Origin of the sequence: Schaalia dentiphila ATCC 17982, assembly GCF_000154225.1 — a bacterium.
GTDB lineage: Bacteria > Actinomycetota > Actinomycetes > Actinomycetales > Actinomycetaceae > Pauljensenia > Pauljensenia dentiphila.
Map to the genome: position 1 here is coordinate 1,816,872 of NZ_DS264586.1, position 115,343 is coordinate 1,932,214.

Below are 115,343 nucleotides of genomic sequence, written 5' to 3' on the forward strand. Positions count from 1 at the left end.
CGGGCAGCGAGGTGAATAGAGGAATGGCGACCGCAGCAATCAGGACAACTGCGGTCGTGATCGCCTGCGGAAGGTTACGCCCGGCCTTCCCCGTTGCCCCACCCGCGGGATGATTGTCACGAGTGGGGCCCGGGGAGAAGACTCGGGCAAGAAGTGAACGATCCGTCGACGCCATCAGATCGTCAGCAGTTCGCTTTCCTTCGTCGCGAGCATCTTGTCGATCTGCTCAGTGTGGGCCTTCGTGAGGCCATCAAGCTGCTTTTCAGCGCGCTCGACATCGTCCTCGGAGGCCTCGCCGTCCTTCTTCAGACGGTCGAGCTGATCCTTCGCCTTACGACGCACGCCGCGCACGGACACACGACCGTCCTCAGCCTTGCTCTTGGCCTGCTTCACGTACTCCTTACGGCGTTCCTCCGTCAGGGCGGGCAGAACGACGCGCACCACGTTGCCATCGTCGGTCGGGTTCACGCCAAGGTCCGACTCACGCAGAGTACGGATGATCTCCTGGGTCGCGGTGCGATCGAAGGGAGAGATCAGGACGGTGCGAGCCTCGGGAATCTGGAAGCTAGCAAGCTGCTGCATCGGCGTCGGAGCGCCGTAGTAGTCCACCAGAAGCTGCTCGAACATCGCAGACGTCGCGCGCCCGGTACGAATGTTCGAAAACTCGTGGCTGGCCGCTTCCACGGCCTTGTCCATCTTTTCCTCGGCCTCGAGGAGAATATCGTCGATCACTATGAGCTCCTTTAAGTCAGTGGTCTGTGAAGGTTATATCACGCCGTCACTAGGGTACCGATTTCATCGCCCATCAGCGCGCGGGTCACGGCACCGTCGCCACCCATACCAAAGATGCGCGTCGTCAGTCCATTGTCGCGGCACAGGGCCAGCGCCGAACCGTCAATCACCTTGAGATCGCGACGCAGCGCCTCAGAATAGGTCAGCGTGTCGAAGCGGTGAGCGTCGGGATTCTTGTTCGGATCATCGTCGTACACGCCATCCACGCCGTTCTTGGCGACGAGGAGTTCGTCGCAGTGAATCTCCAGAGCACGCTGTGCGGACACCGTGTCCGTCGAGAAGTACGGCAGGCCCGCGCCAGCGCCGAAGACAACGACGCGCCCCTTCTCCAGGTGACGAATCGCTCGAAGCGGCAGGTAGGGCTCGGCAACTTGAGCCATCGTGATGGCCGTCTGCACACGGGCGGGGACACCGGACTGGTCGATAAAGTCCTGGAGTGCGAGAGCGTTCATAACGGTGCCAAGCATGCCCATGTAGTCCGCGCGGGAGCGCTCAAGACCCTCGCGAGCAAGCTGTGCACCACGGAAGAAGTTGCCACCACCGACGACGATCGCCACCTGGACACCTTCACGCACAGCCGTCGCGACCTGCTCCGCAATGCTGCGGACAACCTTGGGGTCCAAACCGATCGATCCACCCCCGAATGCTTCTCCGGACAGCTTGAGCAAAACGCGGCGGTTCGTCGACATGACGCTTCTCCTTTGTAACGGCCCCGGAAGGGCGGAACGGTTAAGAACCATACTACCTGGTAAAAGGGAAGCGGCCCCGCCGTTCGGCGGGACCGCTCCCATTTGTCAGCAAGCTGACGACGTGGCCAGATCAGGCACCGACGTGCACGCGCACGAAGTTGGTGACCGTGGCGCCCGCCTCCTTGAGGACCTGAGCGACGGACTTCGAGGGGTCACGCGCGAAGGCCTGGTCAACGAGGCAGTTGTCCTTGTAGAACGCGTTCAGGCGGCCCTCAACGATCTTAGGAACGATGTTGGCGGGCTTGCCTTCCTCAAGCGTGATCTTCTCGAGGGTAGCGCGCTCCTTGTCGAGCACGTCGGCCGGAACCGAATCGCGATCGAGGTAGGCGGGCATGTAAGCGGCAACATGCATCGCGATGTCGTGGGCGACGGACTTGCCGGCGGCGTCGGTGACGACGAACACGCCAACCTGCGGGGGCAGGTCAGGGTTGGTCTGGTGCAGGTAGAGGTCGACGTTCTCGCCCTCAACGCGCACGATGCGGCCAACCTGCAGCTTCTCGCCGATGATGGCGGCGAAGGCATCCAGGCGGTCCTTGACGGTGCCCTCACCCATGGGGGCGGCGAGCAGCGCGTCGAGGTCGGCAGCCTTGGAGGCAACGGCGGCGGCCAGAACCTCGTTGGAGAAGTCGATGAACTTCTGGTTCTTGGCGACGAAGTCGGTCTCGGAGTTGACCTCGACCAGCACGCCGACGGTGCCGTCGGTCTGCGCGGCCAGCAGGCCGGCGGAGGCCTGGCGGCCCTCGCGCTTGGACAGGGACTTCAGGCCCTTCAGGCGGATGATCTCGAGAGCCTTCTCGGCGTCGCCGTCGGCCTCGGTCAGAGCCTTCTTGACATCCATCATGCCGGCGCCGGTCTGCTCACGCAGCGCCTTCACATCTGCAGCGGTGAAATTCGCCATCGGATGATTCCTCTCAGTTAAAAGTTCAGTCCTGCTTGGGGGCGTCGGCGGCCTCTTCGGCGGCAGCGGCCTCGTCGGCCGCAACCTCGCCCTCGAGGAGCTCGCGCTCCCACTCGGCCAGAGGCTCCGCGGCGGCTTCTTCGCCCTTGCCCTTGCGGACGTCGGAGCGAGCGATCAGGCCCTCGGCAACGGCGTCGGCGATCACTCGGGTCAGCAGCGCGACGGCGCGGATGGCGTCATCGTTGCCGGGGATGCGGTAGTCGACCTCGTCCGGATCGGCGTTGGTGTCGAGGATGGCGACGATCGGGATGCGCAGCTTGCGAGCCTCGGAGACCGCAAGGTGTTCCTTCTTGGGGTCGACGATCCACACGGCCGAGGGAACCTTGGTCATGTCGCGGATGCCGCCCAGGGTGCGCGAGAGCTTGTCCTTCTCGCGGCGCATCATGAGCAGTTCCTTCTTGGTGTGACCGGAGGAGGCCACATCGTCGAAGTCGATCTGCTCGAGTTCCTTCAGGCGCTGCAGACGGGTGGCAACGGTCGAGAAGTTGGTGAGCATGCCGCCGAGCCAACGGTGGTTCACGTAGGGCATGCCGACGCGCTGGGCCTGCTCGGCCACGGCTTCCTGTGCCTGCTTCTTGGTGCCAACGAAGAGCAGAGTGCCACCGTGGGCAACGGTCTGCTTCACGAAGTCGAAGGCGATGTCGATGTCAGCAATGGTCTGCTGCAGGTCAATGATGTAGATGCCGTTGCGCTCGGTGAGGATGAAGCGCTTCATCTTCGGGTTCCAACGGCGAGTCTGGTGGCCGAAGTGGACACCGGACTCGAGGAGCTGACGCATGGTAACGACTGCCATGGTTCGTCCTTTCCCCGCAAGTCGCGAGTGATCAGTGGGGTTTCCCCCGGGTTATCGGTTAGCTATGCGCGTTGCGCACCCTGGTGCCATGACCGGCGACCATCCCCGAAAGGACCGAAGCCGCCGCGCCTCGCTCCCCTGGCGGTTTCCCGTGGGTCGCGATAATGGCACGCGAAGTCACCTGCACAGGGCAAGTGCCCGGCTATCTTACCTCACAAGTGCACAGATGTCCGAAACCAGGCGCATGAGACGTTGCCTACTGGATTCATCTTCGACGAGGCCGGGGCAGCTCGGTACAGACACGCCGTCTTCGCTCGTTATCCACAGGCTCCTTTCGCGTCGCAGCAGTATCCACAACCAACGCCGGGCGACTAGACCTGTGCGCCGTGTCCCCTCACGCTGATGTCATGACCTCTGTAATCCCGAACCGTGGCCGATTGAGAGCGGCTACACTGATCGCCACCTTCGTCGGCACGCTGCTCCTTGTCGCGGCAACGCCGGGCGTAGCAACCGCGCACCGCGAGCGGTGGCAGTGGCCAACAGGTGGGCCCGTGGCCGTCGTCGAAGGATTCGCCCCACCCGCCCACGACTGGCTTCCCGGGCGGCGTGGGGTGACGTTGCAGTATCCGGCTCCCTCCCCGGTGTACGCGTGCGCATCGGGCACTGTGACCGTTGCCGGTCCCATCGCGGGCAGGGGCGTCATATCGATTCGACACGAGGTCGGCGGGCGCGTCGTCTGGTCGACGTATCTGCCCGTGACGCCGTCCGTTGCTGTTGGCGATCACGTCCAGAAAGGAAGCATCATCGGCCTCGTCGAAGGGGACTCACCCACGCTGCACTGGGGTGCAAAGACCGGCAGGCGCACGTACATCGATCCAATACGTATGACGCTCGGGCGTCCGCGCCTTCTCCCCTGGGACGACGCGTTGGCGCGATAGCCTCATGCGAATTACCGACCGCGGTCGGCGATCACCGGCGAGACAGCGCGTCCCAGCCCGAGGGTCCTAGGCGCGGGGGTGCGCCCGCTGATAGATCGCGCTCAGACGAGCGGTATCCACGTGGGTGTAGCGCTGAGTGGTCGACAGCGAGGAGTGACCGAGCATCTCCTGGACCGCACGTAGGTCGGCTCCGCCCTGCAGCAGGTGCGTCGCCGTGGAATGGCGCAGCCCGTGTGGCGCGATGTCGTGCACGCCTGCGCGAGCCGCCGTCTTGTGTACCATCGACCGCACGATACGCGGATCGATGCGACCACCCTTATCGCCGAGGAAGAGGGCGTTCCCGCTGCGCTCCCCGGCCAACTGGGGACGGCCTCGTACCAGCCAATGGTCGAGGGCGTCGGCAGCAGGAGGACCGTAGGGAACCACCCGCTCTTTGTTGCCTTTACCAACGACGCGCACGGTGAGGGCGTCGCGGTTCAAGGAGGAGATGTCGAGGGCACAGACTTCGGAGACGCGAAGCCCGCACGCGTACGTCAGCTCGAGGATTGCCCAATTGCGAATCTGGGAGGCCCCTCCCGCCGCGGCTTCATCGCGAGCAGTATTGAGGAGCACCCTCGCATCGGACTCATCGAGCGGAGACGGCAGAAGCTGGTCCGCGCGCGGAGACGACAGGAGCGCTGCGGGGTCGCTCACCAGGATTCCTTCACGCATTGCCCAGGAGGTGAAGTTGCGAATCGCGGCGGTGTGGCGCGCGATCGTCGAGCGTGCTCCCCCATCCGCGAGGGTGCGAGCCAGCCAGGAACGCACTGCGCGCTGCGTGAGCGCCTCACGCAACTGCTCGGGGGTCGCGTCCGCGTCGAGCGAGAGGAACTCCATGAGCGAGTGAAGATCCCCGAGGTACGCGGAAACTGTGTGGGGGCTCATCCGCCGCCCAAGACGCAAGTACTCTTCCCAGCGCTCCCCCACATTGCGTGTCATATCGATATCCTACGGTCTGCCTCCGCCTGTTCGCGTCCACCCACGCGTCGATCCGGCCACTAGACCCGCAACCGAGAGCTCCATGAGCGCATAGTTCACTTCTTCGCGCGACAGTGCCGCAGCAACACAGATCGCTTCGACCGACGCGGGAGCACTCCGGGGAAGAGCCTCCCACACCCGACGCTGAGTCGGCTCTAGGGCATCAACCCCGTGATCATCGTCGACCGGCATACCGAACAGAGGCTGGGCGGCGTCAACGCTCACCGGGCGCACGAGTTCGAGGGCGTCACGCCCATCGCGGATGATCGTCGCTCCGTTGCGCGCAAGCTCAAGGCACCCCACTGACATCGGCGCGTCGACCGCGCCGGGGACTGCACCTAGCTCACGCCCGTATTCCATGGCACGCCGCGCCGTCGCAAGGGCACCGGAGCGCGCTCCCGCCTCGACGACCACGGTCGCCCCACTCCATGCAGCAATCAGACGGTTACGGGTCAGGAAACGCCACTTCGCCGGCCTCGCGGTGGGAGCGACCTCGGAGATCAGGGCACCACCACCATCTATGACGGCGCGAAAGTCGCCACCGTGGCATGCGGGGTAGGGATTGCACACGCCCCCTGCGAGGATGCAGATCGTGCGCCCACGCGCAGACAGTGCACCGCGGTGAGCCTCAATGTCAATGCCGATCGCTCCCCCAGACACGACCGTCACGCCTGCCGCAGCGACGAATGCCGCCATGTTGCGTGCACACCTGTTTCCCGCACCGGTGGAAGCGCGAGCTCCCACGATAGACAGATGGCGATCCACCCGCGGAGCCTCGACCAGCTCGCCGAGGAACCACAGCCCCATCGGCTCCTCCTCCCCCAGGCACGCAAGGTGCTCTGGCCAGCGTGGATCGCCGGGTGTCATGAACCCGCCGCCCGCATGAGCGACACGTGTGAGCTCACTGTCGATGTCGACCGAGAGGGCGCGCTGCCTCCACCGATTCCACTGCGTGTGCCAGTCAATCCTCGAGTGACGGGCAAGCGCCAACGGCGGCGCCGACCAGCTCCCGATCAGCCATGCGCGCGCATCTCGATCCCCTAAGGCCTGACGAAGGATGCGTGCGCACGGATCAGCCGGCTCGGCGACGGCAGACCACCAGGCGGCCTCCCACAGTTCTGTGTCATTCATAGTGATCCGCTCCGTTCCGCAGCTGCTGCGCTGCAACAATGTGGTCAAAGGTCGGCCGAGGCGCAGCCTCGAGATCGGCGAGCGTCCATGCCAGGCGTAGCATCCGGTCGATTCCGCGCATAGACGAGTGACCGGAATCGACGAGCCGATCAAGTTGATGAATGAGCGAAGCATCGATGCCTGAGTGGTGTCGCAGCCACGCTCCCGGAAGCTGCGCGTTCATGGTCCACGGCGTGCCCTTAAGGCGCGTGCGTGCCCTCGAGCGCGCCTCGATAACACGTCCACGTATCGACGCGGAATCGCGTGTCTGTGTCGACGCCAGGTCCGCCCGACTGGGGGTATGCACGTCGATGCGGATGTCCATCCGATCCAGCAACGGCCCGGACAAACGTGCGAGATACCTGCGTCGATTCATCGAGGAACAGGTGCATCGCCGCCCTCCGTATCCGCCTCCACACGGGCACGGATTAGACGCCATCACCAGTTGGAATGCGGCGGGATAACGCGCCTGAACGCCCGAGCGGTGCACATGGATGACACCTGATTCAAGGGGTTCACGCAGCGAGTCAAGGACCGAGGGAGCGAATTCGGCGGCCTCGTCGAGAAAGAGGATCCCTCCATGCGCCAGCGACGCTGCGCCGGGGACGAGGGTGCGCGTGCCGCCACCGATCAGCGCCGGCATGGTCACCGAATGGTGTGGGGCTTGGAATGGAGGCCGCGTCATCAGCGATATCGAGGAAGGCAACAGGCCCGCCACCGAATGCAACGAGGTGGTGACGAGAGCGGTGTCGGCGTCGAGATCTGGAAGTATCGTCGGCAGTCGGGAGGCGAGCATCGTCTTGCCGGATCCGGGCTCTCCGAGAAGAAACACGTGGTGCCCACCGGCAGCTGCAACTTCCATCGCCGCAATTGCCTCGGGCTGACCACGCACGTCGGCCATGTCTGCGAGGGTCGGATCAGCATCACTGTCTCCCTCGCGGCGCACACCCATTCTCCCGTGGAACGGAGCCTTCACAGCCTCTCCCCCGGCCCAGGCGATGAGGTCAGCCAGATGCGCGAAGTCAAGGACCTCAATGCCGCTGACCAGACGCGCTTCCTGGGCGCATCCCGACGGCACGATCACCCTGCGCACGCCCCGCGAACGTGCGGCCAGCACAGCCGGCAGCACCCCGCGCACCGGCTGAATACTTCCATCCAACGCAAGCTCACCAACGAGGACCGCGTCCTCAAAAGCCACCGGCGAGACGAGGCCTGTGGCCAGAGCGATGGACGCCGCGATCGAGAGGTCAAAAGCCGACCCCGATTTCGGAATACCAGCAGGGGACAGATTCACGGTGATGCGTTGGTCCAAGACGTCCAGGCCACACGACTCGAACGCAGCACGCACGCGATCGCGTGCCTCGCGCACGGAGGTGTCGAGCAGGCCGACGAGCGTGAACGCCACGAGGCCCGACCCCGCGTATGTCTCCACGTCGACAAGGTGTCCCTCGATGCCGACGATGCTCATGGAATACGTGCGCGCAAGTCCCGGCCCTCTCATTGCACACCCCTCAACCACACGACCTGTGCCCCCAGAGCGCGAAGATCCACTGCCTCGTCCATGGGAGCCGGCCAGGATTCCAGCGTCCGCACATCCACGGTGATGGCGACGACGTCGATACGCACACGCGAAGCAAGGTGACCGTGTGCCCTGCACCAGGCACCCGTCAGCGCCCGAAGCCGCGCCACCTTGCGATGATCGACCGAGGCAAGCGCACTCCCCTTCCTGCGCCCGACCCTGGTGCGCACCTCCACGATCACGGTCCACGAACGCGACGGATCGGTCTCGTCACGCGCGATGATATCGAGCTCGCCCCGACGACCATCTCGCCAGTTGGTGTCAAGAAGGCGCAGGCCTTCCTCTTCGAGCGCCAGTCGAGCGGTATATTCACCCGCAGCGCCAATGGCCCGACGATCGGGCCGTATTGAGCATCCCATCACGGATCACCTCCGCACCCACAGTGCGCCTGAGACAGTCTGTGACACAATGCGAAAACCGCCCCCTGTGGATAGGGAGCGGTTCGCAAAAAGGCCTGTGGACAACCGCGGAGCGGCTCATCCGCAATTACGGGATGTCGAGCTCCGGCTTGGAGAGCTCCTCGACATTCACGTCCTTGTAGGTAATGACGCGCACAGAGCGCACGAAGCGCGACGAGCGGTAGATGTCCCACACCCACGCGTCACTGAGCGCCAGCTCGAAAAAGACGTCGCCGCCGACCGGGCGTGCCTGCACATCAACGTGGTTGCACAGATAGAAACGCCTCTCGGTCTCCACGACGTACTTGAACAACCCGATGACGTCGCGGTACTCCTTGAAGAGGTCCAGCTCCAGATTGTTTTCGTAACCTTCGATTTCTTCGCTCACGCAACCATCATGCCGGGCCGCGCGCCCAGCCGAGTCACGCCACCCCGGCGCGCCCTACTTTGTGGCCTGCGTCGGCATCTTCCACGAGCGACGATGCTGATCCGACACGCCGAGCTCCACGATCGCGCGAGTGTGGGCGGTCGAGCCGTAGCCTTTGTTCGATGCCCATCCGTAGCCCGGATCCTCGAGCTCCGCCATGAGGTGATCACGTTCAACCTTCGCGAGGACGGACGCTGCTGCAACGACCGCGCAGGACGCGTCGGCCTTCACCTGCATCTGGACGGGCAGATCGACGCCGAAAGGATCCCCAGGCCCGTCGATGGCACCGAACAGATCGTCGGGTGCGGACAGCCAATCGTGCGAGCCGTCCAGCAGAACACCACCGGGAACGAGGCCGTGGCTGGCTACCTCGGCCAGGGCGCGCCGACCCGCCAGACGAAGCGCGGCGATGATGCCCCAGTCATCAATCTCCTGTGGGGAGGCGTAGCCAACTGCGCAAGCCAAGGTCCATTCACGCACGGGATCGACGAGGGCCTCCCGCCGACGAGCAGTCAGCGCTTTCGAGTCGGTGAGGCCTTCAGGAACCGGTGCGGCATCGATGCCAATGAACGCCACACCCACGGCGACAGGACCGGCCAGAGCCCCGCGCCCCACCTCATCCATCCCCGCAACGATCCCCCACCGACGCGCGAGAGAGACCTCAAGGTCACGCGAGGCGGTCGTCATGAGGCGTCCGGAACAGACGCGAACACCTCGTGGTGCGCGATGTCCGTCGTCCAACGCGACGTGGGCCAGATGACCGCCTGAACGGTACCGACGACCGAGGAAACCGGCACGTAGGGAGACTGCCCCGACCCCATGTGGTAGCGAGAATCAGCCGAGTTCGAACGGTTGTCACCCATCACCCACAGGTGTCCCTCGGGAACGACAACATCAAAAGTGCGCTCGCCACACGGCACCTGGCCATCGGGCACGTAGGTCTCGTCAAGCTCAACTCCGTTGACGCTCACCTTGCCGTTCGCACTGGTGCATGACACACGATCGCCACCGACGCCGATGACGCGCTTCACGAGCGTCTGCTCACTGCCTCCCGGAACGAAACCGGTGAACTCCCCCAGCCGGCGCAGCACTGAGGGAGAAGTCACCTGCGACGAGCCCAGCCAGCCGAGGGTATCATCGAAGACGACGACATCCCCGCGGTGCACGTTCGAGCGAAGCGCATCGATACGCGAGACGGCAATGCGGTCATCCTCCACCAGCGTGTTGTGCATCGACGGTGAAGGAATCCAGAAAACCTGGACGATGAAGGCACGCAGCAGCGACGAAATCACGAGGGCAACCACGATGATCATGAGGATCTCGCGCAGCCACACGAGAGGGTTGCGACGAGCGCGAGCCTCCGCGCGATCACGATCCCGAAGAGAAGGCGAATGCAGTGGGCCGAGTGACGGTCCTGCTGTCGGGGTCATGCAATCTCCTTGTCGTTGCGTCAACCATCCCAGGATACGGCGAGGCCCGACACCGGCGCGCGGTGTCGGGCCTTTCCGTGAAAAATGCCAAGGCGTATGCCTGGCAAGCCTCAGGCGGACTTGCCGGAACGGTGTTCCTTGATCTTCGCAGCCTTACCGTGACGCTCACGCAGGTAGTAGAGCTTAGCGCGACGCACGTCGCCCTTGGTAACGACCTCGATGTGGTCGATCGTGGGGGCGTGGACCGGGAAGGTACGCTCGACGCCCACACCGAAGGAAACCTTGCGGATCGTGAACGTGGAGGACACACCGTGACCGCGACGAGCGATCACGACACCCTGGAAGACCTGGATACGAGAGCGGTTACCTTCGATGACCTTGACGTGCACCTTGAGGGTGTCGCCAGCTCGGAACGAGGGGATGTCATCGCGCAGCGAAGCCGCATCAACGGCGTCCAGCTTCTGCATTTCTTCTCCTTGACGCAACTGCCGCAGGTCGGAAGCGCCTGGTTGGGCGGGTCGAACCCGCTCACTTGACGTGTGATCGTGCGCCTCGGTGTCCCCCTGCGGCAGGATGAACCGCGCACAATCTCGTTTATTCTCCCACAGCAGGACACACCAAGGCTAGTCCGCGGATGTGTTATGCGGTGAGATCACGCACCATGACAACGTCGTAGTTGCGTACGCCGCCCACATCGAAGGTTCGGCTCGAACGCTTGCGGAATCCGTGGCGCTTGTAGAAGGCCTGCGCCTCCTTGTTCCCTCGATTGGTGCCGAGCACAACAGCGGCATGCCCCAAGTCTCGCGCATCGGCGATAGCACGCTCGATGAGCGCATCTGCAACACCGCTGCCACGCCACGCCTCGTCAACATAGCACTTGGACAGGTAGGCACTACCTTCCTCCACGCGCCCGGGACGCACCATGTCGCTCGGCAGCGCATCGGGTCCAACGTGGGTGAGCACGTAACCAACGAGGCCACCCCAGACCTCGGCGACGAACAGGCGATGATGCTCGGGATCGGAAACAAGATCGTCAAACACGTCGGCACTGAGTTGCGTGGCGATGTGCTGCGCAATCGCTTCCTCGGGCAGGTTCTCCGGGCAAGCATCCGGGAACGTACGCGCCGCGAGCTCGCTGACTGCGACGACGTCCTCAAGCTCAGCCTGTCGCACGTCGAGCCGTTCCGCCCCGCCAGCTCGCGGATACGCAACACCGCAGCGGGCCAGCATCGCACGGTCCTCGCGCGTCAGCGACGAAGCATCCAGCGACAGCGCGAGATCGGGGCGCACGCGTGCCGTCTTCTCAATCGCGCGATCGCGCCGCCACCGCTCAATCGCCGCGTGATTACCGCCGAGAAGCACCTCGGGGATCTCAAGGGAGCGGAACTCCCTGGGCTTGGTGAACACGGGGTATTCGAGGAGTCCCGCACCCGAGTGCGATTCTTCAACGAGGGAGCCCGGGTTTCCCATAAATCCTTCGAGAAGACGCGCAACAGCCTCAGTAAGAACCATCGCGGCGACCTCGCCACCATTGAGCACATAGTCGCCAATAGAAAACTCGACAACCTCGACGCCAGCGCCGCGGTAGTACTCGGCAACGCGGGCGTCGATCCCCTCATAGCGCCCACAGGCAACGATGATCTGGTTGGCGCGCGCAAGATCCTCAACCCGCGCCTGGGTCAGCGGCGTTCCCGACGGCGTCGGGATCGCGAGGACGCGACGCAGCGAGGCCTGAGTCCCATCGCCGTCGCGCTCCGCGAGCGGCGTGGCAAGCACCTCGTCAAGGGCGCGAGCCCACACATCCGCACGCATTACCATGCCCGCGCCACCGCCGTAGGGGGTGTCATCGACGCTACGATGCTTGCCGGTGGCCCACTCGCGCAGGTCGTGCGCCTGGAGATGCACGAGGCCGGCATCCTCTGCCTTCCCCATCAGCGAGAGACGAAGAGGCGCAAAATAGTCAGGGAAAATCGAAATAAGGTCGAAGCGCACGGTGTCAGTCGCCCTCGCGCTCCGACACGGCATCGTCGTCGAACAGGCCGGGGGGCGCATCGATGACGACAAATCCACCCTCGACGTCGACGGTAGGAACGAGGGCCGTCACGAAGGGAACCAAAACAGTGCCTCGATCCGTGGCAACGAGAAGCAAATCCTGCGCCGCGCCCGGAGTCAGTCCACTGACGCTACCGAGAACATCGCCGGACGGAGTACGCGCCTGGAGCCCCTTGAGTTCGTGCGGATACCAGGCATCCTCCTCGGGGTGAGCGTCGACGAGCAGGCGGGCACCGCGCAGAGCCTCAGCATCCTCGCGCGTCACGCATTCCTCAAACGACGCAAGCACGCGATCCTTGTGCACGCGAACGGTGCGCACAGTGAGGCTGCGCTGATCTCCCGCAATGTCCAAGCGCGAACCGGGTGCCATGACCTCGGGATCGTCGCTGCGCACGTCCACGATGACCTCGCCTCGCAAGCCGTGGGCGGGGCCGACGATAGCGGCTGTGAGCTGCATGTGTTCTCCTGACGGTAAACGGGGACTCCCCCGAAGGATACAACGAAGGGGCCCGGCAATGCCGGACCCCTTCGTGACGTGTGCGAGTCTTACTCGCGATCCGTGTCGACGACGTCAACGCGGACGGTGCCACGCGTGGACAACGCACCCATGACGGTGCGCAGCGCGCGAGCCGTCCGACCGCCGCGTCCGATGACGCGACCCAGATCCTCGGGGTTCACGCGAACCTCAAGAAGCTGGCCACGTCGCATGGAACGAGGCGTCACCTCGACATCTTCGGGGTGATCAACGATGCCGCTGACCAGGTGCTCCAACGCGTCGGCGAGCATGCTCAGGCATCCTCTCCGGCGGCCTCTTCGGAAGCCTGCTCGCCGGCCTCAGCCTCAGCAGCGGCTGCGGCGGCCTCTTCCTCGGCCTTCTTGGCGGAAGCAGCGGCCTTAGACTTCTCGGCAGCAGCCTCGGCGTCCTTGATGGCCTGCTCGGCCTGGGCGGCCTTGTCAGCCTCGGAGACGATGACGCGGGAAACAGCGTCGGCCTTGCCGTTGAACTTGGCGATATCACCGGTCAGGACCAGCAGCTTGCGGACCTGGTCGGAAGGCTGAGCGCCAACACCGAGCCAGTACTGGGCACGCTCAGAGTCGATGCGGATGATCGACGGGTTGGGCTGAGGATCGTAGTAACCGACCTCTTCGATGACGCGGCCGTCACGCTTCTTGCGCGAATCGACAACGACAACACGGTACTGGGCAGCGTGGATCTTACCCACGCGCTTCAGGCGAATTCGAACTGCCACTTGAGTGGTCTCTCCATTTCAGATTGGTGTGGACCTTTGCGTCCCAAGGTGGGAAACACAGGGGTCGCATTGGGCCGGGACACGACGGCACGCAGTGAGAGGGTCTACGAACCGCCGGGTACAGCTAGCGATTATGCCATATGTCGCCCCTGAATCCCAAGTCAGGAGCGAGTGCCGTGTCGTGCGAATCGGTTAAATCGATCACTGCCGCGAACTCAGGAGGACAGACGCTCCCACATGGGCGTTCCACCCACCGTGACGCGCACGGGGTTCGCAAGGATCGTCGGATTGACCCTCGGATCCTCGTCCAGGATCAGGAAATCAGCGGGACCCCCCTCGACGAGGCCGGGGTAACCGAGGTAGCGCTGGCTCACCCACGTCGCAGCGTCGATCGTGAACTCAGCGGGCGCGCCCCATCGGAGCCACCGGTCAAGCTCGCCGGCGATCGTGCCGTGATCCTGGTAGCCGCCCGAGTCGGTTCCCATCAAGAGAAGGACGCCGGAGTCGACGAGCATCTCGAAGTGGGAGCGCCGCTCGTCGTACATTGCCCGCATCGTCGCCGCATAGACGGGGTACTTCGCCCCCGCCTGGGCCGCAAAATCCTTGAAGAGCTCGACCTGGCGCAGCGTCGGCGTCACCGCGATGCCGCGTGCGGCAATCTCGCTGGCCTGATCCGCATCGATACCGCTGCCATGTTCAATGTCGTCAACGCCGGCCTCAATGAGCGAGTCGATCACGCGGTGCGAGAACGCGTGCACGGCGATCCTCGCCCCGGCCTCGTGCACGGCGGCAACAGCGTCAGTCAACACCGCGGGATCCCACAGAGGCATGAGGTCAGAGTCTGCTCCAGCGCTGCGGTCGATCCAGTCACCGACGATCTTCACCCACCCGTCGGAGGAGTGCGCCATTGACGCGAGGACCGCGGGAAGCTCGCTCTGATCGTCGACGTCCAGCGGCAGGTCACGCATGTAGCGCTTCGGACGCGCAACATGGCGACCACAGCGGATCAGGTGCAGGCCGGTTGCGCGAGCGGCAAGCGAGTTATCAACCGGCACGCCACAGTCGCGCACGACGGTTACGCCGCTCGCGAGCGTCGCGCGCGCCTGCTCGACCATCTCAGCCTCGGACACCGAACCGGACTCCGAGTACCCAATGTGGCAGTGCGTATCCACCATACCGGGGACGACGAATCCCGCCGACGGCGCGGTTTCCACCTCGTTCACACGGCGAATGACTCCCCCATTGACACGCCACGTGCCGCGCACCCACGACGGGCGCTCGGACTCGTTATCCGCCCACAGGGCGAGCCCACTGAACTCCATGCCTCAGAGCTGGCCGAGCATGCGCTTGACGTCGTCCGGCAGATCGTCGATCGTCGGACGCGGAGCGGGGGCCTCCTGGGCAACGCCGAAGGAGGAACCCTGGGGCGCGCTGCGCTCAGACGGAGGCAGCATGGCCTCCAGCTCCTGCTGGCGACGCTTCGCGGGGTTACCGGATCGTGCGCTCTTCTTCATGCGAGCACGCTGGGCCTGAGCCTTGCGGGCGTTGGCCTTCTGCTTCGCCTTGCCGCCGCGGCCGGGCAGTGCGCCCATACCGGGAACACCGCCACCCATCTGGCCCATCTGCGCCATCATCTCGCGCGCAGCCTCGAAACGCTGGACGAGCTGGTTCACCTCGGTGACAGTCGTGCCGGAACCGAGGGCGATACGCGCTCGACGCGAACCGTTAAGAATCGACACGTCCTCGCGCTCGGCCGGGGTCATCGAGCGGACGATGGCCTCCACGCGGTCGACCTCGCGCTCGTCGAAGTTCTCGATCTGCTCGCGCATCTGGGCGGCACCCGGGATCATGCCGAGCATCTTCTTCATCGAACCAAGCTTCTTGATCTGCTGAAGCTGGCTCAGGAAGTCGCCGAGGGTAAGCTGGCCGGCCATTGCCTTAGCCGCAACCTTCTCCGCCTCCTCGGCATCCATCTTCTTTTCAGCCTGCTCGATGAGGGTGAGGATGTCACCCATATCGAGGATGCGGCCGGCCATACGGTCGGCGTGGAAGCGCTCAAAGTCGTCAAGGCCCTCGCCCGTTGAGGCAAACAGAATCGGCGCGCCGGTCACGCCGCGAACGGACAGCGCGGCACCACCGCGCGCATCGCCGTCCAGCTTGGATAGAACGACGCCCGTGAAGCCGACGCCGTCACGGAAGGCTGTGGAGGTGGAGACCGCGTCCTGACCGACCATGGCGTCAAGGACGAACATGATCTCGTGGGGGTTGACGGCATCGCGGATGGCGATAGCCTGCTCCATCATCTCCTGGTCGACGCCGAGGCGACCTGCCGTATCGACGATGACCACGTTGATGCCGCTCTGGCGGGCGAACTCGACGCCGCTACGCGCAACCTCGACGGGGTCGCCCACGCCGTTGCCAGGCTCGGGCGCCCACACCTTGACGCCGGCGCGCTCGCCAACAACCTGGAGCTGCTGGACGGCGTTGGGGCGCTGGAGGTCGGAGGCGACGAGCAGGACCGTCTTGCCCTCCTCGCGCAGCCACTTACCCAGCTTTCCGGCGAGCGTGGTCTTACCGGCACCCTGGAGGCCAGCGAGCATGAAGACGGTGGGACCGGACTCAGCGAAATTCAGCTCACGCGTGGCGCCACCGAGGATCTCAACGAGCTCCTCGTGCACGATGGAAACGACCTGCTGACCCGGGTTGAGGGCCTTCGAGCGGGCTGCGCCGTAGGCCTTTTCGCGCACCTGCGTGGTGAACTGGCGAACGACGGGGAGCGCAACGTCCGCGTCGATGAGGGCGCGACGGATGTCGGAAATCGCGTGATCGACGTCCGACTCGGTCAGGACGCCGCGGCTACGCAGGCTACGGAACGACTGGCTCAGACGATCTGACAGGTTTCCAAACACGTGTTTACTCCCAGGATGGCGGCTGTACTAGGCACAGGTTAGCGCACCTCGGCCCCGGGAGTCGTCTCACCGGGGCCGAGGTACGCGTCATGGTGGCGGGGTTCAGCCCTGCGCGGAACCCACGATCGCGTCAACGAAGCCCTGCGGATCGAAGGGGGCCAGATCGTCGGCCCCCTCGCCGAGGCCGACGAACTTGACGGGAACGCCCAGCGCACGCTGGACGGAGACGACGATGCCACCCTTGGCGGAACCGTCGAGCTTCGTCAGAACGATGCCGGTCACGCCGGTAGCTTCCGCGAAGACCTCGGCCTGCTTCATGCCGTTCTGGCCGGTGGTGGCGTCAAGCACCAGAAGGACCTCGGAGACCGGGGCCTGCTTGGTCATGACGCGCTTGATCTTACCGAGCTCGTCCATCAGCGTGGACTTATTCTGCAGGCGTCCCGCGGTATCGACAAGAACAACATCAACGTCGCGCTCGACGCCTTCGCGCACGGCTTCGAAAGCAACAGAGGCCGGGTCTGCACCCTCGCGGTCGCTGCGCACGACATCGACGCCAACTCGCTCGCCCCACGTCGCCAGCTGATCGGCGGCGGCCGCGCGGAAGGTGTCGGCGGCGCCCAGGATCACGGACTTGTCTTCCGCGACGAGGATGCGCGCGAGCTTGCCAACGGTCGTGGTCTTTCCGGTGCCGTTCACACCGACCATCAGGACAACCGCGGGCTTGACGGAGCCGTCGACCTCGGGGCGTTCGAGGTTGAGAGAGCGATCCATGGCGGGATCGACGAGCTCCAGGAGCTCCTCGCGAAGAATCTCACGGATGCGCGCTTCGTCAGTCACGGACTCGACCGCGACGCGGCGCTTGAGGGCTTCCATCAACGTGTCAGTAGCCTCCAGGCCAAGGTCAGCGATGAGGAGAGACTCCTCGATCTCCTCCCAGTCGGCGGCACCGAGCTGGCCGCGGCTGAGAACGCCGAGGATCGCACGCCCAAGCGAGCCGGAAGACGCGAGGCGTTCGCGCAGGCGCTCCATGCGTCCGCGCACGGGTTCGGGGCGCTCGATGGACGAGGCCGGGGTTGCGGGAGCCTCAGGGCGCTGCTCGGGGGTGGGCGCGAGCTCATCTACCGGACCCGCTCGAGGCTGGTCCGCTGTATCAAGCGGCGCCTCGGTAGGCGAATCGGGACGAGCCTCAACGGAAGCCTGAGCCTGGGGCTGAGGGGTCACGTCCTGCGAGGAACGGCGACGCGAACTCACGACAAGACGAATAACGACACCGATAAGCACGGCGACCGCCAGGGCGATAACGACTGCCCACGGCGATTGGAGGGTAGAAATAAAAGCGTCCATAGGGTCATTATCCCCTATGGACGCTCGTGACAGAAAACCTGAGTGCGGCATCACTGCCTTATAACTGCGTTGACTCCGGCACGGACTCGCCCCCTCCGTCAGCGCTACGACGGCCACGGTCAAAGCGCACGCTCACGCGGTCGGTCACCGTTTCGAGGCGGTCGATGCCGGGTAGGCGGTCAGCGTCGAAGTAGGCGCTCGTCGAGTCAGCACTTTGCAGGAGCGAGCGCAGGGACGCCGTACGCGGAACCACGGGTCCGTCGGGTGAGGAGGAGGCACGCTTGGGTAGCGAGTGATGGGTCTTCACCTCGTCGGCGATTTCCTCACTCTCTCGCTTGATGACGCCCTTCCATTCGTCCGCGCTACGGCGCGACAGCGCCAGCACAGCGACGACGCCGCCAGCAACGACGAGTACCAGAACGACAGTCAAAACGAGAATCAATGCACCCTCAAGCATGTGATCATCCTGCCTTACGAGAACCTCAATGCGCGACGATGCCACCCGCACATGCACGCATTGTGACGATGTTGTCACGAGGGCCGGGAACGATTGTTCCCGACCCTCGAACGCATCGATAGCACGTCAGTCGAGGTAGTCGCGCAGAACCTGCGAACGCGAGGGGTGGCGCAGCTTCGACATGGTCTTGGACTCAATCTGACGGATACGCTCGCGCGTCACGCCGTAGACCTTGCCGATCTCATCAAGAGTCTTCGGCTGACCGTCGCCCAAGCCGAAGCGCATCGACACAACGCCGGCTTCACGCTCAGACAGTGTGTCCAGGACGTGGTGAAGCTGTTCCTGCAGCAGGGTGAAGGACACGGCGTCCGCGGGCACGATGGCCTCGGAGTCCTCAATCAGGTCACCGAACTCGGAGTCGCCGTCCTCGCCGAGGGGCGTGTGCAGCGAAATCGGCTCGCGACCATACTTCTGAACTTCGACGACCTTCTCGGCGGTCATGTCGAGTTCCTTAGCCAGTTCCTCGGGAGTGGGTTCGCGCCCCAGGTCCTGGAGCATCTGGCGTTGGACGCGCGCGAGCTTGTTGATGACCTCGACCATGTGCACCGGAATGCGGATCGTACGAGCTTGGTCCGCCATCGCGCGGGTGATCGCCTGACGAATCCACCAGGTGGCGTAGGTCGAGAACTTGTAGCCCTTCGTGTAGTCGAACTTTTCGACAGCGCGGATAAGGCCCAGGTTGCCTTCCTGAATCAGGTCCAGGAACTGCATACCGCGGCCGGTGTAGCGCTTGGCCAGCGACACGACAAGGCGGAGGTTCGCCTCGAGCAGGTGGTTCTTCGCCTGCTGACCATCCTGCGCGAGGAAGTGCAGCTCACGACGCTCGCGGCTGGTCATCTCATCAGCCTGGTTCTTCAGCTTGTACTCGGCGTAGAGGCCTGCTTCGATACGGCGGGCGAGGTCCACTTCCTGCTCAGCGTTCAGCAGGGAGACCTTACCGATCTGCTTGAGGTAGTCCTTCACAGGGTCGGCGGTTGCACCGGCGACCGTCACCTGCTGGACAGGTTCGTCGGTCTCATCGGAATCGGAGACGACAAAGCCGCCCTTGACGTGGATACCATCGTTCGTGCGTTCACGAAGTGCGGCGCCCTCAGCGAGCTTCGGATCCTCTTCCTCCGCTTCGTCCTCTGCGTCGACGTCGTCTTCGTCGACGGTCTCAGTACCGAGTTCGGGGTCCTCAAGGTCCTCGCCAGTCGGCTCGAAGTCTTCGTCGACGGTGTCAACGAGCTCCTCGACGGCCTCCTCGACGATCTCTTCTTCCTTCTTCTTGCGACCGCGCGTCTTCGTCGCAGCGGGCTTCTTCGTCGTCTTCTCTTCGGAAGCGTCGGTGGCCTTCTTCGCCGTCTTCTTAGCAGCTTTCTTTTTCGCGGGGGCCTTCTCGGCGGCCTCTGCGGCGTCGGCGGCTTTCTTCGCCGTCTTCTTGGCAGCCGTCTTCTTCGTGGGAGCCTTCTTCCCGGTCTCCTCGGCGTCGTCAGCCTTCTTCGTGGTCTTCTTAGCAGTCGCCTTCTGTGCCGAAGCCTTCGGCTCGGCATCTGCAGCGCCAGTAGCCTTCTTCGCGGGAGCCTTCTTCGCCGGGGCCTTCTTCGCGGCAGACTTCTTCTCCTCGGCGGGAGCGCTCGCCGCGTCGACCGTGGGGGCAGCCTTCTTGGCGCGCGCGGCCTTCTTCGCGGGGGTCTTCACCTCCGTGGTTTCCTCAGTCGTCGCGGAGTCCTTTGCCGAAGCGCGAGATGCACTCACACGGGTCCCTTTCATTGATGGGCATGCACAACGGAGCCGATTGCAAATCGGCATACCAGCGCCAAGTCTAGTGCCTTGCCGTTTAGTTTTCCTGACGGTAGGTGTGAGGATCCCCCGCCTTGGGCTCACGCACGAACTCGAACCTCGGTTAGAGTGGGCGTATGACTCTGAGCGACAGTTTCGCAACGCTGCGTCCCTTCATCGACGAGGCGACGGCCACCAGCCTCGCACATCTCCTCGCCCGCGCAGGCACTTCCGACCGTTCTGAGGAGTTCTCTCGTGCGGTCCTCGCCTCCGTATCTGGAGGGAAGCGCTTCCGCGCCCTCATGGCCCACGTGGGCTACGCGCTCAGTTCCGGAACATCCGTCGAGGAAGTCTCACTCCCCCATCTCAGCGCGGCACTGGAGCTCTATCAGGCTAGCGCCCTCGTCCACGACGACATCATCGACAAGGCTGACGAACGGCGCGGCATGCCCACCCCTCACCGCAGGCTCGCGAATTACCACACCGCACAGTCGTGGATCGGATCATCGACGGACTTCGGTCAACACGGCGCTATTTTGGTCGGGGACTTCCTCTTTTCGGCAGCAACAGCTGCCGCAGACGAACAGGCCCTGACACTGCGCGAGGACTGCGCGCGTGCTTTTTCGCGTCGTTTCGCGGATATGCACGCGGAGGTCGCGCTGGGCCAGTACCTCGACATCACCGCCGAACAAACCCCGCTCGATCCTGAGCGCACCGATGCACTCAGCACGAGCGACTCGCTCGAGGTGGCATTGCACAAGTCGGCCCACTACTCAGTCGTCCACCCGGCGCTCCTCGGCGCGATTTGCGGAGCTTCATCGTTCGATCGCGTCGCCGACCTGCTCGATGTTCTCGAGACGATTCTGACCCCGTGGGGCCTGGCTTTCCAGCTGCGCGATGATGATCTCGGGGTCTTCGGAGACCCGGCAGTGACAGGCAAGCCGGCCGGCGACGACCTGCGCGAAGGAAAGCGCACTGCACTCCTGGCGCTCACGTGGGAGGCCTCCTCCCCCGCCGAGCGACGCGCCCTCACCGACGTCCTCGGGGTGGCCGAGGCTTCTCCTGAGCAGATCGCGACTGCAACCGACATCGTGGAGCGCAACGGACGCGCCGCACACGAGGCCGAGATTGCACGACTCGTCGCCGACGGACATGCCGCCCTTGAGGCCACCACCTTCGATGAGGATGCTCGCGCCATGCTGCGTGAACTGTGCTCGCTCCTGACCGCCAGGCGGGCTTGAAAAGACGGAATAGCCTCAGAAGGCCAGCGTCGAGGCGATTCGATTCACTCGGTGATGACGGCCCGACGTCAGCGCATCGATCGGGCGCTCACCCAGCTCGTCCTGCACGGTGTACAGCCACGCTGCTGCTTCCTCAGCCGTGAAGCCGTCGTCGGCAAGCAGGGTCAGTGTGCCCTGCAGGAACGGCAGCGGCTCCCACCCGTTGTCGCCCTTGACGATAACCTCCTGCGGGACGCCAAGCACCCCGCTGGCGTCGCGCGCTTCGATGAGCACACGATCGCGGATCAGCTGCTTGAGGCGGCGTTCCTCGATGCCGAGGAGACGGCAGACCTCGTCGGTGGAGAGCACGGTGATATCAACACTGGTCATGAGCGCAAGAGTACCCCATTCATGCGCCGCACCGACGTGGGCACTTCCAATGATTTCGCGAAAACTCCCATAGAATCAAGCAAGTGAGCGACGAACAGACATTCGACCAGACGGACCCGTTGATCGGCCTCCTCGTCGACGAACGGTACCGGGTGACGCGCAGGCTGGCGCGTGGCGGCATGGCCACCGTCTACATCGCGCAAGATGAACGCCTTGATCGCCCCGTCGCCCTCAAGGTCATGCACCCGCACCTGGCAGACTCCGAGGATTTCGTCGCACGATTCCGCCGCGAGGCGCGCTCGGCCGCACGAATCGTTCACCCCGGCGTCGTCTCCGTGTTTGACCAGGGCGTGGTCACAGGCCAGGGGTTCCTCGTCATGGAGCTCATCGACGGCACGAACCTGCGCCAGCTGCTGCGCGCGCAGGGTGCCTTCACGATCCCGCAGGCACTGCGCTACACCACCGACATTCTTGAGGCGCTGCGCGCCGCCCACCGCGTCGGCGTTATTCACCGCGACATCAAGCCCGAGAACATTCTCGTTCCGACCGACGGTCCGGCGAAGGTGACCGACTTTGGTCTCGCACGAGCTGCCTCCGAAGTCTCCATGTCTTCGACGGGCAACATGCTCGGCACGGTTGCGTACATCGCCCCTGAGATCGCAACGACCGCTCAGGCCGACGCACGTTCAGACATTTATTCGGTCGGCATCATGCTCTACGAAATGCTCACAGGCTCCGTTCCGTGGGCGGGTGAGTCACCCCTGCAGATCGCGACGCATCACGTCTCCGACGACGTGCCTAGCCCGTCGGAGGCGCAGCCGTGGATTCCACGAGAGATTGACGATCTCGTCGCCGCCCTGACCGCCCGCGACCCCGCCTCGCGCCCCGCCGACGCGTCGGACGCGATCGACCTCGTCACTCGCGCTGCTGCCGCCATTCCGTCGGAGCTGGCCAACCGCCGCGCGGACATCGCGCCGGCTGACCGGGCGGGCGCCTCGGAAACGAGCGCGCTCAACACTGAGCTGATTTCGGCTCAGTTCACGAGGCCTCTGCCCCTCCCGGCGCCGTCGACAGTCGCCACTGTCCACACGTCGGCCCCGCTTCCCAATGCTTCGGAGAACGGCGGCACCAAGACGTACAAGCGCGCCGCCCTGTGGGCTACCCTCGTTGTTCTGCTCCTCGCCGCCGCAGTCGTTGGCGGACGCTGGTGGTGGACCGAATACGGCCCGGGCTCCTACCTGACCATGCCCGCGACGGATGGTCGTCCCCTCGCTGATGTTCAGGCAGAACTAAACGCGATGGGACTTGCTTCTTCCGTTGCGGAGGAGTTCTCTGACGACGTCGCCGCCGGTTCGATCACTCGCTCCGATCCGGAAGGCGGCGAGCCCGTCCACAAACGCGCTGAGGTTCAACTCCACGTCTCCAAGGGCGTGGACATGAAGACGGTCCCTGACGTCGTCGGTAAGAACCAGGAGGACGCACGCAAGGCCCTTACCGATGTCGGCCTCGCCCTGGGTGCCATCACCGACGCATACTCCGAGGACGTCCCGCAGGGCCAGGTCATCTCACAGTCCCAGGCATCTGGTTCACAGCTGGCGCACGACAGCGCCGTTGATGTGGTGCTGTCGAAGGGCCGTGAGCCCCTCACGGTGCCGTCGCTGAACGGGATGAACGCCGATGCCGCAAAGAGCTCCATTGAGGGCCTGGGCCTCGTGGCTGCACCGACCGAGGCGTTCTCGGACACGGTCCCCGAAGGCCAGGTCATCTCTCAGCAGACCAATGAGGGCACGATCCTGCACCGTGGCGACACCGTCGCTTACACGGTGTCGAAGGGACCCGAGAAGGTCGCGGTGCCCAACGTCGTAGGCCGCCAGCGTCAGGATGCTCGCGCTGCCCTCGAGGCAGCCGGCTTCACCGTGCAGGAGGAGGCAATCCTCGGTGGCTTCTTCGGAACCGTCCGACAGACCGATCCCGCCGCCGGAACAATGCTGAAAAAGGGCAGCGTCGTCACGATCACGATCGTCTGAGCGCGCCCGAGCCACTCACTCGTCATCAGTATCCCCGGCCTCGTCCATGACCGACGAGGCCGGGGCACTTGTGCGGTGAACTCACTCCTCGTGGGAGGAACACTTCGCCAGGTACTGGGCAACCTGGAAAGCCATCTCCAGGCTTTGCTGGTGGTTCAGGCGCGGATCCACGAGCGTCTCGTAACGGTCGCGCAACGACTCGTCATCGATGTGCTCACTGCCGCCGATCACCTCGGTGACATCGTCACCCGTCAGCTCGACGTGCAAGCCACCCGGGACAGTTCCCGAGGCCTCGTGTGCTTCGAAGAAGCCACGGACCTCGTCCATGACCGTCTCAAAGCGACGCGTCTTGTAGCCAGTCGACGACGTGATCGTGTTGCCGTGCATCGGATCAGTCATCCACGTGAGCGGACGACCGTCTTTCCGAGCAGCCTCCAGCAGCGGCGGGAGCGCCTCGCGGATGCGGCCGGCGCCCATACGCGTAATGAACGACAGGCGCCCCTCCTCACCATCCGGGTTCAGGCGATCAATGAGCGAGAGCATCTGATCCGGCGTGGTCGACGGGCCGAGCTTAACCCCAATCGGATTGCGAACACGCGCCAGCAGCTCGATGTGAGCGCCCTCCTCCTCGCGCGTCCGCTCCCCCGCCCACAGGAAGTGGGCAGACGTGTTGTAGGGCTCGCCCGTCCGCGAATCAATGCGTGTCATCGCCGACTCGTACTCGAGCAGCAACGCCTCGTGCGACGAGTACAGGTCCACATCGCGCAGCGTCTCAAAATCGACGCCCGCGGCACCCATGAACTTGATCGCTCGGTGGATGTCTTCTGCCAGCGACTCGTAGCGCGCGTAGGCAGGGTTCGACATGAAGCCCTGATTCCAGCGGTGCACCTGGCGCAGGTCCGCGTAGCCGCCCTTCGTGAAGGCGCGAATCAGGTTCAGGGTCGAAGCCGCGTGGTTGTACAGCGACAGCAGGCGCTGCGGGTCGGGCTCGCGCGCCTCGGGAGTGAACTCGAAGGAGTTCACGGCGTCGCCGCGGTAGCTGGGCAGCGTGACGCCGTCGCGCGTTTCCATATCCGACGATCGCGGCTTAGCGTACTGGCCTGCGATACGGCCGACCTTGATGACCGGCAGCGACGCACCGTACGTCAAGACGACCGCCATCTGCAACAGCGTCTGAATCTTCAGGCGCACGTGATCCGCCGTCGCCTCGGCGAAGGTCTCGGCACAGTCCCCGCCCATCAGGACGAAGGCCTCGCCGCGGGCAGCCGCACCCATCCACGTGCGCAGATCGTCAACCTCTCCAGCGAACACGAGCGGCGGCTGACGGCGCAGCTGCGCCGTCACATCACGGAGGTGTTCCGCGTCCGCGTAGGAAGGCTGTTGAGCAGCGTCCAGGCCGCGCCACGTGTCCCAGGGAGCGCGCTCCCCAGACTCGGGTGACCACAGACGCTCGGGGACGCGGCGGGAGCGAGGCTTACGCACAGGCTCACCGCCGCGTCCGGGAGTGATCGAAGGAATCACGCGAAGCGACTCACTCGCCGGCAGGCTCGACGGTCTGGCCGATCTCGGCCATCATCTCGAGGAACCAGGGCTGGGAGATGTCGAAGGGCTTGCCGCCCGCGATGCGCGGGAACGGGATGGCCTTCAGGCGATCGCCGTCCTCCTCGTCGTGGCCGATAACGCCGGACTCGCCCTTGAAAGCGCACTCGACGGCGAGGTCGGTCATCGACTTGATGAGGCGCAGGTCGTCGGCGTTGGCGCGCGAGGAACGCGAGAAGTAGCCGGACTTCTGGACCATGACCTTCTCGGCGTCGATCTTCTCGGCGAACTGCTTGGCGAACCACTGGCCGGGGTTGATCGTATCGAGCTTGACGTGGCCGAAGGGGTCACGCTGGACCTCGCCACCGGCGGCCTCGATCTCCGCGATAATCTCGGGGACGCCTGCGCCCTCGGACAGGAAGATGTTGACGTTGCCCTGCTCGTCCATGATGGCCTTGAGGCGCGCGGCCTCGGCGTCCAGGTCGATCTTCATCTCGGGCAGGAAGATGGCGTGGATGTCCCAACGCTCCTGCGACAGCCCGATCGAGGGCACCCATTCCTGGGTCTTCAGCCAGTCGTGGTAGCACTTCGAACCAGCGGCGGTCAGCCAACCGCAGTGGCGGCCCATGATCTCGTGGATGATAAGCATGCGCGGGTTGGAGCGGTGCTCGCCGATGACGTTCTGGGAGTACTCGGAGACCTCTTCAGCGGCGGTCCATGCACCCAGGGACTGGCGGATCGGCACAACGTCGTTGTCGATCGTCTTGGGCAGGCCCACGACGGTCAGGTGGTAGTCGTGCTCCTCCAGGTAGGCGGCCAGGTCAGCGGCCGTCGTGTTGGTGTCATCGCCACCGATGGTGTGCAGAACGTCAACGCCGTCGGCGCGCAGCTGCTCGGCGGCCTTCTGCAGCGGATCCTCATCCTCGGACACGAGACCGCGCTCGACAAGGTTCTTCTTGTTCGTCAGCTTGACGCGGGAGTTACCGATCGGGGAACCACCGAAGCGATGCAGGACGGCAGCGTGCTTGCGCGCTTCCTCGTCCACCAGCACGTAGTTGCCGGTGAGCAGGCCGTGGTAGCCGTTCTGGTAAGCGATGATCTCAACCGTGGGATCAATCTCGTTGTAGCGCTCAATGAGTCCGCCGACGGCGGAGGACAGGCACGGGGCGAAGCCACCTGCGGTCAGCAGGGCAACACGACGGACCGACATGAATGTCACCTTTCTCAGGTTGGTTAGGTAAGAGCCCGCGCGCGCGATCCGCGTCACCCCGGCTGCCCGATGGGGCTGCCTAGTGCGCGGAGGCGCGCGTGCGCGAGGCACAGTTCATTCTACCTGGCCCACGTCACGTTTCGCCCGGGACGCCCGTCCCACGAAACGCGATTGCAAGTACCAACCGTTGGTGACGGCCCGGCCATGTTACTCCTTGTCCGAGGCCTTCTCGTCCTCGCTGCACTCTTCCTCGGGAGCGGTCGGAACGGGCACCTCGGGGGCGGTGCGCCCACCGGGCGCGGGCCGACCATTGGAGGGCACGGGCCCTTCGAAGGCGCCCTCGGCTGCCAGCTGAGCCTTCACGTCGGCGGCGTACAAGTCCACGTATTCCTGGCCGGACAGAAGCATCAGGTTGTACATGATCTCGTCGGTGATCGCGCGCAGGACGTAGCGGTCCTTGTCGAGGCCGCGGTAGCGCGAGAAGTCCAGGGGCTCGCCGATCACCATGCCGATGTTTGTACGCGAAGGGATCTTCTGGCCAATCGGCTGCGCCGCATGGGTGCCGATCATGGCCACCGGGATAACGGGGGCGCCGGACAGGAGTGCGAGGCGCGCGACGCCGGTCTTGCCGCGGTAGAGGCGCCCGTCGGGGCTGCGCGTGCCCTCGGGATAGATGCCGAAGAGCTTGCCCTCACGCAGTCGCTTCAGTCCCGCTTTCAGTGCCGCCTCCGAAGCGCGTCCACCGGTACGGTCGACCGGGATGGTGCCGACGGCGCGCATGAACTCCTTTGTCATCCATCCCTTGAGACCGGTGCCCGTAAAGTAGTCGGCCTTGCCCATGAAAACGACCTCACGGTCGAGCATCATCGGCAGGAAGACAGAGTCCCACACGGCGTTGTGGTTGGACGCGAGGATAGCGGGTCCCTCGGCGGGAATGTTCTCCTTGCCGCGGATCCACGGGTGATAGGCGGCCTTCAGAATGGGGCTGCCGGTCGCCTTGAGAGCCTGATAGAACGCCACTGTCACTCCTGAAGTCTCGACGGGCGCGCGAGCGCGCGAACGAATTAGTATCAACTGTATGACGAAACGAACTGCCGTGCGCGATTGTGGGGAAACCATAGCGCCCGGTGAATCGGCTCGTCCTTTCGCGCGATCAGTGGTGTCAGCGACCCTTTCGAGGGCCTCGTCGGTGGAGCTTCAACCCAGCCTCGATGCCGTCGGGACGCCGACCTCGGGCGGGCACTGGGTTGTCGTCGACCTTGAGACAACGGGCCTGGGTGCGGGCGCAGACATTACTGAGATCGGCGCTGTGCGCATCCGTGATGGAGCGGTCGTGGACGAGTTTTCTTCCCTCGTGAAGCCCTCGCGTCCGATTCCACCGTTCATCACATCTCTGACCGGCATCACTCCCGCGATGGTGGCCGATGCAGCCCCGATCGCATCCGTTCTGGAACACTTCTTGGAGTGGTCAGGCCTTGGAGCTTCGGATTCCCCCGTCCTCGTCGCGCATAACGCGTCCTTTGACGTGGGCTTCCTACGCCGTGCGGCCCGCGCATGTGCGCGCCCGTGGCCTCGCGTTCGCATCGTCGATACGTTGGCACTCGCTCGGCTCGCCCTGCCACGCCCGCTCGTGCGCAACCACAAACTGGGCACGGTCGCCTCCTACTTCGGTACCGCCACCGTTCCCGAGCACCGAGCACTCGGAGACGCGCGCGCGACGGCAGAGATCCTCCTGGGGTTCATCGACCTGCTCGCCGCAGCCGGCGCGACCGATGTGGAGGACCTGATCGTGTTGACGGATCAGGCTCCGGCGCGCCGCCCATCAACGCCCGACTTCGTCACGGACCTGCCGACCTCTCCCGGGGTCTATCACTTCATCGATACCGCGGGAGGCACCCTCTACGTGGGGTCGGCCTCGTCCCTGAAGTCACGCGTGGGCAGTTACTACACGAAAGCCGAAAAGCGCCCGAAGGTGCAGCGCATGGTCTCCCTGGCCGCGGGAGTGCGACCCTACCCGACCGCCTCGATTCTTGAGGCGAGGATCCGAGAACTGCGCGACATCAAGGCCCTCGCCCCGCCCTATAACTCCGCGTCGAGGCGTCAGGGATCCCAGCACTGGGTCATCGCCGAGGCCGACCGCCCCCGCGTCGTTTCGTCCGTGACGCTCGACGACCTGCCCAACGCCCTCGGCCCCTTCGGAACGCGCGCGCACGCTCAGCGGGCTGCAGGGGCGATCGAGCGGGTCCTCGCCCAGGCCGATCACGACTCCTCGCGCGCCATCCTCGACGAGGCCGTGGAAGCCTCGTCACTAGCGGTCCCAAACGCGCTCACTTCCCTGATGGAGCGCCTGTCCGCGCAGGGGCTGTTCGAGGCGGCGGCTGGAGCGCGCGACGAACTGAGCGCCTACATCGCGGGCGTTGAGCGCGCAACCATGCGCCCCCTCCTGGCGGCTTCGCGTATCGTCTGGGGCGCGCGTCGCGACGGTGGAGAACCCGGCTGGATTCTGCATGTTGCCTCCTACGGCCGCCACCTCAGTTCGGTCGTCGTTCCGCCGCGCTCCGACCCGTCGCCGTGGATCGATGTTCTCACCTCCACGGAGCCGATCGAGACCGGCGGGATGGCCGCATCCGTCGCCTCGTGGGCTGAGACGTCACTCCTGTGCGCCGAGCTGTGCCGCGAAGGGACGCGCCTCGTCGAATGGAACGGTCCCCTCCCCTGGGCGCAGCCCGTCGACAGCCCGCTACGCGACGGGCGGCTGCGCGAGCTCTTAGCCCACGCAACCGCCCAGCAGCGTCACGACCCGCGCACCTGACGCAGGCGTTTTCCTTACGCGTTCGAGGCAGCCACCCAACGCTCAATGAGTCGCGCGCCCGAGCCGTCGGCCAACGCCGCTAGGGCACGCTCGACGGCGCCGCGCATGCGAGGCTCGAAGTCGGAGTGTGTCACAGGGTTCTCCAGGCCCTCCCAAGCCAGGATGCCGGCTCCAACGTTGAGGGCGACAGCGTCGCGGACCGCGTCCGCCCCACCGCCCGACAGCACGTCGCGAGCGACTCCCGCGTTCTCGGCTGCCTCGCCACCTGCGAGGTCCTCGATCGAGGCGGAGGCCATGCCCAGGGATTCGCGCGCATCGAACGCGGTTTCCACAACCGCTCCACCCGACACGAGCCAGACCTGATTGGCGTCGGTCGTCGTCAGCTCGTCGAGGCCGGTGTTCGCGCCACGGAACACGAGTGCGCTGAGCCCGCGCGACGCGTACACGCCCGCCATGAGACGCGCATTCTCCTCGCGAGACGCACCAATCGCGCACGCCTGTACGCGTGCCGGGTTGGTCAGCGGCCCCAGCACGTTGAACGCCGTCGGGAAGCCGAGAGCGCGGCGCACCGGGGCTGCAAAGCGCATCGACGGATGCATCTTGTTCGCGAAGAGGAAGGCGATGCCGACCTCGTCAAAGACTCGGCGCAGCGCGTCGGCGTCGAGGTCAAGGTTGACGCCGAGTGCCTCGATGACATCCGCGGAGCCAGACTTCGACGTCGAGGCACGGTTACCGTGCTTGACGAGCGGAATCCCCATCGCGGCGAGCACGATGGCGGACATCGTCGAAATGTTAACGGTCTTGTATCCGTCTCCGCCCGTACCCACGATGTCGAGAGCGCGACTAGGCAGCTCGACGTGTGCCGCGTGATCCTGCATGCCATCAGCCAGGCCGTGGATCTCATCCACCGTGGCGCCCTTGATGGCCATCGCGGTCAGGAAGGATGCGAGACGCGCCTCGCCGAGCTCGCCGCTCATGACCTGGTCCATCAGCCAGTAGGACTGGCCGTAGTCGAGGCTCTCGCCGACGGTGAGGGCGGCAATGATCGGCGCCCACTCCTGCGTGGCCATCACTTGGCTCCGCGCAGCACGTCGGCGACGGTCTCCTGAAGAATAATCGGGTCGATCGGATCGGCCACGACGGCGGCTGCTCCGGCCCACGTAGCCAGCCACTCATCCTGGGCGCGTGCGGTCAGAAAAACGATCGGGGGAACGCCGTCACGAGTCTCGCGCAGGTCCTGAGCGATGGACATGCCGCCTTCCTTCTTGGCCTCAGCGTCGAGGATCAGCATCGCAAAATCCTGCTGATCGAAGGCATCGCGAACGCCGAAACCGGTTGCCGCCTGGACCCACTCGATGCGGGGCGTGTCCTTGGAGGCACGCAGGCCAATGCCGTTAACGACGGCGTGACGGCGATCCTTGTCGTCGCTGAAAACCAGGATAGTGACGGTTTCTTCACTCATGGAAGCTCTCCTTGCATATGTCGGCCAAATCGACGCGATGACCCCATTCTAACGGGTAGCGGGCGGCTCCCCCACTGGGAGCCGCCCGCTACCGTCGACCAAAGCCGTGACGTGGTCACTGCATCGAAGAAGTACCCACGATGTCGACGACGAATACCGTTGCCTGCGCAGGGGTCGCCTCCTGGCCGGACTGCGCTTCCTGAGGCGGGATCGGGACCACGATGAGGATGCGCGATCCCACGGTCACTCCCGCGAGATCAGCCTGCGCGACGGGAGCCTCAAGAGGATCCTGGCTCCACGACGACTGAGTCTGGCCCTTGGCACCAAAACCACCAACGACCTGCTTGTACAGGACTGTCTGATCAGAGGTCAGCGCCTCTCCCGCGCCCTTGTAAATCGAGTACATCTTCTGCTCGGTCGGGGCAGCAACGCTCTCGTCGATCGTCAGGGTGGGCTCGGCGCCGGGGTCACCGGAAACGGTGATCCCCGCGGGAAGCTCCTCGCCGGTCGCGACTGCGCTGCTGAGAACGGAGTCATCTGCGACGTCCTGCGTCGCGACACCCACGATATCCACGACAAACACGAGGGTCGAGTTTGCGGGAATGTTGCCGCGAGCCTGGCCGCCGTAGCCGAGAGACGCCGGAATCACGAGCTCGACGCGATCGCCGACGTGGGTGTGCGCCAGGCCGTAGGTCCAGCCCTTGACGACCTGGTTAAGGGAGAACTCGCTGGCATCGCCACGCTGGTAGGACGAGTCAAAAACGGTGCCGTCCCACAGGGCGCCCACGTAGTTCGCCTTGATCGTCGCGCCCGGGCACACGACCGCTCCGTCACCCTGCTTGAGGGTCTTGACAAGGACCTTCGAGGTGGGCTGGGATCCGCTACCCGCCGCAATCACGGGAGTATCCTCGCCGGAAACGGACGGGAAGTCACCCGTGCCGCTACGGTCAACGTTCGTGTTCTGTTCGGCGGAGTCGTCCGCCGCGCAGGCGGAGTAGTCGATGTCCGCAGCGGGAGACGAGGACGAAGACGACGAGGTCGCGTCGGTACATGCGGCGAGTCCGAGGACAAGCGCAGCCGCGCCGACGAGGGCGCCGAGGCGGCGCAGAGAGGACATCATGAGATGGTGTTCTTTCGGCTCAGTGGAAGGACTCACCGCAGGCGCAGGTGTTCTGGGCGTTGGGGTTATCGATCGTGAAGCCCTGACGCTCAATCGTGTCAGCGAAGTCGATCGTGGCACCGCTCAGGTAGGGCACGCTCATGCGGTCGACGACGACCTCGACGCCGTCGAAGGAACGAATCGCGTCGCCGTCAAGCGTGCGATCGTCGAAGTACAGCTGGTAAATCAGGCCGGAGCAGCCGCCCGGCTGAACGGCGATACGCAGGCGCAGGTCATCGCGACCCTCCTGCTCGAGGAGGCTCTTGACCTTCGCAGCAGCGACGTCGGTGAGGATGACCTCGTGGGTGGGAGCCTGAGTTGCGGACTCGGACATGATGCTCCTTATTGTTGCGGATAGACGTATTCCCTTGACACACTACTCCCCCGCAGGCGCCCCGCGCCACGGGTGGAATGCGCGCTCAGCGTAACCAAGTGCGGGCAACGCGACATCCAGCGTCTTCGAGCGTGACGGATCCCTCCGTCTCGAAGACTCCGTGGAGCCCCCATTCGGCCTTTTCGAAGTGCGACAGGCTGGACCTGCGGGTGATGGCGACGACCGGCAGCGCGTGCGTCGCAGCTGCACGAGTCACGCAGTCGAGGGTCGACTCGGCGAGAAGCGGGGAAGCCAGTTCTGGCTCGGCGACGATCACGACGTCGGCGCCATCAAGCATCTCTTCCAGACCCAGAAGCGAAGACAGCAGATCACCCGTTGCAACGATGCGTCCACCGATGGCCGCGATGACTGCTCCGAGGCCGCCGCCTGCACCCGAACCGCGCTGGCGAGCCGGGTGCACGTCCGCTCCGTCAAGCAGCTGGTGGCGCCCGAGCGGGCGGTGGGCGAACGCCTGCGTAAGAGCGGCAGTAAGAGCGGTGTCCTGCGCCTCGATCGGCTCCAGATCGGGAGCAACGGCGAGGACCGAGTCGAGGCCCAGAAGCGGGCGCGCGGTTGACGCCGCGCACACGAGATCCACACCCGCTTCGGCCACGAGGCTCTGCGCGAGCGTCAGAGCATCGGCGAAGGCCTCAGGATGCCTCGGATCGATGCCGGGGACGTCCAGGAGGCCTTCGAGAAACCCGGCGCCGCAATCGGGAGAGGAATTATGTCCACCTTCGACAAACACGGTGCCGCCGTTGCGGAGTGAATCCGCGACGCGCTCCCCCGCCTCGCGCGACGACGAGGCCCGGGTGGGTACGCGCACGAACAAGGCATGGGAGCGCAAGTCTGCCACGGCCTCGTCGAAGGTGGGTCCGGTTCCGAACGGAACCGTGAGCACTGTGGGCTGCGAAGCGCCGGCTACGACACCCCGGCGGATGGCGTCGAGCGCCTCGCCGGTCGGCAGGACGGGAGCTCCCCCATCCCACCGACCGGCGACAACGACACGTTTCACAGGGAGGCCACGCGCGTCAGCAGAAGCGCCTCGGCGAGGATCGCGGCCTTCAGGTCGGAGATCGACTGCGACTCGTCCTCGGAGTGAGCGTTCGTCAGCGGATCCTCGACGCCGGTGACGACGACCTGAGCGTTCGGGAAGATGCGCTGGAAGTCCGAGATGAACGGGATCGAGCCGCCCACACCGATGTTGACCGAGGGAACGCCCCAGGCCTCGGTGAGGGACTCGTGCAGTGCCTTCGTCACGGGGGAATCCATATCGGCCTGGTAGCCGGCACCAGCATCCTCAGCCGTGACCTCGACGCGCGCACCGAAGGGGGCATGGGAGAGCAGGTAGTCGATGAGCTTGGCCTGGGCCTCGGTGGGATCCACGCCCGGCACCGTGCGCATCGACAGGCGGAAGCGCGTGTGCGGAGCGATCGTGTTCGAGGCGTTGGACACCGGGCGAGCGTCGAAACCGATCACCGAAATCGACGGCTTGGTCCACATACGGGCGGCGATGTCACCCGATCCTGCCAGCTGCAGTCCCTCAACCATGCCGGCAGCGGCGCGCAGCTCTTCCTCCGGCCAATCCACGTCCGCGTGATCCGAGCCGCCCAGGCCCGGAACCGCGACGTCACCCTTCTCGTCGAAGAGCGAGGCAATGAGCATGGAGGAAATCGCGACGGAGTCGAGCAGCGGGCCACCGAACGCACCCGAGTGCACCGCGTGGTCGGCGACGGTCACGTCGACGGTTACGATCGCGTTGCCGCGCAGGGTCGACGTGACGGCAGGCTCGCCCACCTTCCAGTTCGACGAGTCCGTCACAACAATGACGTCAGCGGCAAGCTCATCCTTGTGGGCGTCAAGGAATGCCGTGAACGAGGGGGAACCGATCTCTTCCTCGCCCTCGATGAACACGACGACGTTGACCGGCAGGTCCTCGCCGAGGATCGACAGGGAACCCAGGTGAACAGTGATGCCTGCGCCGTCGTCGGAGGAACCACGGCCGTAGATGCGGTCGCCGCGGACTTCAGCCTTATAGGGATCCATGCTCCAGCGGCTCAGCTCGCCCACAGGCTGCACGTCGTGGTGCGCGTACAACAGGACGGTCGGCGCGCCCTCAATGTGAGGCGTGTGCGCGACGAGGGCGGGCTTGCCCTCGGTGCCATCAGCGGCGGTCTCGCGCAGGACCTTGGCCTCCAGGCCCAGGGCGGCGAAACGCTCGCGGATGTGCTCAGCGCTGCGCTCCACGTCGGCCGCATGCGCGGGATCCGACGACACCGACGGAATCGCGACGAGCTGCGTGAGCTCCTCCAGCAGGGACGGGAAAGCAGCCTCCAGGCGCTCCTTCAAAACGGACGTGGACGGTGCATGTGAAGTATCAGCCATACGACCAGGGTAGACCATGGGAGTGCGAGGCGTGTGGGCTATCCGCTAGCCTTGAAGCGTGTTTGGACGAAGCAAGAACAACAACGACGACGATGCCTCGATGAATGTCGAGCCCGTCTCCACGACGCCCGACGGCAAGAAGGGTCGCCCTACGCCGAAGCGTAAGGCAGCCGAGGCCGCCCGCATCCGCCCCCTGGTCCCCAAGGACCGCAAGGAGGCCAAGCGAGCCGCCCGCGCCGCCCGCAACGCGCGTTTCGACGCCGAGCAGCGCGCGATGATCACCGGCGAGGAAAAGTACCTGCCGGCCCGCGACAAGGGACGCGCACGCCGTTTCGTACGTGACTACGTCGACGCGCGCCACTCCTTCTCCGAGTGGATCCTCGCCGTCATGATGGTGTCCATCATCCTCATCATGGTGCTGTCGATGCTGGGCAACAAGATCCCGCTGCAGTACCAGGCGTACATGCTCTATGGGTCGTCCATCCTCATGTACGGCTCCTTCATCGTCACCGCCATTGAGGCATTCTTCGTGTGGCGCACGATCAAGCGTGTCTTCACCGAGGCACACCCGCGCGAGGACATTCCCTCCGGTACCGCCTACTACACCTTCTCCCGCATGATCATGCCGCGGCGCTGGCGTTCGCCCCGTCCGCAGGTCAACCGCGGGCAGTTCCCGAAGTAGTCGCCTTTCTCGTCGGCCCCGCCCTATCCACGTGGGTGCGGGGCCGATGTGCTTTATCCACAGGGCACCTGGCGGCTCTCCCGCTATCCACAGGGTGTGCCGTGGCGCTGGCCGCCACGTCCTCATGTGCATGATCCTGTCCGTGTCGGAGCATCGGCGCTCCGTCACGAACGACAAGGAAGCATCATGTACACAACGATCACATTGCCCTCCACCGCCGACGTCATGCTCGACGAAGAGGAGCCCTGCCCCGAAGGCATGTACGGCCCACCTCGATGGCTTGAGGATCGAGGCATCTCCTCTCTGCTAGCTCCCTACCTGTGCGATGGGTGGGACCTGGGCGACTACGCACGCTTCGCGGAACTATCCGGGACTGACGCTCGTCGGCTCGCATCCTTGCTGCCAAAGGACGCGCGCAACGATCGGCAGAACAACGCTCCTCGGATCATCGACCTGCTACGCGCCGCCTCCCGCATCGACGGACTCACCCTCGAAGGCTACGTCATTCGCGCGCCACGACGAGACGAACGCGTCAGCATCGACACCGTACTCGTTCCGGAATCTGCGATCATTGCTCACACCGGATCTCCCATCGACGAGGAGAGGTATCCGAGCTACCAGCACTGGCTGACTCTCGCCTCGGTACTTGGCCTCGGAGAGGACGCGATCCCGCCGGACGAAATGCGTGCGCTCATTCGAGACGGATCAGCCACGCGATGGTGGTGGGCATGGTGGGACTGATCAACTATCCTAGGAAGCATGATCCGACGCGCGTACAACTGGGCTTTCACACACTTCATCTCGCGTTCCAACCCGGAGGATGCACACCACCGGGGTCTGGGAGCAATTTCCTTAGCCGGACGATTCGCCCCGACGCGTGGACTCATGCGCGCCACTCTGGGCTACCTCGATCCGACGCAGTCCCCCACGCGAATGGTTGGCGGCGTCGAGGTCCCCCTGACCCTGGGTGAGCGTCGCCTCCCGTCCCGTCTCGGTCTGGCAGCCGGCATGGACAAGGACGCCGAGGCAGTGCTCGGCATGTGTGCCCTCGGCTACGCCTTCGTCGAGATCGGTACCGTGACTCCTCGTCCCCAGCCCGGCAACGACGCGCCGCGCCTGTGGCGACTCATGGAGGAACGCGGCCTGCGTAACCGCATGGGCTTCAACAATGCTGGAGCAGATGCCGCCGCCGAGAAGCTGCGCGAGCTGCGCTCGACTCCTGCGGGCCGCGCCACGATCGTTGGCGCCAACATCGGCAAGAACAAGGTGACGTCTGAGGCGGACGCACCCGCCGACTACGAGTACTGCGCGAGGACGCTCGCCCACTGGGTGGACTTTGTCGTCGTGAACGTCTCCTCCCCCAACACGCCCGGTCTGCGCGACCTGCAGTCCGTTGATCACCTGCGCCCGATCCTGCAGGCCGCCCGCCGCGGCTGCGAGGCAGGCGCTCCCGATCGCACCATGCCGCTCTTCGTCAAGATCGCTCCCGATTTGGCCGACGAGGACATCGTCGCCGTCGTCGAGCTGACGAAGGAGCTCGGCCTGGCAGGAGTCGTCGCCACAAACACGACGATCAACCACAACCTGGGCGAGGGCGGCGTCTCCGGCGCTCCGCTTCTGCCCCGTGCGCTGGAGGTCGTCTCCCTGGTGGCACGGCACCTTGACGACGACCAGATCCTCATCGGCACCGGCGGCATCTCGTCGCCCGAGGATGCGCTGCGCATGATCAGCGCGGGCGCCGACCTCGTCGAGGCGTTCTCTGCCTTCATCTTCGAGGGCCCTTCCTGGCCGGGCGAGGTCTCGCGCGCCCTCCAGCGCGCGTAAGGGACCGCCGTGATCATCGAGCTCACCAGCGCGGACCTGGCAGCAGATCCGCGCCTGGAGGACTACACGCGCCTTAAAGACGTCAAGCTTCGTTCCAAGATCGAACCGGAACGCGGCCTGTACATGGCCGAATCCGCGAACGTCATTGAACGCGCGATCCGTGCCGGCCACACCCCTCGTTCCTTCCTCATGTCAAGGCGCTGGCTACCGACCCTCACCAACCTCATCGAGGCGGCAACGGGTGGCCCCGACGGCGCGGACGTTCCGATCTTTGTCGCCGACGAGGATGTGTTAGAGCAGATGACCGGCTTCCACCTGCACCGCGGGGCCCTCGCCGCCATGCAGCGCCCCGTCCTGCCGACCCTCGCAGACCTACTCGCAACTGCTCGGGGCGGCGCCCCGGCGCGTCGCGTCGTCGTCCTGGAAAACCTCGTCGACCACACGAATGTGGGCGCAGCATTCCGTAGCGCCGCCGCGCTCGGCATCGATACTGTCCTCGTGACCCCGCAGTGCGCTGATCCCCTCTACCGACGATCCGTGCGCGTCTCCATGGGAACGGTTTTCCAGGTTCCGTGGACTCGCCTCGAGTCCTGGCCCGGCGACATCGCCACCCTCCAGGAGGCTGGCTTCACGGTCGCATCGCTGGCTCTGTCGGACGATTCGGTGTCCCTCGACGACTTCGCCGCGCTGCCCGCCCTCCAGGGTCCGGACGCCCGCCTCGCTATGGTGATGGGCACCGAAGGTGATGGACTGGGACGTCACACCATCGCGGCCTCCGACTACACCGTCAAAATCCCCATGGACCACGGGGTCGACTCACTCAACGTCGCAGCCGCGTCCGCCGTCGTGTTTTGGGCGACCAGGGGCGTCGGCGCGCAGTAACGCGTCACCGCATGACGCCGCAGCTGCACAATCTCCGCAGCCGCAGACAACGAGGCCGGAGCTGGATACCCAGCCCCGGCCTCGTCATCGTTTGCTGCGATGTGTCAGCTCATGGATGCCACGATCTCGTCGATGACCTCCACGCATTCTTCCCATCCGGACACTGCGCGCGTCGCGTAGCCGGCTGCCTTGACGGGGTAGTCATTGCCTTCCGGGTCCAGGCGGTCGCCGATGAAGAGCATCTCGGAGGCGGGGATGCCCGTCTCTTCAACGAGTTTACCCATGCCGAACGCCTTGTCGATGCCACGGGTGGTGATGTCGACCGAGGTCGAGCCACCGCCGCGAACGTCGAGCTCAGGCACGTCGGGCTGCACAGCGTCGCGCAGAGCGGCCTTCTTGGTGCCGTCCGGATCCCAGGCGCGCTTCGCGTCAAGCGGAGCCTCCTGGCCCAGAGCGGAGAAGGTGATCTGCGAGCCACGGTCCTCAATGATGTTGCCCCACGGGTTGGACTCCCACAGGCCGAGCTCACACGCGTGACGCTCGAGCGAGTCGATAGCGCGGGCGGCGACCTCGGGATCCAGATCGTGCGCGTAACGCTCAACCCAGGCCCCACCCTCATAGCGGTAGTAACGCGTGCCGCAGGTGGGCATCAGGTGCAGCCGAGAGAGTTCCTCATCCGTGGCGTGCAGGTTGTCCAGCACCTGAGTGCGGAACTGACCCATCTGGCCGCCGGAGATGATGCACACCTCCACGTGGTCCAGCAGGGACCGCAGAGCGACGTCCATGCGGGCCGGCAGCGGGGACTTCGAGGGCGCCAGGGTGTCATCGAGATCAAAGGCAACGAGCTTCACGATGCCACCCTACTGCTTCGCAGCTTCCGCGGCTTCGATAGCGCGCTGCGCGGCCTCGGTCTCTTCATCGGTGGGCACCGAGAGGACCTGCAGCAGCACGACGGACGCGACGAGGCCACCCCACACGAGCAGGATCGTCAAAACCATGAGAGCGATAGCGGGAGCGGTCACTTGGCGCCTCCTTCGATCGAAGCGGTGTCATCGGCGTCGTCTGCGAGGATCTGAGCGACCGCCGCGTGGGTGTCCACCGGGCGGTGCTTCCACGGGATGAGAGTGAAAATCAGAGACGCGATGACCGCGACCGCCACAGAACCCCAGCCGAAGATCAGCACGTAGCTACTGGGGTAGCTCTCGTAGCCCTGCTTCAGGACCTGCACGATCGACATCGCCATCATGACGAAGAGGACGACCGGGATGACGATGCCAACGAGGGGCTCCCAGAGCTTGGGGACCTTCACGCTGGACACCGAATTGATGTGTGCACGGAGCACCCCGAGGCGGGGGCCGGCGACTGCGCACAGGACGGCAAACATGATTGCCGAGGACACGACGCCAACCGAGTTGATGAAGTTGTCGACGATGTCGAGGTTGTTCAGGCCCGATCGGGTGCCGAAGAGCACCAGCGAAATAACGGTCGCAGGGACGCCAAGAACCAGAGCGGAGCGAGCGGGCGACCAACCGAACTTGTCCTGCAGGCCACCGGAAACGACCTGAAGCAGGGAGAGCAGAGAGGTGACACCGGCCAGAACGAGGGACGAGAAGAAGAGCACGCCGAAGAGGGGCCCACCGGGCATCATCGAAATGATCTTCGGGAAGGTCACGAAGGAGAGGATCGGGCCAGTCAGGCCCTCAACCTCGGACACGCTGACGCCACCCTGGTGCGCCATGAAGCCGATGGCACTGAAGACACCAATGCCAGCGAGGATCTCGAAAGAGGAGTTCGCAAAGCCGGCGACCAAAGCGGTGCCCGTCAGGTTCGACTTGGGCTTCAGGTAGGAGGCGTAGGTCAGCATGATGCCGAAGCCCACGGACAGCGAGTAGAAGATCTGCGCGAAGGCAGCCAGCCACACGTTGGGGTCGGCCAGAGCGCTCCAGTTCGGGGTGAAGAAGGCGTTAAGGCCTTCGACGGCGCCCGGCAGGAAGAGTGCACGGACGACGAGCGCAAGGAAGAGGATGACGAGGAGCGGCAGGAACACCTTGTTCGCAGCCTCGACACCCTTGGACAGGCCGCGGCCAATCACGAAAAGGACGAGAACCCACACGAGAGCAAGCGGGATCATGACCGCCCATGCCGGCGCCCACGAGAAGGTGTCGCCAGGAACCTTCTCAAGGAAGGATTCCAGGAAGAAGGTCGTCGGGTCGGCGCCCCAGGTCTCATTCACGGAGTAGATCGTGTACTGCACGCCCCACGCGAGGACCGCACCGTAGTAGACCATGATGACGAAGCAGACGAAGGTCTGGAACCATCCGACGAACTCGCCGCCGCCGATGATCTTACGCAGCGCCCACGGCGGTGAACCGCGGAACTTGTGGCCGACCGCGTAGTCGAGCCACAGCATGGGGATACCGACGAAGACGAGGGCAACCAGGTACGGAACCAGGAAGGCTCCGCCGCCGTTGGAGTAGGAGACGCCGGGGAAACGCCAGATGTTGCCCAGGCCGATGGCCGAGCCGATGGCTGCCAGGAGGAAGCCTGTCTGGCCGCTCCACGAGTCGCGCGCGCGGGGCGCGGATTTGGATGCGGAGGATGACATGAAGTGAGTTCCTTGCAAACGTGTCTATTCGGGATAATTCCCAGCCAGACTAGGGCCGATACACCGGGAAGTCTCCCAGAGTCCACAATACAGAACGTGTTTTTGGCCTCTTTTTGACGGATTCTTTGCTGACGGGGGTCCACTCGAATACGCCGAGAACAGAGCTTATGCCGACAAACCCCAGTTAGGAAACGACCCCAAGCGCATGGAGAATCGCCGCAATTCCAACAACGACGGGCAGCGATGCAAAGGTCGTCACGAGGACCGTTCCCTGCGCGATACGCTCCCCCGCCCTGGCACGCGTGGCCGCGATGTAGGCGTTCTGCGCGGAGGGCAGCGCCGCCATGATGGTCACCGACATGAGAGCCGGACCGGTCAACCCGAGGAGCATCCCGACGCCGCACGCGATCGCGGGCTGGAGGGCGAGCTTAGCGACTACGGCGCACGCGATAGCTGGCACCCCCGCGTCGCCGGACGCCGTGCGGCGGTCCACAAGGGCGGCGCCGAAGGACAGCAGGATCATCGGGGGCGCCGCTGCCCCCAGCATGGACGTGGACACCTCGAGGAGCGTCGGCATCGACCACCCGGCCGCGGAAAAGAGGAAACCGCACGCCGCCGCAATGACCATAGGGTTGCGCACGATGACCGTCACGATGCCGCGCGCAGACGGGCGCTGGCCAGATCCGGCCAGATCCGCCAACACGAAGAACATCGGCGTGAAGAAACCGAGCTGAAACACCAGGATGGGCACAACCGCAGAAGCGTCACCCAGCACATAGACGGCGATCGGGATGCCAATGTACGCGCCGTTATTGAGGGACGAGGCCATGGCCCCCAATGTGGTTTCGCCCCGCGTGAGGTGCAAGACCAGGCGGGCGACGACCACGAAGAGGAGCGCTGTGCCCGCACCCGAAGCGGCTGCCACGGCGAGCGGAGCTCCGAAAACCCCAGACGTCCCCGTCGAGACGATCGCGTGGAAGAGCATAGCCGGGGACGCCACCCAGTACGTCACCGACGCGAGAGAGCCCGCCGCCTCGGGCCCGAGGGCACCCGCGCGGCGAGCCACCCAGCCGACGCCGATGATGAGGGCGATCGAGAGGACAGACCAGACAATCGACGCCATACGGAACGGTTACCGATCAGCGCCAGGAGGCCACGGCCTCGTCGACCTTGGTAAGGGCCGATGCGATTGCCATGTGCATGTCCAGGTACTGGTAGGAGCCCAGTCGACCGCCGAAGAGCACGTTCTTCTCCCCCGCCGCCATATCGCGGTAGGCGGCGAGTGTCGAGCGGTCCGACGGCGAAGCGATCGGATAGTAGGGCTCGTCGCCGGGGCGGGCGAAGCGCGAGTATTCGCGCTGGATGATCGTGTTAGTCGCGCCGGCGCGATCACGTTCGGGGTGCAGGTGTGCGAACTCGTGGATGCGCGTGAAGGGAACGTCGCGGTCCGAGTAGTTCATAACGGAGCAGCCCTGGTAGTCGGGTACGTCCACAACCTCGGTCTCAAAATCGAGGGTGCGCCAGCCGAGCTCGCCGGCCTCGTAGTCGAAGTAGCGGTCGATTGCGCCGGTGTAGACGACGGGGACCTGGCCGACGGTCGCGGCTTGCGAGAACGGCGAGCAGGCATCGAAGAAGTCCGCGCCCGTGTGCACGGTGATACGCGGGTGATCGACCATGTTCGCGATCCACGCTCCGTAGCCGTTCAGGGGCAGGCCCTCGTAGCGGTCCTGGAAGTAGCGGTTCTCGTAGGTGAAGCGCACGGGCAGGCGCGTGATGATGGAGGCGGCCAGCTCGCGCGGATCCGTCTGCCACTGCTTGGCCGTGTACCCCGCGATGAAGGCGTCGTAGAGGGGGCGGCCGATGAGGCTAATCGCCTTCTCCTCGAGGTTGCCCGGTTCGCCCGTAATCTCGGCGGCCTGCTGCTCGATGAGCGCACGGGCCTCGGCCGGCGAATAGGCTGCGCCGAAGAACTGGTTAATCGTGCCCAGGTTGATGGGCAGCGGGTAAACGACACCCCGATAGTTGGCGTAGACGCGGTGGCGATAGTCGTTGAAGGCCGTGAAACGGTTGACGTAGGACCACACGCGCTCGTTCGACGTGTGGAAGAGATGGGTGCCGTAGCGGTGCACCTCAACGCCGGTGGCCTCGTCGATCGACGAGTAGGCGTTGCCTCCGATGTGGTCGCGACGCTCGATGACGGTCACGTTCATACCGAATCGCTCCGCGGCCTCGCGGGCAAACGTCAGGCCAAAAAAGCCCGATCCAACAACGAGCAGATCCACGCCACTCCCCTTTCACGGTAGTCAGGACAATGGTAGCGGCCCCCACCTGCGGGTGCGCCTGCATGTGATCGACGAGGCCGGGGAGCGGACTCGCGCGAAGGGCGGGGCTGCGCTCACATATCCTTGTTGTCATCTGTCAGTACGTCAGGGAGGGCCGGGTCATGGTGCGCATCGCCGTCGTCGAGGACGAGGCCGTCTCACGCCAGCTTTTGGCCGACTACCTCGCGCGCTACAGCGAGGAAAACGATGTCTCCTTCGACGTCACCTATTTCGAGGACGGCGGAGCCATCATCGGTGATTACAAGCCGGTCTACGACATCATCCTCATGGACATCCAGATGACGCACGTGGATGGAATGACCGCGGCGCGCGCGATCCGCGAGGTCGACCGGGAGGTCGTCCTCGTGTTCATCACGTCAGCCGCGCAGTTCGCGATCCACGGCTACCAGGTGGGGGCACTGTCCTACCTGATGAAGCCGCTGCCCTGGTTCGCATTCTCCCAGGAACTGTCGCGGTGTCTCGAGGCCGTCGCCAAGCGGCGCCGTGCCTCGGTTCTCCTTCATTCTGGCACGTCGACCCACCGCATCGACATCGCCGACATCGTCTACGTCGAGTCGATCAAGCACCGCCTGGACGTGCACACGGTCTCCGACACCTTCTCGATCACCTCCACCTTGAAGGCCATGGAGGAACAGCTCGCCGGGCACGACTTTTTCCGTTCAAATTCGTGCTACCTCGTCAATCTCGCCCACGTGCGCGGCGTCGCCGACCAGGAGTGCCTGATGACGGGCGGGGACAGCCTGCGTATCTCCCGGCCTCGCAAGAAAGCGTTCATGACGGCTCTGGCGAGCTTCGCGGGCGGGATCCACTGACGTGTTCGAGTCCCTTCCCGACATTCCGCGCCTGTTCACAGCCCTCTCGGAGTGGGGCGCCGCCCTCGTGTACGTCTTCGTCGTCGCGCGCTCGGCGTCGTCCAATGCCCTGAACCCGAACGCCGCTATCCCCCGCTGGCGGCTCGCCGCTGTGGCCGTCGGTGGCCTCGTGGTGCTCGTCGGCGCCCAGGAACTGCTTGGCCGCGCTCCCCTGTCCCTGTGGGTGCCGGGCATGATGACGGCGTACGCGCTCGTGTGGTGTCTCATCCGCGTGGGAACTGCTCTGGACTGGCGCTGGGTGACGCATATGAGCGCACGTGCCTTCATCGTGGCCGAGCTCGCAGCTTCCCTCGCCTGGCAGGTCGTCGTCTACTCCCACGCCGACAAGCCCTACTGGCATCCCCTGTCATTCGGCGGTTTTGCAGCGATTTCAGCGACGTGCTTGGCCGTCGTCTACTTCTTCGAACGGCGCGTCTACCGCCAGGGGGCGCTGCCTGTTCTCCGTTACACGGACCTTGCCTCCGGCGTAGTTATCGGCATTTCAATTTTTGCTCTGTCCAACCTGAGTTTTATATCGACGGCCACCCCGTTCTCTGGAAGGTCCGGCTGGGAGGTCTTCTACATCCGCACCCTTGTGGACCTGGCGGGCTATACGATCCTGTTCGCGCAATTCGAACGTATCCAGCAAAGCGCGACCGAGCGCGAACTCGCATCCATCCAGGCCTCCCTCGACGCGCAGCACCACCAGTATCTGGCCGCCAAGGAAGATATGGAGCAGGTGGCGCGTGCCCATCACGACCTCAAGCACCAGGTGGAGGCAATTCGCGCGGAGCTAGACCCCGGACGCGCTGCGGCATCTTTTGCCGAGCTCGAATGTTCGATTGAGCAGATCGGCCAGCAGTACCACAGCGGCAATGCAGTCCTCGACGTCATCCTCACGACAAAGGGCCGTGCGTGCGCTGCAGCCGGCATTAACTTCACGGCGGTCGCTGACGGCGCCCTGCTGGGATCCATGTCATCGATGGACATTGCGACCCTGCTGGGTAACGCCCTCGATAACGCGATCGAGGCCTCGCGGCGCGTCGACGACCCCGCCAAGCGCCTCATCAAATTAGCGCTCTTCCGTCAGGGGCAGATGGTGGTCATCCGTGTCGACAACTGGTTCGACGGGCATCTGAACACAGACGCGGGTGGTCGGCTGACGACGATTAAGCAGGACACCGTGCGTCACGGATGGGGTGTAAAGTCGATCCAATGGACGGCGCGCAAGTACAGCGGCCAGGCCGTCACGGACGTAGCAGACCACTGGTTCACGCTCACGGTGCTTCTCCCGTCCACGAACACCCAGGAGGACAAATGACAACCATCGACACCCCCCGCCTGCACTTACGTCCCTGGAACGATACGGACGCAGCGGAGCTCTACGAGCTGGCCCGCGATCCCCGCATCGGGATGCTGTGCGGATGGAAGCCTTTCGAGCACATCGACGACGCCCACCAGGCACTGTCCACCGTCCTGGCGACACCCGACAGCTACGCGGTGACGCTCGCGTCGACCGGTGAGATCGTGGGCTCGATCGCGCTGCGCATTGACACAGACTCCCCCGAAGCGACCGTCGCTGACATCGGATACTGGATCGGCGCACCACACTGGGGCAACGGATACGCAACGGAGGCGGGGCACGCCATCATCGACCGCGCCCGGGAGCTGGGCGTGGAAACGATCATCTTGAAATACTTCGACGGAAACGACGCCTCGCGACGGGTCTCAGAAAAGCTCGGCTTTGCATGGCAGAGCCGCGAGGAGGACGTGGAATACCCGCTCATCGGCAAGCGCCTCACCGTCCACCGGACGGAACTCGTGCTCGCCAGACGCTGACGCCGTCCCTTAGTTGAAGCCGAGGACCGCCGCCGCGATCGTGTAGCCGCCGCGAACAACCGTCGGCGACGCGTGGCGCACGAGGCCGGCGAGCAGATCCTGGCGCAGGCGATCCGTGGCCTCGGGGTTGATCTGGTCCATGGTCTCCCAGATCTGTTCCTTGAGCGCCAGGTGCTCGGGCGTGCCCGAGAGCTGAGCCATGACGGAGCAGACAACGGCGTTGATGCGCAGGTAGTGGACCATGTAGCGCCAGAGCTTGTCCTCGACCTCGGCGCGCGGAGGCAGCGCACGGGTCATCGCCTCGTTGACACGGGCAAGCTGATCCAGGCGCGTGATCATGACCTTCTCGTTGACGGACTGATCGTCACGGCCGATGAAGTAGTGATACAGGTCCACGTCCAGGTAGCGGATCGTCGAAATGTAGGGCAGCGGCACGAACGAGTACAGGTAGTCCACGTAGAACGTGTGCTCGGGCATCACCAGACCGGAGGCTCGCACGACCTCCGTGCGCATCGTCAGGGCGTGCATCATGAGGTACTGGTCGTAGCGGCAGCGGCGCAGGTCCGCCCAACCGAAGCTGCGGCCGCGAGGCAGAACGTTGCGGTAGCGGATGACGGCCTTGACCGACTTTCCCTGCTTGTCGTAGACGTAGTTGGTAACGAGCAGGTCCAGGTCGCGCCCGGCCTCGCGTTCCTCGCGCAGAACGTCGAGAACGGCGTTTGTGGCACGTCGGTCCAGCCAGTCATCGGAGTCGACGACGCGCACGTGCGTGCCGGTGGCGGCGGCGAGGCCTGCGTTGACGGCACCGCCGTGGCCCTTGTTTTCCTGGTGGATGACCTTGACGGAGGGGTAGCGAGCGGCCCACTCGTCGGCAATCTCCGTAGTGCGGTCCTTCGATCCGTCGTTGACGATGATCGCCTCAAGTTCGTCGCCGTATCCGACGAGCGTGGTCAGCGCCCGGTCGAGGTAATCCTCGGAGTTGTAGGCGGGCACAATCACCGTCAGCAGCGGCGCGCTCATGGAGTCTCCTCTCGTGAAGTCTGCCAGTAGTCTACTGTGCTGCGCTGACCTGCGCGTCCCCCTGAGAGGGTTCCTGCTTGAAGATCACTTTAAAGATGGGGAAGAACACCCAGAAGGAGATGGCGGCGTTGATGATCATCGTGATGACATCGGCGACAGTCTCGCCGCCCGCGCCCATCGTCGCAATGGCCCACGCGTAGATCGGGTCCTTGTAGAGGACCTGAAGGGCGGCCGCCGCGATCGTGATGACGACGTAGGCCACCGCGTACCAGAAGGCCGCCTTACCCATCGACGAGTTGGACTTGAAGGTGACGTTACGCTGTGCGAAAAAGTTGATGACCTGGGCGATCAGCAGGGTGATCTCAACGGCGAGGAAGTACGCGAGGCCGCCGCCCCCACCCACCGACATCGAACCGGCCGAGTAGTCGAAGAGGAAGACCGTGTGCCCGTGCGAGACGCCGACCGGCAGGAACTGGAAGGCCGTATCGACGAGACTCGTGTGCGCGAAAACCGCCTTGAACGCCGGCATGAGAACCAGCTGCAGCACCGTTATGCCGTTGGAGAGGATGAAGAAGACGATGAACTGCGCGACCGTCGGGTGCTTGGATTCGAAGTTCTTCCACCACCGGGTAAGAGCCTGCATGAGTGTTCCTTTACGTCAGTGTGTTGTACGAGGCCGAGGCCGCGTCATCGGGTCTGGTCGAGTTCGCGCTGGGTGGCCTTATTCGCGCGGGCGTTGGAGATAAAGCCGAGAGCTGCTCGGGTGAGGCCCCGCAGGGGGTGTCCGTTCACGGCGAGGAGGATCGCATCCACCATGTCGGGGCTTGCCGCGCCGTTGCTCATCTTCGCGATGGCGCGGAAAGGCATGTTGAGGACGAAGAGGATGTTGAGGTCCGGGCTTCCCTTCGCGTCCGCCTTCGCTTTGAGGGCGTGGAGCTTGCGTCCGGCGACGCGGGCGAGCCAGGTCTTGGCGCGCGTCATCTCGGACAGCGGGTCGGAGGCGACGAGGTCGTCCGCGGGGTGAGCCGTCGGGATCGTCCGTCCCAGCAGGACGGCGAACTCGCCGTTGGTGATGCCAGTAACGTCGGCGCTCAGGTAGTGGCCGAGGGCCGGGTCTATCGGCGAGGGCGTGGTTCCTTCGACCTCGACGGTGGCGCTCAGCGGCGTATCGGAGACATTGCGTCCCACGTGGATCGTCCAGGTTCCTGCCTCGGTTTCCCAGGCTGCGCGCGACGTCTCCCAGTGCCGGAACGTGTAGCGGTCGAAGGGAATCGTGACGCTCACCGACGCTCCGGCGCCAACCTCGACTTTTGCGAAACCCTTGAGCTCGCGTGCAGGACCGAACACACCACCGGGTGCGCTCACGTAGAGCTGGACAACCTCGGCACCGTCACGCGCAGAGGTGTTGGTGACCGTGAGGGTCACCCCCTCCTCGTTCACGGCAAGGTCGGAGTATTCAAAGCTCGAGTAGGACAGGCCGTAGCCGAAGGGGAAGGCAACGTCGACGCCCGCGGTCGTGAAGTAGCGGTAGCCGACAAATGGGCCTTCGCGGTAGTACGAGAGTGGTCCGGTCGCCGGGTACCATTCGGCGGTCGGGTGGTCCTCGTAGGAGAGCGCGTATGTTTCGGCCAGGCGTCCCGACGGATTGACGACGCCCGTCAGGACGTCCAGCATTGCGCAGGCGCCTCCCTGCCCGGTCAGGTAACCGTTCACGAGCGCGGGCACGGACGATACCCACGGCATCTCGACGCTCGCACCGCCGGTCAGGACGACAACGGTGCGCGGATTGGCTGCTACGACAGCCTGGATGAGGCGATCCTGGCCCTCGGACAGACGCATGTGGGGGCGGTCCAGGCCTTCGGATTCGGCCAGCTCGTCGAGACCGACGTAGACAAGCGCCACGTCGGCGCGCTCGGCGAGGGCCACGGCCTCGGCGATGAGAGCGTCACTCGTACCGCCGTGGCGCTCATACCCGCTCGCATATCCCTCGAGAACGAGGCCTCGTGCGCCCTCTCCCCCGGCTTCAAGCAGTTCGCGCGGAGCCTCCACACGAGTGGGGTTGACCTGGGAGGAACCCGATCCCTGAAAGCGCGGAGTGTTGGCAAGATCGCCGATAAGGGCGACGCTCGTGCCGGGGCTCAAGGGCAGGAGATCCTCCTCGTTACGCAGGAGGGTGATCGCCTCGGAGGCAATGCGCGTAGCCAGCTCGTGGTGCTGCCCGAGGTCATAGGGCCTGGGCGCAGGCAAGCCGGCACTCGCGCTCGCGACGTTGAAGACTTCCTGGGCGCGCGCGTAGACGTCGGCCGCATCCAACTGTCCCGCCTCGACGGCCGCTACGATCTGGCGAGCACCCGCCAGGCCGGGGGCGGGCATCTCAAGGCTTCCGCCGGCGCGCGCGGCCTCAACAGCGCTGTTCGAACCACCCCAGTCGGAGACGACCATGCCATCGAAGCCCCACTCGGTGCGCAGGATGTCGGTCAGCAGGTGCTTGTTTTCGTGCGCGTACGTGCCGTTGACGAGGTTGTAGGAGCTCATGATCGCCCGCGGCTTAGCCTCTCGGCAGACGATCTCGAAGCCGGTCAGGTAAATCTCGCGCATCGTGCGCTCATCCACGATGGAATCCGACGCCATGCGGCGCAGTTCCTGTGAGTTGACGGCGAAGTGCTTGGGGCAGGCTGCGGTACCCGTGGATTGGATTCCGTCGACGAGGCCGGCGGCCATGCGCCCGGCCAGGATCGGGTCTTCGGAGAAGTACTCGAAGTTACGCCCGCACAGCGGCGAACGCTTGATGTTGAGGCCGGGACCGAGCAAGACGTCGACACCGAGGCCTCGCGCTTCCAGCCCCAGCGCCTCGCCCATGTCGCGCGCCAGCTCCGGGTTCCACGTAGCCGCGACGGCTGAGGCCGTCGGGAAGCAGGTCGCTTTCTCGGACTCCGCGATGCCCAGGTGATCAGCATCCCCGAGCTGGCGACGAACGCCGTGGGGACCGTCGCTCATCACGAAGGAGGGAATGCCCGCCGCGGGGATCGGGCGGGAGTCCCAGGCGCTCGAACCCGAGAGAAGCGCCGCGGCTTGCAGGAGGGTGAGGTCGTTGGTGTCCGTCAGTGCTGGATGTTCCATCGTCGTGAACTGCCTTTCGTGCTCCATCGCCGGTATCGTCGATGGTTCCAGTGTGGACCATGGGGGTTCCCTTCCAATCGACCGTGCGCATGATTTGTCGTTTGCGGGGCGTATTCTGCACGCGCAAGACCGGTTTCGCCCTGGGATAAGATAGATCCTATGACTGACACCGAGGTCCCCACGCGCGTCGAGAACGAATCCGCGTCTCCCCACGCTGTCTTTGTCGACATCGACGGAACCCTGTGCGATTCTCGCCAGCGGATTCCAGGATCGGCGCTTGAGGCCCTGGCACAGGTCAGGAACCGCGGTCACCGGCTCTTCGCGTGCACGGGGCGCTCCGCGCCCGAGGTCTACCCGCGCTTTTGGGACGTCGGCTTCGAGGGGCTCGTCGGCGGAGCCGGAGGGTACGCCTCCGTCGGGGACCGGGTGCTCGTTGACGAGCGCATGCCCCGCGAGCATGTCGGTCTGTTGACTGCCCTGTGGCAGGAGCTCGACGCCTTCTACATCTGGCAGGGCCCCGACCAGATGGGACCCAGCGAGGGATACCTCGACTTCTTTGTCCCCCGCGCGGGCAAGCATCCAGAAGACTGGATCGAATACGCCCAGTCGATCACCCCCTTTATCACGGACATCAACAGCGGCGCGTTCACCAAGGTCACAGCATATGTCCCACCCGAGAAAGCATCGATGGAGAGAGTGACAGCAGCCCTACCGGACAGCTACCGCGCAATCATCGGCTCCGTTGGCGCTGCAGGCTACATCCCCTTCGAGGTCGTTCCAGCGCATCTGTCGAAAGCAGTCGGCATCCGTGCCATCTGCGAGCACGTGGGCATTCCGCTCTCTCATACCGTCGCGCTTGGCGACTCCAACAACGACGTCGAGGCCGTGGCAACGGCAGCGGTCGGCATCAGCATCGGGGACGACTGCGAGGCCCTCGTAGACGTCGCGGATATCGTCGCCCCCTCCGTCTCCGAAGACGGCCTGGCCTGGGCTCTACGCGCCGCCGGCCTAACATCGGATGATCCGAGTGGGGGCCAAGGCCTCGGCGATGCACGGTGAGCGGATCACTGCAGCGCTGGCTGCACCATCCCCTCACCCGTAACTCCGCCTTCATGCACCTGTGGGCAGGGCAAACCGCCGCACAGGTGGGCTTCCAGGTCGGCACGCTGGCCACCTCGGCCATCGCGATCACCGTCCTGCACGCGACCGAAACGCAGATCGGCATACTGTCGGGCCTGCAAACCCTCGCGTTCCTCCTCGTCGGTCTACCGGCGGGTGCATGGGTCGACGGATGGCGCAAGCGCCGCGTCATGATCGCCGCAAACCTCGCACGCATCGCAGCCCTCGTGTCCATCCCAATCGCCTACGTGTTCTCCTCGCTGGCTCTCACCCACCTCATGGTCGTCGCGGCGATCCTGGGTCTGTCCACCGTCTTCTTCGACGTCGCCTATCAGTCCTACGTACCCATGATCGCCTCGAAGCGCTATATCGGGGCAGCCAACGGGCGACTCGAGGCGTCCTATCAGGTGGGACGCGCGGGTGGCCCAGGACTTGGCGGATGGCTTCTCGGTGTTATCGCCCCTCCCCTGACGTACCTGCTGACGGCGTCCACCTACGTCTGCTCCACATGGGCGATCTGGCGCATCCGCACACCCGAACCTCGTCCAGCCCACTCCGATGCACCCCTTCGCTCTCAGATCCTCGAGGGGCTCTCTTTCGTACGCGGGCAACGCCTCCTCTTCCCACTCTTCTCCTGCATCGCGTGCGCCGCATTCGCCGGAGCGGGCGTTCAAGTCCTCCTGCCCATCCTCGTGCTACGCACCCTCGGGATGAGCGCGACACAGCTCGGACTCCTCCTCAGCGCGGGCGCAGTTGGCGGGATCCTCGGTGCACTCACGCGACCTCTGTGGATCTCACGCCTGGGCATCGGGCGCTGCATCGTTTCAACCAATATCGCCGGCGTCGTTATTCTCGCGGTCCAGCCAGCCTCCGTGCACGTTCCCACTGCAGCCGCATGGATCATTGCTGCCGCTGGCGTCATCTCCTCCTACTTCCTGACGATCTACAACGTCACCCAGATGAGCCTGCGCCAGGAAATCTGTCCGCCCGACATGCTCGGTCGCATGAACGCGATCTTTCGCTTCGCGGTCTGGGGCGTCATGCCCCTCGGTTCATTCGTAGCCGGCATCGTTGCCGCCCACACCGGAATCGAGGCTGCGATGTATCTGTTCACCGCACTCGCTGTCGGCGCAGGCATCGCAATGGCCTTCACTCCGGCTGCCCACATCCGAGGTTCAAGCGCCTCCCCGACCATCTCATAATGTGACGCGCTCGGTCGCTGCAAGTGTGCCCATTCGTGCACGGTCGCGATACCATAAGTGTGAGGCAAACCGCAACGGTTTCGGTGACTGAGCCAAGGAGGACACCATGGACACCGCAACGACCCTCGTCGAGGCCCTGGGCGGCTGGGACAACATCTCCAATCTCGACGCGTGCATTACGCGTATCCGCCTGGACGTAGCCAACACGGACCTCATCGACGAGGCCAAGCTGCGCGAAGCCGGAGCCTTCGATGTCGTCATCGTTGGTGACGCCGTGCAGGTCGTCATGGGCCCCGACTCCGAGGACCTCGTCGAGCAGATGAACGCGAGCCGGTGAGCTTTCTCGTCCGTGCGCCTTTCGCTGCGCACGTCCTGCCCCTGTCCGAGGTACCGGATCCCGTCTTCGCCAGTGGCGTCGTCGGGGATGGCCGCGCGCTCCTGCCGGAAGCCGATTGCACGTGCGTGACCGTTCACTCCCCCATCAACGGAGTGGTCACCAAGCTCAAATCGCACGCGGCAATTATCACCTCCACGCGCGGGCCCTCGATCCTCATTCATCTGGGCATCGACACCGTCAGCCTGCGTGGCCGAGGCTTTGCCCCCCTCGTCGAGGAGGGAGACATCGTCGACGCGGGCACTCCTCTCATCCACTGGGATCTCGGACCCATCCGCGCGGCAGGTCTGTCCCCCTGCGTACCGGTCATCGTCGTCAGCCCTCCCGGAGAGCCGGTTTCTCCCGAGTTCGATGAAGCACTGCCCACGGCGGGGATTCTCGATCCGCTGTTTTCTCTTTCCGATGGTGACTGAACTCCGACCGTATGCATGAACCCCGCGGCCCTTTCGGGTCGCGGGGTTCACTTGTTCAGCGTATCTGAGTCCGTCAGCGGACGGTCTCGCGCAGCAGCGCGAACAGAGAGGTCAGGCGCTCGTCCGTGGGGAGGTCCTCGATCGCGACTTCTTCGCCATCGGAATCGCACAGCGGCACGCACCAGTTCGGGTACAGGTCAGCACCCGTGCCCGGCATGTTCTGCGGGCGCACGTCCCCGACCGCATCCACGAGGGAGGCGACAACCAGCTTCGACGGGGTCTTCGCGACGTAGCGGTACAGACCCTCAACGGTTTCCCGCTCGCTGGGTTCTGCGCCGTCGATGCAGCCGTACTCATGCAGTCGCGCGGCGACCCGTTCGAGTTCAAGGCGATCGCCCGCGCGAACCGTCTCGATGTCGTCCGTCAGCAGGCCGAGCTCGGAACGCAGCGTCGTCTGAATGCCGCGGATGTAGCCGAGCGTGGGCGGCAAGTCATGGATACTGACGGCTGCTAGAGCACGATCACGGTAGTGCTCGGGACGCAGCGGCCAACCGCCACCCTCCTTTTCGAACCACACAACGGAGGTACCGAGAACACCACGGTCGCGCAGGTAATCACGCACCCACGGCTCCACGACGCCCAGATCCTCGCCGATGACGACGGCACCCGCACGCTGGGCCTCCAGCAGGATGACGCCCATCATGGCCTCGTGATCGTAGTACACGTACGTACCTTCGGCGGGAACGCAACCGTCCGGGATCCACCAGAGGCGGAACATACCCAGGATGTGGTCGATGCGCACCGCACCGGCGTTCGCCAGCGCAGCGCGGACCATGTCGCGCAGCGGCAGGTAACCCGACTCCGCGAGGCTACGCGGCGACCACGGCGGCTGCGACCAGTTCTGGCCCTGCTGGGAGTAGACGTCCGGCGGAGCACCCACGCTCATGCCGCTGGCAAAGAGCTCCGGCCGGCTCCACTTTTCGGAACCGTAGCCGTGCACGCCGACTGCCAGATCAGCCATGATGCCGATCTCCATGCCAACTTCGCGCGCCACCTGCTGGGCGTGCCCAAGCTGTTCGGCGACGACCCACTGGCACCACTGGTAGAAGTCAACGCGCTCTGCCAGCTCGAGGCGCTCAAGCTCGACGCGAGGCGCAGACGAACGAGCAAGGTCCTCGGGCAATTCGATCGTGCCCTCGCGCTCGACAAGGGCGCACCACAGCGCATAGTTGGACAGCTCCGAACCGCCGCGCTCGATAAAGCGATCCAGCTGGCTCTGGCGGTGGTAGGAACGCGGAGCGGCAAAGATAATCTCAAGGGCCTTACGCTTAGCCTCCCACGAGCGATCACGGTCGATCAGGTCCTCGCGGATGGCGAACTGGCGGCTCCCGTCGCTCAGCTGCTCGATGGCCACGCGCGAAGCCTGGGGCAGGGAGGCGTACTCCTCGATGCTCTCGGGACGAATGTAGATCGGGTTGAGCCAACGGCGCGACACCGGCAGGTAGGGAGAGTTCTCCAGCGGGGACACCGGCTGTGATGCGTGGACAGGGTTGATAAGCAGGAAATCTGCACCCTTGTCCGCACACACGGCAGCCAGGTCAGCCAGGTCGGTGGCGTCACCAATGCCCCACGAGGAGGCGGAGCGCGTCGAGTACAGCTGTGCGTTGACTCCCCACACGCGGCGCGAGGACTCCAGGAGCGGCAGGGACAGCGTGTTCGGCACGATGATGAGGGTCGCGGACTCCACGTGTCCGCCCTCGACAGTCGCCACGAGACGATGCCATCCGAGCGGCAGCCAGTGAGGCACGTCGAAGGTCGCACGTCCGACGAGCGCACCATCGATCATGCGCGGAGGAACGTAGCGATCCACCTGATCACACGAGCCCTTACGGCCATCCTCCAGCACCCACTGGACGTTCACCCACGAGCCGTCCGGTACGTGCACAGGGAACATGTAGCCGCCGCCCTGGCGGGCGACGATCGTCGGCGGAAGGGTGCAGCGCCATTCGCGTTCTTCGGTCAGGCGCAGAGCCTCGTGCACATCGCCCACCGTGGAGGATTCGTCGAGAGGCAGCCCGAGAGCACCAAGGACCCTCAGAAGAGTAGACGCGCTGATGTCCACCCAATTCCCGTACCAATCCCAGAATCCGGTGGCTACGCCATTAGCATCGGCGATACGGCGCAGCTCATCGATGTTGTCAGATGCGGGTGCGTAAGTATCCACAAGAAAGCCTTCTACGTTGTGGGCTGATGACACCTCTAATACTAGGCGTGGACGCGCTGCGACAAAGACTCCGAGGGCGTGTCATGGGCCACGCTCTCAAGGGTTGAGATCATCGCAGCAGCCACATCGTCAGACTCAGCTCCACACACGATTTGAACAACGTTGCCGGAACGTACGACAGCCAGTACACCATCTACGCGCAGCGCCGCCTCATCGACATCTCTTTGAGATTTCACCTGGATACGAATTCGCATCGTGCAGGGTTCTACCTCGACGATGTTGAGGTGTCCACCCAGCGCGTCGATGAGCGTTTGTTCAATCGCCATCGGAGCCCCTTTCGCGCGGTCGGAAGTTTGCGATTCGTATCACATACTAGATGTGACCTGCGCAAAAGGCAAGTGGGATCCATAACACGAGCAATTCTCGAGAGAACAACCGCTGACAGGAGCACATTCCACAACGCAGGGCCATAACCCAACGCTCTGTCAAACTATTGACTCAGGCTGGCACCCACGACGCGATACCGCACACCGAATCCACCAATAGACACGATGAGGGGGAGGACCGCTAGGCCCTCCCCCTCACACTGCGTGAATCAGTCGCGCGTGAGCTTGCGGTGCGTCACGCGGTGCGGGTTCGCGGCAGCCTCGCCAAGGCGGGCGACCTTGTTCTTCTCGTACGCCTCAAAGTTGCCCTCGAACCAGTACCAGTTGTCAGGAGCCTCCTCAGTGCCCTCCCATGCGAGGATGTGGGTGGCGACGCGGTCGAGGAACCAACGGTCGTGGGTGACGACGACGGCACAGCCGGGGAACGCCAGGAGGGCGTTTTCCAGCGAACCGAGGGTCTCGACGTCGAGGTCGTTGGTCGGCTCATCCAGCAGGAGGAGGTTGCCGCCCTGCTTGAGGGTGAGAGCCAGGTTCAGGCGATTGCGCTCACCACCGGACAGGACGCCGGCCGGCTTCTGCTGATCCGGGCCCTTGAAGCCAAACGCGGAGACGTAGGCGCGCGAGGGCATTTCCACATTGCCGACCTGAATGAAGTCCAGGCCGTCCGAGACAACCTCCCACAGGGTCTTGTCCGGGTCAATACCGGCGCGCGACTGGTCGACGTAGCTGATTTTGACGGTCTCGCCGATCGTCAGCTCGCCGCCATCGAGAGGCTCGAGGCCGACGATCGTCTTGAAGAGCGTGGTCTTACCGACACCGTTCGGGCCGATGACGCCGACGATACCGTTACGGGGCAGGGAGAAGGACAGACCGTTGATCAGCGAGCGATCCCCAAAGCCCTTCTGGAGATCCTTCGCCTCGATGACGACGCTACCCAGGCGCGGGCCCGGCGGAATCTGGATTTCCTCAAAGTCGAGCTTGCGCGTGCGCTCGGCCTCAGCAGCCATCTCCTCGTAGCGGGCCAGACGGGCCTTCGACTTGGCCTGGCGGCCCTTCGCGTTAGAGCGAACCCACTCGAGTTCTTCCTTCAGACGCTTGGCCAGCTTGGCATCCTTCTGCCCCTGAACGGACAGACGCTTCTCCTTCGTCTCCAGGTAGGTTGAGTAGTTGCCCTCGTAGGGGTAGAGGTGGCCGCGATCAACCTCGGCGATCCAGCCAGCGACATGGTCGAGGAAGTAACGGTCGTGGGTGACGGCAATGACCGCGCCCGGGTAGGACGCGAGGTGCTTCTCGAGCCAGAGCACGCTCTCGGCGTCGAGGTGGTTCGTGGGCTCGTCGAGCAGCAGCAGGTCGGGAGCCTCAATGAGGAGCTTGCACAGCGCCACGCGGCGGCGCTCACCGCCGGAGAGGACGGACACCGGCTGGTCCGGCGGCGGGCAGCGCAGCGCATCCATCGCTTGATCAAGCTGAGAGTCGATGTCCCACGCGTTGGCGGCGTCGATCTCGGTCTGGAGCTTACCCATCTCCTCCATCAGGGCGTCGAAGTCGGCGTCAGGATTCGCCATCTCTTCGGAGATCTCATTGAAGCGGGCGAGCTTTTCGAAGATGTCAGCGGCACCCAGTCGCACGTTTTCAATGACGGTCTTGGTCTCGTCGAGAACGGGTTCCTGCATGAGGATGCCGACCGTGTAGCCGGGGGTCAGGCGAGCCTCGCCGTTGCTGGGCTCATCCAGGCCAGCCATAATCTTCAGGATCGAGGACTTACCGGCACCGTTCGGACCGACCATACCGATCTTGGCGCCCGGGAAGAAGCTCATGGTGACATCGTCGAGAATGACCTTGTCACCGATGGCCTTGCGAGCCTTGATCATCTGATAAATAAACTCCGCCACGTTACTCCGTTCGGGTGGTTTGGGGCGCGCCCTCGCGCGCGTGTTCCCTCCTATGGTACCGACCCTGCGCGCGCCAGTGAGCCACCCAGCGGGACGCAAGGGTCGGTGATCCTCATCTCAGCGCCTTTTGTCAGGATTTCTCCGCTCCCAATCCTCGCAAGGGTTCCGCGTCGGTTACGGATCCGTAGTGATTTGCCGAAAACTGTTCCAGTTTTTTAAGAAACGCATGCGTAGGTTTGATTTTTAAGACAAACTTTGAAGTACTCGGGGAGAATTATCTCCCCTGTCAAACACAAGGAAGACCCGACAGGAGGTGGCATGCAGCGCGCAGCACGCATTCCCATTGCGGGCGTTCACTCCCCCGTCTATCACGTCAGCGACACGTCCTCCACCCTCGATCTCGCAGCAACCCTCCTCGCCGACACGACGACCCCCACTCCCCACCTCACGACGATCATCGCCGACCGTCAGAGCGCGGGCCGCGGCCGCCTTGGGCGCACGTGGACAACCCCGGATGGTCAGGCCCTCCTCGCCTCCACCATCGTCTCCCTCCCCACCTCGTTTCCCACCAAGATGCTCGGCTGGCTCGTGCACGCGTGTGCGCTCTCCGTGCGCGACGCACTGTCCCCCCGTCTGACGCCCGTCGGACACACCGTCTCTCTCAAGTGGCCCAACGATGTGCTCGTCGACGGAGCGCGCAAAATCTGCGGCATCCTCGCCCAGCTCGCCCCGGCCTCGTCCCCGTTTACGACGAGCGCGATCCTCGGCTACGGCATCAACATCGCCCAGGACTCCGATCATCTCGCTACGCCGCAGGCCACCTCCCTGTACGCCGAAGGTGACGCCGAGGCCGGAGCCGATCCCACTTCCGTCTCCCACACCCTGCTTACGCAGATCCTCACCGGACTCGACTCTCGCATCCGAGGCCTCGTCACCCATGGAAACGCGCACGATTGCGGGCTGGCTGACGAGGCCGCGAACGCCCTGCCGCTCCTGGGGACGCGCATCGCGCTGGCGAAGCCGACGGATCCGAATGGTCACCCGGCGATGGAAGGCGTTGCCCTGGGGCTGAGCCCGACCGGCTCCCTCCTCGTGGCCACTGACGATGGCCGCACTCACGACATTAACGCCGGAGATGTCCTGGCAACCGGATTACCTCTGACAACTGTTCACGACACCAAGGAGAAGCGTGCGAACAATTAATCGAATCCTTGTCGCCAACCGTGGCGAAATCGCTCTGCGCGTGTGCCGCACGGCCACCGACATGGGCATCGCAACAATCGCGGTCTACGCCGATCAGGATATGGCCGCGCCTCATACACGCGAGGCCGACGAGGCCCTGTCCCTCGGTGGCGACGATGCAGCGTCGACGTATTTGAACGGTGAGAAGATCCTGGCGATCGCTCTGGAGACTGGTGCGGATGCGATTCATCCCGGCTACGGGTTCCTCTCGGAGAACTCCGAGTTTGCACGGGCTGTCGAGGATGCAGGTATCGCGTGGCTCGGCCCCGCGTCTTCCGTCATCGACGCGCTGGGCGACAAGATCAAGGCCCGCCGTGTGGCAGAGGCGTGCGGCGTGGCTCCCGTCCCCGGTGTGTCCGAACCCGTGACCTCGCGCGAGGAGGTCGAGGCGTTCATCGCCTCCGCCGGTTACCCCGTAGTGCTCAAGCGCGCCGACGGCGGCGGCGGCCGAGGCATCAGCATCATCCGCTCGCAGGCCGACCTCGACCTGTTCTTCGCGCGTCACACGGACGCTTCCGACCTGGGCGCTCACTTCGTCGAGCGTTTTGTTGAGGTCGCCCGTCACGTCGAGACGCAGTCGGCGCGCGACACGCACGGTAACTTCCACGTCATCTCGACCCGTGACTGCTCGGTGCAGCGTCGCAACCAGAAGCTGGTCGAGGAGGCTCCCGCCCCGTTCCTGCCTGAGGGCGCGCACGAGACCCTCGTGAATGCGTCGCGCGCACTGTTCGAGCACGTCGACTACGTGGGCGTGGGCACGGTGGAGTTCCTGCTCGAGCCCGACGGCAACATCTGGTTCCTCGAGGTCAACCCGCGTCTGCAGGTCGAGCACCCCGTGTCCGAGGAAGTCACGGGCATCGACCTGGTGCGCGAGCAGATTCGTATCGCGCAGGGCCTGCCGCTGACTACTCCCCCGGAGCCTCGTGGCCACTCCTTCGAGTTCCGCGTGACCTCTGAGGACCCGTCGAAGGACCTGACCCCCACGGCAGGCCGCCTCGACGAGGTGCACTGGCCCCTGGGCCCCGGCATCCGTCTGGAGCTGGGCATCGATCAGGGCGACTCCGTGCAGACCGCCTTCGATTCCATGATCGCCAAGATCATCGTCACCGGCGCGGATCGCGAGCAGGCGCTGGCCCGTTCGCGCCGCGCGCTGGCCGAGTTCTCGGTGCAGGGCGTGGCCACTCCGGTTCCCGTCTACCAGGACATCATCAACGATCCCGACTTCTGCGGCGTCGGCGGCTTCAACATCTCCACGCGCTGGTTCGAGACGACGTTCATGCCCAAGCACGACTACTCGGACCTGGCTGTGCCCGCCGAGGCCTCGTCGACGGCCGACCTGCCGCGTCAGACCTACATCATCGAGCTGGATGGGCGCCGCGTGTCTCTGACTCTGCCGGCCGGCATGTTCAACGCGCCTGCCGCAGCTGCCCCTCGTCCGCCCCAGCCGCTGCGCTCGGCCCCGCGTCGCGCGGGTTCGTCCACCATTCAGGCTGGCCCGCACCAGGGCGCCCCCGGCGACATCGTCGCTCCAATGCAGGCGATCGTCGTCGCGCTGGCCGTGTCCGAGGGTGACCAGGTCGAGGAAGGCCAGCTCGTGGCCGTCCTCGAAGCCATGAAGATGGAAAAGCCGCTGCTGGCCCCGCGCGCGGGCACCGTCAGGTCCCTGTCGATCAAGCAGGGCGACACCGTGACCGCCGGGACTCGCATCGCCCACATCGCCACTGAAGAGGAGGCAGAATGAGCACCCCCAGCCCGCTCACGCGTGACGGGTTTATTCAGGCCCAGGACGCGATCGCTCAGGCCGCCGAAGAGAAGGCCGCCCAGCGCCAGCACGCGAAAAAGAAGCTGACGGCGCGTGAGCGTCTGTCTCTCTTCTTCGACGACGGCGTGTGGCACGAGGTCGGTCAGTTCATCGGTGGTTCTGTGCGCGAAGGTCGGATCGGTTCAGCTGTGGCCGCCGGTTACGGTCGCGTGCAGGGGCGGATGGTCGCCGCCTACGCGCAGGATTTCTCGGTGCTCGGTGGCACCCTGGGCAAGGTCGAGGGCGACAAGATCGTCGACCTGATCGACCGGGGCATCCGCATGCGCATTCCGATCGTCGGAATTCAGGATTCGGGCGGCGCCCGCATCCAGGAGGGCGTCGTCGCCCTCGCCCAGTACGGCCGCATCTTCAAGAAAACGTGCGAGGCCTCGGGCCTGGTTCCCCAGATTTCGATCATCCTGGGGCCCTGCGCCGGTGGCGCCGTGTATCAGCCGGCCCTCACCGACTTCATCGTCATGACGCGCGAGAATTCGCACATGTTCGTGACGGGCCCGGACGTCGTCGCCGCGACGACCGGTGAGAAGGTCACGCTCGACGAGCTCGGCGGCGCACCGATCCACAACTTCCAGTCGGGCGTCGCCCACCACATGGCCGACACCGAGGAAGAGGCAATCGACTACGTGCGGTCCCTGCTGGACTATCTGCCTTCCTCATGCGAGGTCGCTCCCCCCAAGTACGAGTACATTCCCAATCCCGAGGACGAGGCTGCGGCCCGCGCGGTTGCCGACCTGGTTCCGACGTCGGCGCGTCAGCCCTACGACGTGCGCGACGTGGTGCGTTCGCTCGTTGACCACGGTGAGTACGTGGAGATTCAGGACCTGTTCGCTCCCAACGTGACGATCGGTTTCGCGTGTGTCGATGGCCAGTCGGTGGGCATCGTGGCAAACCAGCCGATGAACGACGCTGGCACGCTCGACGTGGATGCCTCGGAGAAGGCGGCCCGCTTCGTGCGTTTCTGCGACGCGTTCGGCCTGCCGATCGTCACCTTCGTGGACGTTCCCGGCTACCGTCCGGGCACCGAGCAGGAGCAGGCGGGCATCATCCGCCGCGGCGCGAAGGTGATCGTTGCCTACGCGAACGCAACCGTGCCGATGGTGACCGTCATCCTGCGTAAGGCCTACGGCGGCGCCTACATCGTGATGGGTTCGAAGTCGATCGGCGCGGACCTGGCGTTCGCGTGGCCCGACGCTCAGATTGCCGTCATGGGCGCGGAGGGCGCGGCTTCGATCATGTACCGCCGCGAACTTGCTGCCGCCCGCGAGAAAGGGACCTTCGAGGAGACGAAGGCCGAGCTTGTGGCCCGCTACGAGGAGGAGACCGTCAACCCCGAGGTCTCCGTGTCCTCGGGCCAGCTCGACGGCATCATCGCTCCCGCCGATACCCGCCAGACCATCATCGATTCCCTGCACCTGCTGGCCACGAAGGACCAGCGTGCACCCCACGTCAAGCGTCACGATAACGGCCCTCTGTGACCGGCGTCGTTTGAGAAGAATTATCCCCGAAGGAAAGTAAGAACATGTCGTTTGTGTCCTCTCTGAATGAGACCCCCTACGCGCTGACCTTTGCCGGTCAGGCCACCCCGTGGCGCACCGCCCTCGACGAGATTGCTCGCGATCCCGAGATCGCCGAGATCATCGCCGGCGTTATCAAGGCCTCGGACCAGGTACTCTCCCCCGTGCGCCGCTCGCTGGCCACCCAGTCGGTTGCTTCCCTCCCCTTCGAGCTGCCTGCTGCTCCCGAGTCTGCGGCTGTGCCCCGCGACGTGGCCGGCCCGGACGAGGCCGCCCTGTCGGTTCCCGGTATCGTCGCCGCCCAGCTCGGTGCGCTCATCGATCTGACGCGCGCCGGCCTGAACATCGTCGCCAACCAGCCCACCGCGTTTGAGGGTCACTCCCAGGGCGTGCTCGGCGTGGAGATCGCCCGCGCGTGGATCGCCGGGGACGAGGCCCGGGCTGCCTCCGTGTTCGCGCTCGCTCGTCTGATCGGCGCGGCCGCCGCTCGCATCACGCGCCGCGCTCGCGCCCCGCACGCCGGCGACGCGACCTACATGGTGTCCGTGCGCGGCGTGTCTGACGCTCTCCTCGGACGCATCATCGACTCCCTGCCGTCAACCTCGCATCCCCTCTCGATCGCTCTGCGCAACGACACCGACACGCACGTTGTGTCGGGCGCCCCGAACGACCTGGCGTCCCTCGTTGCAGCCATCGAGCGCGCCGCCGCCAAGGACAAGGCCGCGCACGACGCCCACGAGCGCGGTGGCCGCCCGCTGACCCCCGTGTGCGAATACCTGCCGGTGTACGTGCCCTTCCACTCCCCCATGCTCACCGACGCTCTCGCCCTCGTGGACGAGTGGGCCGCCCAGTGCGGTATCGACGCCGAGCTGGCCCACTCCCTGGGCGCCGCCGTGCTCACGACCCCCGTGGACTGGCCCTCCCAGATCCGCGCGGCCGCCGAGTCCGGCGCGACCTGGATCATCGACATGGGCCCGGGCACCACGACGGTTCGCATGACCCACGCCCTCGTCGAGGGCACCGGCGTTGGCGTCGTCCCCGCAGGCACCGCCTCCGACCGCGACAAGGCCGCGACCCCCGGCTGGGCCCCCGAACCCGGCACCGACTGGTCGTACCTGCGTCCCAGCCTCGTGACCCTTCCCGACGGCAAGACCGTCGTTGACACCGCCTTCTCGCGCCTGACCGGCCGCTCCCCCGTCCTCCTGGCCGGCATGACGCCGACGACCGTCGATCCCGAGATCGTCGCGGCTGCCGCAAACGCCGGTTTCTGGGCCGAAATGGCCGGCGGTGGCCAGGTCACCGAAGAGGTCTACAACGAGAACCTGGCGGGCCTGCGTGCCCAGTTGCGCCCCGGCCACACCGCCGAGTTCAACTCCATGTTCCTGGACCGCTACCTGTGGAACCTCCAGTTCGGTCAGGCTCGCATCGTGTCGCGTTCGCGCGCGTCCGGCGCCCCCATCGACGGCGTCGTTATCTCCGCGGGTATCCCCGAACAGGACGAGGCCCTGGCTCTCATCGAGCAGCTGCGCGCCGACGGCTTCCCCTACGTGGCCTTCAAGCCCGGCACGGTTGACCAGATCCGCAAGGTCATCGCTATCGCTCGCGAGGCCGACCCGATCAAGGTCATCGTCCAGGTCGAGGACGGCCACTCCGGCGGCCACCACTCCTGGGAGGACCTGTCCGACCTCCTGCTGGCCACCTACGCTCAGCTGCGCGCCCAGTCCAACATCGTCCTGACCGTGGGCGGCGGCATCGGCACCCCCGAGCGCGCCGCTGACTTCCTCACCGGCGACTGGTCGGCTCGCTACGGCCGCCCGCCCATGCCCGTCGACGGCGTCCTCGTGGGCACCGCCGCGATGACCACGAAGGAAGCACACACCACTAAGGCGGTCAAGGAACTCCTCGTGGCCACGCCGGGTGTGCCCGACAACGACGAGCTGGGCGGCTGGGTCGGCGAAGGCGTGACCCGCGGCGGCATGACCTCCGGCCTGTCGCACCTGCGCGCCGACATGCACGAGGTCTCCAACGCCGCGGCCGCAGCTGCGCGCATCATCGCCGAGATCGGCTCCGACGGCGCCCAGGTGCGCGCCCGCAAGGACGAGATCGTCGAGATCCTCTCCCACACGGCCAAGCCCTACTTCGGTGACCTCGAAGTGATGACCTACGAGGCCTGGGTGCGCCGTTTCGCCGACTTGTCCTACCCGTGGGTTGATCCCACATGGCAGATCCGCTTCCACGACCTCCTCCAGCGCGTCGAGGCGCGTCTGGCGCCCGTGGATCACGGCGAGGTCGAAACCCTGTTCCCGACCGTCGAGGACGTGGCCGACGCGCACGCCGCGGCCGACCGCCTGATGGCCGCCTACCCGAACGCCGCGACGACGCACGTCACCCCCATCGACGCTGCCTGGTTCCCGGCCCTGTGCCGCTCCTACCCCAAGCCGATGCCCTTCGTCCCGATCCTGGACGACGACCTCATCCGCTGGTGGGGCCAGGACTGCCTGTGGCAGGCGCAGGACGAGCGCTACACCGCCGACCAGGTCCGCATCATCCCCGGCCCCGTCTCCGTGGCCGGCATCGACCGCGTCGACGAGCCCGTCGCTTCCCTCCTGGGCCGCTTCGAGGCCGCAGCAGCCGATCGGCTTGCTGCCTCCGGTGCCGTCGCGACGCCCGTCGCCGCGCGCCTGGGTAACGGTAAGCCCGCCGCCACCCGCGAGGAATGGCTGCGCAAGGTCCCCTTCATCTCGTGGACCGGCCACCTCATGACCAACCCGGCCTCCATACTCGACGAGGATCGCGTGTCCCTGAACCCGACCGACACCGGCGTGGACATGGTCATCCACCTCGACACTGCGTGGGACAACGACCCTCGCGGCGCCGAGAAGCACGCGGTGCGCGAGCTGGTCTTCCCGCTGGTTCTATCCGGCGAGGACGGCGCGGTCCCGGTCATCGACGAGGCCAAGCTACCCCAGCGCATGTACGCGATGCTCGCGGCGACCGCCGGCGTGACCTCCGTGTCCGTCGCCGGTGACACCGTGGACGCTCTGCCCGCCATGGTTCCCTCCGCCAAGTCCGTCTTCGGCGAGGCACACTACTCCTTCACGCTGGCCCCCACCCTGGGCTTCGACCACGCAGAGGCCACGGGCGCGGCCCTTCCCGCCAGCTACGAGCTGGCTGCCTGGGCGCCCGACGCGCTGCTCGGCCCCGCCTGGCCGGCGATCTACGCGGCGTTGGGTTCGGCCATCCACAACGACTATCCGGTCATCGAGGGTCTGCTCAACGCGGTCCACCTCGATCACTCGATCACGCTGAAGTACACGCCCGAGCAGATGCTCGAGCGCGGCATCACGACGATCGATGTGACGAGCCACGTGGCCGCCGTCAACGAGTCCTCCTCCGGACGTATCGTCACGGTCGCCCTCGAGCTGAGCGCGAACGGCGAGTATGTGGGCTCCACTCAGGAGCGCTTCGCGATCCGCGGCCGCGCCACCAGCAACCGCGCACCCTCCGAGGCCGCGCCCTTCGGCGGCGCGAACATCGAAGTCGTCGACAGTCCCCGATCGGTCCTGCGCCGCGTGACCGTCAAGGCTCCAGACGACATGACGCCCTTTGCGATCGTCTCGGGCGACTACAACCCGATCCACACCTCCTACGCGGCCGCCAAGGTCGCTGGCATGGACGCGCCTCTGGTGCACGGGATGTGGCTGTCGGCGACCGCTCAGCACGCGGCTGAGGCCGTTGTCGCCGGTCAGGGCGGCGCTCAGATCGCCGGCTGGACGTACTACATGTACGGCACCGTCGACCTGAACGACGAGGTTGAGATCACCGTCGAGCGTGTGGGTCGCGTCGTCGGTGGCGGTCTGTCCCTCGAGGTCACCTGCCGCATCAACAAGCAGGTCGTCTCGCGTGCGTCGGCCTACACCTTCGCCCCGAAGGTCGCCTACGTCTACCCCGGCCAGGGCATCCAGAGCGCCGGCATGGGTCTGGACGAGCGCACCAAGTCCAAGGCTGTGGACGAGGTCTGGCGCCGCGCCGATGCGCACACCCGCTCGGCGATGGGCTTCTCCATCCTGGCGATCGTGCGCGACAACCCGACCGAGATCGTGGCGCGCGGCGTGACCTACCGGCACCCCGAGGGCGTCCTGAACCTCACCCAGTTCACGCAGGTTGCGCTCGCGACGCTGGCTATCGGCCAGACGGCCCGCATGCGCGAAGAGGGTGTCCTGGTTCCTGGTGCCGCCTTCGCCGGTCACTCGCTCGGCGAGTACGACGCTCTGGCCGCATACGCTGAGGTCTTCCCCCTCGAAACCGTCCTCGACCTGGTCTTCCAGCGCGGTTCCACGATGCACTCGCTCGTGCCCCGCGACGAGAACGGCCGTTCGAACTACCGCATGGGTGCCCTGCGCCCGAACCAGTTCGGCATCGACGACGCTCACGTCGTGGAGTACGTCGAGTCGATCGCTCAGGCATCGGGTGAGTTCCTCCAGATCGTCAACTTCAACCTGGCCGGCCAGCAGTACGCCGTCGCCGGTACGGTCGCGGGCCTGAAGGCCCTCGAGGAGGACGCCGCCAAGCGCGCCGCCGAGCACGGTGGCAAGCGTCCCTTCATGTACGTTCCCGGCATCGACGTGCCCTTCCATTCCACTGTCCTGCGCAGCGGCGTGGCGGACTTCCGTACGAAGCTCAACGAGCGTATCCCCGCCGAGATCGACCCCGCGAAGCTCGTGGGCCGCTACATCCCCAACCTGGTGGCGCGTCCCTTCGAGCTCACCCGCGAGTTCGCTCAGTCCATCCTCGACGTGGTTCCCTCCGAGACGGTGCGCGAGCTGCTCGAGACGGAAGGTGCGTGGGACGCCGCCCTGGCCAACCCGGGTGTCCTGACCCGCACGCTGCTCATCGAGCTGCTGTGCTGGCAGTTCGCCTCCCCGGTACGCTGGATCGAGACGCAGCGCGTACTGCTGTCGACCGAAGAAGCTGCCCCAGGCGTTGCCGGCCTGGGCGTCGATCAGGTCATCGAGGTCGGCCTCGGCGCCGCCCCGACCCTGGCCAACCTGGCCTCCCGCACCCTGCTCGCCCCCGCGTTCGCGCTCTCTCGCGTCGACGTGTTCAACGTCCAGCGCGACGAGCCCCGCGTCTACGCGACCGACGTCGCCGTGATCGAGGACGAAGAGGACGAGGAGATCACCCCGGCGGCTCCCGCTGCCGACGCTGCTCCCGCGCCTGCCCCGGCTGCCCCCGCCGCCGAGGCCGCTCCGGCCCCCGCCCCTGCTGCCCCGACCGGCGGCCCCTCGGGAGCCGACGTCGCGGACCTGCCCTTCACGGCGTCCTCCGCCATCGTCGCCCTGCTGGCGCTGTCCGCTAAGATTCGCATCGACGAGGTTGGCGCCACCGACACGACCGAGTCGCTGACCAACGGCGTGTCCTCGCGCCGTAACCAGCTGCTCATGGATATGTCCTCCGAGCTCGGCCTGAACTCCATCGACGGCGCCGGCGAGGCCGACGTGGCCACGCTGTCTGCGACGGTCGACAAGGCCGCCAAGGGCTACAAGCCCTTCGGCCCGGTCCTGGCTGAGGCCGTCAAGGAGCGCACGCGCAAGCTGTTCGGCGCCGCCGGCGTCAAGGCCGGCCACATCGCCGACCGCGTCACCGGCACGTGGCAGCTGGGACCCGGCTGGGCCCACCACGTCACCGCCGAGATCGTCCTGGGCACCCGTGAGGGCGCCTCGACCCGCGACGGCGATCTGGCCACCCTGCCGCTGGATGCACCGACGAACGCCGCCGGCGTCGATGCCCTCATCGATGCTGCCGTGGCAGCCGTCGCTGCCCGCGAAGGTATCGCCGTGTCCCTACCGAGCGCCGGTGGCGCGTCCGGTGGCGGCGTCGTTGACTCCGCCGCGCTGGACGCCTACGCCGCATCCGTGACGGGTGAGGACGGCGTCCTGGCCAAGACCGCTCGCACGATCCTGTCCGAGCTGGGTCTGAACGCCCCCGCCCCCACCGGCGAGGACTCCTCCGACGACGCGCGCGTCATCGACGCCGTCGCCGCCGAGCTGGGTTCGGGCTGGGTCGACCTGGTCGAGCCTCGCTTCGACGCCGCACGCGCCGTCCTGCTGGACGACCGCTGGGCATCCGCCCGTGAGGACGTCGCCCGTTACGTCGCCGAAGGCACACTCGCCGAGGGTGCGTCCTTCGTTGGCACCGGCCGCGCGGTGGCCGAGCAGGCCTCGTACTGGGCGAACAGCCTGCGCGCTGAGGGCGATCACGAACGCGCGGCTCGACTCGAGCAGATCGCGGCCGACGCGCTGTCTTCCTCCGAGGACCTGCCCTACGCGAACGACGTCGCCGTGGTCACCGGCATGACCCCCGCCTCCATCGGTGGCGCGGTCGTGGGCGGCCTGCTCGCCGGTGGCGCGACGGTCATCGCGACTTCCTCGTCGATCTCCGCATCGCGCCTGGATTTCGCCAAGGAGCTCTACCGCACGCACGCCGCTGGCGGTGCGAAGCTGTGGCTGGTTCCCGCGAACCTGGCCTCCTACCGCGACGTTGACGCGCTCGTGGAATGGATCGGCACCGAGCAGACGAAGTCCGTGGGTGCCGACGTGAAGGTAACGAAGGAAGCCCTTGTCCCGACGCTGTTCTACCCGTTCGCTGCTCCGCGCGTTTCCGGCACGCTGGCCGACGCGGGCCCGGCCTCTGAGAACCAGATGCGCCTGCTGCTGTGGAGCGTTGAGCGTTCCATCGCCGGCCTGTGCGCGATCGGGTCCGACACGCACGCCGACCACCGCCTGCACGTCGTGCTGCCCGGTTCCCCGAACCGCGGCATCTTCGGTGGCGACGGCGCGTACGCCGAGGCGAAGGCCTCCTTCGACGCCATCGCAACCCGCTGGGCGGCCGAGCCGATCTGGGGCTCGCGCGTCTCGATCGCTCACCCCCGTATCGGTTGGGTACGTGGCACCGGCCTCATGGGCGGCAACGACCCGATGGTCGCCGCCGTCGAGTCCGCGGGTGTTCGCACCTGGTCAACCGAAGAAATGGCCGAGCAGCTGCTCAACCTGTCGAGCGCCAAGGTGCGCGCGCAGGCTGCCACCGCCCCGGTGGACGCCGACCTGACCGGCGGCCTGGACTCCTCCATCGACCTGCGTGCGCTGCGCGCTCAGGCCGATGCCGCCTTCCCCGCTCCCCCTGCTGAGCAGCCGGTCGCGACCGTCTCCGCGCTGCCCTCGCCCTCGCAGGTCACCGTGCCGCACGTCGACCCCTCGCAGTGGGGTGGCACCACCGCGTCGCTGGCCGACACGGTCGTCATCGTCGGTCACGGCGAGGTCGGCCCGTGGGGCAGCGCCCGTACCCGCGTCCAGGCCGAGCTCGGTATCCACACCGACGGCTCCGTCGAGCTCACCCCCGCGGGCGTGCTCGAGCTGGCATGGATGACCGGCCTGCTGACCTGGTCGGACACCCCGGTGGGCGGCTGGTACGACAAGGACGACCAGCTGGTGCCCGAGTCGGAGATCTTCGATCGCTACCGCGACGAGGTCGTGGCCCGCTCCGGCGTGCGCTTCTTCCACGACGATGGCCCGCTGCACGACGGCTACACGCCCGAGTCCGCGATGGTCTTCCTGGACCGCGACATCACCTTCACGGTCGAGGACGAGGCCGAGGCACGCTCCTACGCCGAGGCTGACCCGCAGTTCACTGTCATCGAGCAGACCGCGTTCGGTGAGTGGCAGGTGACTCGCAAGGCCGGTGCCCAGGTGCGCGTGCCGCGTCGCGCGACGCTGAACCGCCGCATCGGCGGCCTGTTCCCGACGGACTTTGACCCGGCTCGCTGGGGCATCCCGGCCTCGATGCTGGATTCGATCGACCCAATCGCCGTGTGGAACCTGGTCTCCGCCGTGGACGCGTTCGTGTCTGCTGGCTTCAGCCCCGCCGAACTGCTGCGCGTCGTCCACCCGGCGACCGTGGCCTCCACGCAGGGCACCGGCTTCGGTGGCATGCGCTCGATGCACAAGCTCTTCGTCGACCGCTTCCTGGGAGAGGATTACCCGCAGGACATCCTGCAGGAGACCCTGCCCAACGTCGTGGCTGCACACACCATGCAGTCCTACGTGGGCGGCTACGGCTCGATGATCAACCCGGTCGGCGCCTGCGCGACCGCCGCGGTGTCCATCGAGGAGGGCCTCGACAAGATCAAGGCTGGCAAGGCGGACTTCGTCGTGGCCGGCGCGATCGACGACATCCAGGTGGAGTCGATCGTGGGCTTCGGCGCGATGAATGCGACGGCGAACTCCAACGAGCTGCTCGCTCGCGGTATCTCCCCGCGCTTCGTCTCGCGCGCTAACGACCGCCGCCGTGGCGGCTTCGTCGAGGCGCAGGGCGGCGGCACCGTGCTGCTCACCCGCGCGTCGGTAGCGCTCGACATGAACCTGCCGGTCCTGGCTGTCGTGGCCCACGCGCAGACCTTCAGCGACGGCGCGCACACCTCGATTCCGGCCCCCGGCCTGGGTGCCCTCGCGGTGGCGCGCGGCGGACGTGACTCGGTCATCGCCCGCAACCTCGCCGAACTCGGCGTGGGCATCGACGACGTATCCTTCGTGTCCAAGCACGACACGTCCACGAACGCCAACGACCCCAACGAGTCCGATCTGCACACCCGCGTCGGTACGGCGCTGGGCCGCACCCCCGGTAACCCGTTGCTGGTCATCTCGCAGAAGACCCTCACGGGTCACGCGAAGGGTGGCGCCTGCGTGTTCCAGGTGGGCGGCATCATCGACGTGTTCCGCACAGGTCTGATCCCCGCGAACGTCGCGCTGGACTGCGTCGACGACGCGATGGAGAAGTACAGCCCACTCGTGTGGCTGCGTTCCCCGCTCAACCTGTCCTCTCGTGGACCGGTGCGTGCGGCGTTCGCGACCTCGCTCGGCTTCGGCCATGTCTCCGGCTTCCTGGCGCTGGTCAATCCGGCCGCCTTCGAGGCCATCGTGGAGCGCGAGGCCGGACGCGAGCGCCTCGAGGCGTGGCGTGCCGCGTCGGATCGTCGCCTGCGCAACGGCCAGCGTCACATCGAGATGGGCATGCTGGGCCACGCCCCGCTGTTCACGTCGGTGGAGGGTCGTCGCCTGCCCGACGACCCGGCCGCGGGCGTTGCCGGTGACGCACACGAGGTCGAGGCCGCGATCCTGCTGGATCCGAACGCCCGCCTCGGCGAGGACGGCTTCTACCACCTGCCGGAAGGCAAGTGAGCGATGCGCGGACTCGGCGTTGACCTGGTGTCCCTCCCTGAGTTTGCTGCTCAGGTGAGGGAGCCGGGTTCGGCCTTCCTGAATGGCGTCCTGATGCCCAGGGAGGCCCGCCGGGTCCGCGCCCGCGCCGCCGCTACCTCTGGCGCGCACCCCAGTTCCGCCCGCTATGACGAGGCCGTGGCCCGTCACGCGGGCGGCCTGTGGGCCGCAAAGGAGGCCTTTATCAAGGCCTGGTCGTGCGCCCTTTTCGGTTCCCCTCCTCTCATCGGCACCGACGATGTCGACTGGCACGAAATTGAGGTCATCCACGACGAGTGGAACCGTCCCTCTCTCACGCTGCACGGCCGAGTCGCTGCTGCCTGCGAGGAGTCACTCGGAGCGCCTTCCACGTGGAGAGCGCTCGTGTCCATCAGCCACGACGGGGAGTACGCCATCGCGCAGGTCGCGATCGTGGACGCGTCCGGCTAGGCGGCATCGGGCGGCTCGTCCGCGTCGCCATCAAGAGGCTCGAACGCATCGTTTTTCGTCGGATCGGCGTGTCCGCCTTCCAGCGCCGAATAGTCGAAGCATGACAACAAGCTCCTACCCGGGTCCGAGGAATGTTCCTCGGACCTTTCGTGTTCTTCGAGCGCGGGAAGCACAGAGAGTTCTACGCCCACTGCGCCAGTCGGAGCGTGGGGCGTCGGCTCACTCTGAGAGGGGGCCGCCTCATCGGGCAGGATGTCCGTTCCCTGATCCGGCGCTGCTACGTGAGCGTGCACGTCAGTGCCCAGGTCGCCCTGGTGCTCCCCAGCCTGAGCCGTCACCGCCGATCCCGGCCCCTGCCTCGTCGAATAGGGATCCCCCTGCGTCCCGCCCGCAGGCTCATCGGTCGCGTGCGCGCCATTCTTCGTGAACTGGGAGGTGCCGCGGGCCAAGTCGTGGCCGACCGAGGAGGCCCGGTAGACGATCGATGACCGAATCTGCCCATTACCGTCGATCCAACCGTTTGGAACGGGTCGGGCGACTACGACGACGGGATCGCCCTTACGGCAGCTACGGAACACGTTGGAGGCAAGCGTGTCCCAGGTTTCCACCGTGTACCAGTAGGCACCGTCCTCCACGTAGGAGGCGTTGCCCGTGCGCGCGTCGCTCGTGAAGCGCCACTTCGTAATTGCGAGCCGGAAGGTCGTCACGCAGACGTCGCCCTTGACGTGCTTCATCATCGGTTCTGATCCGATACGGCCCCTCAGGGTCGTCGATATGTCCTGCATCGTTGCATCCTTTGTCCGTTCTGGCCGGCGTTGGCCGGATGCATCCAGGAAAGCCCCACATGCCACACCACTTCAAGCGCCACAGCTCACCCTGTGGATGACGCGCGTTCGCCTCGTACCCCTGTGGATAACGAGCATTGCGTACACGCCCCTGTGGACGCCACGCTGCGCCCAGCCAGCACTCCCGAAACAGCGAAGCGGCGACACCCCTCGGGGATGCCGCCGCTTAGCGTCACGAATGAAATCAGGCCTTGGCGGCCTCGGCAGGAGCGGGAATACCCAGGGCGACGACCTCGCGAGCAACCTCACGCGCGCGCTCCGTGGTGACCGGCTCGGCCGGGAAGAGCACACGGCGGTAGTACTCAAGCTCCTGGATGGACTCCAGGATGTCCGCCAGCGCACGGTGACCGCCGTGCTTGTCGGGCGACTCGGCGAAGGCGACGCGGTACCACCGCTTGGCCAGTTCCTTAATGGAGGACACGTCCACCAGGCGGTAGTGCAGGTGGTCGATGACGGAGGGCATGTTCGCCTCAAGGAACATCTTGTCGGTGCCCACCGAGTTGCCCGCCAGGAGTGCCTTGCCCTGCTGGGGCACAAAACGCTTGATGTAGGACAGGACCTGCTCGGTTGCCTCTTCCATGGACACGCCCGACGTCTGCAGGTCATCAAGCAGCCCGGAGGAGGTGTGCATGTTGCGCACGAAGTCGTTCATGTTGTCGAGGGCTTCGGCGGGCGGCGTGATCAGCACGTCCATGCCGGGGTCGACAATCGTGAGGTCGCCGTCGGTCACAACCACGGCCACCTCGATGAGGGCGTCGCGCTGAACGTCCAGGCCGGTCATTTCGCAGTCAATCCAGACCAGGGGGTCTTTCACAGTTTTCACGCCTTCTATGTTAGTGCGCTCTGGGTCATACGGTTGGGTGGGACCTGGGGGCGGTGGCCACTACTACACTAGAAGGGTATTGGAAGGAGTTCCCATGACCGCTAGTTCTCACGTGACCACGCCGAAGGACATCCGTCAGGCAGCCACCGCCCTGGAGGGAGTTGCCGTTCGCACGAACCTGGATCGTTCCGAGCGTCTGTCCACCGAGGCCGGCGTGGATATTCTGCTCAAACGTGAGGACCAGCAGAAGTGCCGCTCCTTCAAGGTGCGCGGTGCCTACGCGCGAATGTCGCTCCTGTCCCCCGCCGAGCGCGAACGCGGCGTCGTGTGCGCGTCGGCCGGTAACCACGCACAGGGCCTGGCATACGCCTGTGCCCACCTGGGCGTGCGGGGCACGATCTACCTTCCCTCGAACACGCCTCGTCAGAAGCGTCGCCGTATCGCGACGATTGGTGGGCAGTGGATTGAGCAGGTCATCGTGGATGGCACGTTCGACCGCGCGAACGCGCTGGCCCAGGAGGCCGCGCGCGCCACGGGCCGCACCTACGTTCATCCCTACGACGATCCGTTCACAATTGCCGGCCAGGGCACGATCGGCGTCGAGCTCGAGGAGCAGATGCCCGAAGACACGGCGGCCATCCTGGTCCCCGTGGGCGGCGGCGGCCTCATCGCGGGTATCGCGACGTGGCTGCGCGCGAACCGGCCGGAGGTGAAGATCATCGGCGTGGAACCCGCGGGCGCGGCGTCGATGCACGTGGCCCTCGAGGCGGGGCAGCCGATGTCCCTGGCGAAGGTTGATCCTTTCGTGGACGGCACGGCGGTGGGCCGCGCGGGTTCGCTCCCATTCCACATTGCCTCGCAGTTCGTTGATTCCGTGCTGGTCGTCCCGGAGGGCGCGGTGTGCACGGAGATGCTGGAGCTCTACCAGTCCGACGGCGTCATCGCCGAACCTGCCGGCGCTCTCGCGTCCACAGCCGCGCACGTGTACCTGACCGATCCGGCTGATCGCAAGGCGCTGCTGGGCCGCTCCGACGGCGCAATCGTGTGCGTCGTGTCGGGTGGTAACAACGACCTGACGCGCTACGCGGAGGTCATGGAACGCTCACTGCGCCACGAGGGCCTGCGTCATTACTTCCTCGTGACCTTCCCGCAGCAGCCGGGCATGCTGCGCGTCTTCCTGTCGGATGTGCTGGGTCCCGCGGACGATATCGTGCATTTCGAGTACACGAAGAAGAACAACCGCGAACTCGGCCCCGCGCTGGTAGGCATCGATCTGTCGAACCCGGATGACATCGACGGGCTTCGACACCGCATGGAAGCCTCCCCCCTGCATGTGGAGGAGCTGCCGTTGGATTCGGAGATCACGCGACTCGTGATCTAAGGGAGTCGATACAAACGCCTGAGAGGGCGCGGTTTCGGGGACGAGGCCGCGGCCTCTCTCCCCTTTTATCGGCCCGTGCGGATGGCTGGGCTGGGAGCCGCCCAGGGTGGCCGCTGGGCCGATGCACGCGGTGGCGCGGCTGGGTGTGGCGGCGGGGTCCGCCTCGAGGGCGCTTAGGCGGCGAGGGTGACGGGGCGAGTGACGCGAACGCGCACGGAGGGGGTGGAGTTGAAGCGGTAGCCTTCGCCGCGAACCGTGGAGATGAGGTCGGGCAGGATGGAGAGCTTCTTGCGCAGGCGGCGGATGTGGGCGTCCACGGTGCGGGAGTCGGAGCCGAGCTCGGAATCGGCCCACACGGAGGCGAAGAGCTCGTCGCGGGTAACGGAGCGGTCGGCGTTGGCGGCGAGGTGGGCCAGGAGGTCGTGTTCCTTGGCGGACAGGCCGGCGTCGCGCCCGTCGAGGGTGACCTGGCCGCGATCGATGTCAATGTCGATGCGGGAGGAGCTCAGTCGCAGACCGGCCAGGACGTCGAGGAATTCCTCGTAGGAGGTGGGGGTGTCGTTGGCAGCGCGGACGGATGCGGCAGGGGTGTTGACGAGGGTCATGGGTGTATCCGATTCTTCGGGGCCGCACTCCCACTATCGGCGTGGGTATATCACTGCGGCGGTGATTGACAGGGGTATCTGGGGCGTCAATCACATACACATTCGCGACATCATGCCACCGCAGGGGCAGCACATGGGGTTCGCGAAGGTCGTCATGGCATTAAGTCTGTCGGACGGATTCCGTCCGAGCAACATGGTGTCCACACAATGAGACTGTGTGACAGCGTATGTTCGTATGACGGACGAGCATTGTTCGCTGCCCACTCCCCCATGCCCATCCATTAAACATTGCAATACCGCCGAATAAGCACCGTGACGGGAGGTCGCCCGCTAACTCCCCCATCGGCCATCACATTCTCTCGCCGTTACATTCGCTGGCACAGATGCCCGCTCCCCCGCACGGATCACCACCGCACACGTCCGCGCGCCCACCCAGACGCAAACGGTGAGGGGCGGGACCCATAGGGCCCACCCCTCACCTATCGCCTAGGAGAACGCTCAGCTCTCCAGGCCGCGCTGGGCACGCACTTGCCGAGTAGCAGAGACAAGGTTGTCCAGCGACGCCTTTGTTTCCACGTAGCCGCGGGTCTTGAGGCCGCAGTCAGGGTTGACCCACAGGCGCGAGACCGGAACGGCGTCGGCGGCCAGGCCAATGAGCTCGGCGAGCTCTTCGGTGCCGGGGACACGGGGGGCGTGGATGTCCCACACGCCGGGGCCGATGCCGTGGTCGAAGCCTGCCTCGGCGAGCTCGGGAACGACCTCCATCTTGGAGCGGGCCGCCTCGATGGACGTCACGTCGGCGTCCAGGCCCTTGATGGCGTCGATGATCTGGCCGAACTCGGAGTAGCACAGGTGCGTGTGAATCTGCGTGTCGGGACGCACCGAGGAGGTGGCCAGACGGAAGGATCCCACGGACCAGTTCAGGTAGTCGGCGTGGCGGTCGGCGTCCAGAGGCAGGAGCTCACGCAGGGCGGGCTCATCGACCTGGATCGCGGCGATGCCGGCGGCCTCGAGGTCGGAGACCTCGTCGCGCAGGGCAAGGCCGATCTGGTCGGCGATCTCACCGAGGGGCAGGTCATTGCGCGGGAAGGACCACGCGATGATGGTGACGGGGCCGGTGAGCATTCCCTTGACGGGCTTGTCGGTGAGCGACTGGGCGTAGCTGGTCCAGCCCACGGTCATGGGCGCGGGGCGCGAGACGTCGCCCCACAGGACGGAGGGACGCGTGCATCGCGAGCCGTAGGATTGCACCCAGCCGTTGCGCGTGGCCGCGAAGCCGTCGAGCAGCTCGGCAAAGTACTGGACCATGTCGTTACGCTCGGCCTCGCCGTGAACGAGCATGTCGAGTCCCAGCTCCTCCTGGAGCGTGATGACCGAGGCGATCTCTTCGCGCATGCGGGCCTCGTAGTCCGCGTCGGACAGTTCGCCGCGTGCGTTGGCGGCGCGAGCCTTGCGGATCTCGGTGGTCTGCGGGAACGAGCCGATGGTCGTCGTGGGCAGCGGGGGCAGGTGCAGGCGCTCGGTCTGGGCGGCCTCGCGCTCGAGGTAGGGCTCGCGGGCGCGGTCGGCGTCGGTCAGGGCGGCGGTGCGGCTACGGACCTCAGGGCGCACGACGCCGGGGGCGGCGGCGCGCTGCTCGAGGACGCGGGTGGCCTCGGCGACCTCGGCATCGATGGCTTCCCAGCCCTCATCCACGCCGCGGGCGAGGGTAACGACCTCGAGCACCTTCTGGTCGGCGAAGGCGAGCCAGGCGTGCAGGTTCTCGTTAAGGGTCGCGTCGTCCCAGGTCTCCAGCGCGGTGTCGTGAGGCACGTGCTGGAGGGAGTTGGAGGTGGCGACGGTGACGTGGGCGGCACCCAGGGCCTGGGCAGCCTTCAGGGTTTCGCGCAGCTGGGCCAGGTCGGCGCGCCAAATGTAGCGGCCGTCGACCGCGCCGACGACGAGGGTGACACCGGACAGGTCGGCGCCCTTGGGCAGCGCGCCGCGCAGCGTGTCGACATGGAGGGCCTCGACACCAGTCTTAGCCAAAGCGCCCACCGCGTGGGAGGCATCGCCGTAGGGCGTGGTGAGCAGGATCTGGGGACGGTTCTGAGAGGCGGCCAGGCGCTCGTAGACGCGGGCGGCCAGCTCGCCCAGCTCGACGCGGGTGCGCGACAGGTTGTCCGAAGTCAGGGCAGGCTCGTCGAGCTGAACCCACGGGGCGCCCGCTGCGTGCAGGGAGGCCAGCGCCTCCTCGTACGCGGCCACGGCCTCGTCGATGCGGGTAAGCGGGTCAAAGTCCGGGGTCGCCGGGTCAGCCTTGGCCAGCGCCAGGTAGGTGACGGGGCCGACCAGAACCGGGCGGGTCACGTAGCCCCACTCACGGGCATCCGTGAAGCGGCGGGTAATCGTGTCGTCGGCGAAACGCAGGGGCGTGTCGGGGCCGATCTCGGGGACGAGGTAGTGGTAGTTCGTATCGAACCACTTCGTCATCTCTTCGGGGCCGACATTGTCGTCACCGCGAGCGAGCGCGAAGTAGAGGTCGAGGCCCTCGCGCCCGGCGAAGCGCGGCGGGATGGCACCCAGGAGGATCGTGGCATCCAGGACCTGGTCATACAGGGAGGGCGCGTCGGCCAGGGAAGCATCGGAGGGGTTCAGGCCAAGCTCGACGAGGCGCGCGAGGTTCTCCTTGCGCAGATCGTTGGCAGCCTGGATCAGCTCGGCCTCGGTGATGCGGCCGGCCCAGTGGGCCTCGAGGGCACGCTTGAGCTCACGGCCACGGCCAATACGCGGATAGGCCAGGATCGTGGCGGTGGGGAACTGCGTGGTCGCAGCGGACATGGTTTTCTCCTTGGGTGTGCTACTCGTTCGGCGTGCGCGGGAAGCCCCGCACCCTGCCGCAGGGTGGATGGTGATGCGCTCAGGCGCGCGTTTCGGGGGACGATACCTGGGACCGCAGCAGGTCAGGCTTCACTCCCATGAGGGCCAGGATGTCCAAGACGGGCTTGGAGCGGTTGAAGGTGTAGAGGTGGACGCCGGGCGCGCCCGCCTCCAGGACGGAATGAATCAGTCGCGAGCCGAAGACTGCGCCGAACTCGTCGCGCGCGTCCTGGTGGGGATAGTCGGCGAGCGTCGTCAGCAGGTATTCGGGGACCTCAATACCGGTGAGGTCTTGGACGCGGCGCAGACGGGCCGGGTCGGTGGCCGGCAGCAGGCCGGGCACGATCGGGATGGTGACGCCGGCGCGGCGGGCACGTTCGACGAAGGAGGCGTAGACCTCGGCGTCCCAGAAGAGCTGCGTAATCGCGAAGGAGGCGCCTGCGGCCTGCTTGACGAGGAGGCGCTCGACTTCCTGAGCAGGCGTGGTTCCGGCTGCGGGGTTGCCCGCAGGGAACGCGGCGACGGCGATGGTCAGAGGCTTGAAGGCGGAGCGCAGCGCCTCACCCGGGTGGGCGTCGCAGCGACGCTTTTCGACAGTGCGGATCAGGTGAATGAGCTCAGTGGCGCTGCCGACGCCGCCCGGGCCGGGCTCCCAACCTTCCTGTCCCACCGGCGGGTCCCCGCGCAGCGCCAGGAAGGTGCGTACACCAGAGTCCAGGTAGTCGTAGACCGTAGAGACGACCTCTTCGGTCGAGTTACCCACGCAGGTCAGGTGCGCGATCGGCTGGATCGGGGTGTCACGCACGAGGCGATGGACCGTCGAGCGGGCGTTAGAGCGATCCTTGCCGCCCGCACCGTAGGTGACGGACATGAAGTCGGGGCGCACGCGCAGAAGCTCATCGACCGTGTTCCAGAAGGGTTCTTCCAGGGAGGGCCTGCGCGGGGGCATGACCTCGAAAGACAGGAGCGTGGGCTCGTGGTCGTGGGTGCAGGGACAGGCGTAGGTGTCGTCTGAGAAGGGCACGGTGTAACTCTCGGGTGGCGGCTGGCTTCCACGTGGGTGCGCATTGTCGCGGGTGGTGTGGTGGTGGAGCGCGAGCCTAAGGAATGGCGGACGTCGGTGTCAGCTGCACATTCGGGCACGAATAGACCCGCACATGCGACGGGTGGTGTTCGTTCGCGCGTTCATGACTCCAGTATGTCCGCCTTCGTGCAGGTGGCGCAGGAGGGGTCCACGTAACGGGAGTTTGTGACAGCGCCCGTCTCATCTCCATGAGTTATTCGTATTGACAGCCCCACAAGACTTCACATCGGCGCATGACGTGGCAGCTTGCGGACCTACGCGCGGCAAGCTGCGTACGGCACCGCAGGCTTGCTCCCCCACACGCACCCCACGTGTCTGACCATGCTCCCCAGCCTCAGTGCCGCGCTGGGTCGTACCCAAGGTTCTGACTGGGCCCCGCGACACACCTCGCCCAGCGCGTTCGCGGATAGGTTATGCACATCGTCACAACCTATCCGTATGCGCGAGCTAGCCCCGCCGAGTGCACCGGCGACAACGCCGATTCACCGCTCCAGCAAAGCGATTCGCAGTCAACGCGCTGAGACAGCGTCGATTGACGCGCTCCGATAGTTACCGCCATCAGTGTTTGAAAGTTGCCCATTGCACGTATGTATAGAGCGGCCTCACGGGCAACAACGTCGAGGAAAGCACTGATAGCGAATGTTGTGATTGATGTTGAGATAGAACGCGAACGAGAGGAATGAGCGAAGCAGATCCAAGCAATCACTAATTGTGCCGCTACTGACTGTCCTAAGGTCGGTCAAGCAACATCATGCCCACCGAGGCAAAGCAGCTCACGACGCGTGATATCGTCGCGGCGAACGTTCGCGCTGAAGCAGCGCGCTTGGGGTACAACCAGGTCCGATTGGGCCAGATGCTGGGAATTACCCAGTTTTCCGTCAACAAACGCTGGACCGGAAAGCGCCCCTGGCAGCTTGAAGAATTGGACAGCCTGGCATCCGCGCTAGGCGTCTCGGTTGCAGACCTGGTAACGCCTACCGGTCGGGAAACGCGCCTCCGACAGGACTCGAACCTGCAACCTCGGGATTAGAAGGCCCTCGCTCTATCCATTGAGCTACGGAGGCGTGGCGCGGTGCGCCGCCTGTAAGACTAGCGGAGGTTAGCGTGCCTTTCCACCAGCGCGGCCCAGCAGGAAGGCGACCAGCGGGAAGAGCAGCACGGACAGTGCGCCGGCGACGACAAGCAGCGAAGCGAGCCACGAGGGCAGAACTCGCGTCGAGACGCCCAGCTCCGTGACGGCGACGATGATAGGCAGGCCCGTCGCGCCGTACAGGCCGATGCGCATCGCGTCCATCCAGTCGACTCGCTCGATCGATCCGTGGAAACGTTCGAGAAGGACGATGGGCACGCCGCGTACCACGAGGATTGCGCCGACGAAGGCGACGAGCAGGAACGGGTAGCCCGCGACGGCGCTGAGCGAGATGTTCATGCCCGAGGTCACGAAGAACAGCGGGATCAGGAAAGAGAAGCCGAGGGTGCGCAGCTCGCCCTCAACCATCGTGAAGTTGCCGGGCGCCAGCGCGCGCACGATGATGCCAGCCGCGAACGCGCCGAGCACCATGTCCAGTTCCATGACCGCGGACAGCGCCATGAGGCCGGTGAGGACGAGCATGACGACGCGCATGAGCGTCTTTTGCGAGGTCTGCGCCCCGTGGAGGATCGTCCGCCCGATCGCGGGATGTTTGAGGATGAAGCGCGTCGGGATGGCAACCGCAAGGACCGTGGCCAACGCGAAGAGCAACAGAACGATCGCCGCGGCCCACGGGCTGCGTGCCGACAGCAGCAGCGACATAGCGATGATGGGTGCGAGCTCGCCGACGGCGCCGTGGACGAGGACGGCCTTGCCGGTCGTCGTCCCCATGACGCCGGCTTCCATGAGGATGGGCAGCAGGGTGCCGAGCGCGGTCGAGGTCAGCGCGATCGCGAGCGCGATGTAGGTGGCGGTGGCGACACCCGTCGTCCCCGACGCGGCGACCGCCACCCAGGAGACGGCCAGGCCGATACCGAAACATGCCAGCCACGTGAGCAGCGAGCGCCTCCCCGCCCGCCCATGCACCTCTTCGACGTCGATTTCAGTGCCCGCGATGAGGAAGAGCATGCCCATGCCGACCTCGCGGAACACGGAGATCGGCTCGGTGAGAGATGCGAGCCCAAGAACGTTCGGCCCGATGATGACGCCGAGGATGAGCAGCCAGACAACGTCGGGCACGCGCTTGCGCGTGAGCGAGGACAGCAGGGGCGCGATGGCCGCAGCGGCGGCAATCAGGAAGAGGGAGACGATGGCTCCCTCGGTGTCACTTGTGCTCGACGCGGCGAAGAGGCCGTGGCCCACTCCCACGCTCGCGGCGGGCAGAGACATCGGCAGGCTCATGTGCGTTCCTTTTCGGGTACTCGTATGAGACGCGCGCCGACCACCGATGGGGCCGGGGGCACGTATTCAGGAATTGCGGGCATGACAAAGGCCCGGGACAACAAGTCCCGGGCCCGTGCGTGGATACGAGGTCAGCCCTCGACGTCCAGGAGGCCGTTCTTGTAGGCCTTGGCCAGGCGGCGGGGCACGCGGATCTCACGGCCGGCAACCTTGACGGTGTTCAGCTCGGTAAGATCAGCCTTCCAGGTAGACCGGCGGGTGCGGGTGTTCGCACGGGACATCTTGCGCTTAGGAACTGCCATGTCTTACCGCTCCTCTTCTTTCTCGACGACTATTCTGATCGGTGCGCCACGCGGGCGCACGGCGACAACCCGACAAGACTACCACGGACCTGCCCCTGAAGCACATCGCGAGAGCCTACGCGCCTGCGATCCTGGTTACAGACTGAGGGCGGCCCCTCTCCCTTAGACTGGGCGCATGTCCGCTCTTCGCACGCTCACCTCCGGCACGCTCCTCACCCACGAGATTGAGATCAAGCGGTCCCGTTTCATCACGACGCTCGCCCGGACGGACACCCCCGAGGAGGCTCGTGAGCTCATCGACGCAGTCAAAGCCGAGCACCCCCAGGCCCGCCATAACTGCTCCGCATACCTGATCGACCCGCCAGACGCCGCACCCTTGCAGCATTCATCGGACGACGGCGAGCCCTCGGGCACGGCCGGAACTCCGATGCTGGAGGCCCTCCGCGCCTCTGACACGTGGAACACCACGGCGGTTGTCACCCGCTACTTCGGCGGAATCCTCCTGGGCGGGGGCGGCCTCGTGCGGGCCTATTCCACCTCCGTGTCCGAGGCTGTCGCCCGCGCCCCCATTGCCTATCTGGTCGGGCGCGACATCCTCAAAACCCAGCTGAACCCCGGGGACGCGGGCCGCATCGAGGCCGAGCTTCGCGCGCGAGGGGCGGCGGTCATCGACACGATCTGGGGCGCGGATGTCACGCTGCGCATTGCCATCGATCCGAGCGACCGCGACTCGATTGACGCGTGCCTGGCCCAGGCCTCGTCCGGTGTTGCAAAGTTTCGCTACGTGGAAACACGGCGAATTGAACTAGACGAAGCTCCGAGCGCGGGATGACAATTCAGGGGTACACCTGCTTAGGAAGGACCCCTCATGGCTCGCATCGCCTCCACCGTCGCTGATCTGATCGGCGGCACCCCTCTCGTCCGCATTAACCACGTTGCCGGCGACGGCGTCGACGTGGTCGCCAAGGTTGAGGCCTTCAACCCCGCCTCCTCCGTGAAGGATCGCATCGCCCGTTCGATCATCGAAGCAGCCGAGGCCTCGGGTGCCCTGGCTCCCGGCGGCACGATCGTCGAGGCCACCTCCGGTAACACGGGTATCGCCCTGTCGATGGTGGGCGCGGCACGCGGCTACAAGGTCGTCATCGTCATGCCCGCCTCGATGTCCGTCGAGCGCCGCGCGATCGTGCGCGCATTCGGCGCCGAGTTGGTCCTCACCGACCCGAAGGGCGGCGTCTCCGCCGCTGTCGCCGAGGCCGAGCGCATCGCCTCCGAGCGTCCCGGCGCGATCATCGCCTCCCAGTTCACCAACCCCGCCAACCCGGCCGCCCACGTGGCGCACACCGGCGAGGAGATCTGGGCCGACACCGACGGCCAGGTTGACGTCTTCGTCGCCGGCGTTGGCACGGGCGGCACCATCTCTGGCGTCGCGAAGGTCCTCAAGGAGAAGAACCCGAACGTGCACATCATCGCCGTTCAGCCCGCCGAGTCTCCCCTGCTGACCGGCGGCACCCCCGGCCCGCACGGCATCCAGGGCCTCATGCCCAACTTCGTGCCCGAGACTTTCGACGCGGACATCGTGGACGAGGTCATCTCCGTCGAGACCGCGCAGGCCCTCGAGTTCGCTCGCCGCGCTGCCGCCGAAGAGGGTCTGCTCGTGGGCATCTCCTCGGGCGCTGCCCTGGCCGGAACGGCCGCCGTTGCCGCCCGCCCCGAGCTGGCCGGCAAGAAGATCGTCACGCTCCTTCCCGACACGGGTGAGCGTTACCTCTCGACTGCCCTGTTCGCGGGCCTCGAGGACTGATCTTTCCAGCTCGACGCGCTAAGGTGGCCCCGGATGGAATGTCCGGGGCCACCTGTGCGTTTCTGTCTCAGTCGACCGTCCAGGAGGAACCCGTGAAGCTGACCGTACGCGCCCTGTCGAAGACCCTGTCGCGCGCCCTGCCCACCAAGGCACTCGGGCTTTTCCGCGAGGATCTCGTGACAGCGCAGCGCCGCGACCCCGCGGCCACCTCCGCCCTGGAGATCGCACTGACCTACCCGGGCGTGCACGCCCTGTGGACGCACCGCGTCTCCCACGCTCTGTGGACTCACGGCGCCCACACCCCCGCGCGCGCCCTTTCCTCCATGGCCCGGGCCGTCACCGGCGTGGACATTCATCCCGAGGCCACCATCGGGCGCCGCGTCTTCATCGATCATGCGACGGGCGTCGTCATCGGCCAGACCGCCGAGGTCGGCAACGATGTCGTCATCTTCCACGGCGTCACCCTCGGCGGCGTCGCCATGACGCCGGGCAAGCGCCACCCCACCGTCGGTGACCACGTCATGATTGGGGCGGGCGCAAAGGTCCTGGGACCCATCACCGTGGGCACGGGTGTCAAGATCGGCGCGAACGCCGTCGTCGTCAAGGACGTGCCCTGCGGCAACGTCGCAATCGGCGTGCCCGCGCGTCTGCTGCCCAAGCCGGAAAAGGACACGCGCGACCGCGATCTCATTGTCGATCCCAACTACTTCTTCGAGGAGCCGGCCCTCTACATCTGAGGGGCGTTCGCCCTCATCAGATACGGTCTGTGAGAATCCGTTCAAGACCCATGACAAAGTGAGCATCCTCACCTATAGTTGGTTTATGGAAGCTCGAACTCTACATGCCCCCCTGGACGCGTTGTCAGCTGCGAATCGGCCTCAGGGTATTGAGATCGCCACGCTCACAACATTCGACATCCCCGCGCTCGCGGCGCTTAGCCTCGAGGCGTACGGCGACGACGTCACGCCCGAGGCGCTCTTGGAAACCTCCGAAGAACTACGCCTGACGTTTGAGGGCGCTTTCGGGGCGACTACGGAAGACTCGTTCATTGGCGCGTGGGACGGGGGAACGCTCGTCGGAGCGATCCTCGTCGTCCGCGAATCCCCCTGGGATGATGCGCCGGACTGCCCCTTCGTGGTGGACCTGATCGTCGCCCCCGACTACCGCAGGCGTGGCATCGCGACAGCCCTCATCTCCGAGGTCGCCACACGCTGCTCACGGTGGGGCTTCGACTCCCTCGCCCTGCGTCTCGACACGCGCCACGGCGGGGCCCGCGAACTCTACTCGGTTCTCGGATTCGAAGAGATCGCCTGACAACGGGCGAGGAGTGCGAGCCTTGCGGCCCGCACTCCCCTGACGGTTCTTCGCGCGCTCAGCGCTGGCAGGACGGACACCAGAACAGGCGTCGGTTCTGCATGAGCGCCTCGCGGATCGGCGTCCCACAGCGCAGGCACGGGCGGTCCGTGCGGTGGTACACGTACCAGCGCGAGGCCTCCTCGTCACCCTCAATCGGCGGATTGGGGGCCTCCTCCGGATCCATCGTGTCCAGGCGACCTGCGGCCAGGCCGCGGTTCATGAGGTCGCAGATCAGGACCCACAGCTCGCGCAGGCGCTTGATGGAGATATTGGCGCCCTTACGGTGCGGCGAGATGCCCGCGAGGAACAGGGCGTCGGCACGGTAGATGTTCCCCACGCCCGCGATAATCGACTGATCCATGACAATCTCACCGATCGCTCGCTTCTTCGAGTGGGCGACCTGAGCGAAACGCTCCATGGCCTCGGCATCGGAGCGGGCCCCGGCGTCCAGGGGATCCGGCCCCAGCTTCGACTCGGCCTTGATGCGCTCCTCATCCGTGATGAGGTCACAGCGGTTCGGACCCACAAGGTCAGCGACGGCATGGTCGTTAAACAGACGCAGGCGCACGGCACCAACCGGCTCCGGCGGCTCCCACTCCCCCGCCTTGGCCTCGCCAAAGCCCTCGCCCCAGCGGGTCTCGGAGTGGCCGTTCCACTCCCCCTTCGGGACGTTGGGGATGCGGTGAGCAACGCCGTGCCCCTCGTCGACGACGGTCTCGTCGCCGTTGAAGCGCCACCAGCCGTACAGGCCCAGGTGGATATGCACCCACCGGTCCGGCCAGGGAGCATCCTCGCCGAGGATCGGCTCCCCACTGCCGGCCGCGGCACCCTCCAGGAGGGCCACCCCGGCCTCGTACGTCTCACCTTCGATGGGCGGGACAAACCCGATGAACATGTGTTTGCCGTGCACGCGCACCCGCTGCATGACCCACCCGTCCAGGAGGGCTGCGGAGGACGCGAAGCGCCCCTGCGGGGACGACGCCGAGACGATACCCCCGACGAAAAGCTCATCGAGGGTACCGGCTAGGCGACGGACTGCATCGCCTTCAGGCATGCGACCTCACTTCTTGACGACGACGTTGACCAGCTTCGGCGCGCGTGCGATCACCTTGAGGGGTTCTGCCCCGCCGAGGGCCTTGACGATCGGTGCCTCGGCCAGGGCGGCCGCAATGAGGTCCTCCTCGGAGATGGAGGGAGCGACCTCGATGCGGGCCTTGACCTTGCCATTGACCTGGATGACGGCCGTGACCGTATCCTCGACCAGCAGCGAGGAATCTTCGACGACCGGGAAAGGCTCGCGGGCCAGGGAGGCCTCGTGGCCCAGGCAGCTCCACAGCTCTTCGCACAGGTGCGGGGCGACCGGGGCGAGCATGAGGATCAGTGGCTCGATGGCGTCGCGCGGGACGGCGTCCAGGCTGGTCAGGTGGTTGTTGAGGACGATGAGCTTGGAGATCGCGGTGTTGATGCGCAGGTTCTCGTACTCTTCGGTGACCTCCGCGATCGTGCGGGCCACGAGGCGACGCGTCTTGTCGTCCGCGGGCTCGTCGGTGATCGTGAGCTCGCCGGTCTCCTCGTCGACCGCGTTACGCCACAGGCGCTGCAGGAAGCGCTGGGAGCCGACGACGGCGCGGGTGTCCCACGGGCGCGACAGGTCGAGGGGGCCCATGCTCATCTCGTACACGCGGAAGACGTCGGCGCCGTAGGCGTCGTACATCTCGTCGGGCGTGACGATGTTCTTCAGGGACTTGCCCATCTTGCCGTACTCGCGGTTGACGGGCACGCCCTTGTAGGTGAAGCCGGTCGTCTCATCGCCTTCAACCTCGTCGGCGGGCACGTACTGGCCACGTTCGTCGGTGTAGGCGTAGGCCTGCACGTACCCCTGGTTGAAGAGCGTGTGGAAGGGCTCGGAGCCCGGCACGTGACCCAGGTCGAAGAGGACCTTCTGCCAGAAACGGGCGTAGAGCAGGTGCAGCACCGCGTGCTCGACGCCGCCGACGTACATGTCGGTGCCGCCGCTGACCTTACCCTCGCGCGGACCCATCCAGTAGGCCAGGTTTTCCTCGCCGGAGAAACGCTCAGAGTTCGTCGGGTCGGTGTAGCGCATCTCGTACCAGCACGAGCCCGCCCACTGGGGCATCGTGTTGGTCTCGCGACGGTAGGTCTTGGGGCCATCGCCCAGGTCGAGCGTGACGTTCACCCAGTCCTCGGCGCGGCCCAGCGGGGCCTCGGGCGAAGAGTCGGCGTCATCCGCGTCGAACGTGCGCGGGCTGTAGTCGCTGACCTCGGGCAGCTCGACGGGGAGCATGTCCTCGGGCAGGGCGTGCGCGACGCCGTCCTCGTCCCACACGATCGGGAAGGGCTCGCCCCAGTAGCGCTGGCGGCTGAACAGCCAGTCGCGCAGGCGGTAGGTGACGGTGCCGTGGCCCAGGCCCTTGGCGACCAGCCACTTGATCATGGCGGCCTTAGCCTCGTCCTTGGCCAGGCCATTCAGGTTGATCTCATCGTTGGCGGAGTCGACGGCCACGCCGTCGCCCGTGTACGCGCCGGCCTCGAGGTCGGGGCCGTAGGGGTCGTCGGCCGGACCAATCGTGCGCACGATGTCGAGGTCGTAGGCGCGAGCGAACGCCCAGTCGCGGTCGTCGTGGGCAGGCACGGCCATAATGGCGCCGGTGCCATATCCCCACAGGACGTAGTCGGCAACGAAGATCGGAACGGGGCGGCCGTTGACCGGATCGATGCCGAACAGGCCCGTGAACACACCTGTTTTGGTGCGTTCTTCGTCAGCGCGTTCGGCCTCGGACTTCGCAGCTGCCTGGGCGCGGTACGCACTAGCGGCCTCCTTCGGGGAGGCAGCGCCTCCCGTCCACGCGTCCTTCGTGCCCTCGGGCCAGGAGGCGGGCAGGGTGAGGGCGGCCTCATCGCCGGGGTCGCCACCGACGGTTCCGCCGAGGATCGGGTGCTCGGGAGCCACGACCATGAAGGTCGCGCCGAACAGCGTGTCGGGGCGCGTCGTGTAGACGTCCAGGGAGTCGAGGGAAGCGCCGGCCTCGCGCGCTCCGGGCACGTCGAAGCGCACGGTCGCACCCTCGGAGCGGCCGATCCAGTTGCGCTGCATCGTGCGCACCTTCTCAGGCCAGTCGATCGTGTCGAGGTCGTCGGACAGGCGCTTGCCGTAGGCGGTAATACGCATCATCCACTGGCGCAGGTTGCGCTTGAAAACCGGGTAGTTGCCGCGCTCGGAGCGTCCGTCGGCGGTGACCTCTTCGTTGGCCAGGACGGTTCCCAGGCCGGGGCACCAGTTGACGGGGGCCTCGGAGACGTAGGCGAGGCGGTAGGAGTCGACAACCTTCGCCTGGGCGACGCGGTCCAGGGAGTTGTAATCGGAGCCGTCCTCAGGGCGAATCTCGCCGGACTCGAGCTTGGCGATCAGCTCACTGATCGGGCGGGCCGCACCCTGGGAGCCGTCGGGGGCCGTCGCCTCGGGGTCGAACCAGGAGTTGAAGACCTGCAGGAAGATCCACTGCGTCCAGTGCACGTACTCGATGTCGGTCGTGGCGAAAGAACGGCGCGAGTCGTGGGACAGTCCCATGCGGCGCAGCTGGCGGCGCATGTTCGCGATGTTCTGGTTCGTGGTGATGGCCGGGTGCTGGCCGGTCTGGACGGCGTACTGCTCGGCGGGCAGGCCGAAGGCGTCGTAGCCCATCGTGTACAGGACGTTGTCGCCCTTCATGCGGCGGTAGCGCGCCAGCGTGTCGGTCGCGATGTAGCCCAGCGGGTGACCCACGTGCAGGCCCTTACCCGAAGGGTAGGGGAACATGTCGAGAATGAAGAAGGGGTTGTGGGAGGCCAGCGGGCCAGCCAGGTCGCCCGTGGGGTTGTCCGCGTAGAACGTGCCCAGCTCCTCCCAGCGGTCCTGCCACTTCGTCTCGATCTGACCTGCGAGCTCAGCGGTGTAGCGCTGGGCCGGGGCACTCTGCGGATTTTCGCTCATCTGTGCGTTCCTCGCTTAACGATGGGTCGCGTAACAATACTCCCCACCAGGGTAGTTCACGCCTGCCCGCCCCGCCGGACGCGCCCACCTACCGAAGTGAGCGCGAATAGGTGACAATAGTCGCATGAGCACTATCTTCGACAACATCATCACGGGTGTCTGGCCCGGCCGCTTCGTGTGGGCCGATGACGTGTGCGTCGCCTTCGCGACGATCGAGCCGACCTCGCCGGGCCACGTCCTGGTGGTTCCGCGCACCGCGTACGACGCGTGGACGGACGCTCCCTCGGACGTCGCCGCCCACCTCATGACTGTGGCTCGCACGATCGGACTGGCGCAGAAGGCCGCGTTCGGCGTGCCGCGCGCCGGCCTGGCGATCGCGGGATTCGAGGTGCCCCACACCCACCTGCACGTCATCCCCCTGCGCGACGAGACCGACATCCTCCTGTCCAAGGCGGCCCCCGCCAGCGACGAGGAACTCGATAGCGCGATCACCGCCCTCCGCGAGGCGCTCCTGTCCGCCGGCCACGGCCGCCACGTGCCCCCGTCAATGGGATCATCGGCCCTCGCCTGAGGACTGCGCTCCCCTCGAGCGCGTCCGCGGACGGGCGTTCCCAGCACGCCCGGCCGACTCGGTCAGGTGGGCTGGATCGTTTCCGGACCTTGTCAATGGGAAGCGGGGGCGTGCCGGTGTGGCTCAGTCCCGGACGACGATGCCCGAGGCCTGGGCGGGGTCAAGGAGGAGCATCTGCCCATCCTCAAGCAGAACGGTCACTCCCCCAGCATCAGACGCGACAACGGCCACACGAGCGCCGGGCACGAGGCCAGCTTCCTTCCACGCGCGCAACGCTTCGGGGTCGCGATCGGGCAGCCGGACGACGATTCCCCCGGCGGTGCCGTCGAGCGCATCGAGGGGACTACCCGAGACATCGTCGCTGGAGCCGTCGGCTCGCGGGATCAGATCACCGTGCGGGTCACGGCTCGGGTAGCCGAGGACTCGGTCAAGACGGTCGAGAAGCCGATCGGAGACCGCATGTTCGAGAATCTCGGCCTCCTCGTGCACCTCATCCCATGAGAAGCCGAGCGCTTCGTGCAGGTAGGTTTCGAGCAGACGGTGGCGGCGCACCATACCCAGGGCGATCGCACGCCCCTGTGGGGTCAGTCGCACGCGACCGTACCGCTCGTGCGTGACGAGGCCCTGGCGGGCCAGGCGTTGAATGTTCTCCGTTGCCGTCGAAGGGACAACGCCCATGTGTTCGGAGACATCCTTGGGCTTGACGCCGTCACGGCCGGCTTCCTCGGCGCTCCACACAAGCTTGAGAATGTCCTCCACGACCGCGGAGTAGTTGCTCGACGCGTCCGACATGGCGTTCCCCTTTCATCTGAGGCCCCATTGTAGGTGCCCTTGTCACTCGCGCCCGCCGAGTGTGCGACATAGGCCACGACACCCCTCATTGACTTGCGCAGGGCGTGGCGCGCCTGTATATTTATCTCTCGGTTGCAAAACCCCCGCGTCATTAGCTCAATTGGCAGAGCAGCTGACTCTTAATCAGCGGGTTGAGGGTTCAAGTCCCCCATGACGCACAGCTTTCCCGGCTCCTGCTGGTGAAAGTCCCCCGCGTCATTAGCTCAATTGGCAGAGCAGCTGACTCTTAATCAGCGGGTTGAGGGTTCAAGTCCCCCATGACGCACAGACAACCGGCGCCCTTCGGGTCGCCGGTTTTTCATATCCGTGCCCCCGTTTGTATTTTCGGTGTTGGCCGTAGCCCACCAGATTTCCGGCCGCCGCCAGGCCTGCCCGACAGCTCACCGTCCGCGCGGCCGACAGCCCTACGTCCGCAAACTTGTCGTTCCTATAGTCAACACTGCCCACAGCCCCGCCAGATCTCCGGCCGCCGCGAGGCCTCCAATCGAGCGACTTGTCACACTATTTTCCATCGCTTAGCCAGGCATCGATGCCACATGCGATACAAAACTCGCCCAGCGCACCCTTGCTCATCCCGCACCCGCGACAAAATACGCCCAGCACCGGCAAAACACCCAAAAATCGCCGTTTTCTTGCTTGCAGGGTGATCTTTCTCGCGCCATGACATGCCACACCGCTCGTCACGAAAGCTCAATACCCATGTGCGGGCCTTTGGAAGCGCACGTGGACCCGACGATACGCACGTAAGCCCGAAGATTTACCCGTGGGCCTCATAACCTGCGAGTGGGCAACGCCGCCCACGTGCGCATCTAGAGGTTTGCGTGCGTATCAAGAGGTTCGTACGCACATTCAGGGGTTTACGTGTGCATAGCTGTGCTCAGATGACCACCGAGGGGGCGCATTAACACTCGTACAAGACATCACTGTGGCAGCGGAAGAAGCAGTCCTCGGAACTTTAATGGAACTCTTAACCCGATGACACGCACGGCAACCCGCTTCCACACGTTAACCCGCTATTCCGTATCTGGGCGGGGCCGCCAACGCTCGAATTAGAGAGTTTACGTGCAACTTAGAGGGGTAACGCACGGATTCGCGGATTAGCGTGAGAACGTACATACACACGTGTGCGGATAGGTTACGCACGTACGGATAGGTAACACGTATGCGGATAGGTTACTAACCTATCCGCATACCAATAAGCTATCCGCATAGTCCACCGGTCAACCACGCGGAGCACCCGGACGACACCTTCTATGCGATCCTCAGCCTCTCAGACGCCACCCATACACAGCGAGGCCGGGGCACCCCGTGGGTAACCCCGGCCTCGTGCGTGCAGTGCAGACGAGATCAGTGTCCCGGCCAGCTGCGGATCGACGTGAGCGCGGCGACCGAGTAGCGGTCCCATACGCGCCCGCCAATCCGAACGGCTGCCTCAAGGACGAGCACCGACCACGCGAGGGCCACGACGTAGGCGACCCAGTTGGGAACGAAGCCGAAAGACGCCAGCACGAGCAGCACGTAGGACGGGATCTGCAGAACCGCGGTCCCCGCGAAGCCCACGAGCTGCAGCAGCATCGTCATCAGGAAGGAACCGGTACCCTTCGTCGCCAGCGGGGACGTGCCCGGAGGCTGCACCGGGTAGACCCAGCGCGCGTTCACGACGAGGGTCGTCGCAGCGGCACCAGCGAAGAGGACGACGCCCATCACCTGGTGGAACACGAAACTGGAGGCATTCGCACCGGTGACGGCATCGTAAATGAGGTAACCGATGACCTGGGGAACTAACACGATGAGCGAACCCACGAGGCGTCCGCGACGTTCCTCGCGACCGCTCATACCCGACGAGACCACGATCCAGGCGCCCGTCGAGTCGTATTGCATGAGCGCGCCGGTCGTCAGGCCCGTCGTGATGGGCACCAGGTAGAGGAAGATGCCCGCCGAGAAGGCGAATGGCTGCCCCTCAGTAACCATCCGTCCCATGAAGATCGCGACAACCGGGAACAGCAACGCGAGCGCCATGTTCATATTCAGGCGCGTATCGACGATCCAGTAGCGCAGCGTGCGCGCCGCCAGGGAGGCGCTGCGCACACCGAGGCCGAGGCGCGTGAACAGGTCGACGCTGCGCAGGCCGGCGGCTCTCGACTGCTCGGAGCGGCGACTGCGCGCTTCATCTTCGAGGGATTCGTCGATGAGGTGGCGTCCCTCGTCGATGGCGCGCTGCGCGTCGGCGCTGATCTCACCGGCGTAGCCGCTCATGACGGGGCGCAGGACGGCGAGCCAGGCCCGCCAACCGACGACAGCGGTCACGACCGTGATGAGAGCGCGGATCGCCGCGGCCACCCACGCGCCCTCGAGCAGCGAAGCAACCACACCGAAGGGAGCGCCGAAGGGAGTCCACAGTGCGACGTTCAAGCCCGCCTTGAAGGCCTCAACGGAAAAGTTCCGGGCCAGCAAAGACATCCAGTAACCCAAGGGGGTCACCACCATCATGAAGACGACGGCGCCCAGGGCCGTGACGGCATCCTTCTTACCCGAGCTGTCCAGGCGTACCGCGAACCAGGTCCCGACCGCGCGCGCCCACAGCACCGCGAGAGGCAGCGTCACGACACCAGCGATAAACCAGCCGAGCGCCTCAAGCCACTGGGCACGCCACAGCGCGAACCAGACGGGTAGGAAGAGGATCATCGCGGACAGGAGCCCGCCGGGACCGACCGCAGTCGAGGCGGCCAGCCCCGCCCCGAGGCGTTTGCTGGGTCCCACGTAGGGCGACAGGCGCACGGGATCGAGAGAGTTGTCCATCGAGGCGAAGATGATCGGGAGGACCAACCACAGCAGGAAGATGAAGGGCCCGACGATCGGCATCACCGGTGTGGCCAGGTAGGCCTCGTCGGAGCGAGCGAAGAAAGCGGTGCCCAGGAGCACCGAGCCGTAGATTCCGCCGAAGTAGAGGACGCCGAGAACCGCGAGAACGAGGACGACCGTCTGCTTGCGAACCGTGTTCCAGATGATGCGGAGCTTGAGGCGAATCAGTTGCCCAACCACGACAGGCCTTCCTCGGAGTGGACGCCGCCAACCAGGGAGGTGAAGCGCTCCCCCAGGTCGCCGCCCTGAGCGACCTCGTCGGTGGTTCCGGAGACGAGCACGCGTCCCTTGTCGATGATGGCCACGTGCGTGCACAGCTGTTGGACGGTTGCCATCACGTGCGAGGAGAGAATGACGGTGCCGCCGCGACGCGTATAGTCGGTGAGGATCTGGCGGATGTTCGTCGCGGAAACGGGGTCCACGGCCTCGAACGGTTCGTCGAGGACCAAGACTCGCGGCGAGTGGATGAGGGCGGCGGCCAGGGCAACCTTCTTCGTCATGCCCGCAGAGTAGTCGCTGATCAGCTTCTTCCCGGCCTCGGCCAGGTCGAGGGCCGCGAGGAGTTCGTGAGCACGCTCACGGGCGACGGACGCGTCCAGGCCGTGGAGCATGCCCACGTGGACGAGGAAGTCAGGGCCGGATAGGCGGTCGAGGAGGCGCATCCCGTCGGGCATGACGCCGAGGAGAGCGCGCGCCTCCTGGGTTCGCGCCCACACATCGACGCCGTGCACGTAGGCGGTGCCACGGTCGGGGGTGAGCAGGCCTGTAGCCATGGTCAGCGTCGTTGTCTTACCGGCGCCGTTAGGACCGACGATCCCGTAGAAGGATCCGGTGGGAATATCGAGGGACAGGTCGGCGACGGCGACGAGGTTGCCATAAATCTTGACGAGGCCTCGGATCGCCAGTGCAACATCTTCCCCGACGGGGGCGACGGGTACCGCAGGAGCGGCGGGCTGCGAATCGGACACGAGATACTCCTTCACGCATTGAAATACCCGCTCATTTTACCAGCGATCCTAGGCAATGCTTCGAAGCAAGTCTCAGATGATGACCCCAATGAATAGGGAGGAGTCCTACTCGCGACTGATAACAACATGAAGCCCTTGATCAGGGTGATACGTCCACGTTGCTCGATAGGAACCCCATGTCTCCTCCCGAGTGCCATCAATTGCCCGCGTCGTATCCATGCGTTGCATAAGCGACTCGGGTGCATCCAACTCCTGAAGAACACAGCCGAGGGTGACCACACTCATCCCGGACTGCTTCTTACCGAAGGTATTCATCTCCAAGCTAGATCCATCGGAGGCAACTGTGGCATGCGGAGCTGCCTTACAAGCAGTGACGGCCTGAGCAAACGCTTGATTCTGGCCTCCAACCAGCATGGCCAAACCAACAACCGACACGATGGTGGCAATAATCCCAGAGAAGAAGCCGAGAATGAACATTCCAAGCCCCAGCTTCCAGCGCCGTTTCTTGCGTCGAGGCTCGCGATACTCCGCCGGAATGTCCAGCCGATCATGTCGATACGCCATGGCGTCGCGACGCCGAGCTTCCTCAACTTCCTCAGCGGGCACGTACATCTGCTCGACAGCTACTAGACGCGAAGCAGGCCGCACAGGGGCCGGATCGGACAGAGCACCAACACGGTCTCTATCCGAGCCTTCGTCACGTCGCCTGTCCCCGCCATAGCGAGATGAGTCGAGAGACAAACCAACGGAAGACTCATCGTAATGCGCATACTCCCGTTCGGGCGTCACCTGCTGCTCGCGAGGAGCAAAAGGACTTGACTGCGCCGGCGAAAAACCGTGATCCTCATCTGCCCTACGATACCGGGCAGCACGTTCAGTCGGCACTGAAGGAGCACTACCGCCTCCCGGCTGCGGATACGCCCTCGCAGGCTGACCACCACCGTACCGATACGCATCTGGCATGTGTGCTCCCATGAATCCTCCATTGGCGGGAAGCTATCGATTATTCGACAATCATAACCGTAGATTACCCAGAAAGCAATGGAATAGATCCACACCCACTCTCCTACGCGAACACCCCCTCACCCATCACCAACACATCAAAACGAAGCATGATGCCCATTTCGTCGGAGTGAGCCACACAACGACCAGACAAAATCCAAGCTAGTACTACAACGGCTTCTACCCAGCCCCAACAGGTCTACACCCCAAGACACGCAGATGCCCAAGCAGACATCAAAAAGGCAGACGACGACCTAATTCTTAGCAATAGCCTGCACGAATATCCACAGACTCAACAAACGCGCAAGCACCAGAGCTAACGGCACCTCGCGAAGACATGCCAGACACGCGCGACACATACAAGCCGGCAACAAACGCCGCAACAATCAGGAGCGCCGAGATGAATCCGAGGAGGAACATTAGGAGGCCACCGTGGCGCTGCCCGCGGCGAGCGGGACGCTCCCGGCGATCCAGGCGCGACTCAATCTCGCTGGCACGACGAGCCTCGGCCTGGCGCCGAGAGGCACCTCCGACACGAGAGCTTTGAACGCCCCCCTGCTCCGACGGCGACACAGCCTCGGCAAGCGCACGACACTGCCCGCCATCTCGTTGTTCGAGCGCACCCACAACACGCATAGTCGTGCGATGCCAGTTGCGGTGGACGGGAACGCCGGGGCATGGATCTGCCCCGTAGGTCGCCGCCGCCTCGTCCCGATGCGCATATTCGCGAACGGGAGTGGAAGGCTGAGCGACGCGCCCAGCCTGCGAGGAAACCACGTCGCGCGCGACCGCGGCCTGCTGCGCCACCGCGGCAGCATCCTCCGACGGTCGAGATTTCCTCGACGGGCGAGGTGAACCCGGGGCCTTTCCCCGAACCACTGCGTCCTCGGCGCTCACAACCTGTTCGACGAGAGATGACTCGGGGGCGCGGGCAACCGTAGGCAGGCTCGGCTGTTTGCGCAGGCGAACAGGCACAGCGTCGGCCGGATAGTCCCGCGCCACCTGTCCCGTGCCGATCCGATACGCATCAGGCGTAGCGCCCCCCATGAACCCTCCATCAGTAACAAGCCGTTTATTTCTCAACTACCATACTCGCTAGTTACCGAAAAAGCAAGGGCATTAGTCGATACCGAGAGTCTTCCGCAATCGAGCCACGTGACCGGTTGCCTTCACGTTGTATTGGGCCAGGGCGACCGTGCCGTCAGGGTTCACAACCACGGTCGAGCGGATGATGCCCACGTAGGTGCGGCCGTAGTTCTTCTTTTCACCCCACGCGCCGTACGCCTCGAGAATCTCGTGATCCGGGTCGGAGGCCAGCGGGAAGGTAAGCGACTGCTTCTCGGTGAAGCGCTCGAGGGCGGCCATCGAGTCGGCGGAAACACCGATGACGGAGTAGCCGGCACCCTGAAGCGACGCCAGGGAATCACGAAAATCACATGCCTGCTTCGTGCAGCCGGGGGTGGAGGCCTTCGGGTAGAAGTAGATGATGACACCACGCTTCGAAGAAGCGAGCAAGTCGGACAGAGACAGGGTGCCCTGCGTGGTCTCAGCGGTAAAGTCGGGGGCCTTGCAGCCAATTTCCAAAGCGGTCATGACCTCAGTCTATCGACCACCGCCGCCCGGAGGCGACCGGGTATCGGCAACCGTGCGCGAGATGGGACTCGAACCCACACGTCAAAGACACTGGAACCTAAATCCAGCGCGTCTGCCAATTCCGCCACTCGCGCGCGCACCCCAGTGTAACGGATGTGCGCGAGACCGTCCGCATGCCCTCGCCCACGCCCGCCGACAACAAGCAAACCCGAGGCCCTCAGCGCCCGGTTGCGTCGATTGTTCCCTCGCCGAGAACACGGGTACCGCGATACACGACCATCGACTGGCCGCGCGCGACGCCACGCGCGCTGCTCGCGAGGACGACGCTGATGGTTCCAGCGTCCAGGTCGCGCGTCAGCGACGCGACGGGCACGGGGGTGCCGTGCGCGCGCAGCTGCACGAAAAGGTCGGTGGCGTCGGAGCCGTCGTCGTCAGAGGCGAGCCAGACGGCGTCCGTGGCCGTAATGCGGGAGATGGACAGGAGCTCGGAGGCTCCCACGACGACTTGGTTGGTCTCCGGCCTCGTCTCGAGGACGTAGCGGGGGCGCCCGTCGGGTGCGGGCGCGCCGATACCGAGGCCCTTGCGCTGGCCGACTGTGTAGTTCCAGTAGCCCTCGTGGCGGCCCAACACCTCGCCGTCGGGGCTGACGATCTCACCCTCGGCCGCGCCCAGGTGAGCGCGCAGGAAGCCCTGCGTGTCACCGTCGGGAATGAAGCAGATGTCGTAGGAGTCGGGCTTGTTGGACACGCCCAGGCCGAGGCGCTCGGCCTCGGAGCGCACCCACGCTTTGTTGGGGGCATCCCCCAGGGGCAGGACGACGCGGTGAAGCTCCTCGGGCCCCATGACGGCCAGCACGTAGGACTGGTCCTTGAGGTTGTCGGCACCGCGGTGCAGCTCGGGTCCAGCCGCACCATCGACGATGGCCGCGTAGTGGCCAGTGCACACCGCATCGAATCCGAGCGCGCGGGCGCGGGTGGCCAGCTCGCGGAACTTCACGAACTCGTTGCAGCGCACGCAGGGGTTGGGGGTGCGCCCAGCCTTGTACTGGGCGACGAAGTCGGTGATGACGGTCTGCTCAAATTCCTGGGCGAGATCCCACACGTAGAACGGGATGCCGATAATTTCGGCGGCGCGCGCCGCGTCGCCGGCGTCCTCGATCGAGCAGCAGCCGCGCGAGCCGATGCGGCACTCCTGGGGTTGGGAGGATAGGGCCATGTGGACGCCGACAACATCGTGCCCGGCCTCCACGGCCTTCGCGGCGGCGACGGCGGAGTCCACACCGCCGGACAGTGCTGCCAGAACTCTCATCTAGGGTTCCTCGTTTCGTTCGTTGCGCACGTGGGCGACGCCGTCCAGGGCGGCCCCCGCGCGGATGGCCACGGGCAGCGCGGCCAGGAAGGCGTCGATATCGTCGCGGGTCGTCTCGTGGCCGAGTGAGACGCGCAGGACGCCGAGCGCCTGCTCCTCGCTGCGTCCCATCGCCATGACGATCTCGGAGGGGCGCGTGACCCCCGCGTGGCAGGCAGACCCGGCGGACACGGCGATTCCGTCCATGTCGAAGGCCATGAGGACGGCCTCAGGGCGGGCGGTGGGCAGGGATAGGTGGATGATGGCGCTCGACGAGGCAGTCTCCCCCACCGTCGAATACGTTCCCTCCGGCAGGTGGGACAGCAGGTGCGCGCGCAGGGCGGCCGCACGGGAGGCGAAAGCGGCGCGCTCTGCGACGACCTCGGCGAGGGCGGCACCGAGAGCGCAGGCACCCGCGACGTCGGGCGTGCCCGAGCGGATCGAGCGCTCGTGGCCGCCGCCGGGTCGGTCGGTCGTCATGGGGATGCCTCGTCGGGCGAGGAGAACGCCGATGCCGGCGGGGGCGCCGACCTTGTGGCCGCCGACGCTCATGAGGTCCAGGCCGAGCTCGGCAAAAGACACGTCCAGGGTTGGAATGGCTTGGGCTGCGTCGGAATGTACGAGGCCTCCGCTGGCCTGCACGAGCTCAGCGAAGTCTGCAACCGGCTGAATCGTACCGATTTCGGAAGACACGAGGGTCATGGATCCGAGCGCAAGGCGACCGTCCCACGAGGCGGGTGCATCGTCGCCGGAAACACGGGGCAGGATGGACACGCCGCCCGCATCCACGGGCAGGACCTCCCAGGAGAAGCCCTCACGAGAGGCGACCTCGCGCTGATGGGCGACCGCGTCATGCTCGAGGCCCGAGACGACGATCAGGTCGCGCGCGTCGTCGCGCCCGTGCATACCTCGGGCCGCGGCCATCACACCGAGGGCGTCCGATTCGGTGGCTCCAGAGGTGAAGATAACCTCGTGGATGTCTGCGCCGAGGGCCGCTGCGACCTGCTCGCGCGCGTCGTCGAGCATGCGACGGGCCCGCCGCCCTCCGAAGTGGAGGGCGGCGGGATTGCCGGGGGTTGCAGCTAGGTCACGCTGGGCGCGGGTCCACGCCTCGAGGGCGCACTCGCGCAGCGGCGTGGTGGCAGCGTGGTCGAGGTAGACGCTCACGCCTGGGAGCGCGCCTCCTCAATGGCGGCCAGGGCCGCGGGCACGACCTCGGTGACGTCGCCGACGACGCCGAAGTCCGCGATCTCGAAGATCGGGGCGTCCGGGTCGTCACACACGGCGACGATGTGGGCCGAGGACTGCATACCCACCGTGTGGTGGATCGCGCCGGAGACGCCCAGGCCGATGTAGAGATTCGGGGTGACGGTCAGGCCGGTCTGGCCGATCTGCTCGGATCGCGGGGCCCAGCCCTCGTCGCAGGCGACGCGGGTCGCACCCACGGCGCCGCCGAGCGCCTGAGCGACGGAGCGAACCAGCTCGAAGTCGCCGTCCACGCCGCGGCCACCGCACACGACGGTGGAGGCGTCGGTCAGGGACACGCCTTCCTCCTCGTCGGGCACTGAGGAGACGACCTGGATTGCGCTGGCCTCGGGGCTCAGCTCGACGGCGAGGGCCTGCGGGGTCAGGGCGACGGGAGAGGCAACCGGGGCCTCGTCGATGACGCCGGAGGCGATGCCGACGATCGGGGTCTGTCCCTCAATGACGATCCGCATCGACCAGGAGCCTCCCAGGGCGGTCTTGCCGATCTGGAGGACGCCGCCGTCGAAGCCGACGGAGGACGCACCGGAGACCACGCCGGCCTCGGTGAGAGCGCCGACGCGACCGGCGATCTCGCGACCGCGGTAGTCCGAGCACAGGAGCACCAGGCCAAAGCTGCCGGTCGCCAGCGCGGAAACAAGCGCGTCGGAGGCCACGACCGAGGAACGCACAGCGTCACCCAGGTCGGCATGCAGCAGTTGGGTCGCGCCCAGCTCCGACAGGGCGGCCACATCGGGACTGGCAGCCAGGGACAGGGCGACGACGTCGGCGGAGGTCAGGGACGCGGCCAGCGTAACCGCCTGGCGTGCCAGGGGCGTCAGGTGATCGCCCGCCTGGTCGGCCAGAACGAGGATCGGGGAACTCATCTGCTGCGTCATGTCACTTCACCACCGAAAGGATGTAGTCGGCCAGAGCGCGCCCGCCCTCACCGGCGTCCTGAATGATCGTGCCCGAGCCGTCGCGGGTCTTCTCCTCGCTGTGGGTGACGGCGGTCAGCGCACGGCGCATGACGAGGGCCTCGCCGCCGGGAACCTCGACGAGGTCGTCGATGCCCCACTGATCCAGCGGCTTCTTGCGGGCGGCCTTCATGGCTGCGAAGGCCGGGTAACGCGGCTCGTTGATCTGGTCGGTCACGGAGACGACGGCGGGCAGCGCGGCGCGCACGGTCTCGGTGTAGCCGTCGACGGCGCGCTCGATGGTGACGGCGCTATCCTCGACGCTCAGGGAGCGGGCCATGCCCAGCAGCGGCATGTGGGCCTTGGCAGCCAGGGCGGCGGGCAGCATGGAGGTCATCGCGTCCAGCGAGGCCATGCCGGTGATCACCAGGTCGACGGGGCCGCACTCTTCGGCGATCTTTGCTATCGCGACGGACAGAACGGAGGCGGTCGTGATGACGTCGGAGCCCTCAAGGAACTCGTCGGAGACGATGTAGGCACGGTCGGCGCCCATCTGCAGGGCGCGCATCAGGGAATCCTCGGCGTCCTCAGGGCCCATCGTCAGCGCGACGACCTCGGCCTCGCGACCCGCATCCTCTTCGGATTCCTTCAGCTGGACGGCAGCCTCGATGGCGTTCTCGTCCAGTTCGTTGAGTACATCGTCCTCACCGCGCACCAGGCGGCCGCCCTCAAAACGGCGTTCGGACTGCATGTCGGGGACATGCTTCACACACACGACAATTCTCATGACTTCTAGCGTGCCACATTCTGCGCAGCACGCCCATATATATGAGGGTTCCCTCACCGATGCGTGCCGCTGCTCATACCCTCAGCCCACCCCCTAATCCGACCGCTTAATTGACGGTCACGTATGATGGATGATGGCTGCATCTATCAGGCTACGATGCAGCCAATAAACTGTAAGAAAGAGGCACTGTTATATGTCCGAGCGTTCCGGCTCGTCCAGCGTCCCCACCGTGCGCGTCACCAAACCTAATCCCGTTCCCACCCGTCTGGGGGTTTTCCCGTCGGGCGACGGTCTCGATGTCGCCGTGGTCGCCAGGGCCGCCTCCGGCGTGGACATGTGCATCTTCGACGAGGCCGGGGCTGAGATCCGCTTCGCTCTGCTCGGCCCGAAGACCGGCATCTGGCACGGTCACATCCCCGGATACGGTGCGGGGACCCGCTACGGTTTCCGCGTGCACGGCACCTGGGATCCGGACGGTGGCCAGTTCTATAACTCGCACAAGCTTCTCCTCGACCCCTACGGCCGAGGCCTCGACGGCGTGGTGGACATGAAGCCTGCGGTCTACGCGCACTGTGTAGACGAGGACCTCTACCCCTCCGAATACCCGCTGCGCCGCTCCCCCATTGACTCCGCTCCGTACATGCCGCGCTCGGTCGTCGTGGAGCCCTCCTTCCCGATCGCTCCGCAGCCTCACGTTCCGTGGGAGACCACCGTCATCTACGAGATCCACGTCAAGGGCTTCACGAAGAACATGCCCGGCATACCCGCGGAGCTGCGCGGCACCTACGCGGGCCTGGCTCACCCGGCCTCCGTGTCCTACCTGAAGGACCTGGGCATCACCGCCGTCGAGCTGCTGCCCATCCACGCGAAGTGCGACGAGCCTTTCCTCACAGAACGAGGCCTGACGAACTACTGGGGCTACTCCACCCTCTCCTTCTTCGCCCCCGAGCCCTCCTACGCCACCGAAGCCTCGCGCGAGCGCGGCGCCCAGGCGGTCGTCGACGAGTTCCGCGGCATGGTCTCGCTCCTGCACCAGGCGGGCATCGAGGTCATCCTCGACGTTGTCTACAACCACACGTGTGAGGGCGGCGACGCCGGTCCATCCCTGTCCTGGCGCGGCCTCGACTCCGACATGTACTACCGTCATACCTCCTCGCGTCCAGTCCAGACGATCGACGTGACGGGCACGGGCAACACCATCAACGTGGACCATCCGAAGACCATTCAGATGGTGCTGGATTCGCTGCGCTACTGGGTCCGCGAGATGGGCGTGGATGGTTTCCGCTTCGACCTGGCGGCCACGCTCGGCCGTTTCTCGACGGGCTTCAGCCCCATGCACCCGCTCCTCATCGCGATGGCGACGGACGACGTCCTGGCCCACTCGAAGCTGATCGCCGAGCCGTGGGACGTCGGCCCGGGCGGCTGGCAGACGGGTAACTTCCCGGTGCCCTTCTCCGAGTGGAACGACCACTACCGCGGCGCCCTGCGTAACTTCTGGCTGGCGGACGTGCGCGCCCAGGCCTCGGGCCATGTCGTCTCCGGCCCGAACGATCTGGCGACCCGCCTGTCCGGTTCCCAGGACGTCTTCGAGCACGGCCTGGGTCGTCTGCGCGGCCCCCGCGCCTCGATCAACTTTGTGACCGCCCACGACGGCTTCACGCTCGCGGACCTGACCGCCTACGACCGCAAGCACAACACGGCGAACCTGGAGAACAACCGAGACGGATCGGACGACAACCGCTCGTGGAACCATGGCGTGGAGGGCACGCTTGCTTCGAACGGCACACACCCGAGCGCCGACACCCCCTATGCGATCCTCTCCGACATGACGATCGCCGACCTGCGTTCCCGTTCCCAGCGCAACATCCTGGCCACCATGTTCGTCTCTTCGGGTACACCGATGCTGACAGGCGGCGACGAGTTCGGCCGCACCCAGTACGGCAACAACAACGCCTACTGCCAGGACGACCCGATCTCATGGGTCGACTGGGACCTGGCCGAGAGCCAGCACGCGCAGATCGACGCCGTCTCCTGGCTGATCGCCCTGCGCAAGGCCCACCCGGTTCTGCGTCCCGACCGCTTCGCCACGGGCACCCCCCATAACGGTGACACGATCGCCGATCTGTCGTGGTACACCGCCCAGGGCACGCCCATGCCGGACTACGGCTGGACGGACTGGCGCCACCGCACGTTCCAAATGCTGCGCTCGGGCGTGACATGGGGCGACCGCGACGCGCTCATCATCATCAACGCGAACCTGGACAGCGCCGAGGTCACCCTGCCCGAGGGCCATGACCTGGACTGGCTCGTCGCCTACTCGACCGTGTGGGCCACTCCTGCCGAGGGCGGCGTCGGCTCCACGCTCAACCCGGCTGAGCTTTCTCTCGAGGTCGAGCACGTGACCCCGCGTTCGACGCTGACGATCGAGCCTCTCTCCGTCACCATCCTGCTCTCCGACGTGGCGTTCCGGCCCGAGAGCTGACCATTCTTCCATTCCCCCGTCACTCACACATTGGATAGGATTCACGCATGACTCGCAGTGAAGATGCCCTGGAAACCGCAACCTCTGATGCCTCGCTGGCCCGCTCGAAGGCCCGCAGCGCCGAGATCGACCTGGCGATTGACCAGGACCCCTCGCGTTTCCGCATCCTCACGGGTGACCGCCCGACCGGCCATCTGCACCTGGGCCACTACTTCGGCACGCTGCGTAACCGCGTGCTCCTGCAGAACCGCGGCGTTGAGACCTGGGTTCTGGTCGCCGACTACCAGGTGATCACCGACCGCGACGGCGTGGGTCCAATCCGTGAGCGCGTCCTCGGCCTCGTCGCCGATTACCTGGCCGCGGGCATTGACGCTGAGCGCTCCACGATCTTTAACCACTCGGCGGTTCCGGCACTCAACCAGCTGATGCTGCCCTTCCTCTCCCTGGTCACCGAGTCGGAGCTGCACCGCAACCCGACCGTGAAGGCCGAGCTGGAGGCCACCGAGGGCCGCGCGATGACGGGCCTTATGCTGACCTACCCGGTCCACCAGGCCGCCGACATCCTCTTCTGCAAGGCGAATATCGTACCCGTGGGCCAGGACCAGCTCCCCCACCTGGAGCAGGCTCGCCTGATCGCCCAGCGCTTCGACAAACGCTACGGCCGCGCCACCCCCGAGCGCCCCGTCTTCCCTCGGCCTGAGGCCCTCCTGTCCGAGGTCCCGCTGCTGCTGGGCACGGACGGCCAGAAGATGTCGAAGTCGCGCGGCAACACGATCGAGCTTCGTATGACCGCGGACGAGACCGCGAAGATCCTCAAGAAGGCAAAGACCGACGCAGAGCGCCGCATCACCTTCGATCCCGAGGGCCGTCCCGAGGTCTCCAACCTCCTGATGCTGGCCTCCCTGGCCACAGGCGAGGCTCCCGAGGCGATCGCGGACCATATCGGCGATGCGGGCGCCGGCATGCTCAAGTCCCTCGTCACCGAGTCCCTCAACGAGATGCTCGCTCCCCTACGCGAGCGCCGCGCCGAGCTCATCGCGAACGAGGACTACCTGCTGTCCGTCCTGCACGCAGGCAACGAGCGCGCCAACGAACAGGCCGACCAAACCCTGTCCGAGGTGCGCACCGCCATGCAGATGGTCTACTGATCCCACACCTTCCTGGAGATACTCATGGCATACAACCAGTTCCCCGAGCACCCCGACGACTCCGTCGGCTCGTGGATGCTCACGCTCTTCGTCGCCGGCATCCCGCTGGTCGGCTTCATCTACATGCTCGTGCTCGCCTTCGGTTCGGGCGGCTCGCCTGCGAAGCGCAACTTCGCGCGCGCCATGTTCATCTGGCAGATCATCGGTGTCGTTGCGACGATCCTGGCGTTCCTCCTCTTTGGTGGTGCGGTCATGGCGGGGCTGCAGAACAGCGGCAGCTGAGCGTCGATCTTCTCAACGGAGGGTAGTTCCTGGACACACAGGGGCTATCCTCCGTCTTTTCTGTTGAAATTCCGCCCTTTAGGCCGACAGTTGAGATCTTGACAGAACATATGGGTATCGACCTGAGCGCCGAGGCATGGGCCTCACTTTCACGCGCGCGCATCCATAGGCTACTGTGGGTCTCGTGAGCGAGAAACTGTTGCCCCGTATCCCGATCATTGAAGTGTTCCCCGTCATCGAAGACGGCACGCTTCCCGCCAAGGCGACCGAAGGCGAGCCTTTCCCCATTCGTGCGACCGTGTTCCGCGAAGGACACGACGCATTCGCCGCCGAGGCTGTCCTGCTGCGCCCGGACGGGGGTGAATACTCCCGCACGCGCATGGTGGACATCGCCCCCGGCCTCGACCGGTACGAGGCCTGGGTGGCCGCCGACACCCCCGGCGCATGGTCCTTCCGCGTGGACTCCTGGTCGGATCCCTACGCGACGTGGCGCCACGACGCGACCGTGAAGGTCGGCGCCGGCGTCGACGTCGAGCTCATGCTCGAGGAGGGCGCCCTCCTCATGGAGCGCGCGGCCGAAGGCACCGCCTACGGCAACCCCTCCCAGAAGCGCCCCCCGGCCTCGGACATTGACGTCCTGACCGACGCGGCGCGCCGCCTGCGCGACACCAGCCATTCCGCCCAGCAGCGCCTCTCCGCGGGCATCTCCTCGCGCGTGCGCCTGATCTTCCGCGACCACCCGCTGCGTGACCTGCTGGATTCCTCCCGCGTCTACCCGCTTGACGTAGCCCGCACGAAGGCCCTGGCGGGCGCATGGTACGAGATCTTCCCACGCTCCGCAGGCGCCTTCCAGCGCCCCGACGGCACGTGGGTCTCCGGCACTCTCGCGGGCGCCGCCAAGGACCTGCCGCGCATCGCCGGCATGGGCTTCGACGTCGTCTACCTGACCCCGATCCACCCGATCGGCACGACGCACCGCAAGGGCAAGAACAACTCCCTGGAGGCCGCTCCCAGCGATCCGGGTTCGCCCTACGGCATCGGCTCCCCCGAGGGTGGCCACGACGCCATCCATCCCGAGCTCGGCGACTTCGCCGACTTCGACCGCTTCGTTGAGCGCGCCCGAGGCCTCGGCCTGGAGGTCGCTCTCGACCTGGCCCTCCAGTGCTCCCCCGACCACCCGTGGGTCAAGGAGCACCCCGAGTGGTTCACAACCCGCGCCGACGGCACCATCGCGTATGCGGAAAACCCACCGAAGAAGTACCAGGACATCTACCCCCTGAACTTCGACAACGACCCGGAGGGCATCTACCAGGCCGTGCGCGACATCATCGAGCTGTGGATCAACCACGGCGTGACGATCTTCCGCGTCGACAACCCGCACACGAAGCCCATCCCCTTCTGGGAGCGCCTGCTGGCCGACATCAAGGCTCAGTACCCGGGCACACTCTTCCTGGCCGAGGCCTTCACGCGCCCCGCCATGATGCGTACCCTCGGCGCGATCGGCTTCGACCAGTCCTACACGTACTTCGCGTGGAGGACCGAGAAGGAGGAGATCGAGGAGTACCTGCGCGAGGTCTCCGAAGAGACGGCACACCTCATACGCCCGACCTTCTGGCCCACGACGCACGACATCCTCACCCCGCAGATGTGGGACGGTGGCACGGCCATCTTCGCGATCCGTGCGATGCTCGCAGCCCTGGGGGCGCCCACGTGGGGCATCTACTCCGGCTACGAATTCGTCGAGAACGAGCCCCGTGGCACCTACCAGGAACCCAACGACAACGAAAAATACGAGTTCCGCCCCCGCCACTGGGAGGACGCCGAGCCGATCGGCATCTCGCGTCTCTTCACGCTGCTCAACGCCGCGCGAACCAAGCACCCTGCGCTGCGCCAGCTCCACCAGATCCGCATCCACCCGACGTCCTCGGATCGCCTCATCGCGTTCTCGCGTCAGGTGCCCGGAAGGTTCACGGCAGACGGCAAGCCCGACACCGTCATCTGCGTGATCTCCCTGGATCCGCACAACGGCGTGGACGCCACGGTCGAGCTCGATCTGGAGGCGATGGGCCTGGCGACCCCGGGTGGTCACATTACGGTCGTCGACGAGCTGGACGGACGCTCCTACGTGTGGGGCTCGTCCAACTGGGTGTCGCTGTCCCCCGTGACGCGCCTCGGCCACGTCTTCAAGGTCGAGCCCGCGCATTCTTCGCCCTGGGCACAGGCCTCATGAGGATCGTGCGCCCGGCGCAACCACGTCACCGCGCCGGGCGCACGACACCCCTCCATAACCCCCGCCAATATGAGACCCGGCTCCCTATTTTGCCGGTCAGCCGTTAGACTTATCATCACCAGTGAACTGAGCGGTTCACCCTTCTGGAGTAAGGAAAATCCATGAGCTTCGAACTTACGCCGATCCCGGTCAATGACGACATTCTCGACGCCGTTGCCTCAGGCTCGTACTACTCGCCCCACTCTGTGCTGGGCGCACACCTCGGTGACGACGGCGTCACCATCCGAGTTGTCGCGCACCTGGCCGACGCGGTCGACATCATCACTCCCACCGGTGCATACGCTGCCACGCACGAGCGCGGCGGCATCTGGGTTGCGGCCCTGCCCGGCAAGGAGATCACCGCCTACCGCGTGTCCGTCACCTACGGCGAGGACACGATCGTGCGCGACGATCCCTACCGCTACCTGCCCACCCTGGGCGAGATGGACACCTACCTGATCTCCGAGGGCCGCCACGAGGACCTGTGGAAGGTGCTGGGTGCCCACGTGAAGACCTACACCGACGAGCTGGGCGAGACCACCGGCACCGCCTTCGCCGTGTGGGCTCCCAACGCCCGCGCCGTGCGTGTCGTCGGCGAGTTCAACTACTGGGACGGCACGCAGACCTCCATGCGTTCGCTGGGTTCGTCCGGCGTGTGGGAGATCTTCGTTCCCGAGGTCGGCGTCGGCGCCCGCTACAAGTTCGAGATCCAGGGCCCCGGTGGCAACTGGTTCGAGAAGGCCGACCCGATGGCCCGCGCCACCGAGATTCCCCCGGCCACGGCCTCGGTCGTCACCGACTACTTCCACGAGTGGAGCGACCAGGAGTGGATGCAGGCTCGCCGTGAGCGCAACGTGCACGACGGCCCCATGTCCATCTACGAGGTCCACGCGGGCTCCTGGCGTCAGGGCCTGGGCTACCGCGAGCTGGCCGACGAGCTGGTCCCCTACGTCAAGCAGATGGGCTTTACGCACGTGGAGTTCATGCCGCTGGCCGAGCACCCCTTCGGTGGCTCGTGGGGCTACCAGGTGACCTCCTACTACGCGCCCTCCTCGCGCTACGGCACCCCGGACGACTTCCGCTACCTGGTGGACGCTTTCCACCGCGAGGGCATCGGCGTCATCTTGGACTGGGTCCCCGCCCACTTCCCCAAGGACGACTTCGCGCTGGCCCGCTTCGACGGCACCCCGCTGTACGAGGACCCGGACCCGCTGCGCGGCGAGCACCCCGACTGGGGCACCTACGTCTTCAACTTCGGCCGCCGCGAGGTGCGTAACTTCCTGGTCGCCAACGCCCTGTACTGGCTCGAGGACTTCCACATCGATGGCCTGCGCGTCGACGCCGTGGCCTCGATGCTGTACCTGGACTACTCGCGCAAGGATGGTCAGTGGCGTCCCAACCAGTACGGCGGGCGGGAGAACCTGGAGGCCATCGAGTTCATCCAGGAGGCGAACGCGACCGCCTACCGCCGCCACCCCGGCATCGTGATGATCGCCGAGGAGTCCACGGCATGGCCCGGCGTGACTGCCCCGACCTCGGGCGGCGGCCTCGGCTACGGCATGAAGTGGAACATGGGCTGGATGAACGACACCCTGCGCTACCTGAGCGAGGATCCGGTCAACCGCCGCTGGCACCACGGCGAGCTCACCTTCTCGCTGGTCTATGCCTTCTCCGAAAACTACGTGCTGCCGCTCTCGCACGACGAGGTTGTGCACGGCAAGGGCTCGCTCATCTCGAAGATGCCCGGCGACAAGTGGCAGCGCCTGGCGGGCCTGCGTTCGCTGTATGCCTACCAGTGGAGCCACCCGGGCAAGCAGCTCCTCTTCATGGGGCAGGAGATCGGCCAGGAGCAGGAGTGGAACGAGTCCTACTCCCTCGACTGGTGGCTCCTGGATCAGGAGGGTCACGCCGGCGTCGCGGCTCTGGTGGAGCGCCTCAACAAGATCTACGCCTCCTCCCCCGCCATGTGGGACGACGACTACACGGGCTTCGAGTGGATCGACGCCTCGGACGGCGACCACAACCTAATCTCCTACCTGCGTAAGGGATCGGACGATGCGGGGAACCGCGAGGTCGTCGTGTGCATCTCGAACTTTGCCGGCAACCCACACGAGGGCTACCGCGTGGGCCTGCCCTTCGGCGGCGAGTGGGTCGAGATCCTGAACACGGACTCCGAGGAGTTCGGCGGCTCGGGCGTCGTCAACGTCGGCACGATTATCGCCGAGGACACCCCGTGGAACGGCCGCCCGGTCTCCGCGTCGCTGCGCGTGCCGCCGCTGGGCGCGGTGTGGCTGGTGCCCACCTCGCAGGTGCGCTGACACCGTAGGCTGATACAAGGAGGCCGGAGCAGGGATTCCTGCTCCGGCCTCCTCTGTTGCCTCGTCGTCAAGGAGCCAAGCTGGGGTACGCGGCAGTATGAGCGAGTGTTTAGAAGCCCGCCCTCCCCCGGTCGATCTGCCCCTGCAGCTTGATGAGTTCACGCCTCACTTCGGGGTCAGACTCACGGTCGATTTTCTTCGTCAGTTCGTTGTGCGTGGAATGCCATCCGTACCACACGACGACGGAGACAAACACGAGAACGACGATGATCCATGCTGCCATGATGACGGCCCCTTTCCGCAACTGAGCGTTGGAGCGACGGTATCACATGAGGAGCATCGCCAGGCGCGTGCGCGCCGTGGAGACCTCCGGGGATGAACCGGCAACGCGGAATAGATCCAGGAGACGCAGGCGCAGCGCGTCGCGCTCCTCGGCATCCGTGGAGGCTGCGAGCAGGTCTAGCAGCACGTCAAAAGCTCCGGCGGCGTCGCCCGCGGCGAACAGCGCATCTGCGTGTGCGGCGGGATCGGTGGCGTCGGCCTGCGCGCTGCGGGCCGCCAGTCGCACGCGGGACAGGTGAGACTTCGCGTCCTCGTCGCGCGGATTCAGCTCGATAACCTTCTCCCAGCCGGCGATGGCCTCGTCGAGGTTCCCGGCGGCCTCGGCGGCCAGGGGCGCCTCGTGCTCGGGCGGGGTCGGGGCGACGGTGTCCTTGGCAGCCACGGCGATGCGCGCCGTGACGCCCATCTGGGCGGCTGCATCGAGCACCTGCGTGATGATGGGAAGCACCTGTTCCTTAGCAGCCGCGCCCTGGAACAGCGGAACGGGGCGCCCGCCGACGAGGGCGACAACCGTGGGCACACCTTGGATCTGGAATGCCTGAGCGATCGCGGGCGCCTTGTCAATGTCGACCTCGACCAGCTGGAACTTTCCCGCCTGCTCGCGCGCGATCTCCTCGAGCATGGCCAGTGCCGGCTTGGACTCGAGCGAACGCGGCGACCACATGATCATAATGACCGGCACGGCCTGGGAGGTGGACATGACGTCCTGGAAGTTCTCCTCGTCCGTGGTGGTGATCAGCGGGATGTGCAAGCCCTCCCCCGCTGCGGGAGCGGAGGACTCCTCGGGAGCGGGTGTGCTCGCGCGTGCCGACAGGTCGACGGCTCCGTGCGAGTCTGCGGGCATGGGCGTCGCCACGGATGCGGGACGAGGGTCAGGCGTAGTCATGGTGTCCTCTTCGTTAAAAAAAGTTGTTATTAAGAACGATGATATGCGTCGTCCCCACGACTCTAAGCCGCGGGGACGACGTGTGCGCTGTGGGTGAAAATCAGCCCGGGCTCGACGAAGGATCGAGCGTCACGGACACAATGGCGTACTCGCCACCAACGATCTGGGGAATTCCCCCCGCCGTCTTCGACGGAATGCGCATCAGGATCGTCGCCAGGTACTCCGCAGTAGCGGCGCCTTCGACAGTCGTGCCGTCAGCACTCATCGTCGCCGTCTTACCGCCCAGATTCATGGTCGCACCCGCGACCGTGCGCTGGTAGGTCAGCGTGAACTTGAAGTTGGCCGCAACCAGTGCCGAACTGTCCTGGAGAACCAGGCCGGAAATCGGGTAGTCCGTCGCCGTGGCCACGGCGGTCACGCTACCGGCAGCGCTCACCGAGGAGTTCAGATCAGTGACGTTCGACAGGTAGGTCTTCGTGAAGTCGTCCGCGACAAACTGCGTGGTGTCCTGGATGCCGGAGTTCAGCATCGTGATGTACTGAGCGAGCGCCGCCTCGGGGCTCACCGTGAAGCCCTCGGAGGTACCGGTCACGTAGGCCGAGCCGGTTCCCACAGGGGGCAGCGTCAGCTGGGTGCCGCCCAGGAGGCGCGCATAGTTCGTCAGCTGGTAGTCCGAACGCGCGGAATCCTGCACGTAGACCTGCACCACGGGCAGGGCTGTTGAGGAGGACTCGGAGATGTTGAAGATCGCACGAGGCCACGAGTCGGAGTTCGTGATGGCCAGCGAGGCCGGCGTGAAGTCAAGGGCCTGCGGTGTCTGGCCCGAGGCCTTCGCGTATGCGTACTGGGCAGTGCGGTACGCAAGGGCACCCTGCGAGACGCGTCCCGACAGGTCCGAGGCGTCCAGCGACGCATCCGCAGTGGTCATGGCCTTACCGGTCGCGTCGAGCACGGAGGAGATGCGCTCGAGGTCGAGGTTGGCGGCGCTCTGTGCCTCCTCACCCGACTGGGCGACGATCTCGTTCGAACATGCGCTCATTCCCAGAGCAGAGGTCATGAGCAGGGCGGCCGCAGCGGCGGCGAGGGTGCGTCGTTTCATCACTTACCTTCCTGGCGGTCCTTCAGCCAGCCGGACATGATCGAGGTCCAGCCGCCCGTCGAGGACGCGTCATCATCGGGTGCCGACGTCGGCGCGGGAGTCTGCTCGGTAGCGCGCGGACGCGTCACTGGGATGAGGCCCGTGTTGAATTCCTGGCCATCGATAACGACGACCTGCTCACCGTTGTTGCGGGCCTCGCGCAGCGCGCGGCGCGACGGCAGCGTGCGACCACCACGAATACCGGACAGGTCGATGACGCCGGTATCAGTCGTGGCGCGCTCCGGCGGATCCTGGTCGATCGGACCATTGTCGAGGCCGTGGCGGCCACGACGCTCGAAGGTATCGGTCAGCGGGTCCGGGACGTACTCCTCGGAGGTGTCAACGGTAGGCTGTGCCTGCTCTGCGTTGTCGTCCGAGGCCTCGGCGGGCTCCACGGGGGCCTCATCGGCGGGCTCGGCCTTGGCACTGTCCTCAGCCACCGCCTCGTCAGCTTCCGCGACAGGAGCTTCGTCGTCCTCGGCCTCATTCTTGCCGGACGCGAAGGCGGCGGCGCCCCACGTGGGAGCGTTGTCTGCGTGCTGGTCGTCGGCGTCAGCCTCATGCTGCTCCGACTGTTCCACGGAGGGCTCGTCGGCCTTTGCCGGCTCGGATGCCACAACGGCGACCGGGGCAGCCTCGCGGGCAGCGGCGATGCGCTCGGCGACGGCGGCGGAGTTGATCGAGGAGGTCTCGAGGGAGTCGGCCTTACGGCGCTCTTCGATGCGGGCCTCGCGAATCTTGCGCAGACGCAGGAGCTGCCAGCGCGTGAGGAAGAGCGCGAGGGCAATCAGCGCGAAGATGCAGGCGGCAAGGAACGCGATGATCGCGAGGGTGTTGGTCTGCTCGACCTTCCAGGTCAGCGTCAGCGTGAGGTCGTTGGGGCCAGCGGCCGAGGCGGCGAGAGCGGAACGGCCCGACGGAACGTTCTCGAGCTCCAGGCTCACGGTGCCCTCACCGCTGGCCTTCTTGAACCACATGTCGGAGGAGGCGAGCTGCTGGACCAGATCGGCGGACGACGGCTCGGCGAGGGGCTGCGCACCGGACTGCACGCCCGACTGTGCGCCAGACTGGGCCGGGGTGGGCGACGGGACGCGAGACGGGCCGATCGCATCGTGCGATTCGGCCTTCAGCTTCGTACGGTCGGACTCCACGCCGATGACCTCGGTGTAGGCGGCATCGCCAATCCAGCCCTTGACGTCCTGCGTGGTGCCGATGCTCAGCGTCACGGGTGCACCCGACTTCGACGTCGCTGTGACCGTCACATCGTCCTTCACGATCGACAGCACATTGCCGCGCGTCATGATCAGATCGGTCGAAGACACGACCGACGAGACCTGATGCGTCGGCGGCCGCAGCACGGTCACACCGAGCAGCCCGACGAGCACGCATACGAGAGCCACAACGCCCATCGACGTTGCCGCCACGTATCGCTTAAAGACTTCCACGGTTGCTCCTCACGTCCAACACCCACACTGCTGGCATTCTTCAGGCTCCACTTTACGTGCTCACCCCGATGGCGGCCGAACTCGCACGCGGGGCAGTGATGCATCACATCCGCGCGTCACAGGGGACGCAGTCCTCGCCGCCAGCACTCCAAGTGCCAGTGACGGCGTGCCTCGACTCCCTGAGGCAGGCCAAACGGCGCTTCTTCGGGCCACGCAACCACGTGCGCTGTGCCCGCGGGAATCGGGCGCAAGCAGGCCGGGCAGGTGTATTCCTTCTCCGAACCGGGCAGGCGGCGCACCTGATAATCGCCCCCGTCAGGGCCGCGTTCCATACGCGGCACGGAGGCGAGGCGGTCCATCTGCAATGGACGCGCCTCGCCCCACGGTCGTTTCTTGCTACGTTTGCCTCTCACGCAACCACAGTGCCACGTCGCCAGACGCGGCGCACGTCGAGGTCAGAGTCGACCTCGACGATGTCGGCCTTCTTTCCGGCCGCCAGCGAGCCGATCGTGTCGTCGCCCAGAATCGTGGCTCCCTGAGCGGAGGCCATGTACACGGCATCAACGAGCGGGATCCCGCCCTTGGTGACGGCTACGCGCACGCAGTCCATGAGGTGCGCCGTGCCACCCGCGATGGAGTTGCCGTGAGCCAGGCGAGCGACGCCGTCCTTCACGATGACGTCCTGGGGGCCGAGCGTGTATTCACCATCGGCCATGCCGGCGGCCGCCATCGCATCGGTGATGAGAACGACGTGCTCGCGGCCGACCAGTTCGTACACGTCACGCACAAGGGACGGATCGACGTGGACGGAGTCGCAGATTAGCTCGGCGACGGCACCGCCGCGAGCGGCGTCCGAGAGGAACTCGGCGATCGGGCCGGTGTCGCGGTGGTGCAGCGGGCGCATGCCGTTGAACAGGTGGGTAATCGTCGCACGCGGGCCGCGCTTGGTCTCCACCTGCGCGAAACGCTCGCGCGAGTAGGCCAGGGCCTCGCGAGCCTTCACGGAGTTGGAGTCAGTGTGCCCCCAGGAAGGCAGCGCTCCCCCGTCGATGAGGGCCTCGGCGACCGAGCCGGGGCCGTAGGCATTCGGCTTCTCGGGGGCCAGCGTCATGGACAGTGCGTACCCCTGGCAGTCCTCGATGAGGGTGCGCGTCAGGTCCGCGTCAGGATCGACGATGTAGGTCGGGTCCTGGGCGCCGCAGCGTTCGTGGGAAACGAAGGGACCCTCGAAGTGGATGCCGGCGAGTTCGTCGGCCTTCGCCAGCTCAGCCAGGGTCTTCGCGCGCGCACGCAGCACCTCGGCGGAGGCGGTCACGCAGGATGCGACCAGGGAGGTTGTGCCGTGACGGCGATGCTCGAGGACAGCAACGAGAGCTGCCTCGGCGGTCTCAGCGTTGGGGAAGGACTCTCCGCCGCCGCCGTGGCAGTGCACATCGACGAGGCCGGGCAGGTAGGTCAAATCGCTGGCTTCGGGCACCTCACCCTCGTACTCGGAAACGGCACACACACGGGTAATAGTCACGCCGTCAAACTCGATAATTCCATCCTCAACGACGGTATCTTCCAGAACCAGACGGCCACGCAACACAGAAGTAGTCATGCATTAATTGTGGCACGAATGACACTTCACTGCTGCGTCTCGGACAACCATTTCTCCCAGTCGCCGAACGCCCGTCGCGCCGATTCCTCATAGGTCCCGCAGCCGTCGGCAGTCACAACCTGGCTGCCGGGAGCACGCACG

Annotated in this window: 100 protein-coding genes and 4 tRNA genes (2 of these 104 cut by a window edge); 34 read left to right on the forward strand and 70 right to left on the reverse strand. The window is 65.7% G+C overall.

Going from position 1 to position 115,343, the window contains the following annotated elements; all coding sequences use genetic code 11:
• From ACTODO_RS07730 to rpsB, 5 genes are all read right to left on the reverse strand, one after another.
• On the reverse strand, positions 1-175 hold the 5' portion of the coding sequence (locus ACTODO_RS07730) for a phosphatidate cytidylyltransferase (RefSeq protein WP_003792809.1). It extends 737 nt beyond the left edge of the window; the window shows 175 of its 912 coding nt (coding positions 1-175); the start codon lies at positions 173-175; its stop codon lies beyond the left edge, outside the window.
• Complete coding sequence (gene frr, locus ACTODO_RS07735) at positions 175-732, reverse strand: ribosome recycling factor (protein WP_003792810.1); 558 nt, start codon at positions 730-732, stop codon at positions 175-177. Before frr ends, ACTODO_RS07730 begins: the two co-directional genes overlap by 1 nt.
• Positions 733-770: 38 nt before the next feature.
• A complete protein-coding gene (gene pyrH / locus ACTODO_RS07740) occupies positions 771-1,481 on the reverse strand; it encodes a UMP kinase (protein ID WP_003792812.1) in 711 nt (236 codons plus the stop codon).
• 130 nt (positions 1,482-1,611) lie between these two features.
• Positions 1,612-2,439: a translation elongation factor Ts gene (gene tsf / locus ACTODO_RS07745; RefSeq protein WP_003792813.1), complete on the reverse strand. Its 828-nt coding sequence runs from the start codon at positions 2,437-2,439 to the stop codon at positions 1,612-1,614.
• Positions 2,440-2,464: 25 nt separating this feature from the next.
• Complete coding sequence (gene rpsB / locus ACTODO_RS07750) at positions 2,465-3,292, reverse strand: 30S ribosomal protein S2 (protein ID WP_003792814.1); 828 nt, start codon at positions 3,290-3,292, stop codon at positions 2,465-2,467.
• A 407-nt stretch (positions 3,293-3,699) separates the two neighbouring features.
• On the opposite strand from rpsB, the gene ACTODO_RS07755 reads away from it, so the two are divergent.
• Positions 3,700-4,230, forward strand: a complete 531-nt coding sequence (locus ACTODO_RS07755; RefSeq protein WP_003792816.1) for a M23 family metallopeptidase — start codon at positions 3,700-3,702, stop codon at positions 4,228-4,230.
• A 66-nt stretch (positions 4,231-4,296) separates the two neighbouring features.
• Here the strand turns inward: ACTODO_RS07755 and ACTODO_RS07760 are convergent, their stop codons facing one another.
• The 17 genes from ACTODO_RS07760 to ACTODO_RS07840 form a co-directional block, all read right to left on the reverse strand.
• Positions 4,297-5,208 (reverse strand): tyrosine recombinase XerC, encoded by a 912-nt coding sequence (locus ACTODO_RS07760; protein ID WP_003792817.1) that lies wholly within the window; start codon positions 5,206-5,208, stop codon positions 4,297-4,299.
• Between the two features lie 9 nt (positions 5,209-5,217).
• On the reverse strand, positions 5,218-6,378 hold the full coding sequence (dprA, locus tag ACTODO_RS07765; RefSeq protein WP_003792818.1) for a DNA-processing protein DprA: 1,161 nt from the start codon (positions 6,376-6,378) through the stop codon (positions 5,218-5,220).
• Positions 6,371-7,918, reverse strand: coding sequence for a YifB family Mg chelatase-like AAA ATPase (locus tag ACTODO_RS07770; protein ID WP_034512332.1), 1,548 nt, complete (start codon positions 7,916-7,918; stop codon positions 6,371-6,373). The genes dprA and ACTODO_RS07770 overlap by 8 nt, the downstream gene beginning before the upstream one ends.
• The gene (locus ACTODO_RS07775) at positions 7,915-8,355 is read right to left on the reverse strand and encodes a YraN family protein (protein ID WP_003792820.1); all 441 of its coding nucleotides are present in this window, start codon (positions 8,353-8,355) and stop codon (positions 7,915-7,917) included. Before ACTODO_RS07775 ends, ACTODO_RS07770 begins: the two co-directional genes overlap by 4 nt.
• Before the next feature lie 127 nt (positions 8,356-8,482).
• Complete coding sequence (locus ACTODO_RS07780) at positions 8,483-8,782, reverse strand: DUF2469 domain-containing protein (RefSeq protein WP_003792822.1); 300 nt, start codon at positions 8,780-8,782, stop codon at positions 8,483-8,485.
• A gap of 54 nt (positions 8,783-8,836) precedes the next feature.
• The gene (gene rnhB, locus ACTODO_RS07785) at positions 8,837-9,508 is read right to left on the reverse strand and encodes a ribonuclease HII (RefSeq protein ID WP_003792823.1); all 672 of its coding nucleotides are present in this window, start codon (positions 9,506-9,508) and stop codon (positions 8,837-8,839) included.
• The gene (gene lepB, locus ACTODO_RS07790) at positions 9,505-10,251 is read right to left on the reverse strand and encodes a signal peptidase I (RefSeq protein ID WP_048671074.1); all 747 of its coding nucleotides are present in this window, start codon (positions 10,249-10,251) and stop codon (positions 9,505-9,507) included. The genes rnhB and lepB overlap by 4 nt, the downstream gene beginning before the upstream one ends.
• Positions 10,252-10,361: 110 nt before the next feature.
• The gene (rplS, locus tag ACTODO_RS07795; protein WP_003792825.1) at positions 10,362-10,718 is read right to left on the reverse strand and encodes a 50S ribosomal protein L19; all 357 of its coding nucleotides are present in this window, start codon (positions 10,716-10,718) and stop codon (positions 10,362-10,364) included.
• Between the two features lie 172 nt (positions 10,719-10,890).
• Positions 10,891-12,243 (reverse strand): tRNA (guanosine(37)-N1)-methyltransferase TrmD, encoded by a 1,353-nt coding sequence (gene trmD / locus ACTODO_RS07800; RefSeq protein ID WP_208853697.1) that lies wholly within the window; start codon positions 12,241-12,243, stop codon positions 10,891-10,893.
• Positions 12,244-12,247: 4 nt separating this feature from the next.
• A complete protein-coding gene (rimM, locus tag ACTODO_RS07805) occupies positions 12,248-12,760 on the reverse strand; it encodes a ribosome maturation factor RimM (RefSeq protein ID WP_003792827.1) in 513 nt (170 codons plus the stop codon).
• 89 nt (positions 12,761-12,849) lie between these two features.
• A complete protein-coding gene (locus tag ACTODO_RS07810; RefSeq protein ID WP_003792828.1) occupies positions 12,850-13,089 on the reverse strand; it encodes an RNA-binding protein in 240 nt (79 codons plus the stop codon).
• A 2-nt stretch (positions 13,090-13,091) separates the two neighbouring features.
• The gene (rpsP, locus tag ACTODO_RS07815) at positions 13,092-13,553 is read right to left on the reverse strand and encodes a 30S ribosomal protein S16 (RefSeq protein WP_034512335.1); all 462 of its coding nucleotides are present in this window, start codon (positions 13,551-13,553) and stop codon (positions 13,092-13,094) included.
• A 215-nt stretch (positions 13,554-13,768) separates the two neighbouring features.
• Positions 13,769-14,875: an amidohydrolase family protein gene (locus tag ACTODO_RS07820; protein WP_003792830.1), complete on the reverse strand. Its 1,107-nt coding sequence runs from the start codon at positions 14,873-14,875 to the stop codon at positions 13,769-13,771.
• A gap of 3 nt (positions 14,876-14,878) precedes the next feature.
• The gene (gene ffh / locus ACTODO_RS07825) at positions 14,879-16,462 is read right to left on the reverse strand and encodes a signal recognition particle protein (RefSeq protein WP_003792831.1); all 1,584 of its coding nucleotides are present in this window, start codon (positions 16,460-16,462) and stop codon (positions 14,879-14,881) included.
• Between the two features lie 102 nt (positions 16,463-16,564).
• Complete coding sequence (gene ftsY / locus ACTODO_RS07830) at positions 16,565-17,806, reverse strand: signal recognition particle-docking protein FtsY (RefSeq protein WP_003792832.1); 1,242 nt, start codon at positions 17,804-17,806, stop codon at positions 16,565-16,567.
• Positions 17,807-17,864: 58 nt separating this feature from the next.
• The gene (locus tag ACTODO_RS07835) at positions 17,865-18,263 is read right to left on the reverse strand and encodes a hypothetical protein (protein WP_003792833.1); all 399 of its coding nucleotides are present in this window, start codon (positions 18,261-18,263) and stop codon (positions 17,865-17,867) included.
• 126 nt (positions 18,264-18,389) lie between these two features.
• The gene (locus ACTODO_RS07840) at positions 18,390-20,075 is read right to left on the reverse strand and encodes an RNA polymerase sigma factor (protein WP_003792834.1); all 1,686 of its coding nucleotides are present in this window, start codon (positions 20,073-20,075) and stop codon (positions 18,390-18,392) included.
• A gap of 146 nt (positions 20,076-20,221) precedes the next feature.
• Here ACTODO_RS07840 and ACTODO_RS07845 point away from each other — a divergent pair, with 146 nt between their 5' ends.
• Positions 20,222-21,325 carry a polyprenyl synthetase family protein gene (locus tag ACTODO_RS07845; RefSeq protein ID WP_003792835.1) on the forward strand — a complete coding sequence of 368 codons (1,104 nt, stop codon included), beginning with the start codon at positions 20,222-20,224 and terminating at the stop codon, positions 21,323-21,325.
• Between the two features lie 15 nt (positions 21,326-21,340).
• Here ACTODO_RS07845 and ACTODO_RS07850 read toward each other — a convergent pair whose 3' ends face one another.
• Positions 21,341-21,694, reverse strand: coding sequence for an Rv2175c family DNA-binding protein (locus tag ACTODO_RS07850; RefSeq protein ID WP_003792836.1), 354 nt, complete (start codon positions 21,692-21,694; stop codon positions 21,341-21,343).
• Positions 21,695-21,777: 83 nt separating this feature from the next.
• Between ACTODO_RS07850 and pknB the strand changes: the two genes are divergently transcribed.
• Positions 21,778-23,721, forward strand: coding sequence for a Stk1 family PASTA domain-containing Ser/Thr kinase (pknB, locus tag ACTODO_RS07855; RefSeq protein WP_003792837.1), 1,944 nt, complete (start codon positions 21,778-21,780; stop codon positions 23,719-23,721).
• An 81-nt stretch (positions 23,722-23,802) separates the two neighbouring features.
• Here the strand turns inward: pknB and ACTODO_RS07860 are convergent, their stop codons facing one another.
• From ACTODO_RS07860 to ACTODO_RS07870, 3 genes are all read right to left on the reverse strand, one after another.
• Complete coding sequence (locus ACTODO_RS07860; protein WP_034512337.1) at positions 23,803-25,242, reverse strand: class II 3-deoxy-7-phosphoheptulonate synthase; 1,440 nt, start codon at positions 25,240-25,242, stop codon at positions 23,803-23,805.
• A 10-nt stretch (positions 25,243-25,252) separates the two neighbouring features.
• Positions 25,253-26,470, reverse strand: a complete 1,218-nt coding sequence (locus tag ACTODO_RS07865; protein WP_034467758.1) for a pyrophosphate--fructose-6-phosphate 1-phosphotransferase — start codon at positions 26,468-26,470, stop codon at positions 25,253-25,255.
• A 207-nt stretch (positions 26,471-26,677) separates the two neighbouring features.
• Complete coding sequence (locus ACTODO_RS07870; RefSeq protein ID WP_003792841.1) at positions 26,678-27,490, reverse strand: lysophospholipid acyltransferase family protein; 813 nt, start codon at positions 27,488-27,490, stop codon at positions 26,678-26,680.
• Between the two features lie 169 nt (positions 27,491-27,659).
• Between ACTODO_RS07870 and ACTODO_RS07875 the strand changes: the two genes are divergently transcribed.
• Positions 27,660-29,282 carry an exonuclease domain-containing protein gene (locus ACTODO_RS07875; protein ID WP_034512340.1) on the forward strand — a complete coding sequence of 541 codons (1,623 nt, stop codon included), beginning with the start codon at positions 27,660-27,662 and terminating at the stop codon, positions 29,280-29,282.
• Positions 29,283-29,296: 14 nt separating this feature from the next.
• Here the strand turns inward: ACTODO_RS07875 and trpD are convergent, their stop codons facing one another.
• The 6 genes from trpD to ACTODO_RS07905 form a co-directional block, all read right to left on the reverse strand.
• The gene (gene trpD, locus ACTODO_RS07880; RefSeq protein WP_003792843.1) at positions 29,297-30,352 is read right to left on the reverse strand and encodes an anthranilate phosphoribosyltransferase; all 1,056 of its coding nucleotides are present in this window, start codon (positions 30,350-30,352) and stop codon (positions 29,297-29,299) included.
• Complete coding sequence (locus ACTODO_RS07885; protein ID WP_003792844.1) at positions 30,352-30,744, reverse strand: response regulator transcription factor; 393 nt, start codon at positions 30,742-30,744, stop codon at positions 30,352-30,354. The genes trpD and ACTODO_RS07885 overlap by 1 nt, the downstream gene beginning before the upstream one ends.
• A gap of 115 nt (positions 30,745-30,859) precedes the next feature.
• Entirely contained in the window at positions 30,860-31,864 is a 1,005-nt protein-coding gene (locus tag ACTODO_RS07890; protein ID WP_003792845.1) for an FKBP-type peptidyl-prolyl cis-trans isomerase, read from the reverse strand.
• Between the two features lie 19 nt (positions 31,865-31,883).
• Positions 31,884-32,237, reverse strand: coding sequence for an iron-sulfur cluster insertion protein ErpA (gene erpA, locus ACTODO_RS07895; protein ID WP_003792846.1), 354 nt, complete (start codon positions 32,235-32,237; stop codon positions 31,884-31,886).
• Between the two features lie 85 nt (positions 32,238-32,322).
• On the reverse strand, positions 32,323-33,291 hold the full coding sequence (locus ACTODO_RS07900; RefSeq protein ID WP_003792847.1) for a glycerate kinase: 969 nt from the start codon (positions 33,289-33,291) through the stop codon (positions 32,323-32,325).
• A complete protein-coding gene (locus ACTODO_RS07905; protein WP_208853698.1) occupies positions 33,288-34,661 on the reverse strand; it encodes a M20/M25/M40 family metallo-hydrolase in 1,374 nt (457 codons plus the stop codon). Before ACTODO_RS07905 ends, ACTODO_RS07900 begins: the two co-directional genes overlap by 4 nt.
• A 100-nt stretch (positions 34,662-34,761) precedes the next feature.
• Between ACTODO_RS07905 and ACTODO_RS07910 the strand changes: the two genes are divergently transcribed.
• From ACTODO_RS07910 to ACTODO_RS07925, 4 genes are all read left to right on the forward strand, one after another.
• Complete coding sequence (locus ACTODO_RS07910; RefSeq protein WP_003792850.1) at positions 34,762-35,343, forward strand: DUF3043 domain-containing protein; 582 nt, start codon at positions 34,762-34,764, stop codon at positions 35,341-35,343.
• Positions 35,344-35,529: 186 nt separating this feature from the next.
• On the forward strand, positions 35,530-36,084 hold the full coding sequence (locus tag ACTODO_RS07915; protein ID WP_003792851.1) for a hypothetical protein: 555 nt from the start codon (positions 35,530-35,532) through the stop codon (positions 36,082-36,084).
• An 18-nt stretch (positions 36,085-36,102) separates the two neighbouring features.
• On the forward strand, positions 36,103-37,167 hold the full coding sequence (locus ACTODO_RS07920) for a quinone-dependent dihydroorotate dehydrogenase (RefSeq protein ID WP_034512342.1): 1,065 nt from the start codon (positions 36,103-36,105) through the stop codon (positions 37,165-37,167).
• A 9-nt stretch (positions 37,168-37,176) separates the two neighbouring features.
• Entirely contained in the window at positions 37,177-38,049 is an 873-nt protein-coding gene (locus ACTODO_RS07925; protein ID WP_003792853.1) for a TrmH family RNA methyltransferase, read from the forward strand.
• A 104-nt stretch (positions 38,050-38,153) separates the two neighbouring features.
• Here the strand turns inward: ACTODO_RS07925 and ACTODO_RS07930 are convergent, their stop codons facing one another.
• The 5 genes from ACTODO_RS07930 to glf all read right to left on the reverse strand — a co-directional run bounded on the left by ACTODO_RS07930 (position 38,154) and on the right by glf (position 42,936).
• On the reverse strand, positions 38,154-38,900 hold the full coding sequence (locus tag ACTODO_RS07930; RefSeq protein WP_003792854.1) for an HAD-IIB family hydrolase: 747 nt from the start codon (positions 38,898-38,900) through the stop codon (positions 38,154-38,156).
• Between the two features lie 9 nt (positions 38,901-38,909).
• Positions 38,910-39,071 carry a methionine/alanine import family NSS transporter small subunit gene (locus tag ACTODO_RS10635; protein ID WP_003792855.1) on the reverse strand — a complete coding sequence of 54 codons (162 nt, stop codon included), beginning with the start codon at positions 39,069-39,071 and terminating at the stop codon, positions 38,910-38,912.
• Positions 39,068-40,654: a sodium-dependent transporter gene (locus ACTODO_RS07935; protein WP_003792856.1), complete on the reverse strand. Its 1,587-nt coding sequence runs from the start codon at positions 40,652-40,654 to the stop codon at positions 39,068-39,070. The genes ACTODO_RS10635 and ACTODO_RS07935 overlap by 4 nt, the downstream gene beginning before the upstream one ends.
• Positions 40,655-40,838: 184 nt before the next feature.
• Entirely contained in the window at positions 40,839-41,777 is a 939-nt protein-coding gene (locus tag ACTODO_RS07940) for an AEC family transporter (RefSeq protein ID WP_003792857.1), read from the reverse strand.
• A gap of 16 nt (positions 41,778-41,793) precedes the next feature.
• On the reverse strand, positions 41,794-42,936 hold the full coding sequence (gene glf / locus ACTODO_RS07945) for a UDP-galactopyranose mutase (RefSeq protein ID WP_003792858.1): 1,143 nt from the start codon (positions 42,934-42,936) through the stop codon (positions 41,794-41,796).
• A 161-nt stretch (positions 42,937-43,097) separates the two neighbouring features.
• Between glf and ACTODO_RS07950 the strand changes: the two genes are divergently transcribed.
• From ACTODO_RS07950 to ACTODO_RS07960, 3 genes are read left to right on the forward strand one after another with little or no spacing between them, the layout of a single operon-like run.
• Positions 43,098-43,808 carry a LytR/AlgR family response regulator transcription factor gene (locus tag ACTODO_RS07950; protein ID WP_003792859.1) on the forward strand — a complete coding sequence of 237 codons (711 nt, stop codon included), beginning with the start codon at positions 43,098-43,100 and terminating at the stop codon, positions 43,806-43,808.
• A 1-nt stretch (position 43,809) separates the two neighbouring features.
• Positions 43,810-45,168, forward strand: a complete 1,359-nt coding sequence (locus tag ACTODO_RS07955) for an ATP-binding protein (RefSeq protein WP_003792860.1) — start codon at positions 43,810-43,812, stop codon at positions 45,166-45,168.
• Positions 45,165-45,686 (forward strand): GNAT family N-acetyltransferase, encoded by a 522-nt coding sequence (locus ACTODO_RS07960; protein WP_003792861.1) that lies wholly within the window; start codon positions 45,165-45,167, stop codon positions 45,684-45,686. The genes ACTODO_RS07955 and ACTODO_RS07960 overlap by 4 nt, the downstream gene beginning before the upstream one ends.
• Before the next feature lie 9 nt (positions 45,687-45,695).
• Here ACTODO_RS07960 and ACTODO_RS07965 read toward each other — a convergent pair whose 3' ends face one another.
• The 3 genes from ACTODO_RS07965 to ACTODO_RS07975 are packed head-to-tail and all read right to left on the reverse strand — an operon-like array spanning position 45,696 to position 49,853.
• Positions 45,696-46,706 (reverse strand): glycosyltransferase family 2 protein, encoded by a 1,011-nt coding sequence (locus ACTODO_RS07965; protein ID WP_003792863.1) that lies wholly within the window; start codon positions 46,704-46,706, stop codon positions 45,696-45,698.
• Positions 46,707-46,737: 31 nt separating this feature from the next.
• Positions 46,738-47,349 carry a hypothetical protein gene (locus tag ACTODO_RS07970; protein WP_003792864.1) on the reverse strand — a complete coding sequence of 204 codons (612 nt, stop codon included), beginning with the start codon at positions 47,347-47,349 and terminating at the stop codon, positions 46,738-46,740.
• A gap of 44 nt (positions 47,350-47,393) precedes the next feature.
• On the reverse strand, positions 47,394-49,853 hold the full coding sequence (locus tag ACTODO_RS07975; RefSeq protein ID WP_003792865.1) for a glycoside hydrolase family 3 protein: 2,460 nt from the start codon (positions 49,851-49,853) through the stop codon (positions 47,394-47,396).
• A gap of 132 nt (positions 49,854-49,985) precedes the next feature.
• Here ACTODO_RS07975 and ACTODO_RS07980 point away from each other — a divergent pair, with 132 nt between their 5' ends.
• From ACTODO_RS07980 to ACTODO_RS07995, 4 genes are all read left to right on the forward strand, one after another.
• Positions 49,986-50,885: an HAD hydrolase family protein gene (locus ACTODO_RS07980; RefSeq protein ID WP_003792866.1), complete on the forward strand. Its 900-nt coding sequence runs from the start codon at positions 49,986-49,988 to the stop codon at positions 50,883-50,885.
• Complete coding sequence (locus tag ACTODO_RS07985) at positions 50,882-52,147, forward strand: MFS transporter (RefSeq protein WP_279625068.1); 1,266 nt, start codon at positions 50,882-50,884, stop codon at positions 52,145-52,147. Before ACTODO_RS07980 ends, ACTODO_RS07985 begins: the two co-directional genes overlap by 4 nt.
• Before the next feature lie 106 nt (positions 52,148-52,253).
• Entirely contained in the window at positions 52,254-52,484 is a 231-nt protein-coding gene (locus ACTODO_RS07990) for a PTS sugar transporter subunit IIB (RefSeq protein WP_003792868.1), read from the forward strand.
• Positions 52,481-52,954, forward strand: coding sequence for a PTS sugar transporter subunit IIA (locus ACTODO_RS07995; protein WP_003792869.1), 474 nt, complete (start codon positions 52,481-52,483; stop codon positions 52,952-52,954). Before ACTODO_RS07990 ends, ACTODO_RS07995 begins: the two co-directional genes overlap by 4 nt.
• A 73-nt stretch (positions 52,955-53,027) precedes the next feature.
• On the opposite strand, the gene malQ is transcribed toward ACTODO_RS07995, so the two are convergent.
• The 3 genes from malQ to ettA form a co-directional block, all read right to left on the reverse strand.
• On the reverse strand, positions 53,028-55,178 hold the full coding sequence (gene malQ / locus ACTODO_RS08000) for a 4-alpha-glucanotransferase (protein ID WP_003792870.1): 2,151 nt from the start codon (positions 55,176-55,178) through the stop codon (positions 53,028-53,030).
• Positions 55,179-55,219: 41 nt separating this feature from the next.
• The gene (locus tag ACTODO_RS08005) at positions 55,220-55,504 is read right to left on the reverse strand and encodes a PTS sugar transporter subunit IIB (RefSeq protein WP_003792871.1); all 285 of its coding nucleotides are present in this window, start codon (positions 55,502-55,504) and stop codon (positions 55,220-55,222) included.
• Between the two features lie 269 nt (positions 55,505-55,773).
• Positions 55,774-57,456 (reverse strand): energy-dependent translational throttle protein EttA, encoded by a 1,683-nt coding sequence (gene ettA, locus ACTODO_RS08010; RefSeq protein WP_003792872.1) that lies wholly within the window; start codon positions 57,454-57,456, stop codon positions 55,774-55,776.
• 318 nt (positions 57,457-57,774) lie between these two features.
• On the opposite strand from ettA, the gene ACTODO_RS08015 reads away from it, so the two are divergent.
• From ACTODO_RS08015 to ACTODO_RS08035, 5 genes are read left to right on the forward strand one after another with little or no spacing between them, the layout of a single operon-like run.
• Positions 57,775-58,659, forward strand: coding sequence for a biotin--[acetyl-CoA-carboxylase] ligase (locus ACTODO_RS08015; protein WP_003792873.1), 885 nt, complete (start codon positions 57,775-57,777; stop codon positions 58,657-58,659).
• The gene (locus ACTODO_RS08020; protein WP_034512345.1) at positions 58,646-60,439 is read left to right on the forward strand and encodes an acetyl/propionyl/methylcrotonyl-CoA carboxylase subunit alpha; all 1,794 of its coding nucleotides are present in this window, start codon (positions 58,646-58,648) and stop codon (positions 60,437-60,439) included. Before ACTODO_RS08015 ends, ACTODO_RS08020 begins: the two co-directional genes overlap by 14 nt.
• Positions 60,436-61,992: an acyl-CoA carboxylase subunit beta gene (locus ACTODO_RS08025; protein ID WP_003792875.1), complete on the forward strand. Its 1,557-nt coding sequence runs from the start codon at positions 60,436-60,438 to the stop codon at positions 61,990-61,992. The genes ACTODO_RS08020 and ACTODO_RS08025 overlap by 4 nt, the downstream gene beginning before the upstream one ends.
• A gap of 44 nt (positions 61,993-62,036) precedes the next feature.
• Positions 62,037-71,264, forward strand: a complete 9,228-nt coding sequence (locus ACTODO_RS08030) for a type I polyketide synthase (RefSeq protein WP_003792876.1) — start codon at positions 62,037-62,039, stop codon at positions 71,262-71,264.
• 3 nt (positions 71,265-71,267) lie between these two features.
• Positions 71,268-71,732 carry a holo-ACP synthase gene (locus tag ACTODO_RS08035; RefSeq protein ID WP_003792877.1) on the forward strand — a complete coding sequence of 155 codons (465 nt, stop codon included), beginning with the start codon at positions 71,268-71,270 and terminating at the stop codon, positions 71,730-71,732.
• Here ACTODO_RS08035 and ACTODO_RS08040 read toward each other — a convergent pair.
• Both ACTODO_RS08040 and orn read right to left on the reverse strand, forming a co-directional pair.
• The gene (locus tag ACTODO_RS08040) at positions 71,729-72,517 is read right to left on the reverse strand and encodes a single-stranded DNA-binding protein (RefSeq protein WP_003792878.1); all 789 of its coding nucleotides are present in this window, start codon (positions 72,515-72,517) and stop codon (positions 71,729-71,731) included. The two genes, ACTODO_RS08035 and ACTODO_RS08040, sit on opposite strands and share 4 nt — an antisense overlap.
• A gap of 244 nt (positions 72,518-72,761) precedes the next feature.
• Complete coding sequence (orn, locus tag ACTODO_RS08045; protein WP_131332793.1) at positions 72,762-73,409, reverse strand: oligoribonuclease; 648 nt, start codon at positions 73,407-73,409, stop codon at positions 72,762-72,764.
• Between the two features lie 85 nt (positions 73,410-73,494).
• Here orn and ilvA point away from each other — a divergent pair, with 85 nt between their 5' ends.
• Positions 73,495-74,781 carry a threonine ammonia-lyase IlvA gene (gene ilvA, locus ACTODO_RS08050; protein ID WP_003792881.1) on the forward strand — a complete coding sequence of 429 codons (1,287 nt, stop codon included), beginning with the start codon at positions 73,495-73,497 and terminating at the stop codon, positions 74,779-74,781.
• Between the two features lie 173 nt (positions 74,782-74,954).
• Here the strand turns inward: ilvA and ACTODO_RS08055 are convergent, their stop codons facing one another.
• From ACTODO_RS08055 to ACTODO_RS08070, 3 genes are all read right to left on the reverse strand, one after another.
• Entirely contained in the window at positions 74,955-75,386 is a 432-nt protein-coding gene (locus tag ACTODO_RS08055; protein ID WP_003792882.1) for a winged helix-turn-helix domain-containing protein, read from the reverse strand.
• A gap of 498 nt (positions 75,387-75,884) precedes the next feature.
• Complete coding sequence (metE, locus tag ACTODO_RS08065; protein WP_003792884.1) at positions 75,885-78,206, reverse strand: 5-methyltetrahydropteroyltriglutamate--homocysteine S-methyltransferase; 2,322 nt, start codon at positions 78,204-78,206, stop codon at positions 75,885-75,887.
• A 79-nt stretch (positions 78,207-78,285) separates the two neighbouring features.
• The gene (locus ACTODO_RS08070; RefSeq protein WP_003792885.1) at positions 78,286-79,269 is read right to left on the reverse strand and encodes a methylenetetrahydrofolate reductase; all 984 of its coding nucleotides are present in this window, start codon (positions 79,267-79,269) and stop codon (positions 78,286-78,288) included.
• 811 nt (positions 79,270-80,080) lie between these two features.
• Between ACTODO_RS08070 and ACTODO_RS10640 the strand changes: the two genes are divergently transcribed.
• Positions 80,081-80,359, forward strand: coding sequence for a helix-turn-helix domain-containing protein (locus ACTODO_RS10640; protein ID WP_003792886.1), 279 nt, complete (start codon positions 80,081-80,083; stop codon positions 80,357-80,359).
• On the opposite strand, the gene ACTODO_RS08075 is transcribed toward ACTODO_RS10640, so the two are convergent.
• The 3 genes from ACTODO_RS08075 to rpmF all read right to left on the reverse strand — a co-directional run bounded on the left by ACTODO_RS08075 (position 80,321) and on the right by rpmF (position 82,002).
• Positions 80,321-80,393, reverse strand: a tRNA-Arg gene (locus ACTODO_RS08075). The genes ACTODO_RS10640 and ACTODO_RS08075 overlap by 39 nt on opposite strands.
• A gap of 35 nt (positions 80,394-80,428) precedes the next feature.
• A complete protein-coding gene (locus tag ACTODO_RS08080) occupies positions 80,429-81,700 on the reverse strand; it encodes a cation:proton antiporter (protein WP_003792887.1) in 1,272 nt (423 codons plus the stop codon).
• 131 nt (positions 81,701-81,831) lie between these two features.
• Positions 81,832-82,002 carry a 50S ribosomal protein L32 gene (gene rpmF, locus ACTODO_RS08085; RefSeq protein WP_003792889.1) on the reverse strand — a complete coding sequence of 57 codons (171 nt, stop codon included), beginning with the start codon at positions 82,000-82,002 and terminating at the stop codon, positions 81,832-81,834.
• 175 nt (positions 82,003-82,177) lie between these two features.
• On the opposite strand from rpmF, the gene ACTODO_RS08090 reads away from it, so the two are divergent.
• The 4 genes from ACTODO_RS08090 to ACTODO_RS08105 all read left to right on the forward strand — a co-directional run bounded on the left by ACTODO_RS08090 (position 82,178) and on the right by ACTODO_RS08105 (position 85,117).
• On the forward strand, positions 82,178-82,834 hold the full coding sequence (locus tag ACTODO_RS08090; RefSeq protein WP_003792890.1) for a YigZ family protein: 657 nt from the start codon (positions 82,178-82,180) through the stop codon (positions 82,832-82,834).
• Between the two features lie 36 nt (positions 82,835-82,870).
• Positions 82,871-83,803 (forward strand): cysteine synthase A, encoded by a 933-nt coding sequence (gene cysK, locus ACTODO_RS08095; RefSeq protein WP_003792891.1) that lies wholly within the window; start codon positions 82,871-82,873, stop codon positions 83,801-83,803.
• Between the two features lie 92 nt (positions 83,804-83,895).
• Positions 83,896-84,540, forward strand: coding sequence for a serine O-acetyltransferase EpsC (gene epsC / locus ACTODO_RS08100; RefSeq protein ID WP_034512663.1), 645 nt, complete (start codon positions 83,896-83,898; stop codon positions 84,538-84,540).
• Between the two features lie 85 nt (positions 84,541-84,625).
• A complete protein-coding gene (locus tag ACTODO_RS08105) occupies positions 84,626-85,117 on the forward strand; it encodes a GNAT family N-acetyltransferase (RefSeq protein WP_003792893.1) in 492 nt (163 codons plus the stop codon).
• Between the two features lie 58 nt (positions 85,118-85,175).
• On the opposite strand, the gene ACTODO_RS08110 is transcribed toward ACTODO_RS08105, so the two are convergent.
• A complete protein-coding gene (locus ACTODO_RS08110) occupies positions 85,176-86,213 on the reverse strand; it encodes an Fpg/Nei family DNA glycosylase (RefSeq protein WP_003792894.1) in 1,038 nt (345 codons plus the stop codon).
• Positions 86,214-86,219: 6 nt separating this feature from the next.
• Positions 86,220-89,150 carry a leucine--tRNA ligase gene (locus ACTODO_RS08115; protein ID WP_003792896.1) on the reverse strand — a complete coding sequence of 977 codons (2,931 nt, stop codon included), beginning with the start codon at positions 89,148-89,150 and terminating at the stop codon, positions 86,220-86,222.
• 124 nt (positions 89,151-89,274) lie between these two features.
• Here ACTODO_RS08115 and ACTODO_RS08120 point away from each other — a divergent pair, with 124 nt between their 5' ends.
• Positions 89,275-89,721, forward strand: a complete 447-nt coding sequence (locus ACTODO_RS08120) for an HIT family protein (protein WP_003792897.1) — start codon at positions 89,275-89,277, stop codon at positions 89,719-89,721.
• A 123-nt stretch (positions 89,722-89,844) separates the two neighbouring features.
• Here the strand turns inward: ACTODO_RS08120 and ACTODO_RS08125 are convergent, their stop codons facing one another.
• Complete coding sequence (locus ACTODO_RS08125) at positions 89,845-90,513, reverse strand: metal-dependent transcriptional regulator (protein ID WP_003792898.1); 669 nt, start codon at positions 90,511-90,513, stop codon at positions 89,845-89,847.
• 145 nt (positions 90,514-90,658) lie between these two features.
• On the opposite strand from ACTODO_RS08125, the gene ACTODO_RS08130 reads away from it, so the two are divergent.
• Positions 90,659-90,731: transfer RNA gene (locus tag ACTODO_RS08130), tRNA-Lys, on the forward strand.
• Between the two features lie 34 nt (positions 90,732-90,765).
• A tRNA-Lys gene (locus ACTODO_RS08135) sits at positions 90,766-90,838 on the forward strand.
• A gap of 1,082 nt (positions 90,839-91,920) precedes the next feature.
• On the opposite strand, the gene ACTODO_RS08140 is transcribed toward ACTODO_RS08135, so the two are convergent.
• The 9 genes from ACTODO_RS08140 to ACTODO_RS08190 form a co-directional block, all read right to left on the reverse strand.
• A complete protein-coding gene (locus tag ACTODO_RS08140; RefSeq protein ID WP_003792899.1) occupies positions 91,921-93,615 on the reverse strand; it encodes a hypothetical protein in 1,695 nt (564 codons plus the stop codon).
• Complete coding sequence (locus ACTODO_RS08145) at positions 93,600-94,403, reverse strand: ABC transporter ATP-binding protein (protein WP_050749186.1); 804 nt, start codon at positions 94,401-94,403, stop codon at positions 93,600-93,602. Before ACTODO_RS08145 ends, ACTODO_RS08140 begins: the two co-directional genes overlap by 16 nt.
• Before the next feature lie 105 nt (positions 94,404-94,508).
• Positions 94,509-95,378, reverse strand: coding sequence for a hypothetical protein (locus ACTODO_RS10940; RefSeq protein ID WP_131332796.1), 870 nt, complete (start codon positions 95,376-95,378; stop codon positions 94,509-94,511).
• 1,146 nt (positions 95,379-96,524) lie between these two features.
• Positions 96,525-96,998 carry a peroxiredoxin gene (locus tag ACTODO_RS08165; RefSeq protein WP_003792904.1) on the reverse strand — a complete coding sequence of 158 codons (474 nt, stop codon included), beginning with the start codon at positions 96,996-96,998 and terminating at the stop codon, positions 96,525-96,527.
• 53 nt (positions 96,999-97,051) lie between these two features.
• Positions 97,052-97,132: transfer RNA gene (locus ACTODO_RS08170), tRNA-Leu, on the reverse strand.
• 83 nt (positions 97,133-97,215) lie between these two features.
• Complete coding sequence (mnmA, locus tag ACTODO_RS08175; RefSeq protein ID WP_003792905.1) at positions 97,216-98,307, reverse strand: tRNA 2-thiouridine(34) synthase MnmA; 1,092 nt, start codon at positions 98,305-98,307, stop codon at positions 97,216-97,218.
• Positions 98,308-99,513, reverse strand: a complete 1,206-nt coding sequence (locus tag ACTODO_RS08180; protein WP_003792906.1) for a cysteine desulfurase family protein — start codon at positions 99,511-99,513, stop codon at positions 98,308-98,310.
• On the reverse strand, positions 99,510-100,487 hold the full coding sequence (locus ACTODO_RS08185; RefSeq protein ID WP_003792907.1) for an electron transfer flavoprotein subunit alpha/FixB family protein: 978 nt from the start codon (positions 100,485-100,487) through the stop codon (positions 99,510-99,512). Before ACTODO_RS08185 ends, ACTODO_RS08180 begins: the two co-directional genes overlap by 4 nt.
• Before the next feature lies 1 nt (position 100,488).
• Positions 100,489-101,292, reverse strand: a complete 804-nt coding sequence (locus ACTODO_RS08190; RefSeq protein ID WP_003792908.1) for an electron transfer flavoprotein subunit beta/FixA family protein — start codon at positions 101,290-101,292, stop codon at positions 100,489-100,491.
• A 193-nt stretch (positions 101,293-101,485) separates the two neighbouring features.
• Here ACTODO_RS08190 and glgX point away from each other — a divergent pair, with 193 nt between their 5' ends.
• From glgX to glgB, 5 genes are all read left to right on the forward strand, one after another.
• Entirely contained in the window at positions 101,486-103,774 is a 2,289-nt protein-coding gene (gene glgX, locus ACTODO_RS08195; RefSeq protein WP_003792909.1) for a glycogen debranching protein GlgX, read from the forward strand.
• 47 nt (positions 103,775-103,821) lie between these two features.
• On the forward strand, positions 103,822-104,922 hold the full coding sequence (trpS, locus tag ACTODO_RS08200) for a tryptophan--tRNA ligase (protein ID WP_003792910.1): 1,101 nt from the start codon (positions 103,822-103,824) through the stop codon (positions 104,920-104,922).
• A 24-nt stretch (positions 104,923-104,946) separates the two neighbouring features.
• A complete protein-coding gene (locus ACTODO_RS08205) occupies positions 104,947-105,204 on the forward strand; it encodes a hypothetical protein (RefSeq protein ID WP_003792912.1) in 258 nt (85 codons plus the stop codon).
• Positions 105,205-105,388: 184 nt separating this feature from the next.
• Positions 105,389-107,434, forward strand: coding sequence for a maltotransferase domain-containing protein (locus tag ACTODO_RS08210; RefSeq protein WP_003792913.1), 2,046 nt, complete (start codon positions 105,389-105,391; stop codon positions 107,432-107,434).
• A gap of 161 nt (positions 107,435-107,595) precedes the next feature.
• Positions 107,596-109,791, forward strand: coding sequence for a 1,4-alpha-glucan branching protein GlgB (glgB, locus tag ACTODO_RS08215; RefSeq protein WP_003792914.1), 2,196 nt, complete (start codon positions 107,596-107,598; stop codon positions 109,789-109,791).
• A gap of 109 nt (positions 109,792-109,900) precedes the next feature.
• Here the strand turns inward: glgB and ACTODO_RS08220 are convergent, their stop codons facing one another.
• The 7 genes from ACTODO_RS08220 to ACTODO_RS08245 all read right to left on the reverse strand — a co-directional run.
• On the reverse strand, positions 109,901-110,074 hold the full coding sequence (locus ACTODO_RS08220) for a hypothetical protein (protein ID WP_003792915.1): 174 nt from the start codon (positions 110,072-110,074) through the stop codon (positions 109,901-109,903).
• A 42-nt stretch (positions 110,075-110,116) separates the two neighbouring features.
• Positions 110,117-111,019, reverse strand: coding sequence for a tetratricopeptide repeat protein (locus tag ACTODO_RS08225; RefSeq protein WP_244262543.1), 903 nt, complete (start codon positions 111,017-111,019; stop codon positions 110,117-110,119).
• A 100-nt stretch (positions 111,020-111,119) separates the two neighbouring features.
• Complete coding sequence (locus tag ACTODO_RS08230) at positions 111,120-112,118, reverse strand: hypothetical protein (RefSeq protein ID WP_003792917.1); 999 nt, start codon at positions 112,116-112,118, stop codon at positions 111,120-111,122.
• A complete protein-coding gene (locus ACTODO_RS08235; protein ID WP_003792918.1) occupies positions 112,118-113,566 on the reverse strand; it encodes an ICP22 family protein in 1,449 nt (482 codons plus the stop codon). Before ACTODO_RS08235 ends, ACTODO_RS08230 begins: the two co-directional genes overlap by 1 nt.
• Before the next feature lie 152 nt (positions 113,567-113,718).
• Positions 113,719-113,961, reverse strand: coding sequence for an Rv1322 family protein (locus ACTODO_RS10645; protein ID WP_081445783.1), 243 nt, complete (start codon positions 113,959-113,961; stop codon positions 113,719-113,721).
• Between the two features lie 50 nt (positions 113,962-114,011).
• Positions 114,012-115,202, reverse strand: coding sequence for an N-acetylglucosamine-6-phosphate deacetylase (locus ACTODO_RS08240; RefSeq protein WP_003792921.1), 1,191 nt, complete (start codon positions 115,200-115,202; stop codon positions 114,012-114,014).
• Between the two features lie 26 nt (positions 115,203-115,228).
• Positions 115,229-115,343: the 3' portion of a DNA glycosylase AlkZ-like family protein gene (locus ACTODO_RS08245; protein ID WP_003792922.1), read on the reverse strand. Its footprint extends 992 nt past the window's final position; only the last 115 of its 1,107 coding nucleotides appear in the window; its start codon lies beyond the right edge, outside the window; its stop codon occupies positions 115,229-115,231.

Bases quoted from the DNA above. Each gene is read 5' to 3' on its own strand.
- pyrH (WP_003792812.1), bottom strand. From the start codon at position 1,481: ATGTCGACGAACCGCCGCGTTTTGCTCAAGCTGTCCGGAGAAGCATTC.
- tsf (WP_003792813.1), bottom strand. From the start codon at position 2,439: ATGGCGAATTTCACCGCTGCAGATGTGAAGGCGCTGCGTGAGCAGACC.
- rpsB (WP_003792814.1), bottom strand. From the start codon at position 3,292: ATGGCAGTCGTTACCATGCGTCAGCTCCTCGAGTCCGGTGTCCACTTC.
- ACTODO_RS07755 (WP_003792816.1), top strand. From the start codon at position 3,700: ATGACCTCTGTAATCCCGAACCGTGGCCGATTGAGAGCGGCTACACTG.
- ACTODO_RS07760 (WP_003792817.1), bottom strand. From the start codon at position 5,208: ATGACACGCAATGTGGGGGAGCGCTGGGAAGAGTACTTGCGTCTTGGG.
- dprA (WP_003792818.1), bottom strand. From the start codon at position 6,378: ATGAATGACACAGAACTGTGGGAGGCCGCCTGGTGGTCTGCCGTCGCC.
- ACTODO_RS07770 (WP_034512332.1), bottom strand. From the start codon at position 7,918: ATGAGAGGGCCGGGACTTGCGCGCACGTATTCCATGAGCATCGTCGGC.
- ACTODO_RS07775 (WP_003792820.1), bottom strand. From the start codon at position 8,355: ATGGGATGCTCAATACGGCCCGATCGTCGGGCCATTGGCGCTGCGGGT.
- rnhB (WP_003792823.1), bottom strand. From the start codon at position 9,508: ATGACGACCGCCTCGCGTGACCTTGAGGTCTCTCTCGCGCGTCGGTGG.
- lepB (WP_048671074.1), bottom strand. From the start codon at position 10,251: ATGACCCCGACAGCAGGACCGTCACTCGGCCCACTGCATTCGCCTTCT.
- rplS (WP_003792825.1), bottom strand. From the start codon at position 10,718: ATGCAGAAGCTGGACGCCGTTGATGCGGCTTCGCTGCGCGATGACATC.
- rimM (WP_003792827.1), bottom strand. From the start codon at position 12,760: ATGCAGCTCACAGCCGCTATCGTCGGCCCCGCCCACGGCTTGCGAGGC.
- ACTODO_RS07810 (WP_003792828.1), bottom strand. From the start codon at position 13,089: ATGCTCGCCGACGCGTTGGAGCACCTGGTCAGCGGCATCGTTGATCAC.
- ACTODO_RS07820 (WP_003792830.1), bottom strand. From the start codon at position 14,875: ATGGAGTTCAGTGGGCTCGCCCTGTGGGCGGATAACGAGTCCGAGCGC.
- ftsY (WP_003792832.1), bottom strand. From the start codon at position 17,806: ATGGACGCTTTTATTTCTACCCTCCAATCGCCGTGGGCAGTCGTTATC.
- ACTODO_RS07835 (WP_003792833.1), bottom strand. From the start codon at position 18,263: ATGCTTGAGGGTGCATTGATTCTCGTTTTGACTGTCGTTCTGGTACTC.
- ACTODO_RS07840 (WP_003792834.1), bottom strand. From the start codon at position 20,075: ATGAAAGGGACCCGTGTGAGTGCATCTCGCGCTTCGGCAAAGGACTCC.
- ACTODO_RS07845 (WP_003792835.1), top strand. From the start codon at position 20,222: ATGACTCTGAGCGACAGTTTCGCAACGCTGCGTCCCTTCATCGACGAG.
- ACTODO_RS07850 (WP_003792836.1), bottom strand. From the start codon at position 21,694: ATGACCAGTGTTGATATCACCGTGCTCTCCACCGACGAGGTCTGCCGT.
- ACTODO_RS07865 (WP_034467758.1), bottom strand. From the start codon at position 26,470: ATGTCGGTCCGTCGTGTTGCCCTGCTGACCGCAGGTGGCTTCGCCCCG.
- trpD (WP_003792843.1), bottom strand. From the start codon at position 30,352: ATGGCCACGCAGGAGTGGGCGCCGATCATTGCCGCCCTCACCGTCGGC.
- ACTODO_RS07885 (WP_003792844.1), bottom strand. From the start codon at position 30,744: ATGAGTGAAGAAACCGTCACTATCCTGGTTTTCAGCGACGACAAGGAT.
- ACTODO_RS07890 (WP_003792845.1), bottom strand. From the start codon at position 31,864: ATGATGTCCTCTCTGCGCCGCCTCGGCGCCCTCGTCGGCGCGGCTGCG.
- erpA (WP_003792846.1), bottom strand. From the start codon at position 32,237: ATGTCCGAGTCCGCAACTCAGGCTCCCACCCACGAGGTCATCCTCACC.
- ACTODO_RS07905 (WP_208853698.1), bottom strand. From the start codon at position 34,661: ATGGCTGATACTTCACATGCACCGTCCACGTCCGTTTTGAAGGAGCGC.
- ACTODO_RS07910 (WP_003792850.1), top strand. From the start codon at position 34,762: ATGAATGTCGAGCCCGTCTCCACGACGCCCGACGGCAAGAAGGGTCGC.
- ACTODO_RS07915 (WP_003792851.1), top strand. From the start codon at position 35,530: ATGTACACAACGATCACATTGCCCTCCACCGCCGACGTCATGCTCGAC.
- ACTODO_RS07920 (WP_034512342.1), top strand. From the start codon at position 36,103: ATGATCCGACGCGCGTACAACTGGGCTTTCACACACTTCATCTCGCGT.
- ACTODO_RS07935 (WP_003792856.1), bottom strand. From the start codon at position 40,654: ATGTCATCCTCCGCATCCAAATCCGCGCCCCGCGCGCGCGACTCGTGG.
- ACTODO_RS07940 (WP_003792857.1), bottom strand. From the start codon at position 41,777: ATGGCGTCGATTGTCTGGTCTGTCCTCTCGATCGCCCTCATCATCGGC.
- ACTODO_RS07950 (WP_003792859.1), top strand. From the start codon at position 43,098: ATGGTGCGCATCGCCGTCGTCGAGGACGAGGCCGTCTCACGCCAGCTT.
- ACTODO_RS07960 (WP_003792861.1), top strand. From the start codon at position 45,165: ATGACAACCATCGACACCCCCCGCCTGCACTTACGTCCCTGGAACGAT.
- ACTODO_RS07965 (WP_003792863.1), bottom strand. From the start codon at position 46,706: ATGAGCGCGCCGCTGCTGACGGTGATTGTGCCCGCCTACAACTCCGAG.
- ACTODO_RS07970 (WP_003792864.1), bottom strand. From the start codon at position 47,349: ATGCAGGCTCTTACCCGGTGGTGGAAGAACTTCGAATCCAAGCACCCG.
- ACTODO_RS07975 (WP_003792865.1), bottom strand. From the start codon at position 49,853: ATGGAGCACGAAAGGCAGTTCACGACGATGGAACATCCAGCACTGACG.
- ACTODO_RS07980 (WP_003792866.1), top strand. From the start codon at position 49,986: ATGACTGACACCGAGGTCCCCACGCGCGTCGAGAACGAATCCGCGTCT.
- ACTODO_RS07990 (WP_003792868.1), top strand. From the start codon at position 52,254: ATGGACACCGCAACGACCCTCGTCGAGGCCCTGGGCGGCTGGGACAAC.
- ACTODO_RS08005 (WP_003792871.1), bottom strand. From the start codon at position 55,504: ATGGCGATTGAACAAACGCTCATCGACGCGCTGGGTGGACACCTCAAC.
- ACTODO_RS08015 (WP_003792873.1), top strand. From the start codon at position 57,775: ATGCAGCGCGCAGCACGCATTCCCATTGCGGGCGTTCACTCCCCCGTC.
- ACTODO_RS08025 (WP_003792875.1), top strand. From the start codon at position 60,436: ATGAGCACCCCCAGCCCGCTCACGCGTGACGGGTTTATTCAGGCCCAG.
- ACTODO_RS08030 (WP_003792876.1), top strand. From the start codon at position 62,037: ATGTCGTTTGTGTCCTCTCTGAATGAGACCCCCTACGCGCTGACCTTT.
- ACTODO_RS08035 (WP_003792877.1), top strand. From the start codon at position 71,268: ATGCGCGGACTCGGCGTTGACCTGGTGTCCCTCCCTGAGTTTGCTGCT.
- ACTODO_RS08040 (WP_003792878.1), bottom strand. From the start codon at position 72,517: ATGCAGGACATATCGACGACCCTGAGGGGCCGTATCGGATCAGAACCG.
- ilvA (WP_003792881.1), top strand. From the start codon at position 73,495: ATGACCGCTAGTTCTCACGTGACCACGCCGAAGGACATCCGTCAGGCA.
- ACTODO_RS08055 (WP_003792882.1), bottom strand. From the start codon at position 75,386: ATGACCCTCGTCAACACCCCTGCCGCATCCGTCCGCGCTGCCAACGAC.
- metE (WP_003792884.1), bottom strand. From the start codon at position 78,206: ATGTCCGCTGCGACCACGCAGTTCCCCACCGCCACGATCCTGGCCTAT.
- ACTODO_RS10640 (WP_003792886.1), top strand. From the start codon at position 80,081: ATGCCCACCGAGGCAAAGCAGCTCACGACGCGTGATATCGTCGCGGCG.
- ACTODO_RS08080 (WP_003792887.1), bottom strand. From the start codon at position 81,700: ATGAGCCTGCCGATGTCTCTGCCCGCCGCGAGCGTGGGAGTGGGCCAC.
- rpmF (WP_003792889.1), bottom strand. From the start codon at position 82,002: ATGGCAGTTCCTAAGCGCAAGATGTCCCGTGCGAACACCCGCACCCGC.
- ACTODO_RS08090 (WP_003792890.1), top strand. From the start codon at position 82,178: ATGTCCGCTCTTCGCACGCTCACCTCCGGCACGCTCCTCACCCACGAG.
- cysK (WP_003792891.1), top strand. From the start codon at position 82,871: ATGGCTCGCATCGCCTCCACCGTCGCTGATCTGATCGGCGGCACCCCT.
- ACTODO_RS08105 (WP_003792893.1), top strand. From the start codon at position 84,626: ATGGAAGCTCGAACTCTACATGCCCCCCTGGACGCGTTGTCAGCTGCG.
- ACTODO_RS08110 (WP_003792894.1), bottom strand. From the start codon at position 86,213: ATGCCTGAAGGCGATGCAGTCCGTCGCCTAGCCGGTACCCTCGATGAG.
- ACTODO_RS08115 (WP_003792896.1), bottom strand. From the start codon at position 89,150: ATGAGCGAAAATCCGCAGAGTGCCCCGGCCCAGCGCTACACCGCTGAG.
- ACTODO_RS08120 (WP_003792897.1), top strand. From the start codon at position 89,275: ATGAGCACTATCTTCGACAACATCATCACGGGTGTCTGGCCCGGCCGC.
- ACTODO_RS08125 (WP_003792898.1), bottom strand. From the start codon at position 90,513: ATGTCGGACGCGTCGAGCAACTACTCCGCGGTCGTGGAGGACATTCTC.
- ACTODO_RS10940 (WP_131332796.1), bottom strand. From the start codon at position 95,378: ATGGGAGCACACATGCCAGATGCGTATCGGTACGGTGGTGGTCAGCCT.
- ACTODO_RS08165 (WP_003792904.1), bottom strand. From the start codon at position 96,998: ATGACCGCTTTGGAAATTGGCTGCAAGGCCCCCGACTTTACCGCTGAG.
- mnmA (WP_003792905.1), bottom strand. From the start codon at position 98,307: ATGAGAGTTCTGGCAGCACTGTCCGGCGGTGTGGACTCCGCCGTCGCC.
- ACTODO_RS08185 (WP_003792907.1), bottom strand. From the start codon at position 100,487: ATGACGCAGCAGATGAGTTCCCCGATCCTCGTTCTGGCCGACCAGGCG.
- ACTODO_RS08190 (WP_003792908.1), bottom strand. From the start codon at position 101,292: ATGAGAATTGTCGTGTGTGTGAAGCATGTCCCCGACATGCAGTCCGAA.
- glgX (WP_003792909.1), top strand. From the start codon at position 101,486: ATGTCCGAGCGTTCCGGCTCGTCCAGCGTCCCCACCGTGCGCGTCACC.
- trpS (WP_003792910.1), top strand. From the start codon at position 103,822: ATGACTCGCAGTGAAGATGCCCTGGAAACCGCAACCTCTGATGCCTCG.
- ACTODO_RS08205 (WP_003792912.1), top strand. From the start codon at position 104,947: ATGGCATACAACCAGTTCCCCGAGCACCCCGACGACTCCGTCGGCTCG.
- glgB (WP_003792914.1), top strand. From the start codon at position 107,596: ATGAGCTTCGAACTTACGCCGATCCCGGTCAATGACGACATTCTCGAC.
- ACTODO_RS08220 (WP_003792915.1), bottom strand. From the start codon at position 110,074: ATGGCAGCATGGATCATCGTCGTTCTCGTGTTTGTCTCCGTCGTCGTG.
- ACTODO_RS08225 (WP_244262543.1), bottom strand. From the start codon at position 111,019: ATGACTACGCCTGACCCTCGTCCCGCATCCGTGGCGACGCCCATGCCC.
- ACTODO_RS08230 (WP_003792917.1), bottom strand. From the start codon at position 112,118: ATGAAACGACGCACCCTCGCCGCCGCTGCGGCCGCCCTGCTCATGACC.
- ACTODO_RS08235 (WP_003792918.1), bottom strand. From the start codon at position 113,566: ATGGGCGTTGTGGCTCTCGTATGCGTGCTCGTCGGGCTGCTCGGTGTG.
- ACTODO_RS10645 (WP_081445783.1), bottom strand. From the start codon at position 113,961: ATGGACCGCCTCGCCTCCGTGCCGCGTATGGAACGCGGCCCTGACGGG.
- ACTODO_RS08240 (WP_003792921.1), bottom strand. From the start codon at position 115,202: ATGACTACTTCTGTGTTGCGTGGCCGTCTGGTTCTGGAAGATACCGTC.